At 66.5% G+C, this 112,245-nt stretch carries 113 protein-coding genes and 1 riboswitch (2 of these 114 only partly in view); of the genes, 48 read left to right on the forward strand and 65 right to left on the reverse strand.

The genetic code is table 11. The annotated features are described in order from the left end of the window. The 5 genes in view from IEV87_RS15605 to IEV87_RS15625 are tightly spaced (at most 55 nt apart) and all read left to right on the forward strand, a layout consistent with a single transcriptional unit that may run on beyond the window. A protein-coding gene (locus tag IEV87_RS15605) for an ABC transporter permease (RefSeq protein WP_188478756.1) crosses the window boundary here: on the forward strand, positions 1-1,001 show its 3' portion. 94 nt of this gene lie to the left of the window's left edge; 1,001 of the gene's 1,095 nt are visible here — the last part of the coding sequence; the start codon falls outside the window, past its left edge; it ends in the stop codon at positions 999-1,001. A 3-nt stretch (positions 1,002-1,004) separates the two neighbouring features. Next, positions 1,005-1,628 (forward strand): LysE family translocator, encoded by a 624-nt coding sequence (locus IEV87_RS15610; protein ID WP_188478757.1) that lies wholly within the window; start codon positions 1,005-1,007, stop codon positions 1,626-1,628. A gap of 3 nt (positions 1,629-1,631) precedes the next feature. After that, positions 1,632-2,600, forward strand: coding sequence for an ABC transporter permease (locus IEV87_RS15615; RefSeq protein WP_188478758.1), 969 nt, complete (start codon positions 1,632-1,634; stop codon positions 2,598-2,600). A gap of 55 nt (positions 2,601-2,655) precedes the next feature. Next, positions 2,656-3,582: a sulfite exporter TauE/SafE family protein gene (locus tag IEV87_RS15620; RefSeq protein ID WP_188478759.1), complete on the forward strand. Its 927-nt coding sequence runs from the start codon at positions 2,656-2,658 to the stop codon at positions 3,580-3,582. Further along, on the forward strand, positions 3,579-4,337 hold the full coding sequence (locus IEV87_RS15625) for a TIGR02186 family protein (protein WP_188478760.1): 759 nt from the start codon (positions 3,579-3,581) through the stop codon (positions 4,335-4,337). The genes IEV87_RS15620 and IEV87_RS15625 overlap by 4 nt, the downstream gene beginning before the upstream one ends. A gap of 5 nt (positions 4,338-4,342) precedes the next feature. Here the strand turns inward: IEV87_RS15625 and IEV87_RS15630 are convergent, their stop codons facing one another. The 7 genes from IEV87_RS15630 to IEV87_RS15660 all read right to left on the reverse strand — a co-directional run bounded on the left by IEV87_RS15630 (position 4,343) and on the right by IEV87_RS15660 (position 9,843). Beyond that, complete coding sequence (locus tag IEV87_RS15630; RefSeq protein ID WP_188479483.1) at positions 4,343-5,236, reverse strand: lysophospholipid acyltransferase family protein; 894 nt, start codon at positions 5,234-5,236, stop codon at positions 4,343-4,345. A 75-nt stretch (positions 5,237-5,311) separates the two neighbouring features. Continuing rightward, positions 5,312-5,590, reverse strand: coding sequence for an HPr family phosphocarrier protein (locus IEV87_RS15635; RefSeq protein WP_188478761.1), 279 nt, complete (start codon positions 5,588-5,590; stop codon positions 5,312-5,314). A 9-nt stretch (positions 5,591-5,599) separates the two neighbouring features. Further along, positions 5,600-5,992, reverse strand: a complete 393-nt coding sequence (locus IEV87_RS15640) for a PTS sugar transporter subunit IIA (RefSeq protein ID WP_188478762.1) — start codon at positions 5,990-5,992, stop codon at positions 5,600-5,602. 63 nt (positions 5,993-6,055) lie between these two features. Next, positions 6,056-6,958, reverse strand: coding sequence for an RNase adapter RapZ (rapZ, locus tag IEV87_RS15645; protein WP_188478763.1), 903 nt, complete (start codon positions 6,956-6,958; stop codon positions 6,056-6,058). Between the two features lie 15 nt (positions 6,959-6,973). Beyond that, the gene (locus tag IEV87_RS15650) at positions 6,974-7,405 is read right to left on the reverse strand and encodes an HPr kinase/phosphorylase (RefSeq protein ID WP_188478764.1); all 432 of its coding nucleotides are present in this window, start codon (positions 7,403-7,405) and stop codon (positions 6,974-6,976) included. 14 nt (positions 7,406-7,419) lie between these two features. Beyond that, positions 7,420-9,141, reverse strand: a complete 1,722-nt coding sequence (locus IEV87_RS15655; protein WP_188478765.1) for a sensor histidine kinase — start codon at positions 9,139-9,141, stop codon at positions 7,420-7,422. Continuing rightward, positions 9,142-9,843: a response regulator transcription factor gene (locus IEV87_RS15660; protein WP_188478766.1), complete on the reverse strand. Its 702-nt coding sequence runs from the start codon at positions 9,841-9,843 to the stop codon at positions 9,142-9,144. A gap of 362 nt (positions 9,844-10,205) precedes the next feature. Between IEV87_RS15660 and IEV87_RS15665 the strand changes: the two genes are divergently transcribed. Next, on the forward strand, positions 10,206-11,804 hold the full coding sequence (locus IEV87_RS15665) for a phosphoenolpyruvate carboxykinase (RefSeq protein ID WP_188478767.1): 1,599 nt from the start codon (positions 10,206-10,208) through the stop codon (positions 11,802-11,804). A 7-nt stretch (positions 11,805-11,811) separates the two neighbouring features. After that, positions 11,812-12,375 carry a DUF3859 domain-containing protein gene (locus IEV87_RS15670; RefSeq protein WP_188478768.1) on the forward strand — a complete coding sequence of 188 codons (564 nt, stop codon included), beginning with the start codon at positions 11,812-11,814 and terminating at the stop codon, positions 12,373-12,375. On the opposite strand, the gene IEV87_RS15675 is transcribed toward IEV87_RS15670, so the two are convergent. Next, complete coding sequence (locus IEV87_RS15675) at positions 12,372-13,142, reverse strand: sulfite exporter TauE/SafE family protein (RefSeq protein ID WP_188478769.1); 771 nt, start codon at positions 13,140-13,142, stop codon at positions 12,372-12,374. The two genes, IEV87_RS15670 and IEV87_RS15675, sit on opposite strands and share 4 nt — an antisense overlap. Before the next feature lie 148 nt (positions 13,143-13,290). On the opposite strand from IEV87_RS15675, the gene IEV87_RS15680 reads away from it, so the two are divergent. The 5 genes from IEV87_RS15680 to ald all read left to right on the forward strand — a co-directional run bounded on the left by IEV87_RS15680 (position 13,291) and on the right by ald (position 19,489). After that, entirely contained in the window at positions 13,291-14,979 is a 1,689-nt protein-coding gene (locus tag IEV87_RS15680) for an acyl-CoA dehydrogenase family protein (protein WP_188478770.1), read from the forward strand. Between the two features lie 457 nt (positions 14,980-15,436). Beyond that, positions 15,437-16,519: a Hint domain-containing protein gene (locus IEV87_RS15685; RefSeq protein ID WP_188478771.1), complete on the forward strand. Its 1,083-nt coding sequence runs from the start codon at positions 15,437-15,439 to the stop codon at positions 16,517-16,519. Positions 16,520-16,597: 78 nt separating this feature from the next. Further along, positions 16,598-17,155, forward strand: a complete 558-nt coding sequence (locus tag IEV87_RS15690) for a fasciclin domain-containing protein (RefSeq protein WP_188478772.1) — start codon at positions 16,598-16,600, stop codon at positions 17,153-17,155. Between the two features lie 145 nt (positions 17,156-17,300). After that, entirely contained in the window at positions 17,301-18,134 is an 834-nt protein-coding gene (locus IEV87_RS15695; protein ID WP_188478773.1) for a 3-keto-5-aminohexanoate cleavage protein, read from the forward strand. Positions 18,135-18,346: 212 nt separating this feature from the next. After that, a complete protein-coding gene (gene ald / locus IEV87_RS15700) occupies positions 18,347-19,489 on the forward strand; it encodes an alanine dehydrogenase (protein ID WP_188478774.1) in 1,143 nt (380 codons plus the stop codon). 34 nt (positions 19,490-19,523) lie between these two features. On the opposite strand, the gene IEV87_RS15705 is transcribed toward ald, so the two are convergent. From IEV87_RS15705 to IEV87_RS15755, 11 genes are all read right to left on the reverse strand, one after another. Further along, the gene (locus IEV87_RS15705) at positions 19,524-20,846 is read right to left on the reverse strand and encodes a TRAP transporter large permease (RefSeq protein ID WP_188478775.1); all 1,323 of its coding nucleotides are present in this window, start codon (positions 20,844-20,846) and stop codon (positions 19,524-19,526) included. Further along, positions 20,846-21,427, reverse strand: a complete 582-nt coding sequence (locus IEV87_RS15710; RefSeq protein ID WP_188478776.1) for a TRAP transporter small permease — start codon at positions 21,425-21,427, stop codon at positions 20,846-20,848. The genes IEV87_RS15705 and IEV87_RS15710 overlap by 1 nt, the downstream gene beginning before the upstream one ends. A 100-nt stretch (positions 21,428-21,527) precedes the next feature. After that, positions 21,528-22,562, reverse strand: a complete 1,035-nt coding sequence (locus IEV87_RS15715) for a TRAP transporter substrate-binding protein (protein WP_188478777.1) — start codon at positions 22,560-22,562, stop codon at positions 21,528-21,530. A 298-nt stretch (positions 22,563-22,860) separates the two neighbouring features. Continuing rightward, positions 22,861-23,211 (reverse strand): hypothetical protein, encoded by a 351-nt coding sequence (locus IEV87_RS15720; RefSeq protein ID WP_188478778.1) that lies wholly within the window; start codon positions 23,209-23,211, stop codon positions 22,861-22,863. 102 nt (positions 23,212-23,313) lie between these two features. Beyond that, positions 23,314-24,090, reverse strand: coding sequence for a precorrin-4 C(11)-methyltransferase (gene cobM / locus IEV87_RS15725; protein ID WP_188478779.1), 777 nt, complete (start codon positions 24,088-24,090; stop codon positions 23,314-23,316). Further along, complete coding sequence (gene cobJ, locus IEV87_RS15730; RefSeq protein ID WP_188479484.1) at positions 24,087-26,072, reverse strand: precorrin-3B C(17)-methyltransferase; 1,986 nt, start codon at positions 26,070-26,072, stop codon at positions 24,087-24,089. The genes cobM and cobJ overlap by 4 nt, the downstream gene beginning before the upstream one ends. Positions 26,073-26,083: 11 nt before the next feature. Further along, entirely contained in the window at positions 26,084-26,785 is a 702-nt protein-coding gene (gene cobI / locus IEV87_RS15735) for a precorrin-2 C(20)-methyltransferase (protein WP_188478780.1), read from the reverse strand. Continuing rightward, positions 26,782-27,984: a precorrin-6y C5,15-methyltransferase (decarboxylating) subunit CbiE gene (gene cbiE, locus IEV87_RS15740; protein ID WP_188478781.1), complete on the reverse strand. Its 1,203-nt coding sequence runs from the start codon at positions 27,982-27,984 to the stop codon at positions 26,782-26,784. The genes cobI and cbiE overlap by 4 nt, the downstream gene beginning before the upstream one ends. Before the next feature lie 142 nt (positions 27,985-28,126). Beyond that, the gene (locus tag IEV87_RS15745) at positions 28,127-28,768 is read right to left on the reverse strand and encodes a precorrin-8X methylmutase (protein ID WP_188478782.1); all 642 of its coding nucleotides are present in this window, start codon (positions 28,766-28,768) and stop codon (positions 28,127-28,129) included. A 38-nt stretch (positions 28,769-28,806) separates the two neighbouring features. Further along, the gene (locus IEV87_RS15750) at positions 28,807-30,015 is read right to left on the reverse strand and encodes a sirohydrochlorin chelatase (protein ID WP_188478783.1); all 1,209 of its coding nucleotides are present in this window, start codon (positions 30,013-30,015) and stop codon (positions 28,807-28,809) included. Positions 30,016-30,018: 3 nt separating this feature from the next. Next, on the reverse strand, positions 30,019-30,246 hold the full coding sequence (locus IEV87_RS15755; protein ID WP_188478784.1) for a DUF6732 family protein: 228 nt from the start codon (positions 30,244-30,246) through the stop codon (positions 30,019-30,021). A gap of 292 nt (positions 30,247-30,538) precedes the next feature. On the opposite strand from IEV87_RS15755, the gene IEV87_RS15760 reads away from it, so the two are divergent. Next, entirely contained in the window at positions 30,539-31,513 is a 975-nt protein-coding gene (locus tag IEV87_RS15760) for a glutathione S-transferase family protein (RefSeq protein WP_188478785.1), read from the forward strand. Here the strand turns inward: IEV87_RS15760 and IEV87_RS15765 are convergent. Beyond that, positions 31,510-31,896 (reverse strand): response regulator, encoded by a 387-nt coding sequence (locus IEV87_RS15765; RefSeq protein WP_188478786.1) that lies wholly within the window; start codon positions 31,894-31,896, stop codon positions 31,510-31,512. The two genes, IEV87_RS15760 and IEV87_RS15765, sit on opposite strands and share 4 nt — an antisense overlap. Positions 31,897-32,159: 263 nt before the next feature. On the opposite strand from IEV87_RS15765, the gene IEV87_RS15770 reads away from it, so the two are divergent. The 4 genes from IEV87_RS15770 (at position 32,160) to IEV87_RS15785 (ending at position 35,622) form a co-directional block, all read left to right on the forward strand. Further along, entirely contained in the window at positions 32,160-32,531 is a 372-nt protein-coding gene (locus tag IEV87_RS15770; RefSeq protein ID WP_188478787.1) for a DUF1636 family protein, read from the forward strand. A 3-nt stretch (positions 32,532-32,534) separates the two neighbouring features. Continuing rightward, the gene (gene cobD / locus IEV87_RS15775; protein WP_188478788.1) at positions 32,535-33,497 is read left to right on the forward strand and encodes a threonine-phosphate decarboxylase CobD; all 963 of its coding nucleotides are present in this window, start codon (positions 32,535-32,537) and stop codon (positions 33,495-33,497) included. Continuing rightward, a complete protein-coding gene (cbiB, locus tag IEV87_RS15780) occupies positions 33,494-34,390 on the forward strand; it encodes an adenosylcobinamide-phosphate synthase CbiB (RefSeq protein ID WP_188478789.1) in 897 nt (298 codons plus the stop codon). The genes cobD and cbiB overlap by 4 nt, the downstream gene beginning before the upstream one ends. Before the next feature lie 62 nt (positions 34,391-34,452). Further along, on the forward strand, positions 34,453-35,622 hold the full coding sequence (locus IEV87_RS15785; protein WP_188478790.1) for a lytic murein transglycosylase: 1,170 nt from the start codon (positions 34,453-34,455) through the stop codon (positions 35,620-35,622). A 120-nt stretch (positions 35,623-35,742) separates the two neighbouring features. Here IEV87_RS15785 and IEV87_RS15790 read toward each other — a convergent pair whose 3' ends face one another. The 3 genes from IEV87_RS15790 to IEV87_RS15800 form a co-directional block, all read right to left on the reverse strand. After that, positions 35,743-35,925 carry a hypothetical protein gene (locus tag IEV87_RS15790; protein WP_188478791.1) on the reverse strand — a complete coding sequence of 61 codons (183 nt, stop codon included), beginning with the start codon at positions 35,923-35,925 and terminating at the stop codon, positions 35,743-35,745. A gap of 102 nt (positions 35,926-36,027) precedes the next feature. Then, positions 36,028-39,483, reverse strand: coding sequence for an AAA family ATPase (locus tag IEV87_RS15795; protein WP_188478792.1), 3,456 nt, complete (start codon positions 39,481-39,483; stop codon positions 36,028-36,030). A gap of 115 nt (positions 39,484-39,598) precedes the next feature. After that, the gene (locus IEV87_RS15800; RefSeq protein ID WP_188478793.1) at positions 39,599-40,324 is read right to left on the reverse strand and encodes a VPLPA-CTERM sorting domain-containing protein; all 726 of its coding nucleotides are present in this window, start codon (positions 40,322-40,324) and stop codon (positions 39,599-39,601) included. Positions 40,325-40,501: 177 nt separating this feature from the next. Continuing rightward, positions 40,502-40,734: riboswitch (cobalamin riboswitch) on the forward strand. 37 nt (positions 40,735-40,771) lie between these two features. Here IEV87_RS15800 and IEV87_RS15805 point away from each other — a divergent pair. The 5 genes from IEV87_RS15805 (at position 40,772) to IEV87_RS15825 (ending at position 47,392) form a co-directional block, all read left to right on the forward strand. Beyond that, a complete protein-coding gene (locus tag IEV87_RS15805; protein WP_188479485.1) occupies positions 40,772-41,446 on the forward strand; it encodes an energy-coupling factor ABC transporter permease in 675 nt (224 codons plus the stop codon). A gap of 90 nt (positions 41,447-41,536) precedes the next feature. Continuing rightward, positions 41,537-42,595: a cobalamin biosynthesis protein CobW gene (gene cobW, locus IEV87_RS15810; protein ID WP_188478794.1), complete on the forward strand. Its 1,059-nt coding sequence runs from the start codon at positions 41,537-41,539 to the stop codon at positions 42,593-42,595. Then, on the forward strand, positions 42,592-43,059 hold the full coding sequence (locus IEV87_RS15815; protein WP_188478795.1) for a GNAT family N-acetyltransferase: 468 nt from the start codon (positions 42,592-42,594) through the stop codon (positions 43,057-43,059). The genes cobW and IEV87_RS15815 overlap by 4 nt, the downstream gene beginning before the upstream one ends. Before the next feature lie 60 nt (positions 43,060-43,119). Then, entirely contained in the window at positions 43,120-46,851 is a 3,732-nt protein-coding gene (gene cobN, locus IEV87_RS15820) for a cobaltochelatase subunit CobN (RefSeq protein WP_188478796.1), read from the forward strand. Between the two features lie 76 nt (positions 46,852-46,927). Then, the gene (locus tag IEV87_RS15825; RefSeq protein WP_188478797.1) at positions 46,928-47,392 is read left to right on the forward strand and encodes a GNAT family N-acetyltransferase; all 465 of its coding nucleotides are present in this window, start codon (positions 46,928-46,930) and stop codon (positions 47,390-47,392) included. A 7-nt stretch (positions 47,393-47,399) separates the two neighbouring features. Here IEV87_RS15825 and IEV87_RS15830 read toward each other — a convergent pair whose 3' ends face one another. From IEV87_RS15830 to IEV87_RS15885, 12 genes are all read right to left on the reverse strand, one after another. Continuing rightward, on the reverse strand, positions 47,400-48,182 hold the full coding sequence (locus tag IEV87_RS15830) for a GntR family transcriptional regulator (protein WP_188478798.1): 783 nt from the start codon (positions 48,180-48,182) through the stop codon (positions 47,400-47,402). Between the two features lie 37 nt (positions 48,183-48,219). Next, positions 48,220-51,480 (reverse strand): acetyl-CoA carboxylase family protein, encoded by a 3,261-nt coding sequence (locus IEV87_RS15835; protein WP_188478799.1) that lies wholly within the window; start codon positions 51,478-51,480, stop codon positions 48,220-48,222. Beyond that, the gene (locus IEV87_RS15840) at positions 51,477-53,183 is read right to left on the reverse strand and encodes an AMP-binding protein (RefSeq protein ID WP_188478800.1); all 1,707 of its coding nucleotides are present in this window, start codon (positions 53,181-53,183) and stop codon (positions 51,477-51,479) included. Before IEV87_RS15840 ends, IEV87_RS15835 begins: the two co-directional genes overlap by 4 nt. Then, complete coding sequence (locus tag IEV87_RS15845) at positions 53,180-54,853, reverse strand: AMP-binding protein (protein WP_188478801.1); 1,674 nt, start codon at positions 54,851-54,853, stop codon at positions 53,180-53,182. The genes IEV87_RS15840 and IEV87_RS15845 overlap by 4 nt, the downstream gene beginning before the upstream one ends. Beyond that, complete coding sequence (locus tag IEV87_RS15850; protein WP_188478802.1) at positions 54,850-55,077, reverse strand: acetyl-CoA carboxylase biotin carboxyl carrier protein subunit; 228 nt, start codon at positions 55,075-55,077, stop codon at positions 54,850-54,852. Before IEV87_RS15850 ends, IEV87_RS15845 begins: the two co-directional genes overlap by 4 nt. Continuing rightward, a complete protein-coding gene (locus IEV87_RS15855; RefSeq protein ID WP_188478803.1) occupies positions 55,077-55,964 on the reverse strand; it encodes an ABC transporter permease in 888 nt (295 codons plus the stop codon). Before IEV87_RS15855 ends, IEV87_RS15850 begins: the two co-directional genes overlap by 1 nt. Next, on the reverse strand, positions 55,961-56,920 hold the full coding sequence (locus tag IEV87_RS15860; protein WP_188478804.1) for an ABC transporter permease: 960 nt from the start codon (positions 56,918-56,920) through the stop codon (positions 55,961-55,963). The genes IEV87_RS15855 and IEV87_RS15860 overlap by 4 nt, the downstream gene beginning before the upstream one ends. 65 nt (positions 56,921-56,985) lie before the next feature. Then, complete coding sequence (locus IEV87_RS15865) at positions 56,986-58,551, reverse strand: ABC transporter substrate-binding protein (RefSeq protein ID WP_188478805.1); 1,566 nt, start codon at positions 58,549-58,551, stop codon at positions 56,986-56,988. A gap of 73 nt (positions 58,552-58,624) precedes the next feature. Next, positions 58,625-59,644 (reverse strand): ABC transporter ATP-binding protein, encoded by a 1,020-nt coding sequence (locus IEV87_RS15870; protein WP_188478806.1) that lies wholly within the window; start codon positions 59,642-59,644, stop codon positions 58,625-58,627. Then, positions 59,641-60,645, reverse strand: a complete 1,005-nt coding sequence (locus tag IEV87_RS15875) for an ABC transporter ATP-binding protein (RefSeq protein ID WP_188478807.1) — start codon at positions 60,643-60,645, stop codon at positions 59,641-59,643. The genes IEV87_RS15870 and IEV87_RS15875 overlap by 4 nt, the downstream gene beginning before the upstream one ends. Beyond that, positions 60,642-62,177 carry an acyl-CoA carboxylase subunit beta gene (locus tag IEV87_RS15880; protein WP_188478808.1) on the reverse strand — a complete coding sequence of 512 codons (1,536 nt, stop codon included), beginning with the start codon at positions 62,175-62,177 and terminating at the stop codon, positions 60,642-60,644. The genes IEV87_RS15875 and IEV87_RS15880 overlap by 4 nt, the downstream gene beginning before the upstream one ends. 175 nt (positions 62,178-62,352) lie before the next feature. After that, the gene (locus IEV87_RS15885) at positions 62,353-62,727 is read right to left on the reverse strand and encodes a hypothetical protein (RefSeq protein WP_188478809.1); all 375 of its coding nucleotides are present in this window, start codon (positions 62,725-62,727) and stop codon (positions 62,353-62,355) included. Between the two features lie 100 nt (positions 62,728-62,827). On the opposite strand from IEV87_RS15885, the gene cobO reads away from it, so the two are divergent. After that, the gene (gene cobO / locus IEV87_RS15890; RefSeq protein WP_188478810.1) at positions 62,828-63,436 is read left to right on the forward strand and encodes a cob(I)yrinic acid a,c-diamide adenosyltransferase; all 609 of its coding nucleotides are present in this window, start codon (positions 62,828-62,830) and stop codon (positions 63,434-63,436) included. A gap of 106 nt (positions 63,437-63,542) precedes the next feature. Then, positions 63,543-64,679, forward strand: coding sequence for a 2OG-Fe(II) oxygenase family protein (locus IEV87_RS15895; RefSeq protein ID WP_188478811.1), 1,137 nt, complete (start codon positions 63,543-63,545; stop codon positions 64,677-64,679). Positions 64,680-64,737: 58 nt separating this feature from the next. On the opposite strand, the gene IEV87_RS15900 is transcribed toward IEV87_RS15895, so the two are convergent. The 5 genes from IEV87_RS15900 to IEV87_RS15920 all read right to left on the reverse strand — a co-directional run bounded on the left by IEV87_RS15900 (position 64,738) and on the right by IEV87_RS15920 (position 67,357). Continuing rightward, positions 64,738-65,295 carry a F0F1 ATP synthase subunit B gene (locus IEV87_RS15900; RefSeq protein WP_188478812.1) on the reverse strand — a complete coding sequence of 186 codons (558 nt, stop codon included), beginning with the start codon at positions 65,293-65,295 and terminating at the stop codon, positions 64,738-64,740. Between the two features lie 3 nt (positions 65,296-65,298). After that, the gene (locus tag IEV87_RS15905) at positions 65,299-65,853 is read right to left on the reverse strand and encodes a F0F1 ATP synthase subunit B' (protein WP_188478813.1); all 555 of its coding nucleotides are present in this window, start codon (positions 65,851-65,853) and stop codon (positions 65,299-65,301) included. A gap of 128 nt (positions 65,854-65,981) precedes the next feature. Beyond that, positions 65,982-66,206: a F0F1 ATP synthase subunit C gene (locus IEV87_RS15910; protein ID WP_011048925.1), complete on the reverse strand. Its 225-nt coding sequence runs from the start codon at positions 66,204-66,206 to the stop codon at positions 65,982-65,984. Between the two features lie 49 nt (positions 66,207-66,255). Continuing rightward, on the reverse strand, positions 66,256-67,026 hold the full coding sequence (locus IEV87_RS15915) for a F0F1 ATP synthase subunit A (protein ID WP_188478814.1): 771 nt from the start codon (positions 67,024-67,026) through the stop codon (positions 66,256-66,258). Then, on the reverse strand, positions 67,016-67,357 hold the full coding sequence (locus IEV87_RS15920; protein ID WP_188478815.1) for an AtpZ/AtpI family protein: 342 nt from the start codon (positions 67,355-67,357) through the stop codon (positions 67,016-67,018). Before IEV87_RS15920 ends, IEV87_RS15915 begins: the two co-directional genes overlap by 11 nt. A 273-nt stretch (positions 67,358-67,630) precedes the next feature. Between IEV87_RS15920 and IEV87_RS15925 the strand changes: the two genes are divergently transcribed. Then, entirely contained in the window at positions 67,631-67,975 is a 345-nt protein-coding gene (locus IEV87_RS15925) for an ArsR/SmtB family transcription factor (protein ID WP_188478816.1), read from the forward strand. Here IEV87_RS15925 and IEV87_RS15930 read toward each other — a convergent pair. The 4 genes from IEV87_RS15930 to IEV87_RS15945 form a co-directional block, all read right to left on the reverse strand. Next, positions 67,944-68,789: a transglutaminase-like domain-containing protein gene (locus IEV87_RS15930; RefSeq protein WP_188478817.1), complete on the reverse strand. Its 846-nt coding sequence runs from the start codon at positions 68,787-68,789 to the stop codon at positions 67,944-67,946. The two genes, IEV87_RS15925 and IEV87_RS15930, sit on opposite strands and share 32 nt — an antisense overlap. A 54-nt stretch (positions 68,790-68,843) precedes the next feature. Then, entirely contained in the window at positions 68,844-69,731 is an 888-nt protein-coding gene (locus tag IEV87_RS15935) for a DMT family transporter (RefSeq protein WP_229737657.1), read from the reverse strand. Next, positions 69,728-70,612, reverse strand: coding sequence for a LysR family transcriptional regulator (locus tag IEV87_RS15940; RefSeq protein WP_188478818.1), 885 nt, complete (start codon positions 70,610-70,612; stop codon positions 69,728-69,730). The genes IEV87_RS15935 and IEV87_RS15940 overlap by 4 nt, the downstream gene beginning before the upstream one ends. A gap of 84 nt (positions 70,613-70,696) precedes the next feature. Then, a complete protein-coding gene (locus IEV87_RS15945; protein WP_188478819.1) occupies positions 70,697-71,134 on the reverse strand; it encodes an NUDIX domain-containing protein in 438 nt (145 codons plus the stop codon). A gap of 55 nt (positions 71,135-71,189) precedes the next feature. On the opposite strand from IEV87_RS15945, the gene IEV87_RS15950 reads away from it, so the two are divergent. After that, the gene (locus IEV87_RS15950) at positions 71,190-72,455 is read left to right on the forward strand and encodes a DNA polymerase IV (protein ID WP_188478820.1); all 1,266 of its coding nucleotides are present in this window, start codon (positions 71,190-71,192) and stop codon (positions 72,453-72,455) included. 13 nt (positions 72,456-72,468) lie between these two features. On the opposite strand, the gene IEV87_RS23000 is transcribed toward IEV87_RS15950, so the two are convergent. Continuing rightward, positions 72,469-72,600 (reverse strand): hypothetical protein, encoded by a 132-nt coding sequence (locus IEV87_RS23000; protein WP_269902652.1) that lies wholly within the window; start codon positions 72,598-72,600, stop codon positions 72,469-72,471. 102 nt (positions 72,601-72,702) lie between these two features. On the opposite strand from IEV87_RS23000, the gene IEV87_RS15955 reads away from it, so the two are divergent. From IEV87_RS15955 to ccoS, 5 genes are all read left to right on the forward strand, one after another. Next, positions 72,703-73,581 carry a LysR family transcriptional regulator gene (locus IEV87_RS15955; protein ID WP_188478821.1) on the forward strand — a complete coding sequence of 293 codons (879 nt, stop codon included), beginning with the start codon at positions 72,703-72,705 and terminating at the stop codon, positions 73,579-73,581. Positions 73,582-73,680: 99 nt separating this feature from the next. After that, positions 73,681-75,219 carry an RdxA/RdxB/FixG family protein gene (locus tag IEV87_RS15960; protein WP_188478822.1) on the forward strand — a complete coding sequence of 513 codons (1,539 nt, stop codon included), beginning with the start codon at positions 73,681-73,683 and terminating at the stop codon, positions 75,217-75,219. Next, the gene (locus IEV87_RS15965) at positions 75,216-75,683 is read left to right on the forward strand and encodes a FixH family protein (protein ID WP_188478823.1); all 468 of its coding nucleotides are present in this window, start codon (positions 75,216-75,218) and stop codon (positions 75,681-75,683) included. The genes IEV87_RS15960 and IEV87_RS15965 overlap by 4 nt, the downstream gene beginning before the upstream one ends. Before the next feature lie 3 nt (positions 75,684-75,686). Next, on the forward strand, positions 75,687-77,864 hold the full coding sequence (locus tag IEV87_RS15970) for a heavy metal translocating P-type ATPase (protein ID WP_188478824.1): 2,178 nt from the start codon (positions 75,687-75,689) through the stop codon (positions 77,862-77,864). Positions 77,865-77,870: 6 nt separating this feature from the next. Then, positions 77,871-78,029 (forward strand): cbb3-type cytochrome oxidase assembly protein CcoS, encoded by a 159-nt coding sequence (gene ccoS, locus IEV87_RS15975; protein WP_188478825.1) that lies wholly within the window; start codon positions 77,871-77,873, stop codon positions 78,027-78,029. 84 nt (positions 78,030-78,113) lie between these two features. Here ccoS and IEV87_RS15980 read toward each other — a convergent pair whose 3' ends face one another. After that, complete coding sequence (locus IEV87_RS15980; protein ID WP_188479487.1) at positions 78,114-79,577, reverse strand: D-alanyl-D-alanine carboxypeptidase family protein; 1,464 nt, start codon at positions 79,575-79,577, stop codon at positions 78,114-78,116. 323 nt (positions 79,578-79,900) lie between these two features. After that, on the reverse strand, positions 79,901-80,602 hold the full coding sequence (locus IEV87_RS15985) for an HAD family hydrolase (protein WP_188478826.1): 702 nt from the start codon (positions 80,600-80,602) through the stop codon (positions 79,901-79,903). A gap of 186 nt (positions 80,603-80,788) precedes the next feature. Between IEV87_RS15985 and clpS the strand changes: the two genes are divergently transcribed. From clpS to hemF, 4 genes are all read left to right on the forward strand, one after another. Then, a complete protein-coding gene (gene clpS / locus IEV87_RS15990) occupies positions 80,789-81,115 on the forward strand; it encodes an ATP-dependent Clp protease adapter ClpS (RefSeq protein WP_229737658.1) in 327 nt (108 codons plus the stop codon). Positions 81,116-81,122: 7 nt separating this feature from the next. Then, positions 81,123-82,139 carry a class I SAM-dependent methyltransferase gene (locus IEV87_RS15995; protein WP_188478827.1) on the forward strand — a complete coding sequence of 339 codons (1,017 nt, stop codon included), beginning with the start codon at positions 81,123-81,125 and terminating at the stop codon, positions 82,137-82,139. Between the two features lie 30 nt (positions 82,140-82,169). Beyond that, positions 82,170-82,970, forward strand: a complete 801-nt coding sequence (locus IEV87_RS16000) for an SDR family NAD(P)-dependent oxidoreductase (protein ID WP_188478828.1) — start codon at positions 82,170-82,172, stop codon at positions 82,968-82,970. A gap of 95 nt (positions 82,971-83,065) precedes the next feature. Continuing rightward, positions 83,066-83,974, forward strand: a complete 909-nt coding sequence (gene hemF / locus IEV87_RS16005) for an oxygen-dependent coproporphyrinogen oxidase (RefSeq protein WP_229737659.1) — start codon at positions 83,066-83,068, stop codon at positions 83,972-83,974. Positions 83,975-83,983: 9 nt separating this feature from the next. On the opposite strand, the gene IEV87_RS16010 is transcribed toward hemF, so the two are convergent. From IEV87_RS16010 to IEV87_RS16020, 3 genes are read right to left on the reverse strand one after another with little or no spacing between them, the layout of a single operon-like run. After that, positions 83,984-85,708: a sensor histidine kinase gene (locus IEV87_RS16010; protein WP_188478829.1), complete on the reverse strand. Its 1,725-nt coding sequence runs from the start codon at positions 85,706-85,708 to the stop codon at positions 83,984-83,986. A gap of 11 nt (positions 85,709-85,719) precedes the next feature. Continuing rightward, positions 85,720-86,274, reverse strand: a complete 555-nt coding sequence (locus IEV87_RS16015) for an RNA polymerase sigma factor (protein ID WP_188478830.1) — start codon at positions 86,272-86,274, stop codon at positions 85,720-85,722. After that, positions 86,274-86,426, reverse strand: a complete 153-nt coding sequence (locus tag IEV87_RS16020; protein WP_188478831.1) for a NepR family anti-sigma factor — start codon at positions 86,424-86,426, stop codon at positions 86,274-86,276. Before IEV87_RS16020 ends, IEV87_RS16015 begins: the two co-directional genes overlap by 1 nt. A gap of 103 nt (positions 86,427-86,529) precedes the next feature. On the opposite strand from IEV87_RS16020, the gene IEV87_RS16025 reads away from it, so the two are divergent. Continuing rightward, a complete protein-coding gene (locus tag IEV87_RS16025; RefSeq protein ID WP_188478832.1) occupies positions 86,530-87,342 on the forward strand; it encodes a response regulator in 813 nt (270 codons plus the stop codon). A gap of 74 nt (positions 87,343-87,416) precedes the next feature. Here IEV87_RS16025 and IEV87_RS16030 read toward each other — a convergent pair whose 3' ends face one another. Further along, positions 87,417-87,587, reverse strand: coding sequence for a DUF1328 domain-containing protein (locus tag IEV87_RS16030; protein ID WP_188479490.1), 171 nt, complete (start codon positions 87,585-87,587; stop codon positions 87,417-87,419). 320 nt (positions 87,588-87,907) lie between these two features. On the opposite strand from IEV87_RS16030, the gene IEV87_RS16035 reads away from it, so the two are divergent. Further along, positions 87,908-88,099 (forward strand): PLDc N-terminal domain-containing protein, encoded by a 192-nt coding sequence (locus tag IEV87_RS16035; protein WP_188478833.1) that lies wholly within the window; start codon positions 87,908-87,910, stop codon positions 88,097-88,099. A gap of 125 nt (positions 88,100-88,224) precedes the next feature. Continuing rightward, a complete protein-coding gene (locus IEV87_RS16040) occupies positions 88,225-89,067 on the forward strand; it encodes a YihY/virulence factor BrkB family protein (RefSeq protein ID WP_229737660.1) in 843 nt (280 codons plus the stop codon). Here the strand turns inward: IEV87_RS16040 and hemE are convergent. Continuing rightward, positions 89,064-90,092: a uroporphyrinogen decarboxylase gene (gene hemE, locus IEV87_RS16045; RefSeq protein WP_188478834.1), complete on the reverse strand. Its 1,029-nt coding sequence runs from the start codon at positions 90,090-90,092 to the stop codon at positions 89,064-89,066. The two genes, IEV87_RS16040 and hemE, sit on opposite strands and share 4 nt — an antisense overlap. 94 nt (positions 90,093-90,186) lie before the next feature. On the opposite strand from hemE, the gene hemC reads away from it, so the two are divergent. Beyond that, positions 90,187-91,134 (forward strand): hydroxymethylbilane synthase, encoded by a 948-nt coding sequence (hemC, locus tag IEV87_RS16050; RefSeq protein ID WP_188478835.1) that lies wholly within the window; start codon positions 90,187-90,189, stop codon positions 91,132-91,134. A gap of 6 nt (positions 91,135-91,140) precedes the next feature. Here hemC and IEV87_RS16055 read toward each other — a convergent pair whose 3' ends face one another. The 3 genes from IEV87_RS16055 to IEV87_RS16065 all read right to left on the reverse strand — a co-directional run bounded on the left by IEV87_RS16055 (position 91,141) and on the right by IEV87_RS16065 (position 93,187). Beyond that, positions 91,141-91,623 (reverse strand): hypothetical protein, encoded by a 483-nt coding sequence (locus tag IEV87_RS16055; protein ID WP_188478836.1) that lies wholly within the window; start codon positions 91,621-91,623, stop codon positions 91,141-91,143. Next, on the reverse strand, positions 91,620-92,102 hold the full coding sequence (locus IEV87_RS16060; RefSeq protein WP_188478837.1) for an RNA pyrophosphohydrolase: 483 nt from the start codon (positions 92,100-92,102) through the stop codon (positions 91,620-91,622). The genes IEV87_RS16055 and IEV87_RS16060 overlap by 4 nt, the downstream gene beginning before the upstream one ends. Before the next feature lie 191 nt (positions 92,103-92,293). Next, positions 92,294-93,187, reverse strand: a complete 894-nt coding sequence (locus tag IEV87_RS16065) for a LysR substrate-binding domain-containing protein (RefSeq protein ID WP_188478838.1) — start codon at positions 93,185-93,187, stop codon at positions 92,294-92,296. Between the two features lie 100 nt (positions 93,188-93,287). On the opposite strand from IEV87_RS16065, the gene IEV87_RS16070 reads away from it, so the two are divergent. Then, on the forward strand, positions 93,288-94,514 hold the full coding sequence (locus IEV87_RS16070) for an acyl-CoA dehydrogenase (RefSeq protein WP_229737661.1): 1,227 nt from the start codon (positions 93,288-93,290) through the stop codon (positions 94,512-94,514). 99 nt (positions 94,515-94,613) lie between these two features. Here the strand turns inward: IEV87_RS16070 and IEV87_RS16075 are convergent, their stop codons facing one another. The 5 genes from IEV87_RS16075 to IEV87_RS16095 all read right to left on the reverse strand — a co-directional run bounded on the left by IEV87_RS16075 (position 94,614) and on the right by IEV87_RS16095 (position 101,288). Then, complete coding sequence (locus IEV87_RS16075) at positions 94,614-96,197, reverse strand: ABC transporter ATP-binding protein (protein ID WP_188478839.1); 1,584 nt, start codon at positions 96,195-96,197, stop codon at positions 94,614-94,616. Beyond that, positions 96,194-97,528, reverse strand: a complete 1,335-nt coding sequence (locus tag IEV87_RS16080) for an ABC transporter permease (RefSeq protein ID WP_229737662.1) — start codon at positions 97,526-97,528, stop codon at positions 96,194-96,196. The genes IEV87_RS16075 and IEV87_RS16080 overlap by 4 nt, the downstream gene beginning before the upstream one ends. A gap of 1 nt (position 97,529) precedes the next feature. Further along, the gene (locus IEV87_RS16085; RefSeq protein ID WP_188478840.1) at positions 97,530-98,627 is read right to left on the reverse strand and encodes a microcin C ABC transporter permease YejB; all 1,098 of its coding nucleotides are present in this window, start codon (positions 98,625-98,627) and stop codon (positions 97,530-97,532) included. Positions 98,628-98,636: 9 nt separating this feature from the next. Beyond that, on the reverse strand, positions 98,637-100,550 hold the full coding sequence (locus IEV87_RS16090; RefSeq protein WP_229737663.1) for an extracellular solute-binding protein: 1,914 nt from the start codon (positions 100,548-100,550) through the stop codon (positions 98,637-98,639). A gap of 216 nt (positions 100,551-100,766) precedes the next feature. Next, entirely contained in the window at positions 100,767-101,288 is a 522-nt protein-coding gene (locus tag IEV87_RS16095; protein WP_188478842.1) for a c-type cytochrome, read from the reverse strand. Positions 101,289-101,410: 122 nt separating this feature from the next. On the opposite strand from IEV87_RS16095, the gene IEV87_RS16100 reads away from it, so the two are divergent. Beyond that, positions 101,411-102,247, forward strand: coding sequence for a prephenate dehydratase (locus IEV87_RS16100; RefSeq protein ID WP_188478843.1), 837 nt, complete (start codon positions 101,411-101,413; stop codon positions 102,245-102,247). 2 nt (positions 102,248-102,249) lie between these two features. On the opposite strand, the gene IEV87_RS16105 is transcribed toward IEV87_RS16100, so the two are convergent. Together IEV87_RS16105 and nudC are read right to left on the reverse strand one after the other, a co-directional pair. Next, positions 102,250-102,717 (reverse strand): SRPBCC family protein, encoded by a 468-nt coding sequence (locus tag IEV87_RS16105; RefSeq protein WP_188478844.1) that lies wholly within the window; start codon positions 102,715-102,717, stop codon positions 102,250-102,252. Between the two features lie 116 nt (positions 102,718-102,833). Then, a complete protein-coding gene (gene nudC, locus IEV87_RS16110; RefSeq protein ID WP_188478845.1) occupies positions 102,834-103,799 on the reverse strand; it encodes an NAD(+) diphosphatase in 966 nt (321 codons plus the stop codon). A gap of 198 nt (positions 103,800-103,997) precedes the next feature. Between nudC and IEV87_RS16115 the strand changes: the two genes are divergently transcribed. After that, entirely contained in the window at positions 103,998-105,977 is a 1,980-nt protein-coding gene (locus IEV87_RS16115; protein ID WP_188478846.1) for a bifunctional 2',3'-cyclic-nucleotide 2'-phosphodiesterase/3'-nucleotidase, read from the forward strand. Positions 105,978-106,071: 94 nt separating this feature from the next. Here the strand turns inward: IEV87_RS16115 and IEV87_RS16120 are convergent, their stop codons facing one another. Then, on the reverse strand, positions 106,072-106,764 hold the full coding sequence (locus IEV87_RS16120) for a glutathione binding-like protein (protein WP_188478847.1): 693 nt from the start codon (positions 106,762-106,764) through the stop codon (positions 106,072-106,074). Between the two features lie 136 nt (positions 106,765-106,900). Between IEV87_RS16120 and mscL the strand changes: the two genes are divergently transcribed. The 4 genes from mscL to IEV87_RS16140 all read left to right on the forward strand — a co-directional run bounded on the left by mscL (position 106,901) and on the right by IEV87_RS16140 (position 109,781). Continuing rightward, positions 106,901-107,335 (forward strand): large conductance mechanosensitive channel protein MscL, encoded by a 435-nt coding sequence (gene mscL / locus IEV87_RS16125; protein WP_188478848.1) that lies wholly within the window; start codon positions 106,901-106,903, stop codon positions 107,333-107,335. Positions 107,336-107,418: 83 nt separating this feature from the next. Then, positions 107,419-107,877, forward strand: coding sequence for an Lrp/AsnC family transcriptional regulator (locus IEV87_RS16130; RefSeq protein WP_188478849.1), 459 nt, complete (start codon positions 107,419-107,421; stop codon positions 107,875-107,877). A 24-nt stretch (positions 107,878-107,901) separates the two neighbouring features. Then, positions 107,902-109,491 (forward strand): GMC family oxidoreductase, encoded by a 1,590-nt coding sequence (locus tag IEV87_RS16135; RefSeq protein WP_188478850.1) that lies wholly within the window; start codon positions 107,902-107,904, stop codon positions 109,489-109,491. 101 nt (positions 109,492-109,592) lie between these two features. After that, the gene (locus IEV87_RS16140; protein WP_188478851.1) at positions 109,593-109,781 is read left to right on the forward strand and encodes a hypothetical protein; all 189 of its coding nucleotides are present in this window, start codon (positions 109,593-109,595) and stop codon (positions 109,779-109,781) included. A gap of 164 nt (positions 109,782-109,945) precedes the next feature. Here the strand turns inward: IEV87_RS16140 and rpsU are convergent, their stop codons facing one another. Continuing rightward, the gene (gene rpsU, locus IEV87_RS16145; RefSeq protein WP_188478852.1) at positions 109,946-110,152 is read right to left on the reverse strand and encodes a 30S ribosomal protein S21; all 207 of its coding nucleotides are present in this window, start codon (positions 110,150-110,152) and stop codon (positions 109,946-109,948) included. Between the two features lie 103 nt (positions 110,153-110,255). On the opposite strand from rpsU, the gene IEV87_RS16150 reads away from it, so the two are divergent. Both IEV87_RS16150 and IEV87_RS16155 read left to right on the forward strand, forming a co-directional pair. Continuing rightward, on the forward strand, positions 110,256-110,939 hold the full coding sequence (locus IEV87_RS16150; RefSeq protein WP_188478853.1) for a COQ9 family protein: 684 nt from the start codon (positions 110,256-110,258) through the stop codon (positions 110,937-110,939). Between the two features lie 60 nt (positions 110,940-110,999). Beyond that, positions 111,000-111,980, forward strand: coding sequence for an NAD(P)H-quinone oxidoreductase (locus tag IEV87_RS16155; protein WP_188478854.1), 981 nt, complete (start codon positions 111,000-111,002; stop codon positions 111,978-111,980). 126 nt (positions 111,981-112,106) lie between these two features. Here the strand turns inward: IEV87_RS16155 and IEV87_RS16160 are convergent, their stop codons facing one another. Then, positions 112,107-112,245, reverse strand: the 3' end of a protein-coding gene (locus IEV87_RS16160) for a ribonuclease T2 family protein (RefSeq protein WP_188478855.1). The gene runs 494 nt beyond the window's last position; 139 of the gene's 633 nt are visible here — the last part of the coding sequence; the start codon falls outside the window, past its right edge — the gene reads right to left on this strand; the stop codon is at positions 112,107-112,109.

Below are 112,245 nucleotides of genomic sequence, written 5' to 3' on the forward strand. Positions count from 1 at the left end.
TAGGCGAAAACCCGGTCGAGGCGTTCCAGCTGATGGTCGAGGGCGCGCTGATGCGCTCCTCGGGCTGGGGCTATACCCTCTACTACGCGACGAACTTCATCTTCACCGGCCTCGCCGTGGCCGTCGCCTTCCACGCCCGCATGTTCAACATCGGCGGAGAGGGGCAGGCGATGCTCGGCGGGCTCGGCGTGGCGCTGGCCTGTCTCTATGTGCCCTGGCCGCACTGGACGCTGGCGCTGCTCGGCTCCACCGTCGGCGCGGCGCTGTTCGGGGCGGCCTGGGCGCTCATCCCGGCCTATCTTCAGGCGAAACGCGGCAGCCACATCGTCATCACCACGATCATGTTCAACTTCATCGCCGCCGCGCTGCTGAACTACCTGCTGATCGGCCTGCTGAAACCACAGGGGTCGATGGAGCCCGCCTCCGCCAAGTTCGACCCCGCCTTCGCCTTGCCGACCTTTCAGGACATGTTCGCCTCCGAAGGCAATCCGCTGTTCCGGGGCGCACCGGCAAATGTCAGCTTCTTCCTCGCCCTCGCCGCCTGCCTGATCGTCTGGCTGCTGATCTGGCGCACCCGGCTCGGCTATGAAATCCGCGCCTACGGCTGGTCCCAGACGGGCGCGAAATACGCCGGCATCTCGGGTACCAAAATCATCATCGTCTCCATGCTGATCTCAGGCGGCCTCGCCGGTCTGATGGCTGTCAACACCACGCAGGGAGAGGCCGAGCGGCTGATCCTCAACATGACCGAAGGCGCGGGCTTCATCGGCATCGCCGTGGCGCTCATGGGGCGCAACCACCCGTTCGGCGTGCTCCTCGCCGCGATCCTCTTCGGCTTCCTCTATCAGGGCGGGGCGGAACTTGCGCTCTGGACCTCGATCCCGCGCGAACTGATCGTGGTGATCCAGGCACTGGTGATCCTGTTCACCGGGGCGCTCGACAACATGGTGCGGATGCCGCTGGAACGGGTCTTCCTCGCCCTCAGACGGTCGGAGGGCTGACCGATGGACTACCTCCCCGGTTTCCTCGCCGCCTATTCCATCCTGCTGGTCGCGGTGTTGTCGCCCGGCCCTGCCGTCGCCATGCTGCTTGGCCTCGGCCTGTCGCGCGGGCGCGGCACAGCCCTGATCGCCTCGGTCGGGATCGCGGCGGGATCGTCGACGATCGCCGTGGTCACGCTGCTCGGCATGGGGCTGGTGCTGCAACAGGCGGCCTGGGCGATCACGCTGATGCGCATGATCGGCGCGGCCTACCTGCTGTGGCTGGCCATCGGCGCATTCCGCAAGGCGCTGAACCCGCCAGAGGTCACACCGGCCGAGATGCCCCCGCTCTCCGCCCCCCGTGCCTTCCTGACGGGCTACCTGCTGCAGGTCACCAACCCCAAGGCCATCGTCTTCTGGATCGCCATCGGCGCAGTCGGGGCCACCAACGGCGCGTCCGCCTCCGTCACGCTGCTCTTCCTGCTCGGCGCCTTCGCGATCTCCCTCGCAGGACACGGCTTCTACGCCATCGCCCTGTCCGCCGCCCCTGTGCGGCGGGCCTATCAGCGCGCACGGCGCGGTGTGGAGGTGACGCTTGGAATGCTCTTCACCCTGTTCGCCTTCAAACTGGCCACGTCGAGGGGCTGAGACATGGACTTCATCACCATCCTCCAGGTTCTCGACTCAACCATCCGGCTGGCCACCCCGCTGCTGCTGGCCTGCCTCGCCGGGCTGTTTTCGGAACGCGCAGGCATCTTCGACATCGGGCTCGAGGGCAAGATGCTCTTCGCCGCCTTCTTCTCCGCCGCGACAGCCTACCTGACCGGATCTGTCTGGCTCGGGCTGCTGGCCGGGATCGCCGCGTCGATGGTGCTGTCAGGCCTGCACGGTGTCGCCTCGATCACCTTCCGTGGCAACCAGCTGATCTCGGGCGTGGCGATCAATTTCCTGGCCGCCGGGATGACCGTACTGGTCGCGCAGGACTGGTTCGCGCAGGGTGGCCGCACGCCCTCCCTGTCCGGCGCGGCACGGTTCAACCCTGTGACCCTGCCGCTGGCGGAAACGCTCAAGGACGTCCCAGTCATCGGCCCGATCTATCATGAGCTGATCTCGGGCCACACGATCCTTGTCTACCTCGCCTTTCTGATGGTGCCTCTGACCTGGTGGATCCTCTACCGCACCCGTTTCGGCCTGCGGCTGCGGGCGGTTGGCGAAAACCCCGCCGCCGTGGACACCGCCGGTGTCTCGGTCGTCGGGCTGCGCTATGCCGCCGTCGCGATCTGCGGCCTGCTCTGCGGGGTCGCCGGGGCCTACCTTGCCACCGCGCTGCAGGCAGGTTTCGTCAAGGATATGTCCGCGGGCCGGGGCTACATCGCGCTCGCCGCCCTGATCTTCGCGAAGTGGCGACCCTGGTACGCGCTCTCCTCCACCCTGCTGTTCGGCTTCCTGCAGGCCATCGCGCTGCGCCCGGACCTGATCCAGAACACCGTCGGCATCCGGGTGCAGGTGCAGCTTCTCGACGCGCTGCCCTACATCCTCACGGTCATCATCCTGGCCGGATTCGTGGGCAAGGCGATCCCGCCCCGCGCCGGCGGAGAGCCCTACGTCAAGGAACGCTGATCCCTCCGCCGCATGAGCCCTTGCGGCAGTGCGGCACAGGGGCTTAGGAAGGATCATGCAACTCTACCTGCCGATAGCCGAAGTCTCGGTGAACGTCTTTCTCCTCTTCGGGATCGGCGGGCTCGTGGGTGTCCTGTCGGGCATGTTCGGCGTCGGCGGAGGCTTTCTGATCACCCCGCTGCTGTTCTTCGTCGGCATCCCCCCCGCGGTGGCGGTCGCGACATCGGCCAACCAGATCGTCGCCTCCTCGGTCTCGGCCGTTCTGGCCCATCTCAGACGCAAGACCGTGGACCTCAAGATGGGCACCGTCCTGCTGGTCGGAGGCCTGATCGGGTCCTTCCTCGGCATCCTCGTCTTCAACTACCTGCGCAGCCTCGGGCAGGTCGATCTGCTGGTGAACCTCTGCTACGTCGTCTTCCTCGGCACCGTGGGCATGCTGATGTTCGTGGAAAGCCTGCGCGCCCTGCGCCGGGCCAAGCGCAAGCCGGGCACCGCCGGTCCCGCCCGCGCGCGCCGTCACAACGGCTGGATCTATGCGCTGCCGCTGAAGATGCGGTTCCGGACGTCCGGGCTCTATATCTCCGTCATTCCGCCGGTGCTGGTCGGCATGGCGGTTGGCGTGCTGGCGGCGATCATGGGGGTGGGCGGCGGCTTCATCATGGTTCCGGCCATGATCTACCTGCTGCACATGCCGACCAAGGTGGTGATCGGCACCTCGCTGTTCCAGATCATCTTCGTCACCGCCTTCACCACCCTGCTGCACGCCATCACCAACCAGACCGTCGATCTGATGCTGGCCGTGATCCTGCTGCTTGGCGGCGTCATCGGTGCCCAGTTCGGCACCGGCATCGGCGCGCGGCTCAAGGCCGAACAACTGCGCATCCTGCTGGCCGTTCTGGTGCTGGCGGTCTGCGGCAAGCTCGCCTTCGACCTGCTGGTGCCGCCGGACGAGCTCTACGAAATCTCCACGGGGGCGTCATGATCCGCGCCCTCGCCCTTCTGCTGCTGCTCGCCACGCCCCTCGCCGCGCAGGAGGAGGTCGTGCTGGGCATGAACCAGGACAATGTCCGCATCACCGCCGATTTCGACGGGTCGGACCTGCTGATCTTCGGCGCGGTGAAGCGCGAAAGCCCGATCATCGACCCCGAGCTGGAGGTGATCGTCACCCTCGCCGGACCCGAAACGCCGGTGACCCTGCACCTCAAGGCCCGCCGCGCCGGTATCTGGGTCAACGCCGAAACCGTGCGCATCGCCGCCGCGCCCAGCTTCTACGCGGTCTCCTCAACAGGCCCCCTGAACGAAATCCTGCGCCGGACCGAAGACCTGCGCCACTCCATCACCATCCCCCGCGCGATCCGTTCCGTGGGCGCCGCCTCGATGACCGAAAACCCCTCGGACTACATCGACGCCCTCATCCGAATCCGCACCGGGGAGCAGGTCTATCAGGACCTTGAAAGCAACGTTCAGCTGGATCAGCAGACCCTGTTCCGCACCCGGATCGCCCTGCCCTCCAACCTGACGGAAGGCAGCTACGACACCCGTGTCTTCCTGCTGCGTGAAGGCCACGTCGTGTCCCGCTTCGACACCACGATCGAGGTGCGCAAGGTCGGGCTGGAACGCTGGCTCTACATGATGTCGCAGGAAAATCCGCCAATTTACGGCATCCTGTCCCTGTCCATCGCGATACTTGCCGGTTGGGCGGCGTCGACGCTGTTCAGGATGATCCGGTCCGGCTGAAGGCCTTACGCCTGCGCGCTGCGGCCAAGCGCCAGCGTATGCTCCCGCAGCCAGGTCATGAAGCCGCGCGGATCCTTCGCCAGCAGTTCCATGTCCGACTCCGGGATCACCTCACCCACCACCGGGGCCTGCGGGCGGTTGCAGCTGTGCACGATCTCGTGCAGCAGGAAAGCCTGCCGCAGGATCGGGCTGATCCGGTTGGCCATCTGATACCAGCGGCTGTTGGCGCCGGGGAAGAAGATCGGCACCACCTTGGCACCGGACCGGCGGATCATCTGCGCGGTGAACACGTTCCACTCGGCCTCGATCGCCGGGCCGAACATGGTCCGCGACGATGCCACGACTCCCGAAGGGAACAGAGTGATGAGCCCCCCTGTCTTGAGATGCGCCATCGCGTTCGCCCGCATCTCCACCGACTTGCGCTGCGCATCCGCGTCATGCGGGAAAGGCACCGGAATCATGTACGACGACGCGACCTCGTCGATACCGGTCAGAAGCTGGCGGGTCAGGATCTTGTAGTCGTTGCGCACCCGCCCGATCAGGTCGGCCAGGATCATTCCGTCGACCATGCCATGCGGATGGTTGGCGACGACCACGACCGGCCCTTCGGTCGGGATGCGGGCCAGCTGAGCGGGCGGCGTCAGCAGGTCGATCCCCATCACGTCCAGCGTCGCCCGCCAGAAGGCCTGCCCCTGCGGCGCGCCCTGCTTCTCGAACTTGCGGATCATGCGGATGATGGAGACCTTGCCGGTCATCCATTCGATCGCCCGGATCAGGTTGCGCCGCCACGGATCCTCGAAAGAGGTCGAATAGGTCAGCGAACGCCGGTCATACTTCGTGAAAGTCACGTTTTCCGGCACCACACCACTCTGGGTCTGGCGGTTGGACCGTCGCGCCATGGCGATCCGGTTCTGCGTGCTGTCTACCAAGGGTCGCCCCCTCGCATTCCTGTGCCGGGCGCCGGGCCCGGCGGGTCACATGTCTTCGCCGAAGCGATCCGCCACAAGCGCCTGCAGCGCATCCGCCAGCGCCTCGGCATCCGGCCCCGAGGTTTGGACCTCAATAGTGCTTCCCTTTGACGCTGCCAACATCAAAAGCCCCATGATGCTGTCGCCGCCGGTGGACATGCCGTCGCGGCTCACCTCCGCCCGGGCGTCGAAACCTTCGACAACCTCGACCAGCTTGGCCGATGCGCGGGCGTGCAGCCCTTTCTCGTTCACGATCTTGAGCGTGCGGGTAATGGTCTGGCTCATGAACGGGATCTAGTGCGTACTGACGTTCTGGCTGTCAATATACTTGCGCCCGGCTTCCGTCGCGGCGCGCACCGCATCGCCGAGCGGTTTGTGCCGGCACTTCGCCAGCTTGATCAGCAACGGCAGATTGGCCCCGTAGAGGATCCGCCGGTCCTCGGGCCGGCAGGCCATCAGCGACAGGTTGGACGGAGACCCGCCGAACATGTCCACAACGACCACCACGCCGCCGCCCTGGTCCACGGAATCCGCCGCATCGCAGATTTCGGCCTGCTTGGCGCCCCGGTCGTGGATCGCGTCGATGGAAATCGTGCGGATCCCGTCCTGTTCACCCACGACATGCTCCATCGCGGCGAGGTATTCGCGCGCCAGACCGCCGTGTGCAACGATCACGATCCCGATCAAGGGCTGATGTCCTTCCCGATACGTCTCGGCCCGGATGGCACTGGATTTGTTCATACCCACCCCTCAGGCCCGCGCCGCACCGCGGCGCTCAAGCTCCCGGTGCCTAATTGACACCTGCCAGCCGCCCTCCGCAAGGGCCTTGGCCAGCCTTTCCGTCATGGTAACCGAACGGTGTTGCCCGCCGGTACAACCGAACCCGATGGAGAAGTAGCTCTTCCCCTCTTCCACATAGGCCGGCAGCAGCATCAGCGTCAGATCCAGCACCTTCCCGAAAAAGGCCGCGAACCTGTCGTCACCGGCGACATAGGCCTGCACCTCGCCCTCCAGCCCGGTCTTTCCGCGCAGGGACGCGTCCCAGTACGGGTTATTCAGGAACCGGGTGTCGAACACCATGTCCAGCCCGCGCGGCAGACCCCGCTTGTAGCTGAAGCTGTGCACCGATACCGCCAGCGCCCGTTGTTCGCTGACCGAGAACCAGTTGCCGATCTCGGCCTTCAGGTCGTGCGGAGACATCTCGGTCGTGTCGATCAGCACATCCGCCCGCACCCGGATCGGGGCCAGCAGATCCATCTCACGGTCGATGCCGTCGCGCGGGGTTTCGGCCGGAGCAATCGGGTGCCGCCGCCGGGTTTCCGAGAACCGGTTGACCAGCGTGTCGGCCGAACAGTCGAGGTAAAGCACCTCGAGCGGCCGCGTTCTGTCCGCGCCCCACGTGTCGATCACCTCGATCAGCGCGGCGGTCGAGAAATCCCGGTTCCGCACATCGATGCCAAGCGCCACGGGCCGCCGCACCGGGTCGCCCTCAAGCAGGCGCGGGACGAAGGACAGCGGCAGGTTGTCGATCGCCTCGTACCCCAGGTCCTCCAGCGCGCGGATCGCGGTCGTCCGGCCCGCACCGGACGGCCCGGTGACAAGCACGCGGCGGTCGGCAGTGGATGGTTCGATCTGCTGGCTCAGGATACCCATGGCTCACACGTCGGTTCAGGCATGACGCCCGCCTATCAGATATTGCAGGAGCGCCGGAACGAAATGCTGTGTACCGCTATTGTGAACCACAGGCAGGGAAACACCCAGTAAATTCTTTCTGCGCCGCGGCGGGAGACGGTCTGTTTCCATCTCGGCGACACTTACAAGCAACACTACAGGTACATCTTTGACGAAATCCGCGTTCAGGATGCCGACGCCCCGCGCCTCGATCCGCCCCGCGATAGTGTCGGGCGGGGCCGCCAGCACCTGATCCCCCTGACGTCGCAGCGTCACCCGGTCGTCCGCCACCAGCATCGCCCCATGGGCCATGAGCGCCAGTGCCAGCGCGGACTTGCCCGCGCCCGACGGCCCCTCGATCAGCACCGCGCGCCCCTGCAGGGCGACGGCGCTGGCGTGAACTGTGATCGTCTCGGATGGCTGGTCCATCCCGCACCCATGGCTCAGATCGGCAGGCCGACGACGAAGCGCGCGCCAAGCGGATCAGAGGTGATGTCGGCATCGGTCGGGCGGATGTTCTCGGCCCAGATCACGCCGCCATGCGCCTCCACGATCTGCTTGGAGATCGCCAGCCCGAGGCCGGAGTTGTTGCCGAAGTCGTTGGCGGGGCGGTGCGAATAAAACCGCTTGAAGATCTTCTGCAGCGACTGGTCGGGAATGCCCGGCCCGGTATCCTCGACCACCACCAGCACCCGGTTCTCGCGCCGCCGGGTCCAGACGCGGATGGCGTCGCCGTCCTCGCAGAAGCTGATCGCGTTGGTGATGAGGTTCACGAAGACCTGCGCCAGCCGCGCCTCCAGCCCGCGCAGGACGATGCTGTCCGGCGGCAGGTCGCTGATGAAGTCGATGCCCTTGTCCGAAGCCTGCTCGCCCAGGTATTCGCTGAGGTTCCTGAGCATCTTTACCAGATCGAAGGGCTCCTGCTCCTCCTTCACCAGCTCGGAATCGAGCCGGGAGGCGTTGGAGATGTCGGACACCAGCCGGTCCAGCCGCCGCACGTCATGGTCGATCACGTCAAGCAGCTGGTCGCGCTGATCGTCGCGCTTCGCCACCCGCAGCGTCACCACGGCAGAGCGGAGCGAGGCGAGCGGGTTCTTGATTTCATGCGCCACGTCGGCGGCGAACTGTTCGTTGGCGTCGATCCGTTCGTAAAGCGCCGCGACCATGCCGCGCAGCGCGCCCGACAGGCGCCCGATCTCGTCCGGGCGCGCGGTCAGATCGGGGATACGCACCCGCGCGGGCGACCGCGACTTGTTGTCCTTGTCGCGCCCGACCTCCGCCGCCGCGGCAAGGTCCGCCAGCGGGTTGGCGATGGTCGAGGCCAGGACAAGGCTCAGACCGATCGACACCAGCGTGGCGATCACGAACATCTCCAGCACCCGCTCGCGTTCGGCGCGCACCACCGCGTCGATCTGTCCGGCAGAGGACGCAAGCGCCACGGTCCCGACCGCAACCCCGTCCAGCATGATCGGCGATGCAACGGCGAGGAAGCTGCCGGCCTCCCCCCGTCCGACGCTGACCTGGGTTTCCCCAGTCAGGGATCCGGCGACGAGCGACCGCGCCTGATCCTCAACCGGGACTTCCGGCACATCCCGCTTGCCGGACGAAAAGACCGACGTCATGCCGTTCCAGAGGAAGGTCAGGAAATCGATGATGATCGTCTTGTCTTCGGCCGGATCGGAGACCCGCGCGCCGACGCCGTCCCGCTCTCCGGTCATGCGGCCGATCAGGTCGCCGGCCGTGTCGAAGACGTACAGGTCGATGCCCCGCCGCAGGTCCAGCCCTGCAAGCGTTTCGGCCACGTTGATGCCGGAACCCCCGGCCAGGTCCACGGGCGCGCCCGGCGCAAGCTGCGCCTCGAACACGTCCGAGATCAGCTCGGCCTCGCTCACAAGGCTGGCGGCGCGCTGCGTGACGAGGCTGTCGCGCGAGGCGGAGAGATACAGGATCCCCGCCACCAGCACGTTCAGCGCGATCAGGTTGAAGATGATGATCTTGCGCGTAAGCGGCGACGCCTTGAGAGAGAACAGGCCCCGCCGTTCGCGACGGGCGCGCAGTTCCTCGTCGACATTGGCGTTCGGCGCGACGAAATCGTCACCCAGCACCACGTCGCCGCTGGTGTCCGGCGTGTCGTCGCGCAAACTGATCCTTTCAGCGAGAGCCATTTACTCTTCGTTGTATCTGTACCCGATACCGTAAAGCGTCTCAATCGCGGAGAATTCCGGGTCGACCGACCGCATCTTCTTCCGCAGGCGCTTGATATGGCTGTCGATGGTCCGGTCGTCGACATAGACCTGGTCGTCATAGGCCACGTCCATCAGCTGGTCGCGCGACTTCACGAAGCCGGGACGCTGTGCCAGGGCCTGCAGCAGCAGGAATTCGGTCACGGTCAGCGACACGTCCATGCCCTTCCAGGTCACGGCATGACGCAGCGGATCCATCCGCAGCTCACCGCGTTCGATGACCTTGGTCTCCTCCGTCTCGGGGATCACCTCTCCGCCGATGGCGTCCTGGCGGCGCAGCAGCGCGCGGATGCGTTCCACCAGAAGACGCTGGCTGAACGGTTTCTTCACGTAGTCGTCCGCACCCATGCGCAGGCCGAGCACTTCGTCGATCTCGTCGTCCTTGGAGGTCAGGAAGATCACCGGCATGGAGGTCTTCTGCCGCAGGCGCTGCAGCAGATCCATCCCGTCCATGCGGGGCATCTTGATGTCCAGCACGGCCATGTCCGGCAGTTTCTTGTTGAAGGCGTCCAGCGCGGCCTGGCCGTCGTTGTAGGTCTCGACTTCGAAACCCTCTGCCTCAAGGGTGATGGCGACGGACGTCAGGATATTCCTGTCGTCGTCGACAAGGGCGATCTTCGACATCGCATTTTTCCTTATGCTGCTCGGCGTTCTTGCCTGTTTTTCGGGACTATCCGCCATTTCACTCTTTACAATCAATCCCCAAACGCGAATCGCCCATGCCCTCGCGTCAGGAATGTGGCGAAAATGTCTTAGAATTGCCTGAATTGTCTCCGGCCCGTGACCGGCTGTTGTCCGCTCGCAGGCGGTGATCCGCGGGTGATTGCGCTAAACCGTAGCTGGTGGCGCTAACCGCGGCAAAGCGGCCTGTTCATCCCGGCAAGCCCCATGTTATGACGCCCGCTATCGGCAGGACCCGCAGACCGGAATTAGCCGGACCGCGGGGGAGGAGACGCCGGCATCGCGCAGCTACAGGAGCTTGGCACATGACATCTGGACGGGTTAACCCCAATTTCCGCCTTGAAGATCAGGGGATCGCGGGCCTGGGCAATGTCTATTACAACCTGATGGAGCCCGCGCTGATGGAGGCCGCCGTTTCCCGCGGCGAAGGACGTCTCGGCCAGGGCGGCACCTTCCTGGTCACCACCGGCAAGTTCACCGGACGCTCACCCAAGGACAAGCACGTCGTGCGCACCCCCTCGGTCGAGGACACGATCTGGTGGGACAACAACGCCGCCATGTCGCCCGAAGGCTTCGACACGCTCTATGCCGACATGCTCGCCCACATGAAGGGCAAGGACTACTACGTGCAGGACCTCGTCGGCGGTGCAGACCCGGCCTATGCGATCAACGTGCGCGTCGTCTCCGAACTCGCCTGGCACAACCTGTTCATCCGCCACCTGCTGCGCCGCCCCGAGCGGGAGGCCCTTGACGGTTTCATGGCGGATTTCACCATCATCAACTGCCCCAGCTTCAAGGCCGACCCGGAGCGTCACAACTGCCGGTCCGACACGGTCATCGCCCTGAACTTCGACAAGAAGCTGATCATGATCGGCGGCACCGAATATGCGGGCGAGAACAAGAAATCCGTCTTCACCCTGCTGAACTACCTGCTGCCGGAAAAGGGCGTCATGCCGATGCACTGCTCGGCCAACCACGCCAAGGACAATCCGGTCGACGCCGCGATCTTCTTCGGCCTCTCCGGCACCGGCAAGACGACCCTGTCCGCCGACCCGAACCGCACGCTGATCGGCGACGACGAACACGGCTGGTCCGACCGCGGCACCTTTAACTTCGAAGGCGGCTGCTACGCCAAGACCATCAACCTCTCGCCCACGGCCGAGCCGGAGATCTACGCCACATGCTCCATGTTCGGCACCGTGATCGAGAACATGGTCTATGACGAAGAGACCTTCGAGCTCGACTTCGAAGACGCCTCGCTCACTCAGAACATGCGCTGCGCCTACCCGCTGGACTATATCTCCAACGCGTCGGAAACCGCGCTTGGCGGCCACCCGAAGAACATCATCCTGCTGACCTGCGACGCCTACGGGGTCCTGCCCCCGATCTCGCGTCTCACTCCGGCGCAGGCGATGTACCACTTCCTGTCGGGCTTCACCTCCAAGACCCCGGGCACCGAACGTGGCGTGGTCGAACCGGAACCCACCTTCTCCACCTGCTTCGGCGCCCCTTTCATGCCCCGCCGCCCCGAGGTCTACGGCAACCTGCTGCGCGAGAAGATCGCGAAGCACGGCGCGACCTGCTGGCTGGTCAACACCGGCTGGACCGGCGGCGCCTATGGCACCGGGTCGCGCATGCCCATCAAGGCAACCCGCGCCCTGCTGACCGCCGCGCTCGACGGGTCCCTGAACGAGGCGACCTTCCGCAAGGACCCGAACTTCGGGTTCGAGGTTCCGGTGACCGTGCCCGGCGTCGACGCCACCCTCCTCGACCCGCGCGCCACCTGGGCCGACAAGAAGGCCTATGACGCGCAGGCCTCCAAGCTGGTGAACATGTTCTCCGAGAACTTCGCCAAGTACCTGCCTTACATCGACGACGACGTGAAAGCCGCCGCGATCGGGTGAGCGCCGGATGAAGACCCTGCGCCTTACGGCCCCTTTCCTGCGCCTCGCCCTCACCGGCGGGGCGTTTTGCCTGACCGCCCCCGCGCAGGCCGAAACCTTCATCGCCCCTCCGGTCGTCGCGCTCGAATACGGCGTGGTCTGCGACTACAACCCGCAGGGAACCGACGTTCCTGCCCCGGACACCAACGCAGGCCGCGTCCGCAGCGGCGGTCCGGCCATTGTCTTCGACCTGCCCACGGATCAGGTCCCGGCAAAGCTTGGCATCGCCTTCGGCATCCACGTGACCTTTGCCGACGATGCAGGCGACCACGTCGTCACCATGGTGACCCGCCATCCCAGCTTCGGCCCCGGCTACATGACAGAGGAAAGCTGGCCCTCCACCATGAGCGGCGGAGAAAGCAGCGCGCGCTACTTCTACTTCGAATTCGATTACGAACTCGCCGCCGGCCCCTGGAGCATGGAGATCCTCCTCGACGGAGAGGTCGTGGCGCGACAGGACTTCATCGTGCACGACGGCCCCGTGGCGCAGGCGATCCTCGACACCTGTCCGACCGAGGGCCTGCTGTCCTAGCCCATGAGGCCGCGGCGGATCAGGTTGCCGCCCGCCACCAGCAGGACCACCAGCGTCGCCCGACGAAACGCCGCCTGGTCGATCCGGTCCTGCACCCGGAACCCGATGAACATCCCCGCAAGCGCAGGGATCACCAGCAGCAGCGAAAACGGCAGCGTCTCGGACCGGACCACGCCGCTCGCCATATGCGCGAAGAACAGCGCGACCGCGCCCAGCCCGTAGATCACCCCCTGCGCCCGCACGTGTTCCTTCTTGGGTATGTCGAGCGCGGTCAGATAGGCCACCGTCGGCGGCCCCCAGACCCCGGAGAACCCGCCGATGAACCCGGCGAACCCGGCGATGGCCCATTCGATCCACCGCGGCGGATTGTCACCCAGGGTCAGCACCTTTCCCATCAGCTGCGTCACCGCGAAGATCACGATCGGCACCCCGATCATCAGCAGCATCACGTCCCCGGGCAGCACCCGCACCAGCTGCGCCGACACCAGCAGCGCGACGAATCCGATCAGCAGGAAGGTCCGGAACCTGACGATCGACCCCCAGGCCGCCGCCAGCCCCTGCCGCAAGGCCTGCCAGCCGTTTGTCACCAGCGTCGGCAGGATCAGCCCGGCAAGCGCGAGTTCGGGCGAAACGAAGGATCCCATGCCCGAAATCATGATCATCGGCATGGCAAATCCCACCATGCCCTTGACCACGCCGGCGACGAATCCGACGATCAGGCAGGCGATCAGGGCGTGCAGCGGCACAAGGGCGGTCAGTGTATCCATGCCGGCGGCATACGCCCCCGCGCGGGGGACCGCCACTTGAAAAGCGCGCGCGCAAGATTAGGTCGCGCATCGCATCACGGGCGCATATTTGTTGCGCTGCACCTGCAAAGTGGATATGCCCGGCTGGAACGGAAAAGGGGGATGACAGATGGCACATGACGGACAGGACATGACCGGGGCAGGCACGACGATCCTGCCGGACCTTCTGACGCTGACCGCGGCCGCCATTGCCCCGGCAGAGGAGCTTCTGGACAAGGCGCAGGCCTCGGTCCGCGCGATGGTGCTGGAGGGCGGAGAGAAGATCACCACCCCCGCCGTCGAAAAGCACCAGACCGCGACGCACGGGCTCGCGTGGCTGGCAACCTACGTCGAATCCCTGCGCCAGATGCAGAAATGGGCCGAGAAGCTGACCGCCGACGGAAAGTTCGGCGAAATGGAGCAGCTGATCCACCAGATCGCCTTCGGCGAATACCTCTGGCAGATCATCGGCGGCATCCAGATGTCCCAGAACGAGATCGTGCGCCTTCAGGACCTCGGACTGTCCCCCGCCGATCAGGCCACGCTGAACACCGACGCCGTCTCGACCCTCTGCCAGTCCGGCAACACGCAGGCCGCCCGCTCCCGCCTCACCGCGCTGATCGTGGACCAGAAGGGCGCGACCATGTACGGTGCCTCGGGCCTCGACGAAGAGCTCGAGATGATCCGCGACCAGTTCCGTCGCTATGCCGTGGAAAAGGTCGAACCCTACGCCCATGAATGGCACCTCAAGGACGAACTGATCCCCATGTCGGTGATCCAGGAACTGTCCGAAATGGGGGTCTTCGGCCTGACCATTCCGGAAAACCTCGGCGGTTTCGGACTGACCAAGGCCTCCATGGTCGTGGTGTCCGAGGAACTGTCGCGCGGCTATATCGGCGTCGGCTCCCTCGCCACCCGGTCCGAAATCGCGGCGGAGCTGATCCTCGGCGGCGGCACGGACGACCAGAAATCCTACTGGCTGCCGAAGCTCGCCTCGGGCGAAATCCTCCCGACCGCCGTCTTCACCGAACCCAACACCGGCTCCGACCTCGCCTCCCTGCGCACCCGCGCGGTCAAGGACGGCGACGATTACCGCATCACCGGCAACAAGACCTGGATCACCCACGCCGCCCGCACCCATGTGATGACCGTGCTCGCCAGAACCGATCCGAACTCCACGGACCACAATGGGCTGTCGATGTTCCTCGCCGAAAAGACCCCCGGAACCGACGAAGACCCCTTCCCGACCGAAGGCATGACCGGCGGTGAGATCGAGGTGCTCGGCTATCGCGGCATGAAGGAATACGAACTCGGCTTCGACAATTTCCACGTCAAGGGTGACAACCTCCTCGGCGGGACCGAGGGCCAGGGTTTCCGGCAGCTGATGAAGACCTTCGAGGCCGCCCGCATCCAGACCGCCGCCCGCGCCATCGGCGTGGCCCAGGCCTCGCTGGACGTCGGCCTGCAGTATGCACTCGACCGGAAGGCCTTCGGCCAGCCGCTGGTCAACTTCCCCCGCGTCTCCGGCAAGCTGGCGATGATGGCGGTCGAAATCGCCGTTGCCCGCCAGCTCACATACTTCTCCGCCTACGAGAAGGACCACGACCGCCGCTGTGACCTCGAGGCCGGCATGGCCAAGCTGCTTGGCGCCCGCGTCGCCTGGTCCTGCGCCGACAACGCCCTGCAAATTCACGGCGGCAACGGCTTCGCCCTGGAATACACGGTCAGCCGACTGCTCTGCGACGCGCGAATCCTCAACATCTTCGAGGGCGCGGCAGAGATTCAGGCCCAGGTCATCGCCCGCCGCCTCCTCGGCTGAAGGTTTCGCCCGGGCGGGTCAGTACGTGGAAGGCAAACCTTGGGCTCTCTGCCCCTGCGAAATGGGGCGGAAATGGGGCATCCGTCGGGCAGAACCATGCGCTGTTGCATTTGACAAGCATTTTCCATTGTGAAATTTCACATCGGAAAAAATCAATATATGAGGGTTATATTCACCCTTTTCCTACGCCCTGGTATGTTCCCTGATATCGCGCATTGAAAAGTAAGAACAAATTTTCATATTTAATTTCATTTTAAACCATGCACTTGCCGCACCGCAGCGTCGAAAATTCCGGCACCCCGGTATACAACTTAAACAAGTGCCCATTTCCAGCCCCATTTGACCCGCACCCTGATTTGGCAAGGCGCTGTTAGCCTTGATCGGGAAAAGGCCGGGACCCCCGGAACCTGTCCTGGATGTGGCCCGGAAGGGATGAGTAAAGAGTGAGTATGTTAGAATGGGAAGCGCAATCATCGACGTTGAGCCCTATCTCGGGGCACTGACGGTCCTTGACCTTCTGTCCGCCGGACAGACGATCGTCCTTGGTCAATTCGGGACGCCAGAATCCCACACGATCACGGATGTGGACGGGATTCTCGGGCCCGGAGACGACGGGATTGCGACCCTTTCGGGCCAGCCGATCACCTATGTCGGCTCTGGTACGGCCACGCCCGGCGTGGCCGTACCCGGAGTTGGCACCGTGCCGCTCGGGTCGCCTTCGGACCTGGTGGTTTTCCAGGCCGGCGGCACCACCTATTTTCACTACCCGGACGGCCCCCCGGATCTTACGGGTGCTGTCGCGGTGGTCATCGACATTGACGCCACCCCTTACCCGTTGTTCACACCAGTCTGCTTTACCGCCGACGCCATGATCTCCGTGCCCGGCGGCGAATGCCCGGCCGGCGACCTGCGTGAAGGCGACCTGATCGAGGACGCCGAGGGCAACGCCCACGCGATCCTCTGGACCTGCCGCCGCCAAGTCTCGCTCTCCTCCTGTGGTCCCCGTGCCCGGGAGAGGCTGGCGCCGGTGGTGATCCCGGCCGGGGCTTTCGGCCCCGGCCGGCCGTCCCGGGACCTGCGCCTGTCGCAGCAGCATCTGGTGCGCATCCGCCATGTCCTCGCCGCGCTCTACTTCGCCGACGACACGATCCTGCTGCCCGCCCGTGCCCTGATCGGGCGCCAGGCCCGGCTCGACCTCGAAGCGGAGCATGTCACCTACGTCCACATCATGACCGAACGCCACGTCGTGCTGCGGGCCAACGGCCTTGCCACGGAAACCTTCCTGCCCGGTCCCCAGGCCCTCGCCGCGATGACACCCGGCCAGCGCATCGCCTTCCGCGCCGACCGCCACCGGACCGACATCGCCCGCCGGATGGTGCCCGCCGGGCGCATCCTGTCCGTCAGGGACGGCCGCTTCCTGAGCCGCGAAATCATCGGCCCGATCCGCCGCGCCGCCAATTCTCCGCGCAGGATCAAACGGATGCCCGGCGGACTTCCGCGGCCGACACATCCGGGAAACGAAAAATCTCTGCCCGCATGAAACCGATCTCCGGCCCCGCCCGTATCTAGGGGCACAGACGGAGGACATCTCCTCCGGTCATCAACAGGAGACTTTGACATGAAGACCAGACTGATTGCAGCCGTTGCCGCCACCGCCATCGCGACCATTGCCGTCGCCAAGGAAAACCCGACCGTCGGCGGCGCGCCCATGATGGCTGACATGACCATCGCCGAAAACGCCTCTGCCGCGCCGAACCTGACCACGCTGGTGGCCGCTGTGAAACAGGCCGGGCTGGCGGAAACCCTGATGGGCGACGGCCCCTTCACCGTCTTCGCACCGACCAACGACGCCTTCGGCATGATCTCCGAAGCCTCGCTGAACAAGCTGATGGAAGAAGGCAACAAGAAGCAGCTGCAGCAGATCCTGACTTGCCACGTCGTCGCCACCGAAGCCTTCTCGACCGACATTAACAAGATGATCTCGGATGACGGCGGCATGCACGTCGTTCCGACCGTCGGCGGCTGCCAGCTGGAAGCCTACATGGAAGGCGGCATGCTGAAGCTGAAGGACGAAAACGGCCGCGTCGCAACTGTGACGACCGCCGACGTCGACCAGTCCAACGGCGTCGTGCACGTGATCGACCGCGTTCTGCTGCCGGTTGGCCAGGCCGGCTGATCCCGCCACTCATGGCAAGCGAAGGGGCGTCCTGCGGGGCGCCCCTTTCCGTTGCAAAGCCCGCCCCGTGGCGGGATGCTGGACAAACCCGGGGGCCTGCCCTAGGGAAAGTTGACACCGACAATCAATACCGGCCAGGACCGACATGACCCAGAAACCCTGCATCATCTGCGTGGCCATCACCGGCTCCGTTCCGACCAAGGCCGACAACCCGGCCGTTCCCGTCACCGTCGCGGAACAGATCGAGTCGACCCACGAGTCGTTCGAGGCCGGTGCCACCATCTGCCATGCCCATGTCCGCAACGACGACGGAACGCCCTCCTCCGACCCGGAGAAGTTCGCCCGTCTCAAGGAAGGTCTGGAAAAGCACTGTCCCGGCATGATCCTCCAGTTCTCCACCGGCGGCCGATCCGGGGCCGGCAAGGCGCGCGGCGGCCACCTGTCGCTGCGCCCCGACATGGCGTCGCTGTCGGTCGGATCGAACAACTTTCCGACGCGGGTCTACGAAAACCCGCCCGACCTGGTGGACTGGCTGGCGTCGGAAATGCTGACCTACGACGTGAAGCCCGAGATCGAGGCCTTCGACCTCTCCCACATCCACCACGCCGCACTGATGTTCCGGCGGGGCCAACTGGCGGCCCACCCCTACGTGCAGTTCGTCATGGGCGTGAAGAACGCCATGCCGGTCGACCGCGAGACCTTCGATTTTTACATCGCCACGATGAAACGCCTGCTGCCCGACAGCGAATGGTGCGCCGCCGGGATCGGTGCCGGGCAGATCACCGTGAACGAATGGACCGTGCCCGCCGGCGGCCACGCCCGCTGCGGGCTGGAGGACAACGTGCGGCTCGACCGTGACACCCTTGCGCCCTCAAATGCCGCGCTGGTCCGCCGGGTGGTCGAGATCTGCGAAAAGCACGAACGCCCCGTGGCGACCGTTGCCCAGGCCCGCGAGATCCTCGGCCTCCGCACCGCCTGATCGCCGGATACCCACGCACCCTGATCCCCTCCCCCTGCCAAGGGGAGGGTTAGGGAGGGGAACCCCACAATTCAGGAGAATCTCCTAAAACTTAGCTCAGCGTCGCTGGATTCTTCGAAGAATTCCCCACACCCGCGAAGATTTTCAAGAAATCACCACCCGATCCGTGGTCCCCTGATGGCATAGCACCTGCCACCGGAGAGGAACCCGCCATGCTCATCGGCTGCCCCAAGGAGATCAAGAACCACGAATACCGCGTCGGCCTTACGCCCGAGAGCGTCGCGGAACTGACCGCCCGCGGCCACGCCGTCCTGATCGAGACCGGCGCAGGCAACGGCATCGGCGCCACGGACGAAACCTACCGCGCCGCCGGAGCCGAGATAACCGACGTCGAAACGCTTTTCGCGAAGGCCGAGACCGTCGTGAAAGTGAAGGAGCCTCAACCCGCCGAACGCGCCCGCCTGCACGAAGGCCAGACGCTCTACACCTACCTCCACCTCGCCCCGGATCCCGATCAGACCCGCGACCTTATAGCCAGCGGCGCCACCTGCATCGCTTATGAAACGGTGACCGACCCGCGCGGCGGTCTCCCCCTCCTCCGCCCGATGAGCCAGGTGGCTGGTCGCATGTCGATCCAGGCCGGCGCGCATGCGCTGGAGAAGGCGCAGGGCGGCAGCGGCGTCCTCCTCGGCGGCGTGCCCGGAGTCGCCCCGGCGAAGGTCGCGATCATCGGCGGCGGTGTCGTCGGACGCAACGCCGCGCAGATGGCTGTCGGGATGGGGGCCGAGGTCACGGTCTACGACCGCTCGCACGATGTGCTCGAAGACATTGACCGCCAGTTCGGCGGCCGGGTCCGAACCGTCTACTCCACGGCGACGGCACTGAACCAGATGACCGGAATCGTCAATCTGGTCATTGGCGCCGTGCTGATACCCGGTGCTGCCGCACCCAAGCTCATCACCCGCGACATGCTGAAGGGCATGATGCCCGGTACCGTTCTGGTGGACGTCGCCATCGATCAGGGCGGCTGTTTCGAAACCTCCCGACCGACCACGCATCAGGATCCGATCTACGAGGTCGACGGCATTGTGCACTACTGTGTTGCCAACATGCCCGGCGGCGTCGCGCGGACGTCGACCTATGCGCTGAACAACGCCACCCTGCCGCACCTGCTGCGGATCGCCGACTTCGGCACAAGGGGTGCGCTGGAACGCGACCCGCACCTGCTGAACGGCTTGAACGTCGCCGGGGGCCGCATCACCTGCGCCCCGGTGGCTGAGGCGCAGGGGCTGGACTGGACCGCCCCGCAGGACGCGGTGCGCGCCCTGCCCGCGACCTCACCCAGGGCCGCCTGAAACCCCGGGGGCCGGCACGAGGACCGGCCCCGCTTCAGTACAGCATTCGCAGCAGGAACAGGGAGATACCGGGGAAGAACACCAGCAGCGCGACCCGCACGATGTCCGACCCGACAAAGTACATCACCGCCCCGTAGGTCTTCACGATCGGCGTTTCCTTGTCCATGGAGTTGATGACGAACAGGTTCATGCCAACAGGAGGCGTGATCAGGCCGACCTCCACCACGATCAGCACGATGATGCCGAACCAGATCGCGAATTCCTCCGGTCCCATCCCGAAGTCGAGCGCGGAGACGATCGGGAAGAAGATCGGGATCGTCAGCAGGATCATCGACAGGCTGTCCATCAGGCAGCCAAAGATCAGGTAGAGCACCAGGATCATCACCAGCACCAGCCACGGGTTCAGACCCTGCTCCACCACCCAGGAGGCGAGCTCCTGCGGCACCTGGGTCAGGGCGAGGAAGCCGTTGTAGAAGGCCGCGCCGAGCACGATGAAAAAGATCATCGCCGTGCTGCGCGCCGTGGCATAGAAGCTGTCCGCCCAGGCCCGTCCCCTCAGCCCGCCGTTCAGCAGCGCGATGATGCCCGTGCCGGCGGCCCCGACCGCCGCGCCTTCCGTCGGGGTGAAGACACCAAGGTAGATGCCCCCGACCACGACGAGGAACACGATGAGCACCGGCAGCACATCGATCAGCGCCCGGAACCGCTCTGCCATCGGCACCGGAGGCCGAACCCCTGCCGCATCCGGGTTCACCCGCACGTAGATCGCGATGGTGATCATGTAGCCGATGGCCGCGAGAATCCCCGGCACCATGGCCGCCAGGAACAGCTTGGCGATGTTCTGTTCGGCGAGGATCGCATAGACGACAAGAATGACCGACGGCGGGATAAGTATCCCAAGCGTCCCGCCCGCCGCCAGCGTGGCCGAGGAGAAGCCGCCGGAATAGCCGTAGCGCTTCATCTCCGGCAGGGCGACCTGCCCCATGGTCGCCGCGGTGGCGAGCGACGATCCGCAGATCGCGCCAAAGCCCGCACAGGCCCCGATGGCCGCGATGGCCACGCCGCCGCGCAGATGCCCCAGCCAGTTCTCCGCCGCCTTGAACAGTGCCTGGCTCATCCCGCCGAGCGTGGCGAACTGCCCCATGAGCAGGAACATCGGCACGATGGACAGCGAATAGGAGGAGAAGGTCGAATAGGTCTCGGACTTCAGCCGGGCCAGCGCGACGATGGCATTGCCATTCACTGCGTAAAGCCCGCCGAAACCGACCGCGAACATCGCCAGACCGATCGGCATGCGCAGGAAGATCAGCGCCATGAGAACCGGGAAGGACAGCAGTCCGATGTCGAAATTGCTCATCAGTGCGCGCCCCCTTCGACCCGCAGAAGAACCCGGCCCGTGACCAGTTCACCAACCCGCAGCGCCGCCACGTAGACCGCGACCACCGCCGCCGCGACCGCCCCGGTCAGGGACAGCGCAAAGGCCCACCACACCGGGAACTGCAACAGCATCGTCGTTTCGTTGTAGCGCATCTTGCCCGCCATCCCGTCGTAGAGCTTCCAGGCGATGACGATCAGCACCACCGCGAACAGCACCTCCCACAGCGCGGTCAGCAACCGGTTGACCCCCTCCGGAAAGACCGAGGTCAGGATGTCGACCGAGGCATGCGCGCCGGTGATCTGCGCCAGCGGCAGGAAGGCGAAGATGCAGAAGGCGATCCCCGCCTCAACCAGTTCGAAGTCGCCCGTCACCGGCCCGACCCCCGCATCCAGCACCATCTGCGCGAACCCGGCCAGAACCCCGGCCCCGATCAGGTCGTGCATCAGCGTGTTGATGCCCCGCCCCGCAACCGACACCACCGTCAGCAGGATCAGCACCGTCAGGATGATCCCGCCAAGGAAGGCGGCCACCTGCGCCAGTCTCAGAAAAAAACGTGTCATGCCGCAAGCCGCCCCCGTCCGGCCCCTGCCCGAAAACAAACGCCGGACCGCGACGGGTCCGGCGCGGACGGATCGCGCACCGGGGCGCGATCCGTCACGTTCACTTGGTATTCGCCTCGATCAGCGACTTCGCCTCGTCCAGCAGCGCCTGGCCGTCGATCCCGGCGCCCTTCATCTCCTCGATCCACCAGGCTTCCACCGGAGCGGCCGCGGCCTTCCACTCGGCGATCTGGTCGTCGGTCAGTTCGATGATGTTGTTGCCGCGATCCTTGGCGAAAGCATAAGCCGGGTCGTCCGCCGCCTGCATCGTCTTGCCCGCGAAGGCCGAGAACTCCTCGCCCGAGTTGTCGTCGATCACCTTCTTCAGGTCATCGGGCATGGAGTCGTACTTGTCCTTGTTCAGCGCGAACACGAAGGTCGTGGTGTAGAGAGAGTTGTTCGGGAAGGTCGTGTGGTTCGTCACCAGCTCCGACACCTTCAGCGCGGTTGTCACCTCCCACGGGATCACGGTCGCGTCGATCACGCCCTTGGACAGCGCCTCCGTCACCGCCGGAACCGGCATGCCCACGGTGGTTGCGCCCAGGTCGGTGAACATCTTGTTCGTCACCCGCGTCGGCGCTCGCAGCTTGACCCCGTTCAGATCGGAGACCGAGTTGATCGGGTCCTTGGAATGGATCAGTCCCGGACCATGCACCCAGAGCCCGATGACCTTCACGTCCTTGTAGTCCTGATCCAGCAGATGCTTCTCGGCATATTGCCAGTAGGCGCGGCTGGTGTCCTCGCCATTCGTCATGATGAACGGCATCTCGAACACCTCGGCGCGCGGGAAGCGGCCCGGTGTATAGCCCGTTACGGTCCAGATCACGTCGGCGACACCGTCGAGAACCTGATCGTAAAGCTCCGGCGGACGCCCGCCAAGCTGCATGGCGGGATAGCGCTCCACCTTGATCCGGCCCTGGCTGTCGGCTTCGATCTTGTCCGCCCAGACGTCCAGAATTTCCTTCGGAACCGAGGCCTGCGCCGGCAGGAATTGATGCAGTTTCAGGGTGACTTCCTGGGCGAGGGCAGCGGTGCTCGTCCCGGCCAGAAGCGCCGCGGCGGCAATCCCGCGAAGTGCCGTCTTCATGAATGACATGTGTTCCTCCCGTCATCAGGCGATGCTCTTGCCGCCCCCTGCCGGACCAAGGGGTCCGGGGCCCGTTTTCGGGCTCTGCACCGGGGACACCGGCATCGCGCCGGGCAAGGATGACCGCGCCCCCTCAACCTGTCAAACCCGGAGAAGGTCCGACAGTTAGTTTCCTTGAAAACATTTTACAATGTCAGCTATTTTTAGGGGTGCGAGGCTTTCCAAGACCGGGAAGTACCGCCGAAACAACGGCTTCAAGTCCCGGATTCGGGCCCGAAAAGAGCGATCGACAAGCGGAAAACGCGAATCACACGCGGGGCAGCAGCCCGGCAGGACGCGTGTCGGGCAGTTCGAAATCCAGCGCGGGCAGCGTCTCTGCCGCGGTCTGGCGCTTGAACTCGTACTGCATCTCTTGGCCGTCCTGAGCCGAGGCGACGATCAGGCACTGCCACAGATGCCGCCCCCCGTCGTAGACATCCACCAGCCCGCGCAGTCGCGGCGCGCCGTCGGCAGGAACCACCATGCCGTGATCGCGCAGCCGCAGGATCGGAAAGACCTGATCCCCCACGACCACCCGCAGACGGTTTTTCCGGCGCAGGGCCAGCCGATGCGCGGCTTCAAGTCCCTCACGGACCTCTCTGGGCAGATAGGTGGTCATGATCGCTCCTCCCGGGTCACAGCATGAACCCGATGACGTAAGCGTCAAGTTAAGGCTTCGGTTCCAGTCTGTTTCCGGAAAAGCTGTGCCCGAAAAGCTCTGTCAGTCCTGCCCTGCCCGCACGCGTGGCCGGAGGACATGCGGAATCGCGGCGTCATACAGGGCGGAGTCGCGGAAATCCCGTATCTCGCCCAGCACCGGACCGACAAGGATCAGCGCGGTCCGCGTGATCTTTTCGGCTCTGACCCTGCCCTGGATATCCGCCAGTGTCCCGCGGATGAACATCTGGTCCGGCCAGCCGACGCGATAGGCCACGACCACAGGGCAGTCCGCCCCGTAATGCGGCGCCAGCTGCCGCTCGATCTCCCGCAGGTTCCGCACGCCCAGATGGATCGCCAGCGTCGCCCCGGTCCGGGCGAAATTCTCCAGCGTCTCGCCCGCGGGCATGGCGGTCGATTTCATGCTCACCCGCGTCAGAACGATGGACTGCGCGACTTCGGGCACCGTCAGTTCCTGGCCAAGCGCCGCCGCGGCCGCCGCATAGGCCGGCACGCCCGGGACGATCTCGTACGGAATGCCGTCCGTCCTGAGCCGCCGGATCTGTTCGGCAATCGCGCCGTAAAGGGACGGATCGCCGGAATGTACCCGCGCCACGTCCTCGCCCCGGCCATGCGCGGCGACGATCTCCGCATGGGTCTCGTCCAGCGTCATCGGCGCCGTGTCCCTGACCAGCGCGCCCTCCGGTGCGCAGGCCACGACCTCCTCCGGCACCAGCGACCCGGCGTAAAGGCAGACCGGACAGGCCCCGATCAGCCGCTGCGCCTTAAGCGTCAGAAGTTCCGGATCCCCCGGTCCCGCCCCGATGAAATAGACGGTCATTGCCGCTGTCCCTCTTTGGTTTTGCCGATATACAGGGCCTCGCCCGCAGACCGGGGGGCGTCCCCTTCTCCCGGCTCCCACACCGCCCCGGCCCCGACATGCCGGTTGCCCACGTCCACGAGATCCCCGTCGATCCGGCGCGCATAGCCGCGCGGCGTGAACATCCGCGGCCCCTCACCCAGCATGGCCAGCCGGGTGTTCGACGACCCGACCAGCACCACCGTCAGCATGTCGACCTCATCCACCTCAAGCTGGTCCAGCCGCCGGTAGCGCACATGTTCTTCCGGCCGTCCGAGCGAGGTGGCGAGCATCACCGGAGTATCCCCCGGACGATGCGCCAGCAGGATGTCCCGCGCCTCCGCCAGCAGCGTCCGCCGCGTCTTGCTGACCGGGTTGTAGAAGGCCACGACGAAATCCCCCTCCGCCGCAGCGCGCAGCCGCCGCAGAATATCGTCCCGCGGTGTCAGCAGGTCCGACAGGGAGATCGCGCAGAAATCGTGCCCGAGCGGAGCCCCCGCCCGCGCCGCCGCCCCCTGCAGCGCCGACACGCCCGGAGAGCAGACCACCTCCACCCGCCTTGCCGCCGCGCTCACGCCGGTTTCGTCGACGCGGTCCAGCAGTTCGAAGACCAGCGCCCCCATGGCATAGATCCCCGCGTCCCCCGAACAGACCAGCGCCACGTCGCGCCCTTCTCCCGCGCGTTCCAGCGCATAGCGGCAGCGGTCCTCCTCCCCGCCAAGCGGGAAGTCCGCGCGATGTTTCCCCGCCGCCAGCGGCCCGAGCAGGTCGATGTAGAGCCCGTATCCCACAAGCTCCTCCGCCTCCGCGATCAGGCGCGACACCTCCGGTGTCCGCCAGGCCGCCTGTCCCGGCCCGATCCCGACCACCGACAACCGCCCGCGACGCCGCCCGCGCGGCACCTCAATCACTTCGGGCGACACGGCCAGCGCGCAGGTGGCATTGGCCGTCTTGCGCTTGGCCACGACCAGCCGCCCCTCCGGTCCAACCCCGGCCAAAGCCGCGCCTTCGGAGACGCCGTGGCAACCGACCTCCGCAAAAACCACATCCGACGGAGTCGCCAGGCGCGGCGTCTCCGCCTCCAGTTCCTCCGCCGTGAAGATCCGCAGCGGCAGTCCGAGGTCGGACGCCAGCCGGTTCACCGCCACCTCGTCCGCCTTCACGTCGATGGAATGCACCGCCGACACGGCCCCCGGCGCGACCCCGGCCTCCGCCAGCACCTCCGCCACCAGCGCGGCCAGTTCTTCCGGCGGACAGTTGCGCGAACAACCGACGCCGAGGGAGAAGCGCACCGGGTGGAAGGTCAGCACCCCGGGTACCGGGGGAGAGGTCTTCGCCTCGATCACCACCACATCCGCGTCATCCTCGGGCTCGACCCGAGGATCTCCCCCCGATGTCCCGGCGACTGGGGTGCCTCGGGTCAGAGATGTGGACTGCGCCCGGCCCGCCAAACCCTCCAGCCACCCGGCCTCCGCCGCCACCTCTCCGTCCAGCCGCACCCCGGCCCCGGCGAGCAGGCGAGCCATCGCGTCCTTTGCCAATCCCGGCGTGCCAAGCCGCCATCCCGCTGGCGGTTCGTCCAGCGAAACGCCAAGCGCCACCTCACCCGCCGTCGTGACCGCCGCAACCGCACCAAGCGCCTCCGCGGTCTGCCGCGCCAGCCGGTTCGCGCCACGGTGCCCGCCAAGCAGCGGCACCACAAGCGATCCGTCATCGCTCACCGACAGAACCGGAGGCTCCGACACCTTGTCCGCCAGAAGCGGCGCCACCGCCCGGATCAGGATTCCGCTCGCGCAGACCCCGATCACTGGCCGCCCCGCCGCGAACATGTCGCGTGCGAAGTCCAGCGCATTGTCAAACACCGCATCCGCCCCCGCGACCCGCCCCGCCCTGCCGAACATGGCCACGCCAAGCGCATCGGCAACCCGCCGCGCCACCACCGCGCCCGATCCGGACACCGCCATCACCACCGGGTCTAGAGCCACGGATCATCCCCCCTGTTCATCAGGATCATCGAGAAATAGGGCGCCGCTTCCGGCGCCTGCGCCAGCGGGCAGACAACTTCGTCCGGCAGGCCGACCCGCGCCACATAGACCGCCTTGTCCAGCAGCCCGAGCTCCGCGAACACCCCCCGGATCTTCGCCATGTGCCGACCGACCTTCAGGATCGCGACCGCTTCCGCCCCGCCGATCCGCTCACGAAGCTCCGCCCCGGGCAGCGGCCCCGGCAGAACCGTGAGCCGTTCGTTGCGCGCGACCAGCGGCCGCCCGGCCCGCGCCGAACAGGCGGAGACGGAGGTGACGCCGGGCACGACCTCGACCTCGAACCGACCCGACAGCCGCGCGAACAGGTACATGAACGAGCCGTAGAAGAATGGATCCCCCTCGCAGAGACAGACCACGTCCGCGCCGCTTTCCAGCGCCGCGGCGATCTCCTCCGCGCCCGTGTCATAGGCAGCCTGCGCCGGTGCCCGCTCCACCGTCATCGGCACATCCATGACGATCTCGCGGCACCCGGCCGGGATCAGCCCGGCGGCGATGGAACGCGCAAAGCTCGCCCCGCCCGTCAGCGCCGGATAGGCCACCACCGAAGCGCCCGCGATCAGCCGCGCCGCCTTCAGCGTTAGCAACTCAGGATCGCCGGGGCCAAGGCCCACGCCATACAGCCGCCCGGTCATCGCTTCACCAGGCTCCACTGGGTCACCGGCATCGCCGGTTTCCAGCCAGACATCCGGCCAACCGCCTCCGCCCGCGCGACCTGGATTTTGCATAGTTCCCCGCCATGCCGCGCGTGAAGCGCCAGCATGACCTGCTCGCTCTCGATCGTCACCGCATTGGCCACCAGCCGGCCAAGCGGTTTCAGCGCCGCCCAGGCGGCCCCGAAAGCCTCCGCGCTGAGCCCGCCTCCGATAAACACCGCATCGGGGGCCTCCAGACCGTCCAGCGCCGCCGGGGCCTCGCCCTCCACCAGCCGCAGCCCCGGCACGCCAAGCGCCAGCGCATTCGCCGCCGCCATGGACCGCCGGTCCGCGCGCGGTTCTATCCCGACGGCCCGCGCATAGCGCGCGCCCCGCATCCATTCGACGGCAACCGATCCGCAGCCCGTCCCGATGTCCCAGAGCAGCGCGCCCCGCATCGGCATCAGCTTGGCCAGCGTCACCGCCCGTACCTCGCGCTTGGTCATGGTGCCATCGGACACGAAGAGATCATCCGCCAGCCCCGGCACCCGCGGAAGCAGCGCCGCACCCGGGGCAGCCACACAGTCGACCGCAAGGGTGTTGAAGGCGGGCACCTCGTGATCCCAGCTTTCCGCCAGCCCGTCGAACCGGACTTCGCCCGCCCCGCCCATGTTGGCCAGCACCGTCATCGGAGACCGCCCGAACCCGCGTTCGGTCAGGAAGCGCGCGATCTGCCCCGGTGTCTCCGCCCCTGTCGTCAGGATCAGCAGCCGTGCGTCGGGCTGGATGAAGGCGATCATCTGCTCCACCGGACGGCCATGCACCGTCAGCGTCTCCAGATCCGCCATGGACCAGCCCATCCGGGCCGAGGCCAGCTGGAAGGCCGAGAGCTGCGGGTGATAGACGATCTCGCCCGGCGGGATGCCCCGCCCGATCCGCGCGCCCACGGAAAACCACAGCGGGTCTCCCGTCGCCAGCACGACGACCCGCCGCCCCCTGTACCCGTTCAGGGTGGAGATCAGCGCGTCGAACGGGGACGGCCAGGCCACCCGCTCCGCCGTCACAGCGTCCGACAGCCGGTGATGCCGGTCGCCGCCGATGATGACCTCCGCCGCCTCGACCACGGCGCGGGTGGCGGGTGTCAGCCCGTCCATCCCGTCCTCGCCGATACCGACGATATGCAGCCAGGGGGTGCTCATCGCGCACCGGTCCCTGCGCCGCGCCCTGAGGCCCGCGCCGCGCCGTCGAGTATTTCGGGCAAGATGAAGCAGGGGATCGCCCCCCCTTCATCTTGCCCGAAATACTCCCGCCGGAGGCATCCCCGTCCCGCCACTGGCATTGTCATCGAATCTCCTCTCCCGGCAGGCCCGCCGCCAGCGCGTTCACCGCCGCCGAGGCCATGGCCGATCCGCCGCGCCGACCGCGCAGCGCCACATAGGCACAGCCGCGCGGGTTGGCGGCCAGTTCGGCCTTGCTCTCCGCCGCGCCGACGAAGCCGACCGGGAAACCGAGGATCACCGCCGGGCGCGGGGCACCGGCGTCGATCAGCTCCAGCAGGTGGAACAGCGCGGTCGGCGCGTTGCCGATCGCCACCACCGCTCCGTCGAGCCGACCGGCCCAGAGTTCCACCGCCGCAGCAGACCGCGTATTGGAAATCGCCTTCGCCCGCTGCGGCACCTGCGGATCGTTCAGCGTGACCACCACCTCGTTCTCCGCCGGCAGGCTGCGCCGGATCACCCCTGCCGCGACCATCTCGCAGTCGCAGAGCACCGGCGCCCCGGAGAGAAGCGCGGTTCGCCCCGCCTCCCAGGCCGCCTCGGAAAAAGCCAGCCGGTCGGCGACATCGACCATGCCGCAGGCGTGGATCAGCCGGATCGCCATGGCCTGAAGGCCGGGCGGAAACCGCTCCAGCCGGGCCTCGCGCCGGACGGTCGCAAAGCTCTGGGCGTAGATCGCGGCGGGGTCGGTTTCATAGGGACGCATGGCGGGCCTTCGGGACGGGGATCGGGCGGCGGGCGGGGTCAGACCCGCACCTTCCGCGCGCTTTCCGGCCCATGCGGGTGATCCGCATGGGGATAGTCGGCGTGGTGATGGTGGTGATGCCCCCCTGCGTGCCCGTGGCCATGACCATGGCCGTGACCGTGGTGATGGTGGCCGTGATGGCCCGCGGTCAGGTCCAGCCGGCATTCCCCGGTACAGAACGTGTCGCAGAGCGTGCAGTCCGCCACGTTGGAGCCGGGGGCGGACGCGCCCTGCCCCTCGACATGATGATGGTGGCTTTCCTGGATCGCGCCGACCTCGGCCTCGAACCCGACCACCGCCGCGCGGTACTTGCAGAGCACGCAGGTCGGCGGAGGCACATCGGCGAAAGCCGGGTGGCGGCGCTGCTCGGGCGTGATGTGCCGGTGTCCGCCATCGTCGAAGGAGAGCACCTGTTCGCGATAGGCGCAGATGCCACAGTTCGGGATCGCCTCCGTCGCGTCCAGTTCGCGCACCCGCGCCGCGAAGGTGGCGATCACCTGCTCGTGGTCGTTGAGGTAACCGGCCTTGAGGAACTCGATCTCCGGATGGTCCGCGGCCACACGGTCGGTGAAGCCGTAGATCCGGTCGACCAGAATGCCGGTGAACAGGAAATACGGAAAGACCACAACGCGCCGGTAGCCAAGCCGGGTCACATGCCTGAGGCAGGGTTCCACCAACGGGAAGGTGACGCCGGAATAGCCCACCTCGCACCAGCCGAAGCCCAGCCCCTCGTGCAGCATCCGCGCCACCTTGGCCACATTGCCGTTGGCATCCGGGTCCGACGCCCCGCGCCCGATCACCACGAGGCAGGTTTCCGACAGCGGCACGTCATCCCCGGCGGCCGCGAGCTCCGCACGGATCCGGTCCGCGGCGGCGGCGATCATGCGCGGGTCCACGCCAAGTTCCCGGCCATAGCGGATGTCGATCCCGTGCTGCGCCGCATACGTGTTCAGCACCGTCGGAATGTCGTTCTTCGTGTGCATCGCCGCGAACAGCATCCCCGGCACCGCGAGGATCCGGTCACATCCCCGGGCCCGCAGCCGGTCAAGCCCGTCGCGGATCACGGGGTTGGCAAACTCGAGATAGCCGTAGTCGACCAGCCAGTCCGGTGGCAGCAGCGCGGGCAGACGCTGCGCCAGCACCGCGAACTCGTCCACCGCCGCCTGGCTGCGAGAGCCATGGCCGCAGATCATCACCCCGGTTGTCATGGATCAGGCCTCCTGCGGGTCTTCATCCGCCGGGACGTCGCCCTGATCCTCCTCGGCCTGCGCCTTTCCGCCGCGACCGCGCAGCCCCTGCCAGAGCCCGATCGCTATGGCCGCGCCAAGTGCCGCGGCGCCCAGCCAGTGACCATGGCCGGCGACTTCTCCGAGATGGCCGACATGCGCCGCGGCGGGGCCGGCGACCAGCGTCAGAAACAGGGCGGGGAGGAGTCGCATCGTCAGTCCTTTCCATCTTTCCGGAAAGGCCGAAGGGGGCCGCGGTCGCGACCTCCGACGATCCGGTCCCTGCATCCCCTGTCTGGGTCGATGTCGCAGACCTGCACCTTTCCGGCCCCTCGCGGGGCATCGTCCCCTCCTCTATAGGCAACCGCCGGCGGAGTCGCAACGATGATCGCCCGCCCGTTTCCCCACCCCCGGATGTGCGCCCCTGCACGGGGCCTGCGCCCCAGTGCGGCTGGACCCGGTCGCGCCGCCCGTTAGATCCTGCCCATACAGAAGGAGAAAGCACATGGGCCAGCTGATCGACGGAACCTGGGAAAAACAGAGCCTCGCCAGCCTGTCCGAGGGCGGAGAGTTCGAGCGCAAGGAAAGCAGCTTCCGCAACTGGGTGACGGCGGACGGCAGCGCGGGACCCACGGGTTCGGGCGGGTTCGCCGCCGAAAGCGGGCGCTACCACCTCTATGTGTCCTACGCCTGCCCCTGGGCGCATCGCGCGCTGATCTTCCGGCACCTGAAGGATCTGACCGCCCATATCGACGTGTCGGTCGTGAGCCCCGACATGCTGGACGAAGGCTGGACCTTTGCCACCGACCACCCCGGCGCCACCGGGGACCGGTTGATGGGGAAAGACCGCCTGTACGAAGTCTATACCGCGTCCGATCCCGAGGCGACAACGCGTGTAACAGTGCCGGTGCTCTGGGACCGGGAGCGGGGCGAGATCGTGTCCAACGAATCCGCGGACATCATCCGGATGTTCAACTCGGCCTTCGACGGGCTGACCGGCAACACCGACGACTACCACCCCGAACCGTTGCGTCCCCGGATCGAGGAGATCAACGCCCGTGTCTACGACACGGTCAACAACGGCGTCTACAAGTCCGGGTTCGCCTCGACCCAGAAGGCCTATGACAAGGCCGTCGGCGCGCTGTTCGACAGCCTGGACTGGATCGAGAGGCTGCTTGAGGAGCACCGCTATCTCGCCGGGGACCGGATCACGGAGGCGGACTGGCGGCTGTTCACCACGCTGATCCGTTTCGACACGGTCTATCACACGCATTTCAAGTGCAACCGCCGCCGCATCATCGACTACCCCGCGATGTCCGGCTACCTGCGCGAACTATACCAGTGGCCCGGCGTGGCGGAGACGGTGCATTTCGACCACATCGCGCGGCACTACTATTACAGCCACGAGCACATCAACCCGTCGCGCATCGTGCCGATCGGTCCTGTGCTGGACCTGACGGCGCCGCACGGCCGCGGCTAGGCGGCGCGGGTCTTCCGGGCATAATGGGCGACGATGGCGGCCACGTCCGGCGGTGCGGTGCGGGCGGGGATGATCATGCAGGCGTTGGAACAGAGGCTGAAGATCACCCCGTCGGCCAGGAAATCGTCGCTGTTCACGAAGATCAGCGGCGTACCGGGATGCCGGAAGTTGGCATAGTCGGACACCGCGAAAGCCGACCCGCGTTCGAAAACCAGATCGATGACGACCACCGCGAACGGCTCGTCCCGCAGCCGCGCGATGGCGGCCTCGGAATCGGTGACGTGCCGCACGTCGAAGCCCTTTTCGCCGAGATGCCGCTTCCACAGGCTGCGGACATTGCCGTCACCGTTGCCCACGATCAGCACCCGCGGGGCCCCTGACATGGGCGACGCCCCGGCCGGAGGCATGGCGGAATCGTGTCTGAGCGGCGCGGTCAAGCAGCAGGCCTTTCCCGTGGTGAAAGACCGGACGGGAGGAGGACCGCCCGGTCCGTTACGTTTTGCGGCAGAATCCCTAACAAGTGGTTAACGTGGGCCCGGCGCACCGGCCAGCGAGAGGCGAAAGGGACGCGAGGTTTGCCATTGCCGTCAAAACCGGCTCTATGGCGCGACCGAAGACGCGACGAACAGACGGGGCAGACCAAGACATGACCACCTGGATCACCATCTGCGACACCTGCAAGCAGGAGGACTGGGCCGAGCGGGGCCAGCCCCTGACGGACGGCGAGGTTCTCGCCGGGCTGGTCGAAACCGCCGCCGCCGGGACCGGGCTGCGCACCCGCCGCGTCTCCTGTCTGATGGGATGTACCCATGGCTGCAACGTGGCGATCCAGGCGCAGGGCAAACTGGCCTACACGCTCGGGCGCTTCTCTCCCGATACCGACGCGGCCGGGGCCATCGTCGATTACGCCCGGCTGCACGCGGACAGCGACACCGGCCAGGTCCCGTTCCGCCAGTGGCCGCAGGGGGTGAAGGGGCACTTCGTCACCCGCCACCCGCCCCTGCCGGACGACGCCTGACAGATGTCCGCCACGGGCCACAGCCGCGACCACGGCGGCCGGATCGACGACGCGATCCGGGCCTTTGGCGGCACGCGCGAGGACTGGATCGACCTTTCGACCGGCATCAACCCGGTCCCCTACCCCGTCACGGACCTGTCCGCCCGCGCCTGGACGGCCCTGCCCGACCGCGACGCGGAAGAGGCGCTGATCAAGGCCGCCCGCCGCCTCTGGCAGGTCCCGCCCGAGGTCGCGGTTCTAGCCGTTCCCGGTGCCTCCGCCGCGATTGCATTGATCCCGCGCCTGCGCCCCGCCGCGACCGTCCGCATCCCCGGCCCGACCTACAACGAACATGCCGCGGCTTTCCGCGCTGCCGGCTGGCAGGTGACGGAGGAAGATGGGGCCGCCGGGGCAGTCGTGCTTGTCCACCCCAATAATCCCGATGGCCGCTGGCACACCGCCGACGACGCCGGTGCTGCACTCTGCATTATCGACGAAAGCTTCTGCGACATCGCGCCGGATCGCAGCCTGATCGCCAGCGCCATCCGCCCGGGCAAGCTGGTGCTGAAGAGCTTCGGCAAGTTCTGGGGGCTGGCCGGACTGCGGCTTGGTTTCGTCATCGGCGACCCCGATCTGGTCGGACCGCTTGCGGCGATGCTTGGCCCCTGGCCGGTCTCGGGCCCCGCGCTCGAACTCGGCGCGCGCGCGTTAGGCGACACCGCATGGGCCGCCGACACCCGTGCGCGGCTGGCCGAGGACGCCGCCCGCCTCGACCGCCTCGTCACCGCCACCGGCGCGACCCTGACCGGAGGCACACCGCTCTTCCGCCTTTACGACCACCCGCGCGCCGCCGGGCTGCACCGCCATCTGTCGACCCATCACATCCTGACCCGCCCCTTCCCCTGGTCCGCCACCGCCCTGCGCTTCGGCCTGCCTGCCCCGAAGGACTGGCCGCGCTTGGAAACCGCGCTCGGAGCCTTCCGGTGACGCTGGTCCTTGCCCTTCTGCTGGACGCGGCCTTCGGGGAACCGGACTGGCTCTGGTCCCGCCTGACCCATCCCGCAGTCGTCATCGGCCGCCTGATCGACCGGGCCGACCGCCGGTTCAACACCGGACCGATGCGGCGCGCCAGGGGCGTCGCCCTGACCCTAGCCCTGCTGGCCGGGGCCTGGACCATCGGCACCGCTATAGCCGCGCTCGGCAGCCTGCCCGAAGCCATCGCCGCCGCCATCCTGCTTGCCCAGAGATCTTTGGCCGATCACGTCGCCGCCGTCGCCGATGCCCTGCGCCTGTCCCGCGCGGCAGGGCGCACCGCCGTCGCCCGCATCGTCGGCCGCGACACCGAAGCCATGGACGACCCGGCCATCGCCCGCGCCGCCATCGAAAGCGCGGCCGAGAACTTCTCAGACGGCATCGTCGCCCCCGCCTTCTGGTTCCTGGTCGGAGGCCTGCCCGCCATGCTCGCCTACAAGGCCGTGAATACCGCCGACAGCATGATCGGCTACCGCACCCCGCGCCACGTGGCATTCGGCTGGGCCTCCGCCCGGCTCGACGACCTGCTGAACCTGATCCCCGCGCGTGCCACCGCCCTGCTGCTGTGCCTCGCCGCCCGACACCGACCCGACTGGGGCGCGCTTGCCCGCGACGCGCGCCAGCACCGCTCTCCCAATGCCGGCTGGCCGGAGGCCGCCATGGCCCGCGCGCTCGACATCGCCCTGTCCGGACCTCGCGCCTATCACGGCGAACTGCGCCCCTTCCCCTGGGTGAACGGCAGCGCCCGCCGCATGATCGGCCCCCAAGAGATCGACCGCGCCGTCGCCCTGATCTGGCGCGCCTGGGCCCTTCTCGCCGCCATCGCGCTGCTCTTTGCGCTGGTCTGACAGCCCTGTTGCCGCGCCCGCGCGACCTGATAGGGTCGCCGGAAACCGAAGCGGAGACCCCGATGCGCCGACTGACAGCAACCCTTGCCGCCCTCTGCCTGACCGCCGCCCCGGCCCTGGCGCAATGCGGCGGCAGTTTCGGCGGCTTCGTGCAGGGCCTGAAGGCCGAAGCGGTCGCCAAGGGCCATGCCCCCGCCTCCGTCGACCGGTTCTTCGCCCCGGTCCGCCACGACCCCGCCGTCATCAGGGCCGACCGCGCGCAGGGCGTGTTCCAGCTGGATTTCACCAGTTTCGCACGCCGCCTGATCTCCCAGAACCGGATCAGCGCAGGTCAGGCCAATGCGAAGAAATACGACGCGGTCTTCGACCGGGTCGAGGCTGAATACGGCGTCTCCCGCGGGGTGCTGCTGGCCTTCTGGGCGTTCGAAACGGACTACGGTGCCTTCCAGGGCGACTTCAACACGCTGAACGCGCTGGTGACCCTGGCCCACGACTGCCGCCGTCCGGAGCTGTTCCGGCCGCAGATTTTCGCCGCCCTCACCCTGTTCGAACACGGCGATTTCGACCCCGCCCGCACCACCGGTGCCTGGGCCGGAGAGATCGGCATGGTGCAGATGCTGCCCGGCGACATCCTTGAAAACGGCGTGGACGGCGACGGCGACGGGCATGTGCTGCTCAAGACCTCCGCCCCCGACGCACTGATGTCCGGCGCGAAGATGCTGCGCCACCTCGGCTGGCGCGCCGGAGAGCCCTGGCTGCAGGAAATCGTGCTGCCCGCGGAAATGGACTGGTCGAAGACCGGTCTCCGCACCACCATGACCCCGGATCAGTGGCAGGCCATGGGCGTACGCCCGCGCTCGGGCCAGTGGCTCACCGGACTGCCCGCCTCAGTCATAATTCCGCAGGGGCGGAAGGGCCCGGCCTTCCTCGCCTACCCCAACTTCTCCGTCTATTTCGAGTGGAACCAGAGCTTCACCTATGTCCTGACCGCCGCCTATTTCGCAAACCGCCTGACCGGAGCGCCGGTCTTCGACGCCGGCAATCCCGAGCCGGGGCTTTCCGGCGCAGAGATGAAGCGGCTCCAGCAGAAACTGGCCGCCCGGGGCTACGACGTGGGCGACATCGACGGCATCCTGGGCGCGAAATCGCGCGAGGCCGTGCAGAAGGTCCAGCAGGAACTGGGGATGCCCGCCGACGCCTGGCCGACCGCGGCCCTGCTGAACCGGTTGTAGGCACGACGGGCCAAGAGCCGAATGATCGCGACCGCCAGTCAGGGTCATCATCTCCCGACGCTGCGAAGGATCGCGACGCCAGGAGACCATGCGGACCCTGGTTAGCCAGCCGTTGCCGGATCAGCGGACCTGCCGACGGCCGTCGCGGGTCACGCCGATATCGTCCAGAAGATACTGCGGCAATGCTTCCAGCTTCTCCCGGTCGCGGCGGATCCGGGCGGCTTCGGCCAGGCGAAGCATGAGCGACCGCCACGGGCGGACGGGGCGGGGCAGCGGGGCGCGCCGAACATCGGTGAAGGACATGACAGACTCCTGTTTATCGTCACGCGCCTCCTATCCCGCCGGACAAAGACAGTCCTGCGCCAGTTCGATGAACTTTCCTTGAACCCCGGCCGGCAGGCAGCTTTACGCCACCAGCGCCTCGGCCTTCTTCAGATCGACGGAAACCAGCTGCGACACGCCCTGCTCCTGCATGGTCACGCCGAACAGCCGATCCATGCGCGCCATGGTCACGGCGTGGTGCGTGATGATGAGGAACCTCGTGTCGGCCCGATTCACCATTTCGTCCAGCAGGTCGCAGAACCGGGTGACGTTGGCGTCGTCCAGCGGCGCGTCGACCTCGTCCAGCACACAGATCGGCGCGGGGTTCACGAGGAAAACCGCAAAGATCAGCGCCATGGCCGTCAGCGTCTGCTCCCCGCCCGACAGCAGCGACAGGACCGACAGCTTCTTGCCCGGCGGCTGGCACATGATCTCCAGCCCCGCCTCGAGCGGGTCGTCGGATTCCACCAGCACGAGGTTGGCCTCGCCGCCGCCAAAGAGATGACGGAACAGCATCCCGAAGTTGCGGTTCACCTGGGTGAAGGCCTGCAACAGCCGGTCGCGCCCTTCACGGTTCAGCCCGGCAATGCCATTGCGCAGGGTGGCGATGGCCTCCGTCAGGTCGTCCTTCTCCCGAACCAGCGCCAGATGCTCCGCCGCGACCTCCCTGGCGTCCTCCTCCGCCCGCAGGTTCACCGCGCCAAGCGCGTCACGCTGGCGGCGCAGCCGGTTCAGGTCGTTCTCGATGGCATCGGAGGAGGGCATTGACGCCACATCGACCGCCAGCGACTCCAGCAGCTGCTTGGGCGTGACCTCCTGCTCCTCGGCGATACGTTCGGCGGCGCGTTCGACCGCCTCCTGCGCGGCGTCGGACTTCGCTTCCGCCCGCGCGCGGGCCTCGCGTGCCTCTGACGCAGTGCGCTCCGCATCCCGCTCCGTCGCCACGGCCTCGCGCAACGCGGCCTCGGCAACGGACAAAGCATCCGCGGCTTCCGCCCGCCGGGCCTCCGCTTTCACGATCTCCGCCGACAGCGCCTCTCGCTTCCCCGCCAGATCCTGCGGCACCGCCTCGGCATCCGCCAGTTCCGCCTCGCTCGAGCCCCGCCGCGCCTCAAGCTCCGCGATCCGCTTGTCCGCCGTGTCCAGCCGAAGCCGCCAGCCGCTGATTTCCTTGATGACCTCCTGCGACCGGCGCACCCGCGCCTCGCCTTCGCGGCGCAGTTCATCGTGGGCCGCTCGGCGGGACATCATGGTGACCCTCGCGGCCTCCACCGCCAGCTTGATCTCGTCCACCGTCACCCGCGCACCGGCGAGATCGGGGAGATCCCGCACCGCCTTCTCCGCTTCCTTGACCTGCGCGCTGGCAGCCAGCGCCTCCTCCTCGTGCCGTGCCACGGCCAGGCCAAGGCTCTCAAGCCGGGTTTCGGCAATCGACTGGTCGGACTCCGCCCGGTTCAGCCGCCGCGCGGCCTCCTGCACCAGCTGGTCCGCCTGCTTCCGCGCCTGCCGGGCCCGCGCATCGGCATCCGTCAGATCCGCCAGACGCTTCGACAGGCTCTGATGCGCCGCGCGCGCCCCCTCGGCCCGCGCATTCGCCTGTTCTAGCTCCTGCTTCAGCGCCTCCAGCCGGTTCATCTGCTGCAAACGAAGCGCCGCGGCCGAGGGCGCGTCCTCTGCCCAGGCCCGGTAGCCGTCCCATCTCCACAGGTCGCCCTCGATCGACACAAGGCGCTGACCGGGACGCAGCATCGGTTGCAACCGCGCCGCATCCTCGGCGTCGATCAATCCGATCTGGGCGATCCGGCGGCGCAGCACATTCGGCACCGTCACCACTTCGCTCAGCGCCATGACGCCGCCCGGCAGCCCCGGCGCGTCGTCGTAGTCCGGCAGACCGACCCAGCCCGACGGCCCGTCGCCCGCGACGACCGGCGCGCGCAGGTCATCCGCCAGGGCCGCGCCAAGCGCCTTTTCGTAGCCCGGAGCAACCCGCACCTCGTCCAGCACCTGCCCGGACTCCGCGCTTTCCCGCGCCACCAGCCGCGCCAGCGCGCTCGTCTCGGCCTGCAGCGCATTCACCTCGCCCTCGGCCGAGGACCTAGCCGCGCGCGCATCCGCCTCGCGCTGCTGCGTCTCCGCCCGCGTGGTTTCGGCGGCGGCCAGCGTTTCCTCCGCCCGCTGCGCCGTGCCCTGCGCCTGCGCGACCTGCGCCTCTGCCGCCTTGCGGTCCTCAGCCGCCGCCGCGACGGCCTTGCGCGATTCCGACACCGCGAACCGCGCCTTCTCCGCCTCGGATTCGCTGCGTGCCCGCGTCCGCAGACTGTCGTCCAGCAGACGCTGCGCCGACAGGTGCCGCGCCGACAGCCGCGCCACATCTTCCGTCAGGGTCGACAGGTCGGATTCCCGCTGCGTCAGGACCGCCGCGGCCTCGCGCGACTGTTCGGCCAGTTCGGCCAGATGGTCGCCATGCCCTTCACCGGCCTTGGCCAGTTCGCGTTGCTCCCATTCCAGCCGGGCGATCGTCTCGCCGGCATCGCGGTTCAGGCCCTGCTCCCGCTCCCGGTCCTTGACCAGCTGTTCGATCCGGGCGCGCAGCACGGCGATGGTCTCCACCGCCCGCGCCTCTTCCTCCGTCAGCTGGTCGCGCTGGACCTGAAGCCGTTGCAGGATCGCGCCCGCGACCGCCTCTTCCTCGCGCTTGGGAGGCAGCGCCTCTTCCGCCGCGCCGCGGGCTTGACCGGACTTCACCGCCGCCGCCTCGGCCTGCGCGGCCGCCGTCACCCGGCCCTTCAGATCGGCCAGAGCAACCGTCCGGGCCTCATCCGCCTCTTTCCAGCGGCGGTAGAGCAGCATCCCCTCGGCCCGCCGGAGCTCTGCCCCGATCGACCGATACCGCTGCGCCTGCCGCGCCTGCCGTTCCAGCACCTGCAACTGCTGTGCCAGCGTCTCGATCACGTCGTCGACGCGGGACAGGTTCTGTTCGGCCCCGTTCAGCTTCAGCTCCGCCTCGTGCCGCCGCTGGTAGAGGCCCGAGATCCCCGCCGCCTCCTCGAGAATCCGCCGCCTTGCCTTGGGCTTGGCGTTGATGAGTTCCGAGATCTGCCCCTGCCGCACCAACGCCGGCGACTGCGCCCCGGTCGAGGCATCGGCAAACAGCATCTGCACGTCCCGCGCCCGCACATCCTTGCCGTTGGTCTTGTAGGCCGACCCGACGTCGCGGGTGATGCGGCGCACGATCTCGATCTGGTCCTGGTCGTTGAACCCGGCGGGCGCCAGCCGCTCCTGGTTGTCGATGATGAGCGAGACCTCGGCGAAGTTCCGGGCCGGGCGCGACGACGCCCCGGCAAAGATCACGTCCTCCATCCCTCCGCCGCGCATCGCCGTGGGACGGTTTTCGCCCATCACCCATCTCAGCGCCTCAAGCAGGTTGGACTTGCCGCAGCCGTTCGGACCGACCACGCCGGTCAGCCCGTCATGGATCAGAAGATCCGTCGGGTCGACAAAGCTCTTGAAGCCGGTGAGCCTGAGTTTTGAAAAGCGCAAAGGGCGTCCGCCTGATTCCGTCCGTTCCGGACAGACTGCGGAGCGCCCCTGTGTGAGTCAACGCCGGACCGCCGCATATTGGGCGGACCGACGGCTTTTCCACAAGATATTGACGTCAGACCCGCGACGACCGGCGGCGAACCGCCCCGAAGGCGCCAAGCGCACCGACCAGCAGCACCGCCCCGGCGGGCAGCGGGACGGCGGAAAGATCGGTGATGGTGGCACCCAGAATGTCGAAGTTCGCCCGCGCGACCTGCGGTTCTCCGGTGAAGGCGCCGTTCAGGAACAGCGACAGCCCCGCACGCGACAGGTCGAAATCGCCCGGCCCCGTCGGAACCGGATCGCTCAGCCCGATGAAGCTGGAACCGGACATCAGCGCGGTGATGCCGAAGCTGCCAAAGGCCGGCGGCGTCAGCCCGGTGTCCGCCGCCAGCTGCGCGGCCAGCACCGTGTCCGAGATCAGCGGAGAGAACCCGACGATGCTGGTCCCCGCACCGGGGATAAAGGTCGACACGACATCGCAGTCGTTCAGCAGGTCGCAGCGGTCGGTCGCCGGATCGAACCCCGCACCGGCGATGGTCAGCGCGATGGAGGAGACCAGATCGCGCAGCGTCGTGACGTTGCCCGCCACTTCGGGCACCGCGCCGCTCGCATCGAAATCGAAGTCGTAGATGATCGTCGTGCCATCGATCCGGGCCTTGAGCGCGTCAAGCACGCCGGTCGGAAGCGCGGCACCGGAATCCCCTGTGAAGGACAGCGTGCCGGTCAGGCGGAAGGGAGAGGCGGCAACCGCGGTCGCACAGGTCGAAATGGCCAGGCAGAGAGCCAGAAGGGTTTTCATGAGTCTGTTCCGGAAATAGAAGAAGTATACCGCCACAGTATCAGAGGTTTACCCTCCGTCCAACAAATTCGCCACGCCTGCGTGGTGCGCTGTCCGCGTGGCAGGCAGGACTGCCGCGCCAAAGGCACCCCGACCCCGCGCGACGCGGATTCTCCTTGACCTCGGCACCCCGGCGGGACCACAACCGATTATTACGGTTCCCCATCAAAAGGCGCAAAGCGCCCGGGGATAATCGGGAATGCGGACCGGACGACCCACTTCGGGATCCGAAACCGCAGCCGCCCCCGCGACTGTACAGCGGCGAGCGGGCTTCATTCAGCCACTGGCGACATGGGAAACCATGAAACCGGGAAGGCGAAGCCCCGCAGCGACCCGCCAGCCAGGAGACCGGCCGTAGCGATGAAACCCAGAACGCTGTCGGGGATGACGGCGAAGGAGAACAGACAGATGCATATCGAACCCGGAATCGTCACTGGCGCCAAGATGATCCTCAGCTACGGCACTGCCGCGGCTGCAGGTACTTACACCGCCAAGCTGGTGTGGGACCATATCAAGGCGATGGACGTCGCGCGGCTCGCCATCGGCACCGCAGCCTCGACCGTCCTGACCTTCATCTTCTTCCAGGTCCTGCCGCACTTCCCCGTCGGCGTGTCCGAGGTCCATTTCATCCTCGGCTCCACCCTCTTCCTGCTGTTCGGCGCCGCGCCCGCGGGCATCGGCCTCGCGCTTGGCCTGCTGGCTCAGGGCGTCTTCTTCGCCCCCTTCGACCTGCCGCAGTACACGATCAACGTGACCACCCTGCTCGCCCCGCTTTACGCCATGTCCCTGCTCGCCCGTCGCATCATCCCGGCCGGCACCCGCTATGCCGACGTGAGCTATGGCCAGGCGCTCGCCCTCTCCACCGCCTTCCAGGCCGGGGTCGTCGCATGGGTCGCCTTCTGGGCCTTCTACGGCCAGGGCTTCTCCGCCACCACGCTGGCCTCCGTCACCTCCTTTGGCGCGGCCTACATGATGGTCATCCTGATCGAACCGCTGGCCGACCTCGCCGTGCTGGCCGGGGCCAAGACCCTGCGCGACACCTCGCTCGCCCGCCTGTTCACGCCGCGCCTTTTCGCGGCCTGATCTAGGGCCCATTGCGACCGATCTCCGGCGGCTCCTCCGTGAGCCGCCGTTTCCCCTTTTGCCGACTGTCCTCTTGAAGGAGGCCGCCCCATGCCCGCCAAGATCCCTGCAACCGTCGTCACCGGCTTTCTCGGCGCCGGAAAGACCACGCTGATCCGCCACATGCTGCAGAACGCGAACGGCAAGCGGATCGCGCTCATCATCAACGAATTCGGCGACCTCGGCGTCGACGGAGACATCCTGCGCGGCTGTGGCGACAGCGCCTGCCGCGAAGAGGACATCATGGAGCTTTCCAACGGCTGCATCTGCTGCACCGTGGCCGAGGATTTCATTCCGACGCTCGAAAAGCTGCTCGACCGGGAGGACCGCCCCGACCACATCGTGATCGAAACCTCCGGCCTCGCCCTGCCCCAGCCCCTCGTGCGCGCCTTCAGCTGGCCCGCGATTTCCACCCGCGTCACGGTCGATGGCGTCGTCACCGTGGTCGACGGCCCGGCCCATCACGCCGGAACCTTCGCCCATGACGTCGCCGCCGTGGATGCGCAGCGGGCGATGGACGACAACCTGGACCACGAGACCCCGCTGGCCGAGCTGTTCGAGGATCAACTGGCCTGCGCCGACATGATCGTCGTCAACAAGTCCGACCTGATGGACAGGACCGCGCTGATCTCCACCACCCAGACCCTGACCGATGCCGTCCGCCCCGGCGTGCGCGTCGTCCAGTCCTCCATGGGCGCGCTTCCGGTCGAGGTCCTGCTTGGCCTCGAAACCGCCGCCGAAACCGACATGGAAGCGCGCCACGAGGTCCATCACCACCACCACGACGATGAAGACGACGATCATGACCATGATCATGACCATGGCCACGACGATTTCGAATCTTTCGTCGTCACACGCGGAGAGATCGCCGACCCCAAAGCCTTTGCCGAACACGTCGCCGGAACGATCCGCGCCCATGGCATCCTGCGCCTCAAGGGCTTCGCCGCCGTCGCGGGCAAACCGATGCGCCTGACCCTGCAGGCGGTCGGCCCCCGGATCGACACCTACTACGACCAGCCCTTCGGCACCGCCCCGCGCGAAACCCGGCTCGTCGTGATCGGCCAGACCGGCCTCGACCGCGCCGCCATCGAGAAAGCGCTCGCCGCATGATCGTCGTCGAACCCGGAAACCCGCTTGACCCGCCCGCCTCCGCTCTGCTCGACGCGAGCCAGGGCCTGATGCGCCGTCTCTTCAATCCGGAGGAGAACCACTTCCTCTCTCACGAAGCTTTGGCGAAACCGGATATCCGCTTCTTCACCGCCCGCGACGGGGCAGAAACGCTCGGCACCGCGGCCCTGAAGCTCTGCGACGGCTACGGAGAGGTCAAAAGCTTCTTCGTAACCGAGGCCGCCCGCGGCAAGGGTGTCGGCGCGGCCCTCCTGCGCCAGATCGAAGACACGGCCCGGGACGAAGGCGTCACCATCCTGCGCCTCGAAACCGCCGACAAGCTCGACGCTGCCTGCCGCCTCTACGAACGCAACGGCTTCACCCGCCGCGGCCCCTTCGGCGCGTATCAGGCCAACGGCACATCGGTCTTCATGGAAAAGACCCTCGCCGCGCCCGATCCGACCTGACCTCATCTTGCCAGAAATATCCCCGCCGGAGGCATCGCCCCGGCAGGGGCGAACGGAACCATGCACCTCCTCGCCGCCACCCCCGGACGCATCGACACCGACGACGCGGTCGACTTGAACCAGACGCCCGCCGACCTGGTGGTGATCTCCGCCGCCGACACGGAACTCGCCGCCCTGTCCCACGCCCGCGCGGCGATGGAGGACCCGCCCGCCCTGCGCCTGGCAAACCTCTCTTCCCTGCAGCACCCCATGTCGGTCGACCTGCACCTCGACCAGACGGCGACGAAGTCGAAACTCGTCATCGCCCGCATTCTCGGCGGGGCAGCCTACTGGAAATACGGGTTCGAACAATACGCCGCCCGCCTGCGCGACGCCGGCGTTCCCTTCGCCGCCCTGTCCGGCGACGACAAGCCCGACGCCGACCTCCGCCGCTACTCAACCGTGTCGGATGACGACTACACCGCCCTTTGGCAGGCGCTCGTCGAAGGCGGACCGGAGAACGCCCAGACCTTCCTCGCCCACGCCCGCGCCATGATCCGCGACGCCGAGCGTCCCGCGCCCGCGCGGCCGCTTCTGAAATCCGGCCTTTACTGGCCCGGCGTCACCTCCGCCTCACTCGACACACTGCGCGCCACCTGGACACCCGATGCTCCGACGGTTCCGATCGTCTTCTACCGCGCGCTTCTGCAGGCCGGCGACCTCGGCCCCGTCAACCGCCTGACCCGCGCCCTGCTTCGCGCCGGGCTGAACCCGCTCCCCGTCTACGTCGCCTCGCTCAAGGACCCGGTCTCCGCCGCGACCCTCGATCACCTCTTCACCGAAACCCGGCCCGAGCTGATCCTGAACCTCACCAGCTTCGCCGTCGGCTCACCCCACGGTGACGATACCGGCGCGAACCCCCTCACCGCGCCCGCCGCCAACGACAGCCCCGTCTTCCAGGTCGTGCTCTCCGCCACGTCCGAGGATCACTGGGCCGACACCCTCACAGGCCTTTCCGCCCGCGACATCGCCATGAACGTCGCCCTGCCCGAGGTCGACGGCCGCATCCTTTCCCGCGCTGTGGCATTCAAGGGAGAAACCTTCTACGACGACGCCACCCAATGCCCGATCGCCGGCTGGCAGACCCGCGGTGACCGCATCGATTTCGTCACGCAGCTGGCAAAGAACTGGACGACCCTGCGCCGCACGCCCCCGCGGGAGCGCCGCGCAGCGATCATCCTCGCCAACTATCCCAACAAGGACGGCCGCCTCGCCAACGGCGTCGGCCTCGACACCCCCGCCGCCACGATCCACGCGCTGACAACCCTCGCCGCCGCAGGCTACGACGTCGAAAACGCCCCCTCCAACAGCGACGCCCTGATGGCCGAAATCACCTCCGGCCCCACGAACCATCTGACCGACCGGGCGCAGAGGACCGGAGGAACCTTCCTCTCCCTCGCCACCTACCTCACTCACTTCAACGCTCTTCCTTGGGACGTCAAAAAGCAGATCACCGACAGGTGGGGCACCCCCGAAGAAGACCCCTTCTTCACCGATCGCCCCAACCCTGCCGACTTCATCTTGCCAGAAATACTCCCGCCGGCGGCAGCCGCCTCAGGCGGCTTCAAACTCTCCCTCCATTCCCATGGCAACGTCATGATCGGTGTTCAGCCCGCCCGCGGCTACAACATCGACCCGGAGGAGACCTACCACGCCCCCGACCTTTCCCCGCCGCACAACTATCTCGCCTTCTACATCGCCCTGCGGGAGGCCTGGGGCGCGCACGCGATGATCCACATGGGCAAGCACGGCAACCTCGAATGGCTGCCCGGCAAGGCCATCGCCCTGTCGGAAACCTGCATCCCCGAGGCCGTGCTCGGCCCCATGCCCCACATCTACCCCTTCATCGTGAACGACCCGGGCGAAGGCACGCAGGCCAAGCGGCGCGCGCAGGCTGTCATCATCGATCACCTGACCCCGCCCCTGACCCGCGCCGAAAGCTACGGCCCCCTGCGCGACCTCGAAGCGCTGGTCGATGAATATTACGAAGCCGCCGGGGTCGACCCCCGCCGCATCACACATCTCCGGCGCGAAATTCTGAGCCTGACCTCAGCCACCGGCGTCGATCTCGACGCGGGCTTCACCGGGGACGAGGAGACCGACCTCCAAAAGCTTGACGCCTGGCTCTGCGATCTGAAGGAGGCGCAAATCCGGGATGGCCTCCACATCTTTGGCCTCTCGCCCGAAGGGCGCCTGTCCCGCGACCTCCTCCTCGCCCTGACCCGCATCCCGAGGGGGGAGGGCAAGGGTCCCGACGCCTCCCTCTCCCGAGCGCTGGCGTCGGACCTGAACCTCGCATTCGACCCGCTCGACTGCGACATGGCCGCTCCGTGGAATGGTCTGCGTCCGCAGGCGCTTTCCTCCCTTTCGCCAGACCAATGGCGCAGCACGGGCGACACCGTCGAACGCCTCGAACTGCTCGCCATCGCCCTGCTTGAAGGCACCGACGCCCCCGGCCCCGCCTCCGCCGCGGTCCTTGCCCATATCCGCGACACCATCGCCCCCACGCTCTCCGCCTGCGGACCGGCAGAAACCGCTGGCCTGCTTACCGCCCTCTCCGGCCGTTTCGTCGCCCCGGCCCCCTCCGGTGCCCCGACCCGCGGACGCCTCGACACCCTGCCCACGGGTCGCAACTTCTACAGTGTCGACAGCCGCGCCGTCCCGACCCCGACCGCGTGGAAACTGGGCTGGAAATCCGCGAACCTGCTGATCGACCGCCACCTGCAGGATCACGGCGACTACCCGCGGACTCTGCTCATCACCGCATGGGGCACCGCCAACATGCGCACCGGTGGCGACGACATCGCGCAGGCGCTCGCCCTCATGGGCGTCAAACCGACCTGGGACGCCGCCAACCGCCGCGTCACCGGTTTCGAGGTCCTGCCCGCCACCGCCCTAGGCCGCCCCCGGGTCGACGTGACCCTCCGCATTTCGGGCTTCTTCCGCGACGCTTTCCCGCAGCTTATTTCTCTTTTCGACAGCGCCGCCCGCGCCGTACAGAAGCTCGATGAACCCGAGGACACCAATCCCGCTGCCGCCCGCGCCCGCGCCGGTGAGGCCACGCACCGCATCTACGGCTCAAAACCCGGTGCCTACGGGGCGGGCCTTCAGGCCATGATCGACGAACGGCTCTGGCGCGACCCGAAGGATCTGGCAGAAGCCTACCTCACCTGGGGCGCATACGCCTACGGCGCGAAGACGGACGGAGAGGCCGACCGCGGCGGCCTGGAACAGCGCCTCTCCCAGACCGAAGCCATCGTCCAGAACCAGGACAACCGCGAACACGACCTGCTCGATTCCGACGACTACTACCAGTTCGAAGGCGGCGCTTCCGTCGCCGTGCAGCACCTGCAGGGCAGCGCGCGCCCCGTCTACCACAACGACCACTCCCGCCCTGAGCGCCCCGTCATCCGCACGCTGGACGAGGAAATCGCCCGCGTCCTCCGCTCCCGCGTCGTGAACCCCAAATGGATCGACGGGGTGAAGCGCCATGGCTACAAGGGCGCCTTCGAAATCGCCGCGACGGTCGACTACCTATTCGCCTTCGCCGCCACCACCAACGCCGTGAAGACCCACCATTTCGACCTTGTCGAACAGGCCTTCCTGGAAGACGATGACACCCGCAACTTCATCGAAACCCACAATCCCGCCGCCCTGAAGGAAATCGCCGACCGCCTGCAGGAGGCCATCGACCGCAACCTCTGGACCCCCCGCTCCAACTCTGCCCGCGCCCGGATCGCGTCCCTGACCTGAGCTTCATCTTGCCCGAAATACTCCGGGGGAGGCGCGGCACGCGCCGGGGGCAGCGCCCCCGTCAGACCTGACCGCCATGACCGACACCCCCCTCCGCCTGACCCCGGCCTCGCCCGAGATCGCCGCCACCCACGCCCTGCTGACCGCCGCCTTCGCCTATATGGACGGACGCATCGACCCGCCCTCCTCGCTCGCCCGGATGCCGGTGGCAGCGCTGGCGCAGGAGGCCGGGACAAACGAACTCTGGATCATCCCCGGCCCGCTGGCCTGCGTCATCCTCACGCCGAAGCCCGATCACCTCTATATCGGGAAGCTGGCCGTCGCCGATGCGGCTCGGGGCCGTGGCCTGGCCCGTCGGCTCCTTACGCTCGCCGAAACCCGTGCGAAGGCACTGGGCCTGCCGCGCCTTCAGCTCCAGACCCGCGTCGAACTGACGGAAAACCACGCCACCTTCGCCGCGCTCGGCTTCCGCGAGACCGGCCGCAGCAGTCACCCCGGATTCGACCGTCCGACGTCCCTGACCTTCGCGCGCGACCTCTGAACCGCGATCAGCGCAGACCCGACGGGCTGCTGGACGACAGGTTGGACAGCACCCGATCGCGGATCAGGTCGAGCCAGAGGCGCGTGTCCGCCTCTGCCGCCTGCGGATCGCCGCTGTGGATCGCCGCGATGCCGCGTTCTATCTGGGCCAGCCGCTTGCGCCGCTCCGCCCGGGTCAGCGCGTCCTGCGGCGTCTTCCAGATCGCCGTCCAGAAGGTGTGATCGTTCAGTTCCGACCAGATCTCCAGCAGCAGCTGATTCCCGCTGGTCGCGATGATCGTGTAGACGATCCGCGTCATCTGGAAACTGTAGTCGAGCGGGGCGCAATCAGCGATCTCCGCCATTCCGCGCAGCTGGTCGAGCCTGCGGTCGATCTTGAGCATGACGTTGCCCCCCGGATCCGCGGCCACCCGGCGCGCGACCGTGGCAGCGGCCATGCCGGCCAGCGCGTTCCGCACATTGAACAGATCGGCGATGGAGTCGCGCGTGACCGGGCGCACGAAGGCGCCGCGCCGCGGGATGATTTCCACCAGCCGTCTCTTTTCCAGGATCCGGAAGGCGTCGCGCACCGGGCCGCGGCTGACGCGGTAGAAATCCGCCAGCTTCTCCTCCCCGATCCGTTCCCCGGCCGACAGCCGCCCCTCCACGATCATCGCACCGACCGCATCCGCGATCTGTTCCGCCGTGGTAAGGGGGCGACGCAGCCGCCGGACCCCCGCCGACACGGGTTCGGAGCGCGCGGCCGCCACCTCCGACAGGGCCGCCGTTACGGGTTTTGTCCTGGGCGCCATAGCTTACCTCGCTGCCCCTTCGCCGGGCGGAGCCGTTCTACCATGTATCCACGAAACCGCGCATCCCCCTCTCGCGCGGACCGGTCGGGCGGGCCGCGTTAACCAGCCAGCGCCGGGTCTCGAGCGGGTCGATGACCGCGTCGATCTCGGTCGCGACGGCGTAGTTCACCGCTTTGCCCGTCTCGTAGAAGTTGGCGAGCAGCTTTTCGTAAAGCGCCTGCTTGCGGTCCGGATCGGTCTCCGCGTCCAGCTCCTTGCGGTAGCCAAGCCGCACCGCGCCTTCAAGCCCCATGCCGCCGAATTCCCCGGTCGGCCAGGCGACGGTGAGCGCCGCCTCCTTGAACCCGCCGGCGACCATGGCCATCGCACCAAGCCCGTAGCCCTTGCGCAGCACCACCGCATAGATCGGCACGGTGACAGAGGCGCCGGTGACGAACATCCGGCAGACATGACGCACCAGCGCGGTCTTCTCCGCCTCCGGCCCCACCATGAAGCCCGGCGTGTCGCAGAGCGATATGACAGGCAGGCCATGCGCGTTGCAAAGCTGCAGGAAACGCGACGCCTTGTCCGCCGCATCCGCGTCTATGGCCCCGCCCAGATGCTTGGGGTTGTTCGCGATCAGGCCGTACGGCTTGCCTTCGATCCGGATCAGCGCCGTCACCATGCCGGGGCCCCAGCCCTGCCGCAGTTCCAGCACCGACCCCTCGTCGGCGAGGCCATGGATCACGTCGCGCACCTCGTAGACCCGAAGGCGGTTTTCCGGGATCGCCCGCCGCAACAGTCGCTGATCGGGCACGGTCCAGTCCTTCAGAGACCCTTGGAAATACGACAGATACTGCTTGGCGACGGCGCAGGCCTCCGCCTCGTCCTTCACACGAATGTCGACGACACCGTTGGCCACCTGCACGTCGATCGGGCCGATATCCTCGGGCCGGTAGACGCCAAGCCCGCCGCCCTCGATCATCGCCGGACCAGCCATGCCGATATTGCTGTCCTCCGTCGCGATGATGACATCGCAGCAACCGAGCAGGGCCGCGTTCCCGGCAAAACAGCGCCCGGCCACCACGCCGACCACGGGCACCCGGCCGGACAGCGCGGCAAAGGCGGAAAAGCTGTGTCCGTCCAGCCCCGAGACCGTCGCCCGGTCGGTATCCCCCGGCCGTCCGCCGCCGCCTTCGGCAAAGAAGATCAGCGGCAGGTTGTTGTCCCCGGCGAGGCTGAAGATCCGGTCCAGCTTGCGGTGATGCCGCTGCCCCTGCGTCCCCGCCAGCACGGTGTAGTCGCCAAGCGCAAAGGCGCTTCGGGCCCGGTCCTCGTCGAACAAGGCACCATTCACGCTGCCGGTCCCGGTCAGGATGCCGTCGCCCGAGGTGTTGCGCACAAGGTCCTCCAGGCTGCGGCGGCGGGACTGTGCGGCAATCGCCAGCTCGCCATAGGCATTGAACGTGCCCTCGTCGCAAAGATCGGCGAGGTTCTCCTGTGCCGTACGCTGGTTGCGGGCACGGCGCTTGGCCACGGCCTCCGGCCGGGCGGCGTCACGGCCAAGGGCGAGCCGGTCGATCAGTTCCTGCAGGTCCGGGCGGATCGCGTCGAGATCGACCTCCGCCTCCGCCTCCGCTGCTGCATCCGGTCCGTCGCCGGGCTGGATCGACAGGATCGGCGCGTCCGGCATCAGCGTCTGACCCGGTTCTGCAAGCACCGCGCCGATGCGTCCCGAGGCCGGGGCTTCGATCGTATGCTCCATCTTCATGGCTTCGAGCAGGGCGATGACCTGCCCCTTGGCGACCAGATCGCCCTCCGCCACCCGGATGTCCACCACCGTGGCCTGCATCGGCGCGGGCACCGGCGTCTCTCCGGCGGGGACCTTGGCGACCTGCGTCTCCTCGGCCGTTTCAGCCGCCGTCCCGAACCCTGCGCGCGGCATGGCTGTGGCGGCGGCCGCCAGCCCCTCTGCCTGCGCCTCGATGAACCGGGTGGTGACGGCATAGTCGCCCATCTCCGCCCGGTCGAGCAGCGCGCGCAGCCACGGCAGGTTGGTGTCGAATCCGTCGATACGGAATTCGGCCAGCGCGCGCAGGCTGCGGGCCAGCGCCGCCGGATAGTCGTCCCCGCGTGCGATCACCTTCGCCAGCAGGGAGTCATAAGACGTCGAGGTCCGGTAGCCGGAATAGCCGAACCCGTCGACCCGGATCCCCGGCCCGGCTGGCGGATCATAGGCGGCCAGCGTCCCGCCAGAGGGGCGGATGGATCCGTCCGCGCCGATCTTTTCCATGTTCACCCGCGACTGGATCGCCGCCCCGCGCGGCGTGGCGGGCAGCGAAAGGTCGGCCAGCGCGGCGCCCTGCGCGATGCGCAGCTGAAGCGCCACGAGATCAATGTCGAAGATCGCCTCCGTGATCGTGTGTTCGACCTGGATGCGGGGATTTGCCTCGATGAAAAAGACCTCGCCCGTCGCGGTGTCCATCAGGAATTCGAAGGTGCCGAGGCTGCGGTAATTGCCCGCCGCCGCCAGCGTCCGCGCATGGTCGTGCAGGCTCTGCCGGATGGCGTCGTCAAGGAAGGGGGCGGGGGCGATCTCGATCACCTTCTGGTGGCGGCGCTGAAGCGTGCAGTCACGTTCGCCCAGCACGGCAATGCCGCCCTGCCCGTCGCCGAGGATCTGCACCTCGATATGCCGGGCGCTTTCGATAAAGCGTTCGACATAGACGTCGCCGTTGCCGAACGCCGCCTCCGCCTCGCGCCGGGCGGCGGCGACGGCGGTCTCCGCCTCCTCCGCGCTGCGCACCACGCGCATGCCGCGCCCGCCGCCGCCGGCGACCGCCTTGACGATCATCGCCGCGCCAGCTGGCAGGTCAGCGAAAAAGGCCGCCGCAGCCGCACCGTCCACCGGATCGGGCGTGCCCGGCACCACCGGCACGTTGCACTCCTGCGCCAGCTTGCGCGCCGCGACCTTGTCCCCGTACAGCGACAGAGACGCCGGCGTCGGCCCGACAAAGACCATGCCCGCCGCCTCGACCGCCTCTGCGAACCCCGCGTTCTCGCTCAGGAACCCGTAGCCCGGATGCACCGCATCGGCCCCGGCGCGGCGGGCGGCGGCAACCACCTCCTCCACGTCGAGATAGGCGCGCGCCCCGTGACCCGGCAGCTGTTCGGCCGCGTCGGCGCGCAGCACGTGCAGGGACAGCGCGTCATCGGCAGGATGCACGGCGACGGTCCGCACACCCGCATCGGCAGCGGTGCGGGCAATGCGCAGGGCGATCTCGCCCCGGTTGGCGATAAGCAGGGTCTTGAGGGTCACGCGATCTGTTCCTTGTCTTCCACCCAGGTCTGAAGCTCGGCCTTGCGCACCTTGCCGGTGGCGGTCATCGGCAGCGCCTCGACCAGCCGTATTTCGGGTATCTTGTATTTCGAGAGTTTTTCGGAAAGCCAGAGCGTCAGCGCCTCGGCCGTCAGGGCCGGATCGGCGGGCTGCACGAAGGCGACGGGGATCTGCCCCGCATGCGCATCGGCCCGCCCGACGACCCCCGACCCCTGGACGCCGGGATGCTTGCCCAGCACGGCCTCGACCTCTGCCGGGAAGACGGACATGCCGCGCACCTTCAGCATCTCCTTCCGGCGGCCGAGGTAATGAAGATACCCCATCTCGTCCAGCACGCCGATGTCGCCGGTATGGAGGAAGCCGTCGCGGATCGCCTCCTTCGTGGCCGCCTCGCGCCGCCAGTAGCCCTTGAGCATCGCGGGCGTGCGCACGGTGATCTCCCCCTCCTCACCCAGGGGCACGATGGCCCCGGTGTCGAAATCGCGGATGACGAATTCGGTCTGCGGCACCGGCAAGCCGACAAAGACGGGCTGCTGTTTCAGATCGAAATCGTCGTCCTGCATCGCGGTGGTGAAGGTGTTTGAGGTGTGTGTTTCCGTCATGCCCCAGGCAGCTTCGGCCAGCACGGTGCCGGTCAGGTCGAACCAGCGTTTGCGGATGTCGGTATCCAGCTTCTTCACGAAGCTCACCACCCGCACACGGGCCAGCGAGGACAGGTCGTAATCCCCGAAATCGGGACGGTTCATCAGTTCGACCGCGCCATCCACGATCAGCGCCGTTGTCGTCACGCGATACCGCTCGATCGCCTGCAGCACGCCAAGCGGATCCCATCTTGTCAGCAACACCAGCGGTTCGCCGTTCATCGGCGGCATGACCAAAGCGGTGTTCTCTCCGGCGATCCAGAATTCAGGGAAGAAGGACAGGGAGACGCCCTTCGCCCGGTTGGTCGTGACCGACCAGTTCGCCGCGCCGGTGAACACCATGTCGCGCTGCGTGTGGATGCAGCCCTTGGGCATGCCCGTTGTGCCGCCCGTGTAGTTCAGCGCCGCCGGGCTGTCGAGGTCACCGTGGTCCACCGGATCGGCGGGAAACGCCGCCAGCGCAGGCAGGAAGGCCGTGGTGCCGGGACAGGGTTTCGGCGCGGTCGCCACCATCGCCGGCAGGTTGAAGGCGGGCTCGGCCGGCAGCATCTCGGCCAGCGCGGTCGAAAAGATTTCCTCGACCTTCGTACCCGGGGTCGCCGCCTGCGCCACCGGCAGCAGCGTGTCGACCAGCAGCAGGGCGCGGGCGTCGGTGTCGTTCAGCACATAGGCGAGTTCGTCCGGCGTCGACAAAGGCGACACCGGCACATGCACCGCCCCCGCCTTGAGGATGCCGTAGAAGGCGATGTGGAACTGCGGGCAGTTCGGCATGAACACCGCCACACGGTCCCCCCTTGCCAACCCGCGTGCCGCCAGCAGATGCGCGAACCGGTTGGACTGCGCGTCAAGGTCTGCCCAGGTCAGTTCTGTCCCGTAGTAGATCACCGCCGGCGCGTCCGGCGTGGTCCTGGCCCAGTGCGTGACATGGGCGGTGAGGGGGATTTCGCCCAGGGGAAAGCTCACCTCGCGGGACAGGTGCGCGGGCCAGACCTTTGCCTGGCGCGCGGCGACATCGGCCAGATAGGCGCTCGGATCGCTCATGACGCGGTCTCCTTGTTCTCGGCCGGGTCGGCCAGTTCGGCAAGCAGGCTGGCGCGCAGCTTGTATTTCTCGATCTTGTTGGTGGGGGTCACCGGAAGGGCGGTGATGAAACGGATGTGGCGCGGGCGCATGTAGGGCGGCATCTCTGCCGCGGCATGGGCGCGCACCGCGGCTTCGTCCGGTAGGGCACCGTCCTCGAGTTCGAGGAAGACGGCGATGTCGTCCTCCTCTCCCGCCTGCGCAGGCACCGGAATGGCGGCGGCGGCCCGCACGCCGGGATGGCGCAGCATGACGCTTTCCACCTCAAAGCTGGACACGTTCTCCCCCCGAACGCGGAAGAAGCCGCCCATGCGGTCCACGAAGACGTAGTTCGCGCTGTCGGGCAGCTGCCGCACCGCGTCGCCGGTATGGAACCAGCAGTTCTTCAGCACCTTGAGCGTCGCCTCGGGCTTGTTGATGTATTCCTGCAGGATCATCGCAGGATAGCGCGGCCGGATGCACAGCTGCCCGACCTGCCCCGCCGCGACCGGCATGTCGTCCTCGTCCAGCGCAGCGACCTCCACCAGCCCCGAGGGCGCCCCCATCATTCCTTTGGGCAGATCGGTCCGTCCGTCGAAGACCGGGCGCCCGATGGTGCGGGCGGTGGCGCGGTAACTCTCCGGCGACAGGCCTTTCCACAGGTCGGGCGGGGTGCCCTGCCCGTCCGGAAATTCGTCCAGCACGCCGCCGAAGATCGACCCGCTCTCCGTCTGCCCGAAACCGACGGTCATGAAGTCCACGCCGAAGCGGCGCGCGAATTCATGATGCCGCGTGGTGTAGGGCTGGATATGGACCTTGTTCAGCGTGTTCGGCCGGTCTCCGGACGCGGGCTGCGACAGGATATGCGGGATCATCACGTCCAGGAGCGTCGCGCAGCTGGCGCCGACCGACCCGATCCGGTCCCAGAAGGTCGTGGCCGAGAACCTGTCCCAGATCCCGATCGACGACCCGAGCCAGGCCGCCCGCGCAAGGATGCTGAACGCCCCGCCGACATGGTAAAGCGGCAGGTCGCAGTGAAACACATCCTCGCCGGTGTTCAGGATCCGCGCGTTGAAACAGTACTGGTTGATCCAGCGATGCCCCAGCTTGACCCCCTTCGCAGGCCCCGTGGTGCCTGAGGTGTAGATGATGGCCGCCGGATCGTCATGCGCCAGCGCCACCTGCGGCACCCCGGTCCCGTTTAGCGTTTCGACATCGCCGCCCAGTCCCGCCAGCACGAACTCCGGCAGCCCGTCGCGATGGTCCTGGACAAGCGCCACGCCCTCCGCATCCGCGATCAGCACCTTCGGCGCGGTGTCCCGGATCTGGTAACGCAGGAAGTCGCCGCGCAGGTTGTAGTTCACCGGGGCAAACACCGCCCCGCAGCGCCAGATCGCGAACATCGCCAGCGCCGAAACCAGCGCGTCCCGCGCATGCACCGACACGTGATCCCCCGGCCCGACACCAAACGCGGCCAGACCCGCCGCCATCCGGTCCGTCCGCGCCCGGACGTCCGCATAGCTGAGCCGGGTGTCGCTGTCCCCGTGGTAGAGGAACAGCTTGTCCCCCTGCGCCGCGACGTGCCGGTCGAAGACGTCGCGCACGACGTCGCTACCTTCGGTCATGCGGGCGAACAGGTCAGCCGGCGTCATGATCCGGGCTCCAGTACCGCGACGACCTGATCCTCAGCGATCTCCTCGCCCTCACTCACCAGCAGCCGCAGCACCCGGCCCGCCACGTCGGACGCGACCGGGATCTCCATCTTCATCGCCTCCACGACAAGGATCGGCTCTCCTGCCGCCACCGCCTCGCCCTCGGCCTTCAGGATCTGCCAGACCCGCCCCGCGATATCGCTTCTGATTTCGGTCTCTGCCATCACGGTCTCCTCGAGGTGGGGTCCAGCGCCTCGCGCAGGGACTCGCCCACGGTGTTGAAGGCCAGCGCCGTGACGAGGATCGCGATCCCCGGCGCATACATCTGGGCCGGTGCGATCTGCGCATACAGGTAGGCCCGCGCGATCATCGACCCCCAGGATGCATCGGGCGGCTGCGTGCCGAGCCCGAGAAAGGACAGCGACGCCTCGGCCAGCAGCGCGACGGCCATCAGCAGGGTCATCTGTACCAGCACCGGCTGGATCGCGTTCGGCAGGATATGCCGCGTGAGGATCGACCAGGTCGACGCGCCGAAACACCGTGCCGCGTCGACGTAAAGCTCCTGCTTCAGCACCAGCGCCCGCGCCCGCACCAGCCGCGCCAGCTGCGGCGCAAAGACGATTCCGACCGACAGCATGGCATTGGTCAGCCCGATCCCGAGAACCCCGGTCACCGCGATGGCCAGTACGATGGCCGGGAAGGACAGGAACGTGTCGATGATGCGGCTCACGACCTCGTCCACCCAGCCCCCGGCGTAGCCCGCGATAAGCCCGATCGGAATGCCAAGCAGCGAAGCCACGCCAACGGCGAGGAACGCCGCGTAGACCGAGGCCCGCGCCCCGTAGATCAGCCGCGAGAACACGTCGCGGCCAAGGTCGTCGGTGCCAAGCAGATGCACTGCCGACGGCCCGTCGAGCATGGAGTTGTAGTCCTGCATCGTCGGATCGAACGGCGCGATCCACGGCGCGAAGATGGCACAGGCCACGATGACCGCCAGCGCGACCAGCGCCACGGCCGCGACCGGATCGTCGATCAGCCAGTGGCGGACCCGGGTGAGAAACCCGTCGCGGTCGATCTGGGCGACCGGGGGGGACTGCACGGCGTCGCTCATCGCTGGCTGATCCTCGGGTCGAGCACGGAGTAGAGCATGTCGGTGATCAGGTTCACGGTGATGACGGTCAGCACCATGACCAGCACCGCCCCCTGCACCACGGGGAAATCGCGCTGCAGCGTGGCGTTGACGATCGTGTTGCCCATGCCCGGCACGGCGAAGACGACCTCCACCACCACGGTGGCGGCGAGCGTCCGGTTCACCAGAAGCGAGATCACCGTCAGCAGGTTGACCGAGACGTTCTTCAGCCCGTGCCGCCACAGGATCGACCGGAACGGCAGGCCCTTGGCGTGCAGCGTGCGGAAATGCTGCGACCCCAGCACCTCGACCAGCGAGGAGCGCAGCTGCCGCGACACCTCTGCCACTCCGGACGCGGCGAGCGCCACGGCGGGCAGGGTCGCATACCAGATCGCACCGCTCAGGTCCTGCCACGGGGAGACGAAGCCGGTGGCGGGGAAAATCTGCCGGTTCAGCGCCAGCGCCACCACCAGGATCATCGCGATCCAGAAGTTCGGCAGCGCCACCCCGACCGAGGATCCGACCATCACCAGCCGGTCCGCCAGCCCGCCCGACCGCGCCGCCGCCAGCAGGCCAAGCGGCACCCCGATCACGATGGACAGCAAGATCGCGTAGCAGACGATGAACAGCGTGTTGGGAAAGACGCGGGCCAGCGTGGTCGTGACCTCCTCTCCCGACAGCAGCGATTCCGACAGGTCACCCTGCACCGCGTTCAGCGCCCATTGCCCGTATTGCACCAGCAGCGGCCGGTCGAGCCCGTTTATTCGCCGGATCTCCTCGATCCGCTCGGTCGTCGCGTTCTCGCCCGCCAGCGTGATCGCCACGTCCCCCGGCAACAGCTTGAGCAGCATGAAGACCGAAAAGGTGGCAAGCAGCAGCACCGGCACCGCCTGCACGATGCGCCGCCGCAGCATCCGTTTCTGTAGTGGGTTCAGCATGGCCCCTGCCTGGATGGTCGCATGTCCGGGCGCATCGCCTGCGCCCGGACCGTTTCAGACGATGCTCAGCCGAGCGTCACGTCGCGGAACTTCGGCTTGCCAAGCAGGTTCGCCTTGAAGTTCTGCACCCTGTCCGTGGTCGCATCGACCTCGTACCGGATCGACAGCGGGATACAGAGCGCGGCTTCCATCGCCAGCTTCTGCACCGTGGACAGCGCCGCCGCCCGTTCTGCCTGGTCGTTCGATTCCCGGCTTTTCTGAAGCGCGGCGTCATAGCCTTCCGGCGGCGCGACCCGGCCCGGATTGTAGTAGGACGTCTGCCCGTACATCAGCGCGTAGGTCAGGCTCGGGTCGGGGCGTCCGGTCCAGGCCGACATCAGCAGGTCGCCCACCTTCTCGTCCCCGAAGAACCGGCCCGAGGCTTCGGAGATCGGCGCATTGGTGAACCGTCCCTTCACGCCGATCTTGGCCCATTGCGCCAGCAGGAATTCCTGCCGCTGCACCGACCCCTGATCGGGATACCCCCGCATGTCGAGCTCGATCCCGTCGGCGAAACCGGCCTCCTCCATCAGCTTCTTCGCGGCATCCACGTCGAAGGTCGTGACGGCGGCGGCCTCTTCGGACCAGGCCCAGTGCGCCTTGGGCAGGTTCATGTAGGCCGGTTCGCCGACCCCCGCCTGCGTCACCTGCACATAGGCGTCCCGGTCGATGGCCAGTGACATGGCGCGCCGCACCCGGACATCCTGCAGCGGACCGCGGGCCGAGTTCAGGTAGACCTGATAGATATAGAGCGTCGGCCCCGCCACCAGCGTCAGGTTCGGCATCTTGTCGACCAGCTGCTGCTGCCGTTCGTCCAGCTGATAGGCCAGATCGACCTGACCGGACTGGATCGCCCGCAGGCCCGTTGCCGCCTCGGGGATGACGTTCAGGACGATGCCGTCGACGCCGGGGATGCCTTCGCGCCAGTGATCGGCGAACCGTTCGCCCGACACCTTCTCGTTGTCGGTCCAGCCGGTGAAGGTCCAGGGCCCGGTGCCGACCGGCGCGCGGTCCACATTCGCCTCCGGATCGTTGTTCAGCGCCTGCGGCGACACCATCATGCCGGCGCGGTCCGACAGGATCAGCGGCAGCGCCGTGTCGGGCGCCGACAGCGTCAGCGTTACCGTCAGCTCATCGGTCGCCTGCACCTCGGACACGTTGGCGAGGTCCTTCTTGATGTTGGACAGCTGCGCCGTGCGGTTGCGGTCGAGGTTGAACTTCACCGCCTCCGCGTTGAAGGGCGATCCGTCGTGGAAGGTCACGCCCTCCTGCAGCTTCAGTACCAGCGTCGTCGGGTCGGTGAAGTCCCAGCTCGCCGCCAGCCCCGGCTTCGGCGCCAGCGTCTCGGGTTCCCAGTCCACCAGCGTGTCGTAGAAGTTGTACAGGAACACGTGGTCCGACCCCGCGCCGCCGGTGGCGGGATCAAGGCTCGACGGGTTCGAATTGGCGCGGATCCGCAGCACGTTTCCGTCCTGGGCAAAGGCCCCGCGCGGCAGCAGGCCGATGGCCGCGGCCCCCGCCATGCCCGCGAGCACCTGGCGTCGCCGCAGCGGGGGCAGCGTGTTGATGATTTCCTCGGGTCGTTTTGTCATGACGTCATCCTCCAATATTCGTCACAAGGTCTTCTTGGCTTTCGCCGTCCTCCGGCCGGGTTGCCCCGGCTTCTCACGTTGCGGGGACCGCGCCGTCCGCAGGCAGCGGGGGCGGGCCGTCGGGGGTGGTATGATGGCAGGCGACGCGGTGATCCGGCCGGACCTCGCGCCACTCCGGCGCCTGTGTCGAGCAGATCTCCGTCGCCCATGGGCAGCGGGTGTGAAAGCGGCAGCCGGAGGGCGGGTTCACCGGACTTGGAATGTCCCCCTCCAGCACCATCCGACGGCGGTGGCGCAAATGGGCCGGCAGCGGCTGCGGTTCCGCCGAGAGCAGCGCGATCGTGTAGGGATGCAGCGGCGCGTCGATCACGCCCTCTGTCGGCCCCAGTTCGACGAACTGGCCAAGATAGGTCACGGCGATCCGGTCGCTGATCTGCGCCACCACCGAAATGTCATGCGCGATAAACGCGTAGGCCACGCCGAGGCTGTCCTGCAATTCCTTGAAGAGGTTCAGGATTTCGCCCCGGATCGACACGTCCAGCGCCGCCACCACCTCGTCGCAGACGATCAGCCGGGGGTCCAGCGGCAGTACACGCGCGATGTTCACCCGCTGCTTCTGCCCGCCGGAAAGCTCGTGCGGATAGCGCTGCGCCATGTCGCGCCGCAGCCCGACCTTTTCCAGCGCGGTGAGGGCGGTATCCCGCATTTCTGCCTTGCTGCGGCCGCCCGCGATGCGCATCGGTTCGGTCAGACTGTCAAGGATCGTCATCCGCGGATTGAGCGCCGCGTTCGGGTCCTGAAAGATCATCTGGAACCGCCGCCGCGCCACTCGCCAGTCGCCGCGCGACATCCCCGCCCGGTCGGCCCCGTCGAAGGTCAGGCTCCCGCTCGTCGGGTCCAGCAGCCCGACCAGGGTGCGCCCGACGGTCGATTTGCCCGACCCGCTTTCACCGATAACGCCAAAGGTCTCTCCGGGCCGGATCTCGAAACTGACGCCGTCCACCGCCCGCACTTCCTCCGTCCCGTCGAGGCTGGGGAAACGGACGGTGAGATCGCGGACCTCGATCACCGGGGCATCATCGGCACGGCTCATGCGGGCACCTCCGCCACCGCCCCGTCCAGCGACAGTTCATCGGCGCGGATACAGCGCACCCGACGCTCCGCCCCGGCAAAGCGCAGCTCCTGCGGACGACCGCAGACCTCCACCGCATGCGGGCAGCGCGGCGCGAACCGACACCCCTCGGGCATCGCCAGCGGAGCGGGAACCCGGCCGGGGATATAGGCGAACCGCCCCTTTTCCTTGTTGAAATGCGGCAGCGACCGCAACAGGCCCGAGGTATAGGGATGCAGCGGCGATACCAGCGCGGCATCGACCGGCGCGTCCTCCACGATCTCTCCGGCATACATGGTGATCATGCGCTGGCAGGTCTCCGCCACCACGCCGAGGTCATGGGTGATGAACAGCAGCGCCGTCCCCGTCTCCTCCGACAGCCGGGTGAGCAGTTCCATGATCTGCGCCTGGATCGTCACGTCCAGCGCGGTGGTCGGTTCATCCGCGATGATGAGGTCCGGACGGTTGATCAGGGCCATCGCGATCATCACCCGCTGCCGCATCCCGCCCGACAGCTGATGCGGATATTCGTCATGCCGCTTGGCCGGGGCCGGAATCCCGACCTCTGCCAGCGCCTCGATTACCCGCGCGCGCTCCTCCGCGCGGGGCAGCGTTTCATGAAGCCGCAGCGCCTCCGCGATCTGTTCGCCGACGGTAAAGACCGGGTCCAGCGCGCTCATCGGTTCCTGGAAGATCATCGCGATCTTCTTGCCGCGCATCCGCCGCACTTCGTTGCGGGAGGCGCGCGCCATGTCGACACCGTCCAGCGTGATCCGCCCGCCGATCCGCGCCGTGCCGGGCAGCAGCCGCATCAGCGACAGGCCCGTCACCGACTTGCCGCAGCCGGATTCCCCGACCAGCCCGACCCGCTCGCCGCGACCGATCCGGAAGGTCACGTCCCGCACGATCGGCAGGGCGGGCTGTCCGCGCCGCCCGCTGAACCCGATCGACAGGTCCTGCACGTCGAGTATGGGCGCGCTCATGGCCGGTACCTCACGGCAGGGGCGTCGCGCAGGTTGCGACGCTGTGCGAGATGGATGAAGTCCACCAGATGCGCACGGGTCTCCGCCGGGTCGATGATTTCCTCCACACCGAAGGCCTCCGCCGTCCGGAAGGGGGAACGCAAAGCCTCAAGCCGGTCCGTGATCTCGGCCATCTTGGCGTCCCGGTCCGGCGCGGCGTCCAGTTCGGCCCGGTAGGCCGCCTCGATCCCGCCCTCCAGAGGGATGGAGCCCCAATCCCCCGAGGGCCACGCCACCCGGTGCCGGAACCCTTCCGGGTTCATATGCGCCGCCCCCGCCACGCCAAAGCACTTGCGCACCAGCACCGACATGACCGGCACCGTGGCGCGGTAGACGGCGGCAATCGCCCGCGCGCCCCGGCGGATCGTTCCGGCGGCCTCGGCCTCCGGCCCGATCATGAAGCCGGGGATGTCGACGAAATGCACCACCGGCAGACGGAAGGTTTCGGCAAGGTCGAGGAAACGCGCGACCTTGTCGCAGGTATCCGCCGACCATCCGCCACCGTATATGTTCGGGTCCGAGGCAAGCACGGCAACCGGAAAACCGTCGATACGGGCGAAGGCGGTGATCGTGGCGCGGCCGAACTTCGGTGCCATCTCGAACACCGATCCCGGGTCCATCGTGCGGGTCAGCACGTCGCGCATCCGGTAGGTGCGGCGGCGATCGGCGGGCACAATGTCGCGCAGGGTTTCGTCCGCCGCGACCCGCGCCCCGGCGCCGCGCGGCAGCCCCTCCCCAACCGAGGAGGGCAGGTAGGACAGGAAGGTCCGCGCCGCGGCAAAGGCGGCTTCCTCGTCCTCCACCACCAGATCCGCCGCGCCGGCCTTTTCATGCACCGACGGCCCGCCAAGCCGGTCCTTGTCCGTGTCGATCCCGATGCGCTTCACCACCGGCGGCCCGGCAATGAACATGTGCGAGGTCGACCGGGTCATCACCGTCAGGTGCGCAGACACCGCGCGGGCGGAGGCGATACCCGCCACAGACCCCAGCACCAGCGCCACCACCGGCACCGTTTCAAGGTTGCGGATCACCGAATCCCAGGCCGGGTTGGCAGGGACATAGGTGCGCCCCATGGCTTCAACCGTGCGCACCGACCCTCCGGTGCCGTCGATCAGGCGGACCAGCGGCAGGCGCAGGCTCCACGCCATTTTCTCCGCCTGCACGACCTTCTCGCGGATCGAGGCATCGGCCGCCCCGCCCCGTACGGTGAAGTCGTCGGCGGTGACAACCACGTCCCGCCCGTCGATCCGGGCACGGCCGAAGATGAAGTTCGCGGGCGACAGCGACAAGAGCGCGCCGTCCTCGCCATAGCGGGCCGAGCCGCTGATGCTGCCGATCTCCCGGAATGTTCCGTCATCGCAGAGCCGGTCGATCCGGGTGCGGGCGTCGAGCTTGCCGCGCGCATGGTGCCGCGCGACCTTCTCTTCCCCGCCCATGGCCAAAGCTTCCGCACGCCGCTGTCGCAGCTGCCCAAGCCCGTCCGAGCTGTCCATGACTCTCCTCCCACGCGGCACTTGAGCCGCACCGGGACCGTCACATTGACCGGATTTTTTGTCAACAATTAACATGATTGGCGAAAATGACCGGTCGTTTTCCGCGACCCGAAGGGGGCTTTGCCCCCTCGGCGCGATGCGCCTCACCCCCAGGATTTATTGGGCAAGATGAAGATCAGGGGCAGGTCCGCCGGACCGGAACCCGCAGCCCGCGCCGTCCGACAAGTACCGCGTCGACCTCGCAGGCGGGATGCGCAGCGGCGGAGCAGGACAGCGCCCCGACCAGCACCGCCGCATCGCCGGCGATGCGCCTGACCCGGCACCCGCTGGCCTGCTGCATCGCCATCGCCGCGCGCCCGGCGAGCGGCCCGACCCGGGGGGCGTACTGGCGGTTGGTGCGCACGGCCTGCGCCTGATCGCCCTTGAGGTGAACGGTGAAGGAGGATCCTTCGACCACATGCCGCGACACCTCTGCCCCGCCGAACCCGCGCGTCGGCGCATCGCAGGCGGCGAGGAGCAGACAGGCGGTGAAGAGTACCGGGATTCGCATGGCGCCACTCTGCCCGCTGCGTGGTTAACGAAGCCTTACCGCCCCTTGCCCGCCCTGCCCCGTCACGCTACCCCTGAGACCGCAGTCCGAGGAGAGCGCCATGACCACCGATGCCGACCGCCACGCCGCCAAGATGGCCAAGAAAAAGGCCGCGCGGGACAAGATCATGGCCACCAAGACCGACGAGAAGGGGCTGGTGATCGTGCATACCGGCAAGGGCAAGGGAAAGTCCTCTGCCGCCTTCGGCATGATTTTTCGCTGCATTGCCCACGACATGCAGTGCGCCGTCGTCCAGTTCATCAAGGGCGGCATGTCGACCGGAGAGCGCGACCTGATCCTGTCCCGGTTCCAGGACATCTGTGCCTTTCACACCATGGGCGAGGGCTTCACCTGGGAAACCCAGGACCGCACCCGCGACACGGAGATGGCGCAGGCCGCCTGGTCCAGGGCAAAGGACCTGATCCGCGACCCCGCCAACCGCATGGTGCTGCTGGACGAGATCAACATCGCGCTGCGGTATGACTACATCGACATCGCAGAGGTGGTGGCCTTTTTGAAAGAGGAAAAGCCGCCGATGACCCACGTCGTCCTGACCGGTCGCAACGCCCATGACGACCTGATCGAGGCGGCCGATCTGGTGACCGAGATGGAACTGGTGAAACACCCTTTCCGGTCGGGCATCAAGGCGCAGATCGGGGTGGAGTTCTGACAACAGTCTGATGACAAAAACGTCAGCATCGAAAAGTCCTATGCGGGTGTATGCTGAATGTGTCGTGCCGTGACCGCGCCGGTTTGGGCACCTGTTTCGGTTTGACATGACCCCAGACATTGCCCGTCTCGTCAGGCTGTCGCCCGGCGATCCTGCGCCGATGTTCGTCCAGAATGCCACCACCAGCCAGAAATATCGTCTTGCCAGCGCTGCTGGTCGGTATCTCGTGCTCTGCTTCCTGGGCGGTGCCACCAATCCCGCAGCCGCTGCCGCTCTTGCCGCCGTACAGGCGCGGCCTGACCTGTTCAACGACACCCATGCCAGCTTTTTCGGTGTCACTGTGGACCCGGATGATCAGCGCCTGCAGCGGGTGACCAGCCGTATTCCCGGAATTCGGCATTTCTGGGATTTCAACTTCAGTGCAAGTACCCTGTACGGCGCGGCCCCCGCACAGCCGGTGACCGGCCCTCTCCGATACACGCAACAATGGGTGGTCATCGACCCGGAACTCAGGATCATCGCCACGCTGCCCTTCGACAGTGAAGGCCGCCACCTGACCGCCATTATCGAACTCGTTTCGGCACTGCCCGCTCCGCACGTGCACACGGGACAGGAGATCATGGCGCCTGTCCTGTATCTTCCCCGAGTCTTCGAACCTGACCTGTGCGACAGGCTTATGCATGTTTATGACACACAAGGCGGCCAGGACAGCGGCTTCATGCGCGAGGTCGGCGGCCGGACCGTCGGCGTCTCTGACCACAGTTTCAAGAGCCGCAAGGATTGCGTGCTGTCCGATCAGGACCTCATTTCGGCGGCGCAGGACAGGATCCGCCGCCGCATCGTTCCGCAGATCGCCAAGGCGCACCAGTTCCATGTCACCCGGATGGAACGATACATCGTCGCCTGTTACGCCGCCGAGGACGGTGGCCATTTCGCCGCACATCGCGACAACACCACCGCCGGGACGGCGCACCGGCGCTTCGCCGTTTCGATCAACCTCAACGACGATTTCGATGGTGGAGAGGTCAGCTTTCCGGAATACGGCCCGCGCAGCTTCAAGGCGCCGGCAGGCGGGGCGGTGGTATTTTCCTGTTCACTCCTGCACCGCGTGAGCCGCGTCGAACATGGCCGGCGCTATGCCTTCCTGCCGTTCCTGTATGACGAGGCCGCGGCGCAGATCCGGACTCGCAACGCCTCATTGATCGGAGAGGCGGAGGTCCGCCCCGATCCTACGGCAGCATGAAGGACGCAAAAGGCCCGGAAGAGTCCTCCGGGCCTCATTTGTGAGACAATAGCGTGGCTCAGTGCAGCTTGGCGGACACCGTGTCGATCGCGTCATCGATCATCTTGTTCGCATCGGCGGCCTTGACCTGACCGGCGATGACCTCGCGCGCGGCGGCGACGGCGATCACGACCGCCTGATCGCGCACTTCCTTGACCGCGGAGGCCTCGGCCGAGGCGATCTGGTCTTCGGCGGCGGCAAGACGGCGGGCGATGGAGACCTCGAGGTCCTTCTTCGCCTGCGTGGCCGCTTCGGCCGCTTCGGTCTTGGCGGTGGCGACGATGCGGTCGGCCTGGGCCTGGACCTCTTTATGCTTGCGCTCGTAGGAGGCCAGCAGCGCCTGTGCTTCTTCACGCAGAGACTTGGCTTCGTCCAGCTCCGCCTTGATCTGGTCCGCGCGCTTGTCGAGCATGCCGCCGATCATCCCGGGCACGCCGAAGTAGATCAGCACGACCACGAACAGGATGAATGCCAGCAACACGATGAAATCGGTGTTGTGCAGCGAGAAGAAGGGACCGGTCGCAGCGGCGGCGGGCGATGCGGCCAGCAGGGCGGCGAGGATGGTGGCAATACGCATGGCTCAGCCTTTCATCCGCGAGGTCACGGCCTTGGAGACAGCCGCATCGTCCGCCGAGAAACCCAGCCCCGCGACGATGGCGGCGGCGGTGTCCTTGGCGACGGTTTCGATATTGGTGATCGCATCGGCCTTGATGGCCGCAATCGCCTTTTCGCCCTCGGCTGCCTTGGCGGCGATTTCCGCATCCGCCTTGGCGGTCGCGGCGTCGAGGTCGGCCTGAATTTCGGCACGGGTCTCGGCGACGATCTTGTTCGCCTCCACACGCGCGTCGGCGAGGGCCTTGTCATAGGCGGCCTCGGCGTCCTTGGCCTTCTGCTTCAGGTCCTCGGCGGCGGCGATGTCGTTGGTGATCGTACCGGCGCGTTCGGCCAGAACCGCACCGATCCTCGGCAGGGCCACGCGGGACAGGATGAAGTAGATCGCGGCGAGCGCGATGATCAGCCAGAAGATCTGGTTGCCCCAGTGGTCGAAGTTCAGCTGCGGCATGCCCGGCGCGCTGGCACCGTGTTCCGCGACGCCGGTGGCATCGGCAAGCCCGTCTCCGGTAGATGTGGCCATGTCGTCCTCCGTCGGACTGGGTGAATGTCGGTCGGTCTTTCCCGGTGGTCAGGACGGAACCTCCGTCCGGGGACGCATCGGGCGGGACCGCAAAGCCCCGCCCCTGCGTAAGGAGCTGATCGCTGGTCTTAGACGGCGAACATCAGCAGCAGCGCGACGAGGAACGCGAAGATCCCGAGCGCTTCTGCGAAGGCGATGCCGATGAAGAGCGTGGCGGTCTGCGAGGCAGCCGCGGAGGGGTTGCGCAGGGCGCCGGCGAGGAAGTTGCCTGCCACGTTGCCCACACCGATTGCGGCAGCGCCGGAACCGATTGCTGCGAGGCCTGCGCCGATGTGTGCGAGATCGCCTTCCATGATGTATCTCCTTACGATGTCTGGAAAGTTTCGATTGAAGGTTCGGACCTTAGTGACCCGGATGCAGCGCATCCTTGAGATAGACACAGGTCAGAATGGTGAAGACGTAGGCCTGGATGAAGGCCACGAGGACCTCCAGCCCGTACATCGCGGTGATCGCGACGATGGAGACCGGAGAAATGATCGCGATGGCGGCAAAGCCCGCGAAGACCTTGATCACCGCGTGGCCCGCCATGACGTTGCCGGCAAGACGGATGGAGTGGCTGACCGGACGCACGAAGTACGAGATCAGCTCGATCACCGCGAGGATCGGGCGCAGCGGCAGCGGGGCCGAGGACACCCAGAACAAGTTCAGGAAATGCGCGCCGTTCTTCATGAAACCGTAGATCGTCACGGTCAGGAACACAGCCAGCGCCAGAACCACCGTCACCGCGAAATGCGAGGTCGTGGTGAAGGACATCGGCAGCAGGCCGAGGAAGTTGGCGAAGACGATGAACATGAACAGCGTCATGACATAAGGAAAGAAGGGCACGGCATCCTTGCCGGCGACATCCTCGACCATCTTGTAGACGAAGCCATAAGCCATTTCGGCAATCGACTGGCCCTTGGTCGGGATCGTCGCGCGGCGCGAGGTCATCATGACCATCAGCGCAAACACCGCGAGAACGGCCAGCGCCATCCAGAGCGTCACGTTGGTGATGGTGTACCAGTGGACCTCGCCTTCGCCGAACAGCGGCTTGACGATGAACTGGTCCATCGGGTGGAAGACCAGCCCGCCGCCTTCTGCGCCATGATCCGCCGCTGCCGTCTCAGTCGCCATTCCGGTCCCCTTCGTGTCCCGCCGGGCCGTCGCCCGCCGCATGGTCCTTGCCGAACTCTGCCGCCGTCCGCATCATCGTCTTGATGCCCGCGGCCAGGCCCAGCATTGTAAATATCACCATCAGGATCGGCAGCGTGCCAAACAGCACATCCAGCCCGTACCCGATGCCGAAGCCGATCCCGAGACCGGCGACGAGTTCGATCACCATCCGCCAGCCCTGACTGGCCGCGGAATAGTGTTCGTCCCCGCGGGGTTTCGGCGCCTGCGTCTTCTTCATCGCGGCGATCCTGTCCTCGAGTTCGGCAAGCCGCTTCGGATCGGGATCGGACACCTTCTTCCCCTTCGGAAAAGTCCCCGGTTTGGTATGCGGGGACGGGCCATTCGTCAAGGCGAGTCTTTTTCGACCGTTCATTGGGTCAACTCATTGTTTTTTGAGTATTTTTGGCAAGATGAAGGTAGGCGCCCCCATGCGGTCGAAACGCGGATGTGCCGTTTCGTGGCTGTGGATGCATATTCAACTTCATGGTTGAATCTGAACCCTGACGCCGCGCAAAGCTTAACCGCGTGGTTGACCGTCGGCGCGTTCCGCCCCCAGATGAGCGGCATGAGCGACCCTCTCGACACTGTCTTCGCCGCCCTCGCCGACCCGACCCGCCGGTCGATCCTCGCCATGCTGCTGGAGGACGACATGGCCGTGACCGACGTGGCCGAACCGTTCGACATGTCGCTGGCCGCGATCTCCAAGCACCTCGTCATCCTGACCCGCGCCGGTCTGATCGCGCAGGAGAAACGCGGCCGGGTCAAATGGTGCAAGCTGGAGCCGGGCGCGATGAAGGCGGCCTCTGTCTGGATGCAGGGCTTCGGTCAGTTCGAGCCGGTGAACCTCGACGCGTTCGAACGATTTCTGGAGGCTGAATTCAGCCCAGAAGATCGTAACCGCGAAGAGTGATGGTCACATCGTCGGTGACGAGGGCACGCCCCTCGCCCAGCCAGACCGCCGGAATGATCAGCCGGGTGTCCACGACTCCGAGCGCCGGAAGGCTCCACCCCATGGAATGCGCGAAGGGGAGGCGCACGCCCGGTTTCGGGTTCAGCCCCGGTTCGATCCGGGACCGCCCCATCTTGAGGTGGTGGGCGATGTCCCATTCCTGGCAGACGCCGTCATGCCGGGTCACGACCCAGCAATGTCCGTCCACTGCATGGCTGCGCTTTTCCTCGGGGATGAAGTAGCCCGTGACATAGCCCGCCTCGTACCCCGCGCCGCGCAGCAGGGCGATGAGGTAGAGGTCGATGTCGACGCAGGACCCGGTGGTCAGGCTGCAGATCTGCGGGACCTCGTCGGTGTCGTCGTAGAACCGCTGCTCCGGGTGGCCGTAACTGAACAGCGCCGCGCAGGACTGGACCAGGGTTGACAGCCCCGCGGCCCCGCCCCCGGCCTCTGCCGAAATCCGGCGCGCGTCGTCACGAAGGTCGCCGGCCATGCGCGTGTAGCGGCTGTCGCGCGGCACGAACATCGTGTCCGGATAGGCCGGCCCGCCCGCGACAAAGCGCGTCTCGACCGTCACCGCATCGCTGTCGGGAGCGAGAACCAGCACATGCTGGCCGTTCAGCGGGTCCGACGCGACGGAGACCTGCGCGCCGGTGACGGTCGTTTCGACCGGCGCGGCATGCGGCGTGGCCAGCCCCGCCGGAACGACCAGCCGCGCCCCGTCGAACGGCGGGGTCAGGTCATCGATGCGAAGGATCAGGGCAATGTCGGTCATACTGTCCGGTTCCGTAGCCCGGTTCCGTGACGGGGTGATTACGACCGGGGTCCCCTATTCTTTCAGCAGCAGCCAGAGCGAAAGCACCGTCATCGCCACCCCCGCGAGCACCGCAACCGGCGGCACCCCGTTGCCCTTGGCGATTTCCCACAGGATCACCCAGCTTGGCACGAGATAGGTGTAGGCCATCACCTTCGCCGAGGGCAGGCGGAGCGAGGCGTATTGCATCAGCACGAAGGTTACGGCTGACGCGAACACCGCCACGTAGAGGATCGTCACCCAGACGATGCCCGGCAGCGCGGCCCAGTCTGTCGACATGATGTCCGAGGCTCCGTAAAGCGCGACCAGCAGACAGGCCGCGCAGAGCATGCCGAAGGTGAAGACGATCGGCGGCTCTCCCCTGTTCAGCTTGGGTACCAGCGGCGTGTAGAGCGCATGGGCCACGCAGCCCCAGAAATAGATCCATTCGCCGCGCCCGATCTCGAACCGCATCAGCGCGGCGACATCGGCCCGGAAGATCACCCAGACCGCCCCCGCCGCGCCGATGGTCAGCGCCAGCGCCATGCGCGGGGTGGTGATCTGGCGCAGCAGCAGCCAGCCGAAGCCCGCCGCCATCACCGGCACCAAGGTGAACACCGCCGAGGCGGAGACAGCGTTGGCCGTCTTCAGCCCGTGGAACATCAGCACGAAGTAGCATGACAGAACACCACCCATGACCGCATAGCGCCAGGGAGCTCGGAAGGCCGACCGCGGGATCCCCGTCGTCGCCAGCGCCGCCGCCCCGACAAGGCAGGCCGCGATCAGGAAGCGCACCGCGTTCAGCGCCGCGGGCGCGATATGCGGCGCCGCCAGGACGCCGAGCGAGAAGGACCCCGCGACGAGGCAGGAGAACAGCAGCATCGCGAGGTGACCGCGCATGGCCGCAGAGCCTGTCCCGGTCATTCCTCTTCGTTCCGCAGGTGCTTCGTGTGTTCCTTGAGGTATTTCAGGAAGGTCTGCACCTTGTTGGTCCGGTGCAGGTCCATGTGTGTGACCAGCCACAGCCGGCTGTCCCATTCCGCAAGCGGCGGATGCACTTGCACGAGGTCGCGGCTGCCGCATTCGAAGGTCCTGAGGAAGCCGAGCCCGATACCGTCCATGATCGCCTGCCGGTTCGCCTCGTTGTCGCCGGAGCGGAAGATCACCTGCCGTTCCGGGATGTTGTCGCGCATCCAGCGGGCGAAGGGCGCGCGGCTGGCCGGATCGTCGGAGCCGACGAAGCGGTGCCCCTCCATCGCCGTGGGGATCGTCGGCATTCCGTATTTCTCGACGTAATCCTTGCTGCCATAGATCGCGAACTGCAGCCGCATGAAGGGCTGGACCACGTTGTCGGGCTGGCTTGGCGGGCTGCCGGCGCGGATCGCGACATGGGCCTCGCCGTATTCCAGCCGGAACAGCCGGGCGGATGTCAGGTAGCGCAGGATCACGTCCGGATAGTCGCGCTGGAATCGCGATAGGACCGGCACCATGAATTCCGACAGCCCCCCGATGGTGGTTACGACAAGCTCACCCGACACGTCGCTGCCGCGCCCCCGGATGCGCCCCGAAAGCTGAGAGAACTGGTCGTCCGTCGCCTGCGCCACGCGCAAGAGGTCCTGCCCCGCTTCGGTCGGCGTGTAACCCCGCGCATGGCGCTGGAACAGCTTTACGCCAAGCCGCCCTTCAAGCGCGTCGATATGGCGGATGACGGTGGCATGGTGCACGCCCAGCACCTCCGCCGCTCCGGAAACGGTGCCAAGCCGGGCGACCTGAAAGGCAGTGCGGATTTCGTCCCAGTTATCCATGATGTGTCTGCGCGCTGAGGAACCTTGTCGCGCAACACAATTCCCTTTCGTGCGCATATGCAAGGGGGCACCGGTGACGGGGGATCAATTGGTCTGGTCGGGCCCGCCCCTGTGATGCAGAAAATCGGCCAATCGGTCGGCGAAGTGCGGAATGGCCAGCGCGTGCGCCGCATAGTCGGCCGGGGACATCAGCGCCCAGCCCTGCCCTTCGTCGCCGAAGACGATATGCTGGTCGTGCCCCGCGACCAGTTCCGCAGCGAAGAAAACCGACATGCCGCGCGACCCGGTCACACACATACGCCAGACCAGATCCTCGGGCGAGAGCCGCAGGCCAAGCTCCTCCTCCGTTTCGCGCAGAACGCAGGCCTCTGCCGTTTCCGCCCCCTCGCGCCCGCCGCCGGGAAAGTCGAGGTGCCCGGGCCACAGGATGTCCGGCCTGTCGTCCCGCCGGATCACCAATAGCTGCCCGCCGATCAGCAGGATCAGCTTGGCGCCTCCGAAGCTGGTGTGGTCTGTCTCCATGCCGCGGCTTATACTGGTCCCGCGCACCAATTGCGACGCCTGCCGGACCCCCCCCATGGACGCCCTCTGCCGCGACTGCCTGACCATCTTCACCGCCCGCGCCGGCGACATGCTGCGCTGCCCGGCCTGCCGCAGCCCGCGCTGCATCGCGCATGAAGAACTGTTTTCCCTGTCGATCGCGCATATGGACTGCGACGCCTTCTATGCCTCTGTCGAGAAGCGGGACAATCCGGCGCTTGCGACCAAGCCCGTCATCATCGGCGGCGGCAAGCGCGGAGTGGTGTCGACCGCCTGCTACATCGCGCGGATCAGGGGCGTGCGCTCGGCCATGCCGATGTTCCAGGCGCTGAAGCTCTGCCCCGAGGCGGTCTTCATCAAGCCCCGCATGTCCGCCTATGTGGAGGCGTCGAAAGCCATCCGCGACATGATGGAGGAGATGACACCGGCCATCGAGCCCCTGTCGCTGGACGAGGCCTTCATCGACCTGACCGGCACCGCCCGCCTGCACGGCCACCCCCCGGCCTTCATGCTGGCGCGACTGGTGCGGCGGATGCGCACCGAACTGGGGCTGACCGGGTCGGTCGGACTGAGCCACAACAAGTTTCTGGCCAAGGTCGCCTCCGACCTCGACAAGCCGCACGGGTTTTCCGTGATCGGACAGGCCGAAACCCCTGCTTTCCTGCGGGACAAGCCCGTCCGTATGATCTGGGGCGTCGGTGCGGCGGCGCAGGCGACGCTGGAAAAGGCCGGGATCCGCACCTTCACCGACCTGCTGAGATGGGATCACGCCGATCTGGTCGCCCGCTTCGGGTCGCTTGGCGACCGGCTTTACCACCTCGCGCGCGGGCAGGACCGGCGGCGGGTGTCGGCCCATGCGCCGGTCAAGTCGATCTCCAAGGAGACGACCTTCAACGAGGATACCGGCGACGCGGACCTGCTGGACGGCCATATCTGGCGGCTGGCCGAACAGGTGGCGGACCGCGCCAAGGCGAAGGCACTGGCGGGGCGGGTCGTGGTGCTGAAGCTGAAGCGCGCGGATTTCTCCACCATCTCGCGCCGGGTGTCGGTGCGCGACCCCGCGCAGCTGGCAGACGTGATCTACCGCACCGCGCGGAGCCTGTTCGACGGCGTGGGACCCGAAGGCCCGTATCGCCTGATCGGGGTCGGCATCTCGGACCTCGTCCCCGAAGGCCACGGGGGTACCTCGGGGGACCTGCTCGACCCGGATGCCGCACGCCGGGGACGCGCCGAACGTGCCACGGATGAAATCCGCAAGCGGTTCGGCCCCGACGCGATCCTCAAGGGGCGCAGCCTGCGCTAGGCCGCAGCCCGCATCAGAATTCCTTGGGCGGATCGATCCAGTGCCCGGCAGGGTTCCAGCGGCGCGGCTGCTTTTCGACGGAACGGACCTTCGGCTGGTTCATCCGGGCGGCGGTGATGAAAGTTCTTGCATAGATACCAAGCATGGGGACCTCCTGCCTTGGCGTTTCCTGATGCAACAAACATGGACCTTTCCCGAACGCGATGCTAATCAGGAATTCCGACCCAATGTAAGGTGAACTTACGACATGGACTGGGCCGCCCTGCCCCCGCTTACCGCGCTTCGCGCATTCGCCGCCTATGCCGACACCGGGTCGATGACAGAGGCTGGGGCGCGGCTGAACGTGTCCCACGCCGCGGTCAGCCAGCAGATCAAGGGGCTGGAGGATCACCTCGGCCTCTCCCTGCTTGACCGGGCGCGGGGCGGCGGGGCGCTGACGCCGGAAGGGCGGGTGCTGGCCGAAACCGCGCTGGAAGGCTTCTCCGCCATAGCCCGGCTCGCCGCGGAACTGACCGGCAAGGACGCCGAACGGCCCGTGCAGATTTCGACCACACCGACCTTCGCCTCCGCGTGGCTGATGCCGCGCCTCGCCCGGTTCCGCCAGAAGCACCCCGACATCTCCCTGATGGTCGACCCCTCGCCCGAGCTGCGCGACATCAAGCCGGGCGGGCTGGACATGGCGTTGCGCTACGGGTCCGGCAACTGGCCGGGGCTGGAGGCCGAGCTGGTTGTCGAGACCCCGATCGCCGTCGTCGCCTCTCCGGACCTTGTCGGCACGAGCGACTATGCCTCCCCCTCCGACCTGACGAATTTCCACTGGTTGCAGGAGCTTGGCACCAACGAAGCCTCGGACTTCCTGGAGCAGAACGGCGCGGTTCTGAACAAGGCGCGGGGTCTTACCTCCATGCCCGGCAACCTCGTGGTGGAAGCCGCCCGCTCCGGTCAGGGGGTCGCCGTCTCTGCCCGCGCCTTCCTGGAACCCGACATCCAGTCCGGTCGCCTGCGCCTGCTGTTCGAAGACACGCGGAAGAAGGGTTATTTCCTCGTCTACCGTCCCGGTGTCATGCGCCCCTCTGCCCGCGCGTTCTACCGCTGGCTGGTGAGCGAGGCGGCGTCGTTGAAATAGACGGATCCGCAGCTCAGGATTTGACACAGGTCAAGGTCGCACCGCCCCGCCCCTGCGAGAAGCATTCCGGAAACACGATACAACCGGAGTGAGTCGCCCGTGGCCACCACAGACCAGAACCAGCCGGAGCAGCTTTATGCCGCGCGTGAACCGATTTTCCCGCGCCGTGTCTCGGGCCGGTTCCGCAGCCTGAAATGGGTTATCATGGCGGTGACGCTCGGCATCTACTACCTGACGCCATGGATCCGCTTCGACCGCGGCCCGAACCTGCCGGATCAGGCGGTGCTGGTGGACCTTGCCAACCGCCGGTTCTTTTTCTTCTGGATCGAAATCTGGCCGCACGAATTCTACTTCGTCGCGGGCCTGCTGGTCATGGCGGGGCTTGGCCTGTTCCTCTTCACCTCCGCGCTTGGCCGGGTCTGGTGCGGTTACACCTGCCCGCAGACCGTCTGGACCGACCTCTTCATCCTGGTCGAACGCTGGATCGAGGGCGACCGGAACGCCCGCCTGCGCCTGCACCGCCAGAAATGGGACCTGCGCAAGGCCCGGCTGCGCCTGACCAAATGGGTTGCCTGGCTGCTGATCGGCCTCGCCACCGGCGGGGCGTGGGTGTTCTACTTCGCCGATGCGCCGACCCTGCTGCGGGACATCGTGACGCTCTCCGCGCACCCGGTCGCCTATTCCACGATCTTCGTGCTGACGATGACTACTTTCCTTTTCGGGGGTTTCGCGCGCGAACAGATCTGCATCTACGCCTGCCCCTGGCCCCGCATCCAGGCCGCGATGATGGACGAGGACACGATCACCGTCGCCTACCGAGAATGGCGCGGGGAGCCGCGCGGCAAGGGCAAACGCCGCGAGATCGCGATTCCCGATCAGGTCACCTATGCCGCCGGAGAGAAACACGGCGGCACCTCCCCTCTCATCCCGATGCCCGGCATGCCGCGCGGCACCGGCAAACCGGCGACGCAGAGCCTTGGCGACTGCATCGTCTGCAACGCCTGCGTCAACGTCTGCCCCATGGGCATCGACATTCGCGACGGGCAGCAGCTGGCCTGCATAACCTGCGCGCTCTGCATCGACGCCTGCGACGACGTCATGGACAAGATTGGCAAGCCGCGCGGGCTGATCGGCTACATGGCGCTGACCGACGAACAGGCCGAACGCGCCGGGGCAGAGCCGCGCGCCATCTGGAAACACATCCTGCGGCCGCGTACGATCATGTACACCGTTCTTTGGGCACTGGTCGGACTGGGCCTCGTCTTCGCGCTGTTCATCCGGCCCGAGATCGATATGACCGTCGCCCCCGTGCGCAACCCGACCTTCGTCACCCTGTCGGACGGGTCGATCCGCAACACCTACGACATCCGCCTGCGCAACAAGCACGGAGAGGACCGCCCCTTCCGCCTGACGGTCAAGGGCGATCTGGCGCTGCACATCTCGCTTGAGGGCACGCCCTACGAAACCGTCACCGTGCCCGCCGATTCCGCCCTGCTTCAGCGGGTCTATGTCACCGCCCCGCCCGACTCGGTTCCCGCCGGGGCCGAGCGCACCGCATTCCGCTTCTGGGCAGAGGACACGGCCAGCGGCGAACGCGCCAGCAAGGACACCATCTTCAACGGGAGAGCCAACAGATGACCACCGCCGACACCACCTTCCGGTTGAAGGGCTGGCATGTCCTGACCGGCTTCGTTTCCGCCTTCGCGATCATCATCACGGTCAACGTCTACATGGCGAGCAGGGCGATCGGCACCTTCCCGGGACTGGAGGTGAAGAACTCCTACGTCGCCAGCCAGGAATTCGACCGCCGGCGCGCGCAGCAGGAGGCGCTTGGCTGGACGGTATTCGCCGACTGGACGGGCGGCATGGTGCATCTGTCGATCACCGATGCCGACGGCCCGGTCCGGGTGAAGGACCTGCACGCCGTGGTCGGCCGCGCCACCCAAGTCGCCGACGACGTGGAGCCGGTCTTCGCCTTCAACGGCCAGACCTACGAGGCCCCGCTCGACCTCGGCCCCGGCAACTGGAACATCCGCATGACGGCCGTGGCCGAAGACGGCACCGAATTCGTCCGGCGCGTCATCCTGCATGTGAAACGCTGAGCCATGACCACCGCCACCCTTTCGGCCTGCCCCGCCTGTTCCGCCGCCCCGTCTGCCGAGGACATCGCCGCCCGCGCGATGCCGAAACCCGCGCGGCTGACCCTGTCCCTTCCGACGATCCATTGCGCCGCCTGCATCTCCGCCGTCGAAAAGGCACTGGCGGCCGTTCCGGGGGTCAATGATGCCCGCGTGAATCTGACACTGAAACGCGCACAGGTGGACGCGGGCCCCGCCGTCACCGCCTCCGACCTGATCGCCGCTCTGGCCGACGTCGGCTACGAGGCGCACGAACTTGACCCCGGCAGCGCCGCCGTCACCGCGACCGACCGGGCCGGGCGGGACCTGCTGATGCGGCTGGCGGTCGCCGGTTTCGCCTCGATGAACGTGATGCTGCTGTCGGTGTCGGTCTGGTCCGGCGCGGTGGACGCCACGCGCGACCTGTTTCATTGGATTTCTGCCTTCATCACCTTCCCCGCCATCGCCTTTTCGGCCCGGCCCTTCTTCCGCAGCGCCTATACCGCCCTTTCCGCGCACCGCCTGAACATGGACGTGCCGATCACGCTGGCGATCCTGCTGGCGCTGGTCACCTCCCTCTGGGAAACGGCCCTGTCCGGAGAGCACGCCTATTTCGACGCCGCGCTGACGCTGACCTTCTTCCTGCTTGCCGGTCGTTACCTTGACCATCGCACCCGCGCCATCGCCCGATCCGCCGCGGAGGAACTGACCGCGCTGGAGGTCCCCCGCGCATGGAAACTGGTGAACGGAGCGGAAACCGCCACCCCCGTCGCGGACCTGAGCATCGGCGACCTGATCCGCATCCGCCCCGGCGCGCGGATGCCCGTGGACGGCGTCGTGACCGAGGGAACCTCGGAAACCGACCGTTCCTTCCTGACCGGGGAATCCCTGCCCGTGCCGGTCGCCCCCGGACAACCCGTCAGCGCCGGAGAGGTCAACCTCACCGGCCCCCTGACCCTTCGTGCGACCGCAGTCGGGCAGGACACCGCGCTGCACCGCATGGCCGACCTTGTCGCCATCGCGGAAAGCGGACGCAGCCGCTACACGCCGCTGGCCGACCGGGCGGCCAAACTTTATGCGCCCGGCGTGCATATTCTGTCGGCGCTGGCCTTCCTCGGCTGGCTGGCCTGGTCCCACGACCTGCGCACCGCGCTCAACATTGCCGCCGCGGTGCTCATCATCACCTGCCCCTGCGCGCTTGGCCTTGCGGTGCCCGCCGTAACGACCGCCGCCTCGGGCCGGCTGTTCCGCAAGGGCATGCTGGTAAAGCACGAAACCGCGCTGGAGCGGCTGGCCCAGGTCGACACGGTGGTCTTCGACAAGACCGGCACGCTGACTTCCGGCGCGCCCGTTCCCACGAACCTCGACGCCCACGATCCCGCCACCCTGTCGCAGGTGCTGGCGGTGGCGGAGGGATCCTCGCACCCGCTCTCCCGCGCCCTCACTACGGCGCTGCGGGCCCGCGGGGTCGCCCCCGCCCCGGTCACCGATCTGCGGGAACAGCCCGGCTACGGGACCACGGCGATTCTGGAGGGCAAGAGCCTGCGCCTTGGCCGCGCCTCCTGGGTCGGGGCCGAGGAGACAGCGACCACGACAGCCTGGCTCTCCGCCGAAGGGGAGGCTCCGCGCCCGCTGACCTTCACCGACGCCCTGCGCCCCGGTGCGGCAGAGGCGGTGGCGGGGCTGAAGGCCATGGGCCTGCGTGTGATCCTGATCTCGGGCGACACCCCCGCCGCCGTCGCCCCCCTGGCCCGGCAGCTTGGCATCGACGACTGGACCGCCAGCGCCCTTCCGGGGGACAAGGCCGGACGGATTGCGGACCTGCAGGCCCGGGGCGCACAGGTGCTGATGGTCGGGGACGGGCTGAATGATACAGCCGCGCTGCGGGCCGCGACCGTCTCGATCTCGCCCGCCTCAGCTCTGGACGCGGCGCGGGTTGCGTCGGACATCGTGCTGCTTGGCACCGACCTGTCGCCGCTGCCCGGCGCGCTGCGCACCGCCCGCAAGGCCACGCGGCGCATTCGCGAAAACTTCCGTATCGCCACCGCCTACAACGTCATCGCCGTGCCGCTGGCCATCGCCGGACTGGCCACGCCGCTGATCGCCGCCCTCGCGATGTCGACCTCGTCGATTGTCGTATCCCTGAACGCCCTGCGCCTGAAGTAACCCATCATGGACGTCCTGACCTGGCTCATCCCGATCTCGCTCTTCCTCGGAGGCATCGGCCTTCTGGGATTCCTCTACACGCTGCGCTCGGACCAGTACGAAGACCCGACAGGCGACAGCCAGCGCATCCTTTCCGCGGACTGGGATGACCGGCCCAGACCTTGAGCGCCGACCGCGACACCCTGTCCCCGAAATGCAGAACGCCGCCGGAAGATCCGGCGGCGTTCTGCATTTCCTCTGATCGGCCGGTCAGCTTGGCCCGATCATGAAACAGGTCTGGTTGCGCGCCTGCAGGCGGCGGCAGGCGAGATCGGCGCTCTCCCGCTCCATCCCGAGGAAGTTCGCGTCGAACCCGGTCGGGCGGCGGACAACCTTGCGCAGCGCGCCGTCGAGCGCGTCGGTTTCCTTGAGCGCTGTCTGCAGCAGGATCTTCTCGGCCGCGTTGTGCGACCGGAAACGCCCGATGTTGATTCCCCAGTGACGTCCGCCCGAGGTCGACACCCGGGTCACGACCCGCGGCTCCTCAGGCTCCGGACGCGCGGCGAGCGCGCGGGCAAACAGACCGACGGGGCGGGCGACCGGCGTCACCGACGCGGTCGAGGCCTGTGCGACCTGTTCCGCAACCTGCGCTGCCGCGGTCGGTTCGGCCTTGGGCTTCGGTTCGGGTTTGACCTCGGCCACCAGGGCCTTGGCGGGTTTCGCCGCAGCGGGCATCAGGCTGGCGCTCTGCGCGACCTCCGCCACGGCTTCGTTGATGACATCATCCATGGCGACCAGAACCGGCGCTGGTTCCGACCCCGGGCGCGCCATGGGCCGCAGGCTGCGGGTAACGGCAGTGTTCAGGCGGATCACCTTGCCCGCCGCGCGCATCTTGCCGTCGGCCTGTTCCAATGTCTTCACCTCAGCATAGACCGGCGCATCCGGCGCAACGCGCGGTGCCTTGGACGGCGCGCGCTTGAACCCGAGGTCCAGCAGCTCGGCCACCTTGGCGTTGCGCGACGCGGAGGAACGTCCGCCGAACACCGTCGCGATCACCCGTTCGTTTCCGCGCTCGGCAGAGGCGACGAGGTTGAAACCGGCGGCACGGGTGTAGCCGGTCTTGATCCCATCCGCGCCCTTGTAGGAGGCCAGAAGACGGCGGTTCGTATTGGCAACGGTCTTCATCCCGGCATCCGCTTCGGTGCGGGAGAAGAGGTTGTAGTATTCGGGATAATCGAACAGCAGGTGCCGCCCGAGGATCGTCATGTCCCGCGCGGTGGACAGGTGCCCGTCCTCCGTCAGACCGTTGGCGTTCTTGAAGGTCGTGCGCGTCATGCCGATCGCCTTGGCGGTGCGGTTCATCCGGCGGGCGAATGCGGCTTCGCTGCCCTCGATCGCCTCACCGATGGCGGTGGCGGCGTCGTTCGCGGATTTCACAGCCGCCGCGCGGATCAGGTAGCGCAGGCGAATTTTCTGCCCCGGCGCGAGCCCCAGCTTCGACGGCGGTTCCGCGGCCGCATTGCGCGTCACCGTCACGGTCGTGTCGAGCGAGATTTCGCCGTTCCTGATCGCCTCGAACGCGATGTAGAGCGTCATCATCTTGGTCAGCGACGCCGGATGCAGCCGCGCGTCGGCGTTGTCGGAATGCAGGACCTCTCCGGTCCGCGCGTCCATCACCATCGCTGCATAGGGTGCCGATCGGACCGGATCGTTCCAGGCTCCGCCCAGAACCATCGCAACAGTCGTCACAAATAGGAATACGAGTGCCCGCACACGGGTCGGCTTATGCTGCCGCTCCATCTTGCCTCTCACTTCACTGCCTCAGCCGCCGGTTCTCCGACTGGCTATTTTTTCATTGCCGACAGGCTAACACAGTGCGCGCCGGCGACAAACTCCTATTTTACAAGGCAATCCGCCGCCCTGCGGATAACCGGGTCCGCAGAGCATAGGTCAGAACAGTCAGAGAGGTATTAACGGAGCGATTGCAGCAGAATTCGGGCATCGGGGTCGCGCAGCCACAAGGTTTGCCAAGAGAAAATCGCACAGCCGGACTTGCATCAACCGACGGATGCGATGATCTCCGGCAGATGTTCCAGCGTACCGATCTGCCTGTATCTTGTGCGTTCGCCTGGCGCCTCCGCCCGTTCAAGCGCCCAGGTGACCTCTCCGGGCACGTAGATCCCCCATCCCCCGGCCTCGATCATCGGCACGACGTCCGACTTCATGGAGTTGCCGATCATCATTCCGCGCGACGCTCCGTCGCCGTGGCGCGCGAAGATCTGTTCATAGACCGGACGGGTCTTGTCCGACACGATCTCCACTCCGTGAAACAGCTCTCCCAGCCCCGACTGCGCCAGCTTGCGCTCCTGATCCAGAAGGTCGCCCTTGGTGATCAGAAGGACACGGTGAGTCTCTGCCGCCGCGACCACCGCGGCCTCGGCATGGGGCAGAAGTTCGATCGGGTGCGACAGCATCTCCTGCCCCGCGGCGATCAGTTCCGAGATGACCGACCCCGGCACCCGGTTCTCCGTCACCTCGAGCGCAGTTTCGATCATCGACAGCACGAAGCCCTTGATGCCGAATCCGTAAGCCCCGATGTTGCGCCGCTCCGCCGCCAGCAGGCGATCGGCGAGGTGATCGGGCTCCGCATGATCCTTCAGCAGTTCGGCAAACCGCTCCTGCGTCAGCTGGAAGAACCGTTCGTTGTGCCAGAGCGTGTCATCCGCGTCGAAACCGACCGTCGTTAAAAATTGTGGCATCTTCTTCCGGCTTTTCGTGCGTGCAGGAGCACGGCCCCCTTTCAACTCTTGTCGCGGACGTTATATAGAAAGGCCAAATCCCGAAACCCCCGAAGCCATGGGAAAACCCCGGTCGGACGGAACCCGATGAGCCAGACGCCGAAAAATTCGCGTCCCCCCGAAGCGTCGTTTGCGGCGCCTCTTCGCATGTCCACCCGCATGGCAGGGCCGGACAACGACGACCAGACGACGGTGATCGTCGACACGAAGCCCAAGTCCAAGCGCCCGCCGCTTTACAAGGTGTTGCTGCTGAACGACGACTATACGCCGATGGAATTCGTTGTCGCTGTGCTGGAACGATTCTTCGGGATGAACCACGCGCAGGCGTTCGAAATCATGCTGACCGTGCACAAGAAGGGCGTCGCCGTCGTCGGCGTGTTCAGCCACGAGATCGCGGAAACCAAGGTCGCACAGGTGATGGATTTCGCCCGCCAGCACCAGCATCCGCTGCAATGCACCATGGAAAAGGAATAACCGCCCCGTGACGGAGCATCCGCGGCTTGGCCTCGCGCTCGCTCCGGGCGGGCTGTCCCTGCCCGGGGGGCGCATCGCGGTCTTCGGACCGCGCGACGGCGTGTCCCTGGACCCGCTGCCGAAAGAGTCGGTGGAGGTCATCACCACCAGCTACCCCGACCACGCGCATTACTCCCGTCTGGGCTATGCCTGCGCGCTGGAGCCGACGGGAAACTATGCCGCCGCCGTCGTCTTCCTGCCCCGCGCCAAGGCCCTGGCCCGCGACCGGATCGCCACGGCCCGCGCCGCGACCGCCGGCCCGGTGATCGTCGACGGGCAGAAGGAGGACGGGATCGAGTCGGTGCTGAAGGACTGCCGCGCCCGCGCCGATGTCTCCGGCCCGGTGAACAAGGCGCATGGCAAGCTGTTCTGGTTCGAAGGCGGCGACCTGAGCGACTGGACCGCCCCGCCCGTAACCATGCCCGACGGCTTTGTCACCGCGCCCGGAACCTTTTCTGCCGACGGGATCGACCCGGCCTCGGCCCTGCTGGCCGACAGCCTGCCCACGACGCTCGGCGCGCACGTCATCGACCTCGGCGCGGGCTGGGGATACCTCTCCGCCCGCCTGGCGGCGCATCCCGGCATCACCCGCATTGACCTGGTGGAGGCCGATCACGCCGCGCTGGCCTGCGCCCGGATGAACGTCACCGATCCGCGTGCGCTGTTCCACTGGGCCGACGCCACGGACTGGCGCCCCGATACGCCCGCGGACACGGTGGTGATGAACCCGCCCTTCCACACCGGGCGCAAGGTGCAGCCGGAACTGGGGCGCGCCTTCATCCGCACCGCCGCCGCCTGCCTGAAGCCGAAAGGCGCGCTCTGGATGGTGGCCAACCGCCACCTTCCCTACGAAACCCTGCTTGGAGAGCTGTTCGCCGAGCACGAGGAAATTGCCGGAACCGCCAGCTTCAAGCTGCTGCGCGCGTCCGCCCCCCTGCGCGAGAAAGCCCGCACTCGCCAGCCGCGCCGCAAGGCGCTAGGCTGATCCGGGCCGTCGCCCCTCAAGGAGCACCCCATGTCCTTTTCCATCGCCGGCAAGACGGCCATCGTGACCGGGGCCGGAAACGGCATCGGCCTGGCCATCGGCAAGCATTTCGCGGATCGCGGCGCCAACGTCATGTTCGCCGACCTCGACGAGGAGGCGCTGGTGCGTGAACTCGGCGAGCGGCCCGAGGCGGACAACATCCGCTATTTCGCCGGTGACCTGCGCGAACGGCTGACCATCGCCAACCTGCTCTCCGCCACGATCGACCAGTTCGACCGGGTCGACATCCTGGTGAACGGATCGCGGCAGGTGATTGCCTCGGATTCCCTGAACCCCGACGACGATGCGGTGGAAACGCTGCTGCAACAGAACCTGATGACCGCCCTGCGGCTGAGCCAGACCGTCGCGAAACGGCTGATCAAGCAGGCGGAGGATCAGCCGGACATGCCTGCCGGGTCCATCGTCAACCTTTCCTCCATCGCCGCCCGGCGGACCCATCCTGACCTGCTGGCCTTTTCCGTGTCCGCCGCCGCGCTGGACCAGATGACCCGGTCGCTCGCCGTGGCGCTGGCGCCGCACCGGATCCGGGTGAACGCGCTGGCCTTCGGTTCGGTGATGAGCGCATCGCTCATGTCCTCGCTCAAGGACCACAGCGAGTTTCGCTCGGACATCGAGGAGCACACGCCGCTGAACCGCATCGGCGCACCGAGCGAACTGGCCGAGGCCGCGCAATACCTCGCCTGCGACGCGTCCAGCTTCATGACCGGCCAGATCCTGACCATCGACGGCGGGCGGACCCTGCTGGACCCGGTCGCCGCCCCCGCCCACTGACGCCGTGTTCCGGCCCTGCGACCCGGTGCACCCTTGCCCTCCGGCGCGCGGGCTGGCAGTCCGGAGTCGCCTCCGGCGGGAGTATTTCTGGCAAGATGAAGGAACGCGCGGTGACGGATCTGATGGAAGCGGAAAAGGCGCGGGCGGCGGAGTGGTTCGTCGGCCTGCGCGACCGGATCGTGGCGGCCTTCGAGGAACTGGAACTGTCGCAGACAAGCGGACCGCTGGCGGACCAGCCGCCCGGCCGGTTCGAGGTGAGCCGCACCCGCCGCGCCGCCCCCGAAGGCGAGGACGCGGGTGGCGGCCTGATGAGCGTGATGCGCGGTGGCCGGGTGTTCGAGAAGGTCGGCGTCAATGTCTCCACCGTCTTCGGCGCGCTCGGAGCCGAGGCGCAGGCGGCCATGGCAGCGCGGCGCGGCCTGCCCGGCATGACTGAGGACCCGAGGTTCTGGGCCAGCGGAATCAGCCTGGTCGCCCACATGCAGAACCCGCACTGCCCCGCCGTCCACATGAACACGCGGATGTTCTGGACGCCGCATGGCTGGTGGTTCGGCGGCGGCGCGGACCTGAACCCCTGCATCGAATATGACGGGGACACCGCGCATTTCCACGAGGTGCTGAAGGCGCATTGCGAACCGCACGGGGCCGGGGAATACGACCGGCTGAAGGCCTGGGCGGACGACTATTTCCATATCCCGCACCGCGGTCGCGCGCGCGGGGTTGGCGGAATCTTCCTTGACGATCACTGCACCGGCGACTGGGAGGCAGACTTTGCCTTTGTCCGCGACATCGGCAGCGCCTTCCTGCCCGCCTACCTGCCGCTGGTCGAGCGTCGCCGGGGCATGGACTGGGACGCGGAGGAGAAGGAAATCCAGCTGGTGCACCGCGGCCTCTATGCGGAATACAACCTCGTCTACGACCGCGGCACGAAATTCGGTCTCGCCACCGGGCATGATGCCAACGCTGTCCTGATGAGCCTGCCGCCCATGGCGAAGTGGGTCTGAACCCGGCGGTCAGACGTTTTCCAGCGCCTTGCCCGACAGTGCGATGTCGACCGTGATCGAGAAGCTTTCGTCATCCTCGTGCAGAACCGGCCTTGTGCCAAGCTGGGAGGCGAAGGCTTCGATCAGCTGACGCCCCAGACCGCTTCCGGTTGGCGCGGCACCGATCTCCGTCACCTCGCGACCCTTGGAGTTGGCGACGCTGAAACGGCAGGAATTTTCGCCGGTCCGGATCAGCGCGATGCGGATCCAGGGCTTGTCCGCCCCCTCGGGGCGGCCGAAATACTTGATCGCGTTGGTCACGGCTTCGGTCGCCAGCAGCGACAGGGGCACCGCCTGGTCGGGCGACAGGATGACCTCTTCCACCTGCACTTCGACATCGGCGGTCTGCTGGCGCGGCAGGGCGCTCTTGATGACCTGATCGAGAATATCCTCGAGCAACCCGTCCGCGCGCAGGTTTGCCAGCCGCGCGGTGTGGTAGAGGTTCGAATGCACGGTAGCGAGCCCCAGCACCCGATCCTGGATCCGGCGCAGCGTGCCCTTGGTTTCCGTGTCGCCGGACTTCCGCACCTCCATGTTGATGATGGAAGCGATGAGCTGGAGGTTGTTCTTCACCCGGTGGTGAACCTCCTTCAGCAGGACGTTCTTTTCATGCAGGTTGTTTTCCAGTTCGGCCGTATCGCGGGTGATGCGGTCGACCATGTTGTCGAAGGTTTCCTCGATCTGGATCAGCTCGGTCGGGGCGCGGCCATGAGCCAGCAGCCCCGGCTCCTGATGCACGTAGGTCGCGCCGAAGCGGCGCATCTTCTGACGCAGCAGCCGGATGTGACGGATGACGAGCCGGTGCACCGCGAAATAGGCCACCACCAGCGACACGAGCCACATCAGCAGCGGGAAGGCCATGGCAGAGCGGCTGATGAGGTCCTCGTCATTGGTGCCGCTTTCCACCGGCCAGACTGACACGGCGAATACCACGCCGGGCACGATCGGCGTCACGGAGTAGACCCGCGGCACGCCGGTCTTGTCTACAGCACGGAAGGCGTTGAACTGGCGATAGAGCTGGGAATTCAGATCGCGGAAGGCGGGCAGCCGCTGCGCCGCGGTCTGGGGCTCCTCCATCGACAGCAGGACCTCACCGTCGACGTTGATGGTGATGAGGTCGACCGGCCTGGAGGGACCGGTGAAATCCGGGTCGAACCGGGCATTGGCGCGTGGCAGCGACAGGGAGATGTAGCCGATGTAGTTGCCGCCCTGGAACACCGGTTGCGCGATCACCATGACCGACTGCCCCGACACGATCCCCTTGTCGGTGGATTTCATCAGCGGCTTGGGGTCCGCTGTCATCTCCTTGAACGTCGCCGCAGACCGCAGGTCCGAAGCCTGCCCGCGTGAATTGCAGCGCGACACGCCGTTGACGTCGACGAAGAGCGCCAGCGCGAAGGCCGGATGCGAGCGGATGAAACCTTCCATCAGGTCCGAACAGCCGGCGAGATCGATGTCCATCGACAGGATCGCCCCGCCCAGCACCCGGGCCGAGGCGAACCCTTCGTGGATCAGGTCGCTCTGGCGTTCCGCGGCGGCGACGGTCTGACCGAGGTAGGCGGAGCGGGTCAGCGCCTCGGCCTTCTCGACGACGGAGCGGGTCTGGTAGAGGGAGATCAAGCCAATGGGCAGCAGGGCGATGGACAACATGGCCACCACCCGCACCCCAAGCTTGTCGAAAATGTGTAGTCCCACTCGGGTGTCCGCTACATGGATTTCATCTGCGCGGCCGACATGACGGCCATGGTGGACTGATCTGTCAGCTCCATGGCCCCGTCTTCATCCAGGTTGAGCAGTTCGCTCAGCCTTGCCCGACCGCGATTGGCCCGGCTCTTGATCGTTCCGACGGCACAGCCGCACATCTCCGCCGCTTCCTCGTAGGAAAATCCGGAGGCGCCGACAAGCAGCAACGCTTCGCGCTGTTCGTCCGGCAGGGTCACGAAGGCCCGTTCGAAATCCTTAAGCGCAAGACGTCCGTCATGGTCCGGCTTGGTGGCGAGGTTCGCGGAAAACGCGCCGTCCACGTCCGCGACCTCACGGCCGGAGCGGCGACGGGCGGAATAGAAGGTGTTGCGAAGGATCGTGAACAGCCAGGCGCGCAGGTTGGTGCCGACCTTGAACTTGTCCATGTTTGTCCAGGCCTTCACGATCGTGTCCTGGACCAGGTCATCGGCCTGAGCGGAGTTGCGGCAGAGGCTCATGGCGAAAGCCCGGAGCGACGGCAGATGCTCGACAAGCTCCTCTCGCGGATCGGCACTCATTATGCGGAATCCCCGCTGCCCTGCTTCTTCAGCTGTTCAAGAAGAGTCTTGAAACGGTCGGGGAGGTCCTCTTCAACGGTCTGCTGGTAAACTCGTTTTAGATTCTCGTCGATTTGCCGTTTGACGTGTTCGTTTTCACTGTCGTGCGCCATGGGCCTACTTTGCTACTGCCATTCGTAATCCACCTTTTCTGGGAACCTAACGCAGGTGACGGGCGTTGGGTTCCAAGAAAACGCAAAAAAGGCATACTGCACGATGAACCAGACGGTGGGGTCCGAAGACTTTGCAATGAACGTGGCGATGGAACTTCCCTACCTTCGCCGATATGCCCGCGCGCTGACAGGCAGTCAGACCTCGGGCGACAATTACGCGGCCGCGACGCTTGAGGCCATGCTGGAGGATCCGGGCCTTGTTGACCGGACCAAGAATACCCGGCTTGCCCTGTTCGGTGCGTTCCATGCGATATGGACCAGTTCCGGCGCCCCGGTGGCGGTCGAGGAAAGCGGCATTGCCGCACGCGCGCAGGATCACCTGTCGCGCCTGACGCCGAACACGCGCGAAGCGCTTCTGCTGGCGACGATCGAGGATTTCAGCACCGATCAGATCGGCGAGATCATGGGCATCGGCCGGTCCGAGGCCGAGGAACTGGTGCGGATCGCGCAGCGCGAACTGGCCGAAAGCGTCACCGGCCGCGTCATGGTCATCGAGGACGAGGCGATCATCGCCATGGACCTGCAGTCCATCGTCTCTGAAATGGGCCACACCGTCACCGGCGTCGCCCGCACGCGGAGCGAGGCGGTTGCCCTTGGCAAGGCAGAACGTCCGGACCTGATCTTTGCCGACATCCAACTGGCCGACAATTCCTCGGGCATCGACGCGGTGAACGACCTGCTGGCCGAACTCGGCGACGTGCCGGTGATCTTCATCACCGCCTATCCGGAACGGCTGTTGACCGGAGAGAAGGCCGAGCCCGCCTTCCTCATCACGAAGCCCTACACCGAAGAGCAGGTGCGTCTGGCCGCGAGCCAGGCGATGTTCTTCGCCTCCACCGAGACGCTTCAGCACTGACGTTTCCGACAGGATCGGACGAAAACGGGCGGCCCGGAAGGACCGCCCGTTTTCATGTTGGGTCTGCGCGCGCATCAGGGCGTGCGGCCGCGCAGGGCGCGGGCAACCATCGCAATCACGAACAGCACCAGGAAGATGACGAACAGGATCTGCGCGATCCCCGCCGAAGCGCTGGCAATGCCGCCGAACCCGAAGACGGCGGCGATGATGGCGATGATAAAGAAGGTAACGGCCCAATAAAGCATTGGATTTCCTTTCGATTTTTCATCAACGCGAAAGTCTGCGTTCTGCGGGACAAACAGCCGGTGAGGCGTTTCGGTTCCCTCGGGCAGCATCCGGTCACGTCCGGCGAAAAAAAATTTGCGCACGCGGGAACCGGATGTGAAAACGCGCGTTAACCATCAAGGCGTCCCCAAGCGCCTGTCCCTCAATGACTGGCGGGGATATCCCCGATTTACCTCTCCCCGCCAGTCATATCCCTCCTAATACATTGCAATTAATCATGAAAAACCGGAACCTGGCGGGCCGGTCGGCGTTGACTCCGCGAACAGAGACGGAGTGTATCATGCTGGAAATTTCTGGAATTGGCGGACTCATCATCCTTGCCCTGGACATCTGGGCCATCGTATCGATTGTCGGATCGCGGGCTTCGACAGGATCGAAAGTGCTCTGGGTCCTTCTCGTACTCATCCTTCCGGTGCTCGGCTTCATCATCTGGCTGTTCGCCGGCCCGCGCAGCACACGCGGAATGGCCTGACCGCCGACACCGACACCGCCTACGCCGCCCCGAGGGGCGGCGTTTTGCGTTGCCGCCGTGCAGCACCCGCCCGCTTGCCCTCGGCCGCGCCGAAGCTAGACTTGGGTCATGAGGAAAGGGTCCCGGTGAAACGCGCGTTCCAGATCGTTAAGGGCATGGCCAACGGCGTCGCCGACAAGAACCTCAGCCTGATTGCCGCCGGCGTCGCCTTTTACTCCATGCTTGCGCTCTTTCCCGGCATTGCCGCCGTCATCGCGATCTGGGGCCTGCTCGCCGACCCGCATGTGTTGATCGAACAGCTTGAACTCGTGGACACCCTGCTTCCCCCCGACGTCACCAGCCTGCTGGCCAGCCAGATCAACGCCCTGTCCAACGCCAGCGGCGACAAGCTGGGCTGGGCCGGCCTGATCTCGACCATGCTGGCGATCTGGTCCGCGCGCTCGGGCGTGGCGGCCCTGATGCTGGGTCTCAACGCCATCCATGAACGACAGAACCGGGGCAGCCTGCGCCACTACCTCGCCTCTCTTGTCCTGACCCTTGCCCTGCTCGGCGTGTCCATGGTCACCCTGTCCGCCGTCGTCATCGTGCCGATTGTATTCACCATCATCCCGCTTGGTCCGATCACCGCCATGATGGTGGAGGCCTTCAGATGGGCCTCCGCCATCTTTGTGCTGCTCGCGGGGCTTGCGGTCATCTATCGCTTCGGTCCGAACAACCGCGGCGAACGGATGAAATGGATCACTCCCGGTGCGGGGCTGGCCGTGGCGCTCTGGGCGGTCGCGTCCTACGGATTCTCGCTCTACCTGACGAATTTCGCCAATTACAATCAGGTCTACGGCTCCATCGGGGCCGCCATCGCCATGCTGATCTGGCTTTATATCAGCGCCTTCCTGATCCTGATCGGAGCCGAGCTGAACCTCCAGCTGTCCACCCGTCGCAGCCTCGACAAGGCGGTGAGCGCGGTCTAGCCGCGCACCGCGTCGATCATCCGCTGTACGTTGTCCGGGTCCGCATCCGGCGTGATCCCGTGGCCGAGGTTGAAGATATGCGGCCCGCCGGAAAACGCACGCACGATGCGCTTCGTTTCCGCCACCAGATCTTCCCCGCCTGTCACGAGATGAGACGAGGCGAGGTTCCCCTGCACGCAGCCGTCGATCTGCACATGCGTCGCCGCCCAGTCCGGCGCGACGGAGTTGTCCAGCGCCACGCAATCCGCCCCGGTCGCCCGCGCGAACCCTTCGTAGCGCGCCCCCGCCTCACGCGGGAAGGCGATGACCGGGATGCCCGGATGCCGCGCCTTCAGCGCCGCGATGATCCGCTGCGCCGGGGCCAGCGCGAAATCGTCGAAATCCTGCCCCTTGAGCGACCCGGCCCAGCTGTCGAACAGTTTCACCACCTCTGCCCCCGCCTCGATCTGGGCCGACAGATATTCCACCGTGGCCTCCGTCAGCCGGTCGATCAGCGACGCGAACAGCGCCCGGTCCTGCGCCATCAGCGCGTGCGCCGGGGCCTGATCCGGCGTCCCGCGCCCGGCCACCATGTAGGTCGCGACGGTCCAGGGCGCGCCTGCGAACCCGATCAGCGTCGTTTCCGACGGCAGGGCGGAAGACAGGATCCGCACCGTTTCGTAGATCGGCGACAGGGTCTCGTGGACGGCCTCGGCAGGTTTCAGCGCGTCGAACTCCGCCCGGCTGGTCAGAGTGGAAAGCCGCGGCCCCTCCCCCGTCACGAACCACAAATCCGCGCCAAGCGCCTGCGGCAGAAGCAGGATGTCGGCAAACAGGATCGCCGCATCGAAGCCGTAGCGCCGGATCGGCTGGAGCGTCACCTCGGCAGCAAGATCGGGATTGTAGCAGAGTGACAGGAAATCCCCCGCCTGCGCCCGGGTCGCCCGATACTCCGGCAGGTAGCGCCCCGCCTGCCGCATCATCCAGATCGGCGGCACGGGCAGCACCTCTCCGCGCAGCGCCCTCAGGATCGTCTTGTCAGTCATCGCATCCTCCGTCCGGCCCCTCGTCGCCGGGGCGGGCCGCGAAGTCAAGCCAAGCCCACTTGCGGCGACCCCATGCCGCGACTAGACCACCGCCATGACCATCGACCTGCCCACACCGGCCCGCCCCCTGAAGATCGGCACCCGCGGCTCCCCGCTGGCGCTGGCACAGGCGCACGAGACCCGCGACAGGCTGGCCCGCGCCTTCGATCTTCCGCCCGACGCGTTCGAGGTCTGCGTCATCCAGACCACAGGCGACCGCGTGCAGGACCGCCCGCTGAAGGAACTGGGCGGCAAGGGCCTGTTCACCCGCGAAATCGAAGCCGCGATGCTGACCGGCCAGATCGACATCGCGGTGCATTCGATGAAGGACATGCCGGTGCTCCAGCCCGAGGGGCTGGTGCTTGACTGCTACCTCCCCCGCGAGGACCCGCGCGACGCCTTCGTCTCCAACCTGCACGCCGCGCTTGCCGATATTCCCGAAGGCGCGACTGTCGGCACCTCTTCCCTGCGCCGCCGGGCCCAGCTTCTGGTGCGCCGCCCCGACCTTACGGTGGTGGAATTCCGCGGCAATGTTCAGACCCGTCTCCGCAAGCTGTCCGAGGGTGTCGCCTGCGCCACTTTCCTCGCCATGGCCGGGCTGAACCGTCTTGGCCGGCCCGAGGTGGCCCGCGGCGCGCTCGACCCCGCCGACATGCTGCCCGCCGTCGCGCAGGGTGCCATCGGGATCGAACGCCGCGCCGACGACAGTCGCACCGCCGCGATGCTGGACGCCATCCATGACCAGAGAACCGGGGAACAGCTGGCCGCCGAACGCGCCTTCCTCGCCGCGCTGGACGGGTCCTGCGAAACCCCGATCGCCGGGCTCGCGGAAAGGAACGGTACCACCCTGCGGCTGCGCGGCGAAATCCTGCGCCCCGACGGCACCGAGAGCCTGAGCGACGATCAGAGCGCCCCGGTCGAGGACGGAGCCGAGCTTGGCCGCGCCATGGCCGCCGCGTTGCTGGAGCGCGCCGGTCCCGGCTTCTTCGACTTCAGGACCTGACCGCGGTCAGGACGGCGCGCAGTCGCCGCCCGCATGACAGGCCAGCACGCGGTCGACCTGTTCCTGCGTCGGATCGGTGAAATAGCGCCCGCCGCAGGGGCCGACGTCCAGGTAGTACCCCTCGGCATCCTGCCGCAGGAAGGCCAGAACCTCCGCGTCCGCAGGCGGCACCGGTGCACACCAGACAGAGACACAGCCGACGGTGACCGTGACCGGCACAGCGATCTCTCCGCCAAAGGACTCGCCGTTGAGGAAATGTCCCTCGATCCGCGCCTCGAAGGTCTTTGGCGGGTCGTCCACGCGGTCTGGGCTGCGCATGGTTTCGCCGGACGCGGGCTCATCGTGGCTCAGCCGCCCCAGCACCACCAGATAGCTCTCGGTAGACTCCGCCGCGTCGCGGTAGCTGATCGCCACATCCGGACGCATGCAGGACAGGGCCAGCGCCGGACCGGCCGCCAGCATCAGACCGACAAACGCAAAAACCTTCATAGCCGTCCTCCGAGTTCCGCAAGCACCGCGCGATAGACGTCACGCTTGAACGGCACGATGTTGTCCACCAGATCCGAGGCGGCCATCCACTGCCAGCGCGAGAATTCCGGATGCGCCGTCGCGATGTTCACGTCCGAATCCGTGCCACGGAAACGCATCAGGAACCACTTCTGCTCCTGTCCGCGATACCGCCCCTTCCAGAGCTTTCCGGCGAGGTCAGGCGGCAGGTCATAGGGGATCCAGCCCGCCGTCTCCGCCTCGATCTCCACCATCTCGGCCACTACCCCGGTCTCTTCCCATAGCTCGCGCAGCGCCGCCTCGCGCGGGTCCTCGCCCGGATCAATCCCGCCCTGCGGCATCTGCCAGGCCGGGCCGGGGTTGTCGATGCGCTGACCGACGAACACGCGCCCTTCGTCATTGGCCAGCATGATCCCGACGCAGGGACGATACGGCAGGGCCGGGATGTCTTTCGGTGTCATGACCACTCCTTCGCTGAGGCAAGCCTTGCCGCGCCCGCAGACCCGACGCAACCCGCTCCACTCCGCATCCTGCTTCTTCTCTCCGGAAATTGACCGGCGGGCAGCGCCCCCCTCTTCCGTCGGTAGGGGGCGCCGCCCCCTGAGCCGCTGCGCGTCTCACCCCCGGGATACTTGCGGCAAGATGAAAGGGGTCAGGCCCAGATGCCTTCGATTTCCGCCCGCAGCCAGTTCCGGAAACGGGCGAAATGCGGCAGGTCGGCGCTGCGGTCGGGGAAGAACAGCGCGTAGGACTGGCCGGTTGCGACATCCTCGGGCCCGACGCGCACCAGATCGCCCCGGGCGAGGGAGGCGCGGGCAAGGATTTCCGGCACCAGGCCGACGCCGAGGCCAGCAACCGCCGCGTCCAGAACCATGTCGAAATGATCGAACCGCGCCCCACGCAGCGCCTGCCGCGGATCAAGCCCCGCCGCCCGGCACCAGTCCGGCCAGAGTGCAGGACGCGTGGACTGTTGCAGCAGCGGCAGGCGCAGCACCTCCCTCGCCGACAGGCCCGGCGAGGCGAGTGAGGGTGCCGCCACCACCGCCAGCTCCTCGTCCAGGAGGTGCAGGTGATTGGCCCCGCCGCCCCTGTGCTGCGTCCGCTGGATGGCTAGGTCGAAGGGCTCCGTTTCGAAATCCACCGGGGCAAGCCGCGCCGCCATGTCGATGGACAGCCCCGGCATCGTCGCCTGAAACCCTTTGAGCCGCGGGATCAGCCAGAGCCGCCCGAAGGTCGGCAGGACCGCGATCCGGAGCACCCGTGCCTGCCCGCCAAAGGCCATGACCGAGGTCGCGGCCTCGTTCAGCCGGTCAAGCAGCGGCTCCGCCTCCCGCAGGAAGGACCGGCCCGCGTCCGACAGGGTCATCCGCCTCCGCGCCCGCACGAACAGGGCCACACCGAGCCGCGCCTCGAGCCCGGTGACGGAGCGGCTGACGGCGCTCTGCGTCAGGCCCAGGGTCTGCGCGGCGCGGATCGTCGTACCGCTGCGCGCGCAGGCGCAGAAGGCTTCCAGTTCCGCGATCGTGGGGGTGTGGGCGTGGCGCATGGTATATATGTATGAAACTCATCAACTTGGGACCAATACTCGTTATCAATTAGAACGACAAACGGTTACGGTCCGCCTGAAACTCATAAAGGAGAGACCCATGGATATCGAGAACCGCCCGCTCATCAAGGACAAGGACCGCCCCAACATGGCCGGCTTCTCCTGGGAGGATCCGTTCCTTCTCGACTCCCAGCTCGAGGAAGACGAGCGCATGATCGGCGAATCCGCGCGCGCCTTCTCTCAGGACCGGCTCGCCAGCCGGGTTGAGAAGATGTACGCCGAGGAAGGCGTGGATCCCGAGATCTTCTCGGAAATGGGCGCCGCCGGGATGCTGGGCGTGACCGTGCCCGAGCAGTACGGCGGACTTGGCGCGGGTTACGTCGCCTACGGGCTGGTTGCGCGTGAGGTGGAGCGGGTGGATTCGGGCTTCCGCTCCATGTGCTCCGTCCAGTCGTCGCTGGTGATGTATCCGATCTATGCCTACGGATCGGAAGAACAGCGGATGAAGTACTTGCCGAAACTGTCGTCGGGCGAATGGATCGGCTGCTTCGGCCTGACAGAGCCCGAGGCCGGTTCCGACCCCGCTGGCATGAAGACGCGCGCAGTGAAGACTGACAGCGGGTATCGTATCACCGGCTCCAAGATGTGGATCTCAAACGCGCCGATCGCCGATGTCTTTGTCGTCTGGGCCAAGTCCGACGCCCATGACGGTGCGATCCGGGGATTTGTGCTGGAAAAAGGGATGAAGGGCCTTTCCGCCCCGAAGATCGAGGGCAAGCTGAGCCTGCGCGCCTCCATCACCGGCGAGATCGTAATGAACAACGTCGAGGTCGGAGAGGATGCGCTGCTGCCGCATGTCTCCGGTCTGAAAGGGCCGTTCGGCTGTCTCAACCGCGCCCGCTACGGCATCGCATGGGGTGTCATGGGCGCGGCGGAGGACTGCTGGCTGCAGGCGCGCAGCTACGGGCTGGACCGCAAGCAGTTCGGCAAGCCGCTTGCCGGCATGCAGCTGTACCAGAAGAAGCTGGCCGACATGCAGACCGAAATCACGCTTGGCCTTCAGGCCGCGCTGCGCGTCGGGCGGCTGTTCGACGAGGCGAAGGCCGCGCCGGAGATGGTGTCGCTGATCAAGCGCAACAACTGCGGCAAGGCGCTGGACATCGCGCGCGTGGCACGGGACATGCACGGCGGCAACGGCATCCAGATCGGCTACAAGGTCATGCGCCATGCGGCCAACCTGGAAACGGTGAACACCTACGAGGGCACGCATGACGTACACGCGTTGATCCTCGGCCGGGCGCAGACCGGGTTGCAGGCGTTCTTCTGAACGAACCGGCGGAGGGGCTCTGCCCCCGCGCCTGCGGCGCGCCCCGGAGTACTATTGGCAAGACGAAGCAGAGGGCGCCCCGGTGGCGCCCTTTCGCGTTCAGGCGTGCATCGTCGCGGCGGCGAGAAGCTGCTGCGTGTAGGGGTGCTGCGGCGCGGTGAAGATCTGTTCGGCCGTGCCCGTTTCGACTACGTCGCCCTGCTTCATCACCATCACCCGGTGCGACATCGCGCGGACCACGTTCAGATCGTGGCTGATGAAGAGATAGGCCAGCCCGTATTTCTCCTGCAGCCCGCGCAGCAGATCGACAATCTGGACCTGCACCGTCATGTCGAGCGCGGAGGTCGGTTCGTCCAGCACCAGCAGCTTGGGTCGCAGGATCATCGCGCGGGCGATGGCGATACGCTGGCGCTGCCCGCCGGAGAATTCATGCGGATACCGGTCCATGGTTTCGGGGTTCAGCCCGACCTCGGTCATGACTTCGGCCACCAGTTGACGGCGCGGCTTGTCGGTCGGCAGTTTGTGCACGCTGAGGCCTTCGGCGATGATCTGGGCGCAGGTCATTCGTGGAGAGAGGGAGCCAAAGGGATCCTGAAACACGATCTGCATGTCCGCGCGACGGTTGCGGAGTTCGCGGGTGGACCAGCCATGCACGTCCTGCCCGTCGAACAGGATCATGCCCTGAGAAGAGATCAGCCGCATGATGGCGAGCGCAAGCGTTGTCTTCCCGGATCCGGATTCCCCGACAATGCCGAGTGTTTCGCCCGCCCGCACGCTGATCGTCGCCTCGTTGACGGCCTTCACGTGGCCGACCGTGCGCTTGAAAAGCCCGCGCTGGATCGGGAACCAGACGCGCAGGCGGTCGGTTTCGGCCACCACCGGTGCATCATCCCGCGCGGCCAGCGGAGCGCCGGTTGCGTGGGCGGCCAGCAGGTTCTGCGTGTAGGGATGCTGCGGGTTCGCGAAGATGTCTGCTGTCGGCCCGGTTTCGACAATCTCTCCGCCCTTCATCACGCAGACCCGGTCGGCGATCTTGCGCACGATGTTCAGGTCGTGGGTGATGAACAGCATGCCCATCCCCTCCTCCGCCTTCAGCTCGGCCAGCAGGTCAAGGATCTGCGCCTGGATCGTGACGTCGAGCGCGGTGGTCGGTTCGTCGGCAATGAGAAGCTCCGGCCGGTTGGCGAGTGCCATGGCGATCATCACGCGCTGTCTTTGCCCGCCCGAAAGCTGGTGTGGGTAGGAGCCGAGGCGGCTTTCGGGATCGCGGATCCCGACCTTGGTCAGAAGCTCCACGATCCGCGCGCGGACGGCGTCGCCGCGCAGGCCCTGGTGCAGCTCGATCGACTCCGCCAGCTGTTTCTCAAGCGTGTGCAGCGGGTTGAGCGAAGTCATCGGCTCCTGAAAGATGAAGGAGATGTCGTTGCCGCGGACCTTCTGGAGTTCGGCGCGCGAGACGCCGATCATCTCCTGCCCCTTGAAGGTCACCGACCCTTCGACATGCGCGTTGTCGCCAAGTAGCTGCACGGTCGACAGGGCAGAGACGGACTTGCCCGATCCGGATTCCCCGACCAGCGCAACGGTCTCTCCCTTGTCGACCTGGAAGGAGACGCCCTTGACCGCGGGGACAAGCTGGCCGTCCTGTTTGAAGGACACGCGCAGGTCTTTCACATCCAGCATCATTGGAACGTCTTCCTCGGGTCGAAGGCATCGCGCACGCCTTCGAAGATGAAGACGAGCAGCGAGAGCATGATGGCGAAGACGAAGAAGGCGGTGAAGCCGAGCCAGGGCGCCTGCAGGTTCTGCTTCGCCTGCAAGGTCATTTCCCCGAGCGAGGGGGCGGAGGACGGCAGGCCGTAGCCGAGGAAGTCGAGCGAGGCGAGCGATCCGATGGTGCCGGTCACGATGAAGGGCAGCATGGTCAGCGTGGCCACCATTGCGTTCGGCAGCATGTGGCGGAACATGATCGTCATGTTCGACACGCCAAGTGCCCGGGCTGCCCGCACGTATTCGAGGTTCCGGGCGCGGAGGAATTCGGCCCGCACGACGCCGACAAGGGCGGTCCAGCCAAAGGCCACCATCAGGAAGACCAGCAGCCAGAAGCCGCGCCCGAGGATCGCGAAGAGGATGATGATGACGTAGAGCTGCGGCACGCCCTGCCAGATCTCGATCACCCGCTGGAAGACAAGGTCCAGCAGCCCGCCGAAGAAACCCTGTATCGCCCCGGCGAAGATCCCGATGAGAGAGGCGCAGGTGGTCACGATGATGGTAAACAGGATCGACAGGCGGAAACCGTAGATCGCCCGAGCCAGCACGTCGCGCTTGGTGTCGTCGGTGCCGAGCAGGTTCGCGCCGCGCTGATCCGGGGGCAGCAGGCCGAAGTGGCGTTCGCCATCCTCGCCCGTGTAGCTGCCGAAGACGTTCGGCGGGAGGGGCGCGGCGCCGGACCGTTCGACCGGCGTGTCGAAGGAATAGGGGATCAGCGGCCACAGCGACCAGCCCTTGTCGATCTCCTCCCCGTCGATCACGCCGTCCTGCGCGTCTTCGAACAGCGCCTCCGGGTCGTCGAAACAGGCGTCCATGCCGCCGGTCTCTATCAGGCACTTCACCTCCGGGTCACGATAGATCGCCTCGGTCTGGAAGTCGCCGCCGAATGCGGTCTCGGGGTAGAACTTGAAGACCGGGAAATAATAGCTGCCCTGGTACTTCACCAGCATCGGCTTGTCGTTGGCGATGAACTCCGCGAACAGCGACAATCCGAACAGCACGGCGAAGATCAGCAGCGACCAGTACGCCCGGCCGTTGCGGCGGAAATTGCGCCAGCGTCGTTTGTTGAGCGGAGAGAGATAACCCTGATCCGCCGAGATAGGCGCACCGACCTCGCCACCGATCCGGCCGGTCAGCCAGAGATCGTTGTGATCCACGTATCCGGCCTTCGGCGCAGGCGCGACGCCCCGCTCCGGCCGGCCTGTCGGCAGCTTGCTGTTGCCGTCTTCGATCGGATCGTCGGACATCTCAGCCCTCCCGCCGCTCGAAGTCGATGCGCGGATCGACGAAGACATACATCAGGTCCGACAGGATCCCCACGACCAGCCCGATCAGGCCGAAGACGAAGAGCGACCCGAAGATGATCGGATAGTCGCGCGCCACCGCCGCCTCGTACCCGAGCCGCCCGAGCCCTTCGAGGGAGAACAGGGTTTCGATAATGATCGACCCGCCGAAGAACACGCCGATGAAGACCGCCGGGAAGCCCGCGATCACGATCAGCATCGCGTTGCGGAAGACATGGCCGTAGAGCACTCGCCGTTCCGACAGGCCCTTGGCCCGGGCGGTCATGACATAGTGCTTCTTGATCTCGTCGAGGAAGGAGTTCTTGGTCAGCAGCGTGAGCGTTGCGAAGCTGGAGATGGTGGAGGCGATCACCGGCAGGGCAATGTGCCAGAGGTAATCCTTCACCTGGCCGAAAAAGCTCAGCTGGTCGAAGTTGTCCGAGGTCAAGCCGCGCAGCGGAAAGATGCGCCAGTAGGAGCCGCCCGCGAACAGCACCAGCAGCAGGATCGCGAACAGGAAGCCGGGGATGGCATAGGCGGCAATGATGACGCCGGAAGTCCAGGTGTCGAACCGCGACCCGTCGCGCACCGCCTTGCGGATGCCGAGCGGGATCGAGATCAGGTAGGCGATCAGCGTCGACCAGAGGCCAAGCGTGATGGAAACCGGCAGCCGGTCGATCACCAGGTCGATCACGTCGGCCTTGCGGAAATAGCTCTCGCCGAAATCGAGCCGCAGGTAGTTGCCCATCATGGTGAAGAACCGTTCCACCGGCGGCTTGTCGAAACCGAATTCCTTTTCAAGCTGAGCAATGAATTCCGGCGGCAGGCCCCGAGCGCCGGCGTAATCGCCCTGCGGCCCGGCACTGGCCGAGTTGTTTTCCAGCCCCATGTCGCTACCGGACCCGGAGAAGGAGCCAAACACATCCCCCTGCCCCTGCTGCTGCGCGATGATCTGTTCGATCGGCCCGCCCGGTACGAACTGCACCAGTGCGAAATTGATCACCATGATCCCGAACAGCGTCGGGATCACCAGCAGAAGGCGGCGAAGAATATAGGCTCCCATACCGGGGACTTACCTCAAGGCGCCTTCGGCTTTCAATGCGTCAGCCCGTTCCGGGTCGGACCACCAGAAATCCATCTCTCCGACGGCGAAGGGCGGCATGTTCTCCGGATGGCGGTACATGTCGAAATAGGCCAGCCAGTTGTCTGCCTTGTAGTAGGCCGGCGCCATGAAGAATTCGTGGCGCAGCACCCGGTCCAGCGCGGTGAGCGCAGCGGTCTCCGTCTCCTTTTCCTCGGATTCCAGCGCGGTGCGGATCAGCGTGTCGATCAGCGGGCTGGCGACCCCGGCGGGGTTGAACAGGTCGTCCTTCGCTTCGGTCCCGTAAAGCTGGTACAGCCCCGTGCCCGCCCCGATGAAGGTCCGGTAGCCCGAGAAGATCATGTCGTAATCGTGTTCACGCTGGCGCAGGGTGAACTGACTCGGGTCGACTTTCTGCATCTGCGCGTTCACACCCATTTGCTGCAGGTTCTGCACATAGGTCTGCACCAGGCTTTCCATTGTCGGCGACCCGGAGGAAATGATCGGGATCACGATATCCAGCGTCTGCCCGGCCTCGTTCCGCCGCTTGCCGTCCGATCCGACGGCCCAGCCCGCGTCATCAAGTAGCCGCATCGCCTTGCGCAGGTTCCCCCGGTCCAGCACACGCTCGGCGGAGCTGGTATGCGCCATCCGCACCGGCTCTGTCAGCAGTTCGGGCGGGACCATGTCGCCGAGCGACTTGAGGATCGCCAGCTCCTTGCCCTCCGGCACGCCCTTCGCCTCCTGCACGGTGCCCTGGAAGAAGGATTGCCGCTGGTCGAACAGGCCGTATTGCAGGCTCTCGTTGGTCCATTCGAAGTTGTAGCCAAGCGCCAGCGCCTCCCGCACACGCTTGTCCTTCAGCGGCTCGCGGCGCAGGTTGAACACGAAACCCACGTTGGTCGGCGGGTTGCCATCCGGGATCGTCTCCTGCTTCACCCAGCCCTTTTCAACGGCGGGAAAGTTGTAGCCCGTCGCCCATTGTTTTGAATTCGTTTCGGTCCGGAAGGTGTATTCGCCAGCCTTGAACGCCTCGAACGCGGCGGTTTCATCGGCGAAATACTCGACCCGCAGTTCGTCGTAATTGTGCCGGCCCTTGTTGATCGCCAGGTCCTTGCCCCAGTAAGCCGGGTTGCGCTTGTAGACGATGCGCCGGTTGATGTCGTAGCTGTCGATCATGTACGGGCCGGAACCGGGCGATGTCTCCATCCGCGGCTCGTCCAGCCGCGCGCCGGTCTCCTCGAACCACTTCTTCGACCAGACGGACACGCCGCCCGCCTGATCGATCAGGGACCGGCGCGGGATGTCGAGCGCGAAGGTGAATTTCACGGTGTAGTCGTCCAGCGCCTCCGCGCTCAGAATCCGCTGCTTCACCGCGTTCGCGTAGGAGGGAAGACCCTGTTCCAGCAGCAGTTCGTGGCTGAACACCACGTCATGCGCCGTCACCGGTGTCCCGTCGGAAAATTTCGCGTCCTTGCGCATGTGGAAGATGACCCAGGTCTTGCCCTCGTCATACTCCAGGCTTTCGCAAAGCAGACAGTACTGCGCCCCGTATTCGTCCGCCGGCGCGTTCTCGTCCAGCAGGGATTCATACATGATCGACGACATCGCCCCCGGACGCCCCTTGCGGGAATAGGGGTTGAGGCTGTCGAAGGTACCCGAGGCGTCGATGGCGAAATACCCGCCCTTCGGCGCATCCGGATTGACGTAGTTCAGCTGGTCGAAACCCTCGGGATAGTCGAGGTCGCCGTAAAAGCTGTAGCCGTGCGACTGGATAATCGCCTCGCCCTTGGTCATCGTGGCGTGGCTTTCCGCCCGCAGGCCGGTTCCGATCACCAGCGCCGTCAGAACCCCCAGCCCCAGAAGCCCGGCCCGTTTCAGCGGTTCCGCTTTGGTATGGGCCATGGACAGGTGTCGGGAAGGGGTGCGGTGCATTCAGCGGATCCTCCGGTCGCGGATACAGGGTGATACCTGCCGACATAGGCTAAAGGCCCCGCGCCGCCACATTCAAGTTGAGATTGCGTGAGAGCGGCGTGAACGCGCGCGCCCGCAGCGTTCCGGCAAATGAAAAGGCCAGCCCGGTCGGGCTGGCCCTGAAATGCAGCGTCGGTCCGTCTGGCCTCACCCGCCGAGCGACTGGAGATAGGCAACCAGATCGGCGCGTTCCTGCGCCTTCTTCAGACCGGCGAAGGACATCTTGGTGCCCGGCGCGGCGCCCTTCGGATTTTCCAGGAACACGTTCAGGTTTTCCGGCGACCAGGTGTCGAAATGCTCCTCGAGTGCGCCGGAGTAGGCGAAGCCGTCCACGGCATCGACCGCGCGGCCGACCACACCGTCCAGATGCGGGCCGGTGGCATTGGAGCCGTCGATCTTGTGGCAGGCCTTGCACTTCCCGAACACCTTTGCGCCGGCGTCCACATCGGCGCTGGCCAGCAGTGTGGCGAAATCCGGGCCTTCCTCTTCGGCTGCGCCGGCGTCGCCCGCATCCTCGACCTCGATCACGTAGGCCTGTGCGTGCTCTTCACCATGGCCGCCGGCCTCGGTCGAATAGAGCAGTTCCGCAGCCCAGTTTCCCAGCAGGAAAACCAGCAGCGCGCCGCAGATAGCGCCGCCAACCTTGGTCAGAGTCATCGTGTCGAACATGAGAAGGGCGTCCTGATGTTATGTCAGCGTTCGGCGCGTATCTATATGCTTCCCCTCCTCTGACGCAAGGTGTAGTTACCGCGACCAATCGACCGGGGGTCCGGGACGCGGAAGGGATTTGCATGACGAAACCGAAGATCGCATTTCAGGGCGAACTGGGCGCCTATTCGCACGAAGCCTGCCGCGATGCCCGTCCCGACCACGATCCGCTGCCCTGCGCGACCTTCGAGGAATGCATCGACGCCGTGCTCGACGGTACCGCCGAACTGGCCATGCTGCCGGTCGAGAATTCGACCTATGGCCGCGTCGCCGACATCCATTCCCTTCTGCCGAAAAGCGGCCTGCATATCGTGGACGAGGCCTTCGTGCGGGTCCGCATCTCACTGATGGCCCTGCCCGGCGTGAAACTATCCGAAATTGACCGCGTCCGCGCCCATCTTGTCCTCCTGCCGCAGGCGCGCACCTTCCTGCGCAAGCACTCCATCGCCGGAGAGGCCGCCGCCGACAGCGCAGGGGCCGCGGCGGAACTGGCCGAGAGCGGCAACCGGCGCGAAGGCGTGCTGGCCAGCGAGATCGCCGCCGGGATTTACGGGCTTGACGTGCTGGCACGAGATATCGAGGACCACGGCCACAACACCACCCGCTTCCTTGTCATGTCACGCGAACCCGATCACCGCAGGCGCGGCGACCGGGGAATGGTCACGACCTTCGTCTTCGAGGTCCGCAACATCCCCGCCGCGCTCTACAAGGCCATGGGCGGCTTTGCCACCAACGGGGTGAACATGACCAAGCTGGAAAGCTACATGGTCGGCGGCAGCTTTACCGCGACCCAGTTTTACGCCGACATAGAGGGCCACCCGGACGATCCGAACGTCCGCCTCGCCCTGGACGAGCTGCGCTATTTCACCCAGATGGTCGAGGTTCTCGGCGTCTACCCGGCGGCGCAGCTGCGCCACTAGGTTCAGGCGGACTTGCGGTAGCGCGCGGCGATCTCGCTGGAATATTCGGCGACACGGGACTGGAACCGCTTGTCCACCGATCCCTTGGCCAGCTTCAGCGACTGGATCAGAAGCCGCGCCGAAAGGGTCTGCGGCTTGAGGTCGAGCGCCAGCTTCATCCGGGTCTTCTTCGGCGACAGTTCGATCAGTTCGATGTCGCAGAACCCGTTCAGCCCGCCCGACTTGCCGCTCAGCCCGATATGGTTCGGACCGTCGAAATCAGCCAGATCGACAAGAACCGTTCGCGCCCGCCCGCGCCAGGTGAAATCCGCCTGCCATTGCATGCCGGGGCCGCGCGTCTGCTGGCTGTCCAGCCGTTTGACCAGAGCGCCCCGTCGCATCGCCCCCCGTTCGAAGGCCGGAAAATCCGACAGCTCGGCAAAGACGTGGTCGATCGGCGCGTCGATGTCAGCGCGAGTGGAAAATTTCATGCGGCTGCCCTTGTTCCTGGCCGGTCGTCCAGCACGGTGGTCCTGCGGGGTTAGCTCTGCGCGATCCGCTGCGGCATATCAACCCCCGGCTGTCTGGCCGACAAAGTGCAGTTACGTCAATCCAGTGTATCCGCAACCCAGTTGCGCACCAGAAACTCCGCGATGGCCCCCCTCCGCATCGGCCGGATCATCGAATGTGTCCCCGCCAGCACGTCGACCATCTCTTCGCGCGAAAACCACCGCGCGTCCTCCAGTTCGACCGGATCGACAGTGATGTCGCGGCCGGTCGCTTCCCCGTGGCAGCCGAACATGAGCGAGTTGGGAAAGGCCCAGGGCTGGCTGGACAGGTAGGACACGCGCCCGACGGGGACCTGCGATTCCTCCAGTACCTCGCGCCGCACCGCCGCCTCGATGGTCTCGCCCGGTTCGACGAACCCGGCCAGCAGCGACCACATGCCCTCCGGCCAGCCGGGAGAGCGGCCAAGCAGCAGGTCGTTGCCATGGGTGATGAGCATGATGACCACGGGATCGGTGCGTGGGAAATGCTGGCCGCCGCAGCTGTCGCAGCTGCGCTGCCAGCCCGCCTGCGTGATCCGGCTCGGCTGGCCGCAACGGGCGCAGAAACGATGCGTGGAATGCCAGTTGAACAAGGCCCGCGCGGTCGAGATCAGCTCTGCGTCGCGCCGCCCGATCCGTCCCATCACCCCGCGCAGATCGCCAAAGTCGAGCCCCTGTTCGATCTCGGGATGATGCGGCAGCGGCGCGCCCTGCGACCGTCCGGGGCCAAGGTCCGCCGGGGCATCCGGCGGCGACCATTCGGAAATGTCGCGGGCGAAGACAAGCCCCGTCTGCTCGCGTCCAAGGAGGACCGGGTCGCCCTCTCGTCCTTGAAGCACGGGATGATCCATCGGCAGGCGCGCCAGCACCGCATCCCCGGCCAACAGCGGAAACCCCCGCCACATAAGGATGCAGACCGATCCCGGCGCCCGATGCGCCGCACGCAGGTCTTCGTCCCTGCCGCGCAGTTCGGCCGCACGGTCCAGTCCCGAAGTGCCGAAGGTCACTTCCTCCGCATGCCGCATGTCCTGTCCTCCCGCTGCCGATTTCGCGCCGACCCTGCCCCGCCGCGCCGCAGAGCGCAATGGCACAGCTCCGCCCATCCGGAAGGCATCGCGCCGCCCGGTGCCATTAGCAGATGACTTGGAGGCAACAAGGCGCGACTGTCGGGCAGGTGTCATGTAACGGTGACACGGTGCCCGCGATGGAATCAGGAGACAGCCATGACCCTCAGAACCTCGACCGCCCTCTCCCGCCGTGCCTTTCTAGGCACCGCCGCCGCCGGAGCCACGATGATCGCCCTGCACCCCTATTCCGCCCGCGCCGCCGGCAGCCAGGTTCACCTGCGGATCATGGAAACCACCGACCTGCACGTGCATGTCTTTCCGTACAACTATTACAGCGACAAACCCGACGACACGGTCGGCCTGGCCCGCACCGCCGCGCATATCGCCGACATCCGGGCCGAGGCGACGAATTCCATCCTCGTGGACAACGGCGATTTCCTTCAGGGCAACCCCATGGGCGACTACATCGCCTACGAGCGGGGCATGAAGGACGGTGACATGCACCCCGTCATCCAGGCGATGAACACGCTTGGTTACGAGGCCTCGACCCTCGGAAACCACGAATTCAACTACGGCCTGTCCTTCTTGGAAAAGGCGCTGGCGGGCGCGAACTTCCCGGTGGTCTCGGCCAACATAGCAAAGAAACTCGGCGCTGACCCGACGAAGGACGAAACCCTGCTCAAGCCCTATGTCATCCTCGACCGCGTGGTGACGGACGGCGACGGAGTGGAACACCAGATCAAGGTCGGCCTCATCGGCTTTGTCCCGCCGCAGGTCATGAACTGGGACCGCAAGCACCTCGAGGGCAACGTGCAGGCCCGCGACATCGTGGAAACCGCGAAGGCCTGGGTTCCGCAGATGAAGGAGGCGGGGGCCAATGTCATCATCGCGCTCTCCCACTCCGGTATCGGATCGGCGCAGCACGAGGACGGGATGGAAAACGCCTCCGTCCCGCTGGCCGAGGTCGACGGCATCGACGCCCTGATGACCGGCCATTCCCATCTGGTCTTCCCCTCGCCCAAGTTCGACGGCTTTGCCGCGGTCGACGCCGCCAAGGGCACCATCCACGGCAAACCCGCGGTCATGGGCGGCTTCTGGGGGTCGGACCTCGGCGTCATCGACCTGATGCTGGAGAAGGACGGGGCAGAGTGGCGCGTGCTGATGTCGGAAACAGCAACCCGCCCGATCTCCAAGCGCAATGAAGACCGGTCCATCACCGCGCTGGTTGAGAGCGTGCCGACTGTGCTGGCCGCGGTTCAGGGCGACCATGACGCCACGCTGGACTATGTCCGACGCGCCGTCGGCAAGACCGACACGCCGCTGCATTCCTACTTCGCACTGGTCGCCGACGACCCCTCCGTCCAGGTCGTGACCAACGCCCAGACCTGGTATATCGCCGAGATGATGAAGGGCACAAAATGGGAAGGCCTGCCGATCCTATCCGCAGGTGCGCCCTTCAAGGCCGGCGGCCGGGGCGGTCCGGAGTATTACACCGAAGTGCCGGTCGGCGATGTCGCGATCAAGAATGTCGCCGACCTCTACCTCTATCCGAACACGATCCGCGCGGTGAAGATCAACGGCGAACAGCTGCGCGGCTGGCTCGACCGCTCCGCAGGCATGTTCAACCAGATCGAACCGGGGTCGACGGATGCGAAACTTCTGAGTGACAGCTTCCCCTCCTACAACTTCGACGTGATCGACGGGGTGAGCTACCAGATTGATCTGAGCCAGCCCAACCGTTTCGACAAGGACGGGGCGGAGGTCGCACCGGGCACCTCCCGCATCGTGAACCTGACGTTCGAGGGACAGCCGGTCACCGATGACATGGAGTTCGTGGTCGCCACCAACAACTACCGCGCCTCGGGCGGCGGGTCCTTCCCCGGCGCCATGGGTGACACGGTGATCTTCGAAGGCCCGGACACCAACCGCGACATCATCGTCCGCTACATCGTGGAAAAGGGCACGATCAGCCCCGCCGCCGACGCCAACTGGACCTTCGCCCCGATGGACGGCACCACGGTCCTGTTCGAAACCGGACCCGGCGCGGCCAAATACGCCGCCGACGTGAAAGGCGTCACAATCGAAGAGGCCGGTGCGGGCGAAGGCGGCTTTGCACTGTTCCGCATCACCCTCTGAACCCCGCGCCGGTGGCACCTGCGGAAGCCTCCGGCGGGGATATTTTGAGGCAAGATGAAATGCAGGGGCACTCGGTCGCCCCTGCATTCGCACTTTATTGAGCCGGAATGGTGGAGCCGCGCTGCACCGCCGGGCGGGCGTTGAAGCGGTCGACCCAGGCGATCAGGTTCGGATGCGCGTCCCAGCCGAGCACCTCTTTCGCGCCGTAGAAGTCGAGCGACTTGAGCCAGGGCACCAGAGCGATGTCGGCAATGGAATAGTCGCCCGCGATCCAGTCCTTTCCGGCCATCTGACCTTCGAGAACGGCGAGCAGGCGTTTCGCTTCGTTGATGTAGCGGTCGCGCGGGCGCGGGTCCTCGATCTCGGCCCCGGCAAACTTGTAGAAGTAGCCAAGCTGGCCGAGCATCGGACCAAGCCCGCCCATCTGGAACATCAGCCACTGGATCACATGCGCCCGGTCCGACGCAGTGCTGCCGATGAATTTCCCGGCCTTGTCGGCAAGGTAGATCAGGATCGCCCCGCTTTCGAACAGGGCCAGCGGCGTGCCGTCCGGGCCGTTCGGATCGATGATCGCGGGAATCTTGTTGTTGGGGTTCAGCGAAAGGAACTCCGGACTTTTCACGTCCGCATCGGCAAGCGTGATCCTGTGAGGCTCGTAAGGGATACCGGTTTCCTCAAGCATGATCGAAGCCTTGACCCCGTTCGGGGTCGGGAAGGAATAAAGCTGGAGGACCGAAGGGTCCTTTGCCGGCCAGCGATTATTTATCGGAAAATCATCGGGAAACATGGCATCACTCCACTGGTTGCATCAGCGAGGTAGAATTTGTGACGCAATGTTACTAGGCCTCTGTCTGTGCATCCGGGTGGCATAGACTGTGCATTTGGTTGTATACAGGTGCGCAATTTTACTGTGGGAGCTAAAAATGCTGAACGAATTCAAGGCCTTCATCGCCAAGGGTAATGTCATGGACATGGCCGTTGGTATCATCATCGGTGCGGCCTTCACCGCGATCGTGAAATCCATGGTCGACGACCTCATCAACCCGATTGTCGGCCTGTTCACCGGCGGGGTCGATTTCACCAACAACTTTGCCGTGCTCTCCGGTGACGGCTCCTACGACAGCCTCGAGGCCGCGCGCGAAGCCGGGGCTGCTGTCTTTGCCTATGGTTCCTTCATCATGGCGGTCTTCAACTTCCTGATCATCGCCTTCGTGGTCTTCATGCTGGTCAAGGCCGTCAACCGCGCCAAGGAATCGATCGAGCGCAAGCCGGATCAGCCGGCCGAGGAAGCGCCCGCAGGTCCGACCGAACTGGACGTCCTGCTGGAAATCCGCGATTCGCTGAAAAAGCCCGCCTGAGGCGCGCTCCCGACAATCCGGTCTCGCCAAAGGGCGCGACCTTCGAATAATCTCCCGGCCGTAGCACTGGCCGGGAGAGCAGCATGGAACTGGACACGATCGACCGGCGGATCCTGCGCGTGATCCAGGTGCAGGGCCGCATTTCCAACGCGGATCTGTCGGAAAAGGTCGGCCTGTCCGCCTCTGCCTGCCATCGCCGGGTTCAGCGGCTGGAATCGGAAGGCGTCGTGCGCGATTACGTCGCCCTGCTGGACCCGCGGAAGATCGGCCTGCCGTCCACCGTCTTTGTCGAGATCAAGCTTCAGGGACAGGCGGACGAGATACTCGACGCTTTCGAGGCCGAGGTGAAGCGCGTGCCCGAGATCCTGGAGTGTCACCTGATGGCCGGAACGGCGGACTACATCCTCAAGGTCGTCGCGGACAGCACGGAGGATTTCGCCCGCATCCACCGCCAGCACCTGTCCCGCCTGCCCGGCGTGCAGCAGATGCAGTCGTCTTTCGCGCTCAGAACGGTCTTCAAGACCACCGCGCTTCCGGTCTAGGGTCGCGGCAGGGGGAGGACCGTCATGGACTGGGATTATATCATTGTCGGCGCGGGCAGCGCGGGCTGCGTACTGGCCAAGCGGCTGAGCCAGGCGGGCCATCGCACCCTGATCCTGGAGGCCGGAGGACAGGACAACTACCACTGGGTGCATATCCCCATGGGGTATCTCTACTGCATCGGCAATCCGCGCACCGACTGGATGTATCGCACGGCAGAGGAACCGGGCCTGGCCGGGCGCTCCGTGCTTTACCCGCGCGGCAAGGTGCTGGGCGGCTGTTCCTCCATTAACGGCATGCTCTACCTCCGCGGGCAGGCGGCGGACTACGACGGCTGGCGGCAGTCCGGGCTGACGGGATGGGGCTGGGACGATGTCCTGCCCTATTTCATGAAGTCCGAGGATTACGTCGACGGCAAATCCGACCATCACGGCGCAGGCGGCGAGTGGCGGGTGGAGAACCAGCGCCTGCACTGGAAGCTGCTGGACGACTGGATCGCGGCGGCCGAAGCCGAGGGAATTCCCCGCACCCCCGATTTCAACACCGGAGACAACGAGGGCGTGGGCTATTTCCGCGTGAACCAGAGGAACGGCTGGCGGATGAACACCGCCAAGGCCTTCCTGCGCACGGCCTCCGGCCCGAACCTGAGGGTCGAAACCCACGCCCATACCACCCGCCTGCTGACCGAAGGGCGGAAGGTCACCGGTGTCGAATACCGCCGGAACGGCCAGCTGCACCGGGCCACCGCGCAGCGCGAGGTCATCCTGTCGGCCGGGGCGGTGAACTCCCCCGCGCTGCTCCAGCTTTCCGGCATCGGTCCGGCATCGCTGCTGCGCGACCACGGGATCGAGGTCATTGCCGACATGCCCGGGATCGGCGGCAATCTGCAGGATCACCTGCAACTGCGCTGTTCCTGGCGGCTTACGGGTGCGAAGACGCTGAACACGCTGGCCAATTCGCTCTGGGGCAAGATGGCGATCGGCATGGACTATGCCGTCCGCAGACGCGGGCCGATGACCATGGCGCCCTCCCAGCTTGGCGCATTCACCCGGTCCCGCCCCGACCTTGCGACGCCCGATTTGGAATACCACGTCCAGCCGCTGAGCCTCGACGCCTTCGGGCAGCCGCTGCACAGTTATCCCGCGATCACCGCCTCCGTCTGCAACCTCAGGCCGGAAAGTCGCGGCCGCATCGACATCGCCTCGCCCGACCCAATGACCGCGCCAAAGATCGCCCCGAACTACCTGTCGACCGAAGGGGACCGGCGCGTCGCGATCGACGCCATCCGCCTGACCCGGCGGATCATGGCGCAGCCCGCCATGGCCGCCTACCGCCCGGAGGAGGTCAAGCCCGGCAGCGCCGCTGACTCCGACGCCGACCTCGCGCGCGCCGCCGGAGAGATCGGCACCACCATCTTCCACCCCGTCGGCACGGTGCGCATGGGAACCGACGACGCCGCCCCGCTGGACGCCACGCTGCAGATGCGCGGGATCGGCGGGTTGCGGGTGGTGGATGCCTCGGTCATGCCGCGGATTACCAGCGGCAACACCAATGCACCGACCATCATGATCGCGGAAAAGGCCGCCGACATGATCCTGGCCGAGGCACGGGGCTGAGGTAGGGTTCTCCCTACTCGCGCCCGCCTGCGGCCCGGGCTAACCTGACGTCATTGAAAAAGCCGGGCCCACGCCAAGCGGCCCGAACCAGGATTTGACGCATGAAACGCATTTCTCCCCGTATCGTGGTCGCCGCGCTTGCCAGCGCCGTCACCCTTATGGCCACGCTCCTCGCCACCACCGGTGCCGACCCCAGCACCGGAGCGCTGGCCACCGGCGGGGTCTGCACCCTTCCCCTGGAGCCGGAGCCGCAGCCCGTCTGCGTCCCCGCCCCCCGCAAGCACAGCTGAGGTCCCGAGGCAGGTCCTCTCCCTCGGAGGGCCGGGCAGAGCAGTACGGCCGGAGCGACTGTCCCCGCTCCGGCCAATCTGCGTTCGACGCCAGTCCTGAAGAAAAAACAAACCCCCGGGGCCGGGCCACGGGGGTCGCTTGAACTTTCGTTCGGAACGGTCGGTCAGACCATGCCTTCGCGCTGCGCTTTTTTGCGCGCCAGCTTGCGGGCACGCCGAATCGCTTCGGCCTTCTCGCGCGCCTTCTTGACGGAGGGCTTCTCGAAATGCTGCTTGAGCTTCATTTCCCGAAACACGCCTTCGCGCTGGAGCTTTTTCTTCAGCGCACGGAGCGCCTGATCGACATTGTTGTCGCGAACAGAAACCTGCATGTGGTGTCACCACCTTCCTAGGTTAGAGTTGCAAGAGCTGCAGGAAGTGGCCGTATAGCCAGTTTTGCCCTATCTGTCCAGTGCACCGACCACGGAGGACCCGATGACCGACGCCACCCCGCAGGACACCACGACAGACCGGATGATCGACGCCATCCTGTCCCACGTCCCTTTCGACGGCTGGTCCGACACCGCCTTCCGAGAGGCCGTCAAGGACACCGGCGTCGATGAAACCCTGGCGCGCGGCCTCTTCCCCCGCGGCGCCCGCGACCTTGCCCGCGCCTGGCACGACCGGGGCGATGCGCTTATGGCCGACCGGCTGGCGGCCGAGGATTTGTCCGCCATGCGCTATACCGAACGGGTGACCCATGCCGTGCGCCTGAGGATCGAGTCGATTTCCGACAAGGAAGCATTGCGCCGCGCGATGACCCAGAATGCCCTGCCGCTGAACGCGCCGGACGGGGCGCGTATGCTCTGGCACACTGCCGACCGGATATGGACCGCGCTTGGCGACACGTCGGAAGACTACAACTGGTACACCAAGCGGATGACCCTCTCGGGCGTGATCGGCTCCACCCTTCTGTTCTGGCTTGGCGACGAGACGCCGGGCCACCAGGCCACCTGGGACTTCCTCGACCGGCGCATCGCCGATGTCATGCAGTTCGAAAAGGTGAAGGGTCGCATCACCTCTGGCCCGCTCGGCCGCGTGCTGAGCGCCCCCGGCTCCCTGCTGAACATGATCCGCGCCCCGCGCCGCCACGACGACCTGCCGGGCGGGCGCGCCTGAACCGGTGGACTTCCCGCAGCGGCGGGACAATAGTCGCGCCGAAACGGACGGAGGACCAGAATGACCGACATGCGCGCCATCGAAATCAGTGAACCCGGCGGCCCGGAGGTCCTGAAGCCGACCCGCCGCCCCCGGCCCGAACCGCTGGCCGGGCAGGTGGTCATCAAGGTCGCCTACGCCGGGGTGAACCGCCCCGACGCGCTGCAACGCGCCGGCAAATATGCTCCCCCTCCCGATGCCTCCGACCTGCCGGGGCTTGAGGCGTCAGGCGAAGTCGTCGGCACCGGCGAAGGCGTCAGCTGGCCGAAGGTGGGCGATCAGGTCTGCGCCCTGCTGCCCGGCGGCGGATATGCCGAATACGTCGCCACCCCGGCGGCCCACTGCCTGCCCGTGCCCGACGGCATGGGCCTGAAGGAAGCCGCCTGCCTGCCCGAAACCTACTTCACCGTCTGGACCAATGTCTTCATGCGCGGCGGCCTGAAGGCGGGCGAGAAATTCCTCGTTCACGGCGGCTCCTCCGGCATCGGCACGACGGCGATCCAGCTTGCGAAACTCTTCGGCGCGCGGGTCTTTGCGACCGCCGGGTCAGCCGACAAATGTGCCACCTGCGTGGAGCTTGGCGCGGAACGTGCCATCAACTACAGGGAAGAGGATTTCACCAAGGTCCTGAAGGCCGAGGGCGGCGCCGACCTGATCCTCGACATGGTCGGCGGCGACTACATACCGCGCGACGTCTCCTGCCTTGCGACCGAGGGGCGGCTCGTCTTTATCGCCTTCCTCGGCGGCCCCAAGGCCGAGTTGAACTTCGCGCAGGTCATGACGAAGCGCCTGACGATCACCGGCTCGACTCTCCGCCCCCAGTCCGACGCAGCCAAGGCGGACATTGCCCGGGGCCTGCGCGACCACGTCTGGCCCCTGCTGGATGCGGGCCGGATCGCGCCCGTCATGGACAGCGAATTCGCGCTGGAGGATGCGTCCAGCGCCCATGCCCGGATGGAGACCAGCGCCCATATCGGCAAGATTGTCCTGAAGGTCGGCTGAGGGGCCTTGCCCCTCGTCGCGTGCCGCGCCTCACCCCAGGATATTTCGGCAAGATGAAAACCGCGCCCTTTCACTTTGCCGAAAATATCCCGGGAGGTCCGGAGGGCAGCGCCCTCCGGGGCCGGGTCAGCGCACCTTGGCGAGCAGCGCGTCCGTCATCCTGCAATCCCGGATCACGTCGTCTCCACACCGGCGGGGGTTCAGCTGCATGTCGAGACACACACGCGCCTCCTGTATCCGCCCGTCCCGGCAGGTTATGGTGATC

It is taken from the genome of Primorskyibacter flagellatus (assembly GCF_014638275.1).
Lineage (GTDB): Bacteria > Pseudomonadota > Alphaproteobacteria > Rhodobacterales > Rhodobacteraceae > Pseudooceanicola > Pseudooceanicola flagellatus_A.

Coding starts and splice junctions, on each gene's coding strand:
- IEV87_RS15610 (WP_188478757.1), top strand. CDS start 1,005: ATGGACTACCTCCCCGGTTTCCTCGCCGCCTATTCCATCCTGCTGGTC.
- IEV87_RS15615 (WP_188478758.1), top strand. CDS start 1,632: ATGGACTTCATCACCATCCTCCAGGTTCTCGACTCAACCATCCGGCTG.
- IEV87_RS15620 (WP_188478759.1), top strand. CDS start 2,656: ATGCAACTCTACCTGCCGATAGCCGAAGTCTCGGTGAACGTCTTTCTC.
- IEV87_RS15625 (WP_188478760.1), top strand. CDS start 3,579: ATGATCCGCGCCCTCGCCCTTCTGCTGCTGCTCGCCACGCCCCTCGCC.
- IEV87_RS15630 (WP_188479483.1), bottom strand. CDS start 5,236: ATGGCGCGACGGTCCAACCGCCAGACCCAGAGTGGTGTGGTGCCGGAA.
- IEV87_RS15635 (WP_188478761.1), bottom strand. CDS start 5,590: ATGAGCCAGACCATTACCCGCACGCTCAAGATCGTGAACGAGAAAGGG.
- rapZ (WP_188478763.1), bottom strand. CDS start 6,958: ATGGGTATCCTGAGCCAGCAGATCGAACCATCCACTGCCGACCGCCGC.
- IEV87_RS15650 (WP_188478764.1), bottom strand. CDS start 7,405: ATGGACCAGCCATCCGAGACGATCACAGTTCACGCCAGCGCCGTCGCC.
- IEV87_RS15655 (WP_188478765.1), bottom strand. CDS start 9,141: ATGGCTCTCGCTGAAAGGATCAGTTTGCGCGACGACACGCCGGACACC.
- IEV87_RS15660 (WP_188478766.1), bottom strand. CDS start 9,843: ATGTCGAAGATCGCCCTTGTCGACGACGACAGGAATATCCTGACGTCC.
- IEV87_RS15665 (WP_188478767.1), top strand. CDS start 10,206: ATGACATCTGGACGGGTTAACCCCAATTTCCGCCTTGAAGATCAGGGG.
- IEV87_RS15670 (WP_188478768.1), top strand. CDS start 11,812: ATGAAGACCCTGCGCCTTACGGCCCCTTTCCTGCGCCTCGCCCTCACC.
- IEV87_RS15675 (WP_188478769.1), bottom strand. CDS start 13,142: ATGGATACACTGACCGCCCTTGTGCCGCTGCACGCCCTGATCGCCTGC.
- IEV87_RS15680 (WP_188478770.1), top strand. CDS start 13,291: ATGGCACATGACGGACAGGACATGACCGGGGCAGGCACGACGATCCTG.
- IEV87_RS15685 (WP_188478771.1), top strand. CDS start 15,437: ATGGGAAGCGCAATCATCGACGTTGAGCCCTATCTCGGGGCACTGACG.
- IEV87_RS15690 (WP_188478772.1), top strand. CDS start 16,598: ATGAAGACCAGACTGATTGCAGCCGTTGCCGCCACCGCCATCGCGACC.
- IEV87_RS15695 (WP_188478773.1), top strand. CDS start 17,301: ATGACCCAGAAACCCTGCATCATCTGCGTGGCCATCACCGGCTCCGTT.
- ald (WP_188478774.1), top strand. CDS start 18,347: ATGCTCATCGGCTGCCCCAAGGAGATCAAGAACCACGAATACCGCGTC.
- IEV87_RS15705 (WP_188478775.1), bottom strand. CDS start 20,846: ATGAGCAATTTCGACATCGGACTGCTGTCCTTCCCGGTTCTCATGGCG.
- IEV87_RS15710 (WP_188478776.1), bottom strand. CDS start 21,427: ATGACACGTTTTTTTCTGAGACTGGCGCAGGTGGCCGCCTTCCTTGGC.
- IEV87_RS15715 (WP_188478777.1), bottom strand. CDS start 22,562: ATGTCATTCATGAAGACGGCACTTCGCGGGATTGCCGCCGCGGCGCTT.
- IEV87_RS15720 (WP_188478778.1), bottom strand. CDS start 23,211: ATGACCACCTATCTGCCCAGAGAGGTCCGTGAGGGACTTGAAGCCGCG.
- cobM (WP_188478779.1), bottom strand. CDS start 24,090: ATGACCGTCTATTTCATCGGGGCGGGACCGGGGGATCCGGAACTTCTG.
- cobJ (WP_188479484.1), bottom strand. CDS start 26,072: ATGGCGGTGTCCGGATCGGGCGCGGTGGTGGCGCGGCGGGTTGCCGAT.
- cobI (WP_188478780.1), bottom strand. CDS start 26,785: ATGACCGGGCGGCTGTATGGCGTGGGCCTTGGCCCCGGCGATCCTGAG.
- cbiE (WP_188478781.1), bottom strand. CDS start 27,984: ATGAGCACCCCCTGGCTGCATATCGTCGGTATCGGCGAGGACGGGATG.
- IEV87_RS15745 (WP_188478782.1), bottom strand. CDS start 28,768: ATGCGTCCCTATGAAACCGACCCCGCCGCGATCTACGCCCAGAGCTTT.
- IEV87_RS15750 (WP_188478783.1), bottom strand. CDS start 30,015: ATGACAACCGGGGTGATGATCTGCGGCCATGGCTCTCGCAGCCAGGCG.
- IEV87_RS15755 (WP_188478784.1), bottom strand. CDS start 30,246: ATGCGACTCCTCCCCGCCCTGTTTCTGACGCTGGTCGCCGGCCCCGCC.
- IEV87_RS15760 (WP_188478785.1), top strand. CDS start 30,539: ATGGGCCAGCTGATCGACGGAACCTGGGAAAAACAGAGCCTCGCCAGC.
- IEV87_RS15765 (WP_188478786.1), bottom strand. CDS start 31,896: ATGTCAGGGGCCCCGCGGGTGCTGATCGTGGGCAACGGTGACGGCAAT.
- IEV87_RS15770 (WP_188478787.1), top strand. CDS start 32,160: ATGACCACCTGGATCACCATCTGCGACACCTGCAAGCAGGAGGACTGG.
- cobD (WP_188478788.1), top strand. CDS start 32,535: ATGTCCGCCACGGGCCACAGCCGCGACCACGGCGGCCGGATCGACGAC.
- IEV87_RS15785 (WP_188478790.1), top strand. CDS start 34,453: ATGCGCCGACTGACAGCAACCCTTGCCGCCCTCTGCCTGACCGCCGCC.
- IEV87_RS15790 (WP_188478791.1), bottom strand. CDS start 35,925: ATGTCCTTCACCGATGTTCGGCGCGCCCCGCTGCCCCGCCCCGTCCGC.
- IEV87_RS15800 (WP_188478793.1), bottom strand. CDS start 40,324: ATGAAAACCCTTCTGGCTCTCTGCCTGGCCATTTCGACCTGTGCGACC.
- IEV87_RS15805 (WP_188479485.1), top strand. CDS start 40,772: ATGCATATCGAACCCGGAATCGTCACTGGCGCCAAGATGATCCTCAGC.
- cobW (WP_188478794.1), top strand. CDS start 41,537: ATGCCCGCCAAGATCCCTGCAACCGTCGTCACCGGCTTTCTCGGCGCC.
- IEV87_RS15815 (WP_188478795.1), top strand. CDS start 42,592: ATGATCGTCGTCGAACCCGGAAACCCGCTTGACCCGCCCGCCTCCGCT.
- cobN (WP_188478796.1), top strand. CDS start 43,120: ATGCACCTCCTCGCCGCCACCCCCGGACGCATCGACACCGACGACGCG.
- IEV87_RS15825 (WP_188478797.1), top strand. CDS start 46,928: ATGACCGACACCCCCCTCCGCCTGACCCCGGCCTCGCCCGAGATCGCC.
- IEV87_RS15830 (WP_188478798.1), bottom strand. CDS start 48,182: ATGGCGCCCAGGACAAAACCCGTAACGGCGGCCCTGTCGGAGGTGGCG.
- IEV87_RS15840 (WP_188478800.1), bottom strand. CDS start 53,183: ATGAGCGATCCGAGCGCCTATCTGGCCGATGTCGCCGCGCGCCAGGCA.
- IEV87_RS15845 (WP_188478801.1), bottom strand. CDS start 54,853: ATGACGCCGGCTGACCTGTTCGCCCGCATGACCGAAGGTAGCGACGTC.
- IEV87_RS15850 (WP_188478802.1), bottom strand. CDS start 55,077: ATGGCAGAGACCGAAATCAGAAGCGATATCGCGGGGCGGGTCTGGCAG.
- IEV87_RS15855 (WP_188478803.1), bottom strand. CDS start 55,964: ATGAGCGACGCCGTGCAGTCCCCCCCGGTCGCCCAGATCGACCGCGAC.
- IEV87_RS15860 (WP_188478804.1), bottom strand. CDS start 56,920: ATGCTGAACCCACTACAGAAACGGATGCTGCGGCGGCGCATCGTGCAG.
- IEV87_RS15865 (WP_188478805.1), bottom strand. CDS start 58,551: ATGACAAAACGACCCGAGGAAATCATCAACACGCTGCCCCCGCTGCGG.
- IEV87_RS15870 (WP_188478806.1), bottom strand. CDS start 59,644: ATGAGCCGTGCCGATGATGCCCCGGTGATCGAGGTCCGCGATCTCACC.
- IEV87_RS15875 (WP_188478807.1), bottom strand. CDS start 60,645: ATGAGCGCGCCCATACTCGACGTGCAGGACCTGTCGATCGGGTTCAGC.
- IEV87_RS15880 (WP_188478808.1), bottom strand. CDS start 62,177: ATGGACAGCTCGGACGGGCTTGGGCAGCTGCGACAGCGGCGTGCGGAA.
- IEV87_RS15885 (WP_188478809.1), bottom strand. CDS start 62,727: ATGCGAATCCCGGTACTCTTCACCGCCTGTCTGCTCCTCGCCGCCTGC.
- cobO (WP_188478810.1), top strand. CDS start 62,828: ATGACCACCGATGCCGACCGCCACGCCGCCAAGATGGCCAAGAAAAAG.
- IEV87_RS15895 (WP_188478811.1), top strand. CDS start 63,543: ATGACCCCAGACATTGCCCGTCTCGTCAGGCTGTCGCCCGGCGATCCT.
- IEV87_RS15900 (WP_188478812.1), bottom strand. CDS start 65,295: ATGCGTATTGCCACCATCCTCGCCGCCCTGCTGGCCGCATCGCCCGCC.
- IEV87_RS15905 (WP_188478813.1), bottom strand. CDS start 65,853: ATGGCCACATCTACCGGAGACGGGCTTGCCGATGCCACCGGCGTCGCG.
- IEV87_RS15910 (WP_011048925.1), bottom strand. CDS start 66,206: ATGGAAGGCGATCTCGCACACATCGGCGCAGGCCTCGCAGCAATCGGT.
- IEV87_RS15915 (WP_188478814.1), bottom strand. CDS start 67,026: ATGGCGACTGAGACGGCAGCGGCGGATCATGGCGCAGAAGGCGGCGGG.
- IEV87_RS15925 (WP_188478816.1), top strand. CDS start 67,631: ATGAGCGACCCTCTCGACACTGTCTTCGCCGCCCTCGCCGACCCGACC.
- IEV87_RS15930 (WP_188478817.1), bottom strand. CDS start 68,789: ATGACCGACATTGCCCTGATCCTTCGCATCGATGACCTGACCCCGCCG.
- IEV87_RS15935 (WP_229737657.1), bottom strand. CDS start 69,731: ATGACCGGGACAGGCTCTGCGGCCATGCGCGGTCACCTCGCGATGCTG.
- IEV87_RS15940 (WP_188478818.1), bottom strand. CDS start 70,612: ATGGATAACTGGGACGAAATCCGCACTGCCTTTCAGGTCGCCCGGCTT.
- IEV87_RS15945 (WP_188478819.1), bottom strand. CDS start 71,134: ATGGAGACAGACCACACCAGCTTCGGAGGCGCCAAGCTGATCCTGCTG.
- IEV87_RS15950 (WP_188478820.1), top strand. CDS start 71,190: ATGGACGCCCTCTGCCGCGACTGCCTGACCATCTTCACCGCCCGCGCC.
- IEV87_RS23000 (WP_269902652.1), bottom strand. CDS start 72,600: ATGCTTGGTATCTATGCAAGAACTTTCATCACCGCCGCCCGGATGAAC.
- IEV87_RS15955 (WP_188478821.1), top strand. CDS start 72,703: ATGGACTGGGCCGCCCTGCCCCCGCTTACCGCGCTTCGCGCATTCGCC.
- IEV87_RS15965 (WP_188478823.1), top strand. CDS start 75,216: ATGACCACCGCCGACACCACCTTCCGGTTGAAGGGCTGGCATGTCCTG.
- IEV87_RS15970 (WP_188478824.1), top strand. CDS start 75,687: ATGACCACCGCCACCCTTTCGGCCTGCCCCGCCTGTTCCGCCGCCCCG.
- ccoS (WP_188478825.1), top strand. CDS start 77,871: ATGGACGTCCTGACCTGGCTCATCCCGATCTCGCTCTTCCTCGGAGGC.
- IEV87_RS15980 (WP_188479487.1), bottom strand. CDS start 79,577: ATGGTTCTGGGCGGAGCCTGGAACGATCCGGTCCGATCGGCACCCTAT.
- IEV87_RS15985 (WP_188478826.1), bottom strand. CDS start 80,602: ATGCCACAATTTTTAACGACGGTCGGTTTCGACGCGGATGACACGCTC.
- clpS (WP_229737658.1), top strand. CDS start 80,789: ATGTCCACCCGCATGGCAGGGCCGGACAACGACGACCAGACGACGGTG.
- IEV87_RS16000 (WP_188478828.1), top strand. CDS start 82,170: ATGTCCTTTTCCATCGCCGGCAAGACGGCCATCGTGACCGGGGCCGGA.
- hemF (WP_229737659.1), top strand. CDS start 83,066: ATGAAGGAACGCGCGGTGACGGATCTGATGGAAGCGGAAAAGGCGCGG.
- IEV87_RS16015 (WP_188478830.1), bottom strand. CDS start 86,274: ATGAGTGCCGATCCGCGAGAGGAGCTTGTCGAGCATCTGCCGTCGCTC.
- IEV87_RS16020 (WP_188478831.1), bottom strand. CDS start 86,426: ATGGCGCACGACAGTGAAAACGAACACGTCAAACGGCAAATCGACGAG.
- IEV87_RS16025 (WP_188478832.1), top strand. CDS start 86,530: ATGAACCAGACGGTGGGGTCCGAAGACTTTGCAATGAACGTGGCGATG.
- IEV87_RS16030 (WP_188479490.1), bottom strand. CDS start 87,587: ATGCTTTATTGGGCCGTTACCTTCTTTATCATCGCCATCATCGCCGCC.
- IEV87_RS16035 (WP_188478833.1), top strand. CDS start 87,908: ATGCTGGAAATTTCTGGAATTGGCGGACTCATCATCCTTGCCCTGGAC.
- hemE (WP_188478834.1), bottom strand. CDS start 90,092: ATGACTGACAAGACGATCCTGAGGGCGCTGCGCGGAGAGGTGCTGCCC.
- hemC (WP_188478835.1), top strand. CDS start 90,187: ATGACCATCGACCTGCCCACACCGGCCCGCCCCCTGAAGATCGGCACC.
- IEV87_RS16055 (WP_188478836.1), bottom strand. CDS start 91,623: ATGAAGGTTTTTGCGTTTGTCGGTCTGATGCTGGCGGCCGGTCCGGCG.
- IEV87_RS16060 (WP_188478837.1), bottom strand. CDS start 92,102: ATGACACCGAAAGACATCCCGGCCCTGCCGTATCGTCCCTGCGTCGGG.
- IEV87_RS16065 (WP_188478838.1), bottom strand. CDS start 93,187: ATGCGCCACGCCCACACCCCCACGATCGCGGAACTGGAAGCCTTCTGC.
- IEV87_RS16070 (WP_229737661.1), top strand. CDS start 93,288: ATGGATATCGAGAACCGCCCGCTCATCAAGGACAAGGACCGCCCCAAC.
- IEV87_RS16075 (WP_188478839.1), bottom strand. CDS start 96,197: ATGATGCTGGATGTGAAAGACCTGCGCGTGTCCTTCAAACAGGACGGC.
- IEV87_RS16080 (WP_229737662.1), bottom strand. CDS start 97,528: ATGTCCGACGATCCGATCGAAGACGGCAACAGCAAGCTGCCGACAGGC.
- IEV87_RS16085 (WP_188478840.1), bottom strand. CDS start 98,627: ATGGGAGCCTATATTCTTCGCCGCCTTCTGCTGGTGATCCCGACGCTG.
- IEV87_RS16090 (WP_229737663.1), bottom strand. CDS start 100,550: ATGGCCCATACCAAAGCGGAACCGCTGAAACGGGCCGGGCTTCTGGGG.
- IEV87_RS16095 (WP_188478842.1), bottom strand. CDS start 101,288: ATGTTCGACACGATGACTCTGACCAAGGTTGGCGGCGCTATCTGCGGC.
- IEV87_RS16100 (WP_188478843.1), top strand. CDS start 101,411: ATGACGAAACCGAAGATCGCATTTCAGGGCGAACTGGGCGCCTATTCG.
- IEV87_RS16105 (WP_188478844.1), bottom strand. CDS start 102,717: ATGAAATTTTCCACTCGCGCTGACATCGACGCGCCGATCGACCACGTC.
- nudC (WP_188478845.1), bottom strand. CDS start 103,799: ATGCGGCATGCGGAGGAAGTGACCTTCGGCACTTCGGGACTGGACCGT.
- IEV87_RS16115 (WP_188478846.1), top strand. CDS start 103,998: ATGACCCTCAGAACCTCGACCGCCCTCTCCCGCCGTGCCTTTCTAGGC.
- IEV87_RS16120 (WP_188478847.1), bottom strand. CDS start 106,764: ATGTTTCCCGATGATTTTCCGATAAATAATCGCTGGCCGGCAAAGGAC.
- mscL (WP_188478848.1), top strand. CDS start 106,901: ATGCTGAACGAATTCAAGGCCTTCATCGCCAAGGGTAATGTCATGGAC.
- IEV87_RS16130 (WP_188478849.1), top strand. CDS start 107,419: ATGGAACTGGACACGATCGACCGGCGGATCCTGCGCGTGATCCAGGTG.
- IEV87_RS16135 (WP_188478850.1), top strand. CDS start 107,902: ATGGACTGGGATTATATCATTGTCGGCGCGGGCAGCGCGGGCTGCGTA.
- IEV87_RS16140 (WP_188478851.1), top strand. CDS start 109,593: ATGAAACGCATTTCTCCCCGTATCGTGGTCGCCGCGCTTGCCAGCGCC.
- rpsU (WP_188478852.1), bottom strand. CDS start 110,152: ATGCAGGTTTCTGTTCGCGACAACAATGTCGATCAGGCGCTCCGTGCG.
- IEV87_RS16150 (WP_188478853.1), top strand. CDS start 110,256: ATGACCGACGCCACCCCGCAGGACACCACGACAGACCGGATGATCGAC.
- IEV87_RS16155 (WP_188478854.1), top strand. CDS start 111,000: ATGACCGACATGCGCGCCATCGAAATCAGTGAACCCGGCGGCCCGGAG.